This window comes from Massilia sp. 2TAF26 (assembly GCF_052115005.1).
GTDB lineage: Bacteria > Pseudomonadota > Gammaproteobacteria > Burkholderiales > Burkholderiaceae_D > Telluria.
Window position 1 is genome coordinate 1 of the sequence record NZ_JBFRFV010000021.1, and the last position, 102,672, is coordinate 102,672.

Genomic DNA, 102,672 nt, shown 5'->3' on the forward strand with positions numbered 1-102,672 from the left:
GCCCGGCCGCGCGCGACGCCGCGCCGCCCACCACGGCGCCCGCCAGGCCGCCGGCGGGCAATGCCCCGCCCGGTTTTCAATTCTGACGCATCGAACGCCCATGACCCGGATCGACTTCCATACGAATATCCCCGACAAGCTCGGCTACGCCTGCCGGCTGGCGCGCAAGGCCTATGCCGCGCGCGGCAAGGTCGTGCTGCTGGCCGAGACCAGCGACCAGGCCGACCAGCTCAACGAGGCGCTGTGGACCCTGTCCGGCACCGACTTCGTCCCGCACGTGATGGCGGGCGATCCGCTGGCGCCGGAGACGCCGGTCATCGTCACCGTCGACGAACGTGCCGCCCTGCCCCACCACGACATGCTGATCAACCTGACGCGCCGCACGCCGGAAGGCATCGACCAGTTCGCGCGCGTGTTCGAGATCATCTCGACCGATGAGGAAGACGCCGCCGCCGGGCGCGCCCGCTACGTCGCCTACCGCAAGCAGCAGTATCCGCTGACCCACTTCGTGGCAGGCCAGTCATGACCGATACCCCCTCCTTCGACGAGATCCCGGTCCTGACCGAGGTGGTGGCCGAGCCGGCGCCTGCTTCAGCGCCTGCTCCGGATGTGGTGGCGGAAACGGCGGCGCTTGCCGAACCGGCTGCCGACGCTGCCGTCGCGCCGATCGAGGATGCCGCCCCGCCCGAACCTTCAGCGGCCGCACCGGCCCCGACCCCGGCCCCGGCCGACGCCGGCGTCCTCGACGACGAGGCCTGGCGCACCCTCGAGGAACGCCTGGTCACGCGCGTGCTGGACCGCCTGCAGCCGCGCATCGACGTGGTGCTGGAAGACCAGCTGCGCGACCAGATGGCGATCGTGCTGGACCACGTGGCCGAACGTCTCGGCCTGGAACTGCGCAGCGCGCTGCAGCAGTCGATCGAACACGTGGTCGCCCGCGCCGTACAGCAGGAACTGGCCCACCTGAGCGCGCGCCAATCCTGAGCATTTCGCGGCTTTTCCGACCCGTCGCGGGGCAAGTGCGCACCGGCTTCGTGCAGTCTTCAGCTTTTGCTTTTCCAGTCCGGAAAATTGATGTACCTTTTCCTGGCGTATGGCGCAAATTACTGGAGAACTCGGAGACACGCATGCAGGCAAAACTGAAACTCACCCTCATCCCGGCCGCCGTCGCGCTGGCCTTCGCCGGCTCCGCCGCGGCCCAGCAGATCGTCAAGATCGGCCACGTGGCGCCGATCTCCGGGCCCAGCGCCCACCTCGGCAAGGACAACGAAAACGCCGCGCGCATGGCGGTCGACGAACTCAATGCCAAGCCCTTCACGATCAACGGCCAGAAGGTCACGCTGCAGCTGGTCTCCGAGGACGACGGCGCCGATCCCAAGCAGGGCACGGCGGTCGCGCAGAAGCTGGTCGACGCCCACGTCAACGGCGTGATCGGCCACCTGAACTCGGGCACCACGGTGCCGGCCTCGAAGATCTACAACGATGCCGGCATCGTGCAGATCTCGCCTGCCACCACCGCCCCGGCCTACACCCGCCAGCGCTTCCCCGGCGCCTTCCGCGTGGTGGCGAGCGACGCCAAGCTGGGCGGCACGCTGGCGAAGTATGCGTCGAATACGCTGAAGGTGAAGAACATCGCCGTCATCGACGACCGCACCACCTACGGCCAGGGCGTGGCCGACGAATTCGTGAAGGGCGCGAAGGCCGCCGGCATCCGCGTCTCGGGACGCGAATTCACCAACGACAAGGCGACCGACTACACCGCCATCCTCACTTCGATCAAGGCGAAGAAGCCGGACCTGGTCTTCTTCGGCGGCATGGACTCGGTGGCCGGCCCGATGCTCAAGCAGATGAAGGCGCTGGGCATCCAGGCGGTCTTCATGGGCGGCGACGGCATGTGCACCGAAGCGCTGGGCCGCCTGGCCGGCGACGGCCTGGTGGACGGCAAGGTGATCTGCGCCGAGGCCGGCGGCGTGAAGGGGCCGCAGGAAAAGGCGATGGACGACTTCCGCGCGCGCTACAAGCAGAAGTTCAACCAGGACGTGCAGCTGTACGCGCCGTATGTGTACGACTCGGTGATGGTGATGGCCACCGCGATGCAGAACGCGAAATCGGCCGATCCGGCCAAGTATCTGCCGGTACTGAAGAACATCAAGTACGAGGGCGTGACCGGCACCATCCAGTTCGATCCGAACGGCGATATCAAGGACGGGGCGCTGACGCTGTATACCTACAAGGGTGGCAAGCGCAGCAAGATCGACGTGGTGCGCTGATCTTTTGTGGCCTTGAAATGAAAAAGCGCCCCGGTTCGAGGGCGCTTCTTCGTTGCAGCGGCGTGCGGCTTATTTCTGCGCCAGCACCCACTTGACCAGGCTGCGGGCTTCGGCCTCGCTCACCTGCGGATTGGCCGGCATCGGCACCGGTCCCCAGACGCCCGAGCCACCCTTCATGACCTTTTGCACCAGCTTGTCCTCGGCGCCTTTCTGGCCCGCGTACTTCGCGGCGACATCCTTGTAGGCCGGGCCCACCAGCTTGGTGCCGATCGCGTGGCACGCCATGCAGTTCTTGGCTTTGGCCAGGTCGGCCTGCGCGAAGGCGCTGGTCGACACCAGGGCGGAGACCGCCATCAACAACATCAGGGACCGTTTCATTCCGTACTCTCCAAAGTGAAATCCTATGCAAGATTCTATCTTGTTTCCTCTGCGTAGGTGCAGTGGATACAGTCAGTAACGGCTGATACACATTTCGGTTGACGGAATGGCAGGATTTCGTTGCTTGAAGGAACTATTATTGTAAGATGGCCGCAGAAAGTAAAGGAACTCTCATGCCGCTCATCCTCCTGCTCGCCGCCCTGGTCGCCCTGCGCTTCTTCGAAGTCTGGCGCTTCGCCCAACTCTCCTGGTGGTGGATCGTCGCCCTGGCCGTGGTCGCCTTCATCTGGTTCGAATTCATCGAAAAGATGCTCGGCCTCGACAAGAAAAAAGCCCACAAGACCGACGAAGCCCGCCGCAAGGAAAGAGTCAAACAAGCCTTCGACAAACGCAAATAAAAATTCGGGGTCAGAGCACATTTTGCGGAAATTGCTTCCGGTATCGGAATGCTGGCTTGCAGCCTCCCGCTCCGCTGTCCACGCCAGCCAGCGCCAGCTCGTATTTCTTCCTGACGGAAATTGATCAAAAAAGTGCTCTGACCCCGAACTGGGGTGAAAAAGTGCTCTGACCCCGAATTTGGTTTGCTCGGCTGTGATACATTTCGCGAATAGATGAGTTGGAAATCGCGGGAAATGCATATCACATGAATCTGGAACTGCGTCAGCTGCGCTACTTCGTCACCGTCGCCGAGGAGTTGCATTTCGGGCGGGCGGCGGCGCGCCTGCATATGACACAGCCGCCGCTGTCGCAGGCGATCGCGGCGCTGGAAGAGTTGCTGGGGGCGCCGCTGTTCGTGCGTAACCGCCGCACGGTGGAGCTGGCGCCGGCCGGCAGCGCCCTGCTTCCCGAAGCGCGGCGCCTGCTGCTCGAGGCGAATGGCTTGCCGGCGCTGGCGCGGCGCGCGGCCGCCGGCGAGGCTGGTCGCCTCGCCCTGGCCTTCGTCACCTCCTGCGACTACAACGTGCTGCCGGCCTTCCTGCGCCGCTACAGCGAGCGCTATCCCGCCGTCCACCTGAACCTGATCGAAGCGACATCGGACGTGCAGGCCGAGGAACTGCTGCGCGGACGCGTCGACGCCGGCCTCCTGATCCCGCCGCTGCCGGATAAAGCCCTCGGCCAGCTCGATTACATGAAGGTGCTCGACGAGCCCCTGATCCTGTGCGCCCCCGCCGGCCTGGACGCGCTGCGCCGCGAAGGTCCGGTCAAGCTGCAGGACCTGCCGCGCTTGCCCCTGATCGTCTTCCCGCGCGAGATCTCGCCGGCCCTGCACGACGCCATCCTGTCCTGCTTCCGCGCGGCCGGCATCACCCCCGTGATCGGCCAGCTGGCGATCCAGATGCAGACCATCGTCAGCCTGGTGTCCGGCGGCATGGGGCTGGCACTTGTGCCACAATCCGTGTCTAACCTGATGCGGCCCGGCGTAGAATACCGTGCCCTCGCGGATCCGACCCCGCTCGTCGAGACCGGCATCGCCTGGCGCCGCGACAACCCGTCGCCGGTGCTGAAGGGCTTTCTGGAACTACTGAGGAATCACTGATTATGCTCGTCCATCCGAACCCGGACCCCGTCGCCTTCCACATCGGCCCCGTGCCGATCCACTGGTACGGGATCATGTACGTGGTCGCCTTCGCCCTCTTCATCATCCTCGGCCGCGTGCGCATCAGGACCCAGCTGCACATCCAGGCCCAGGGCTGGACCAAGGAAGACCTGGACGACATGCTGTTCTACGGGATGCTGGGCGTGGTGATCGGCGGGCGCCTGGGCGAGGTGCTGTTCTACCAGCCGGCCCACTTCCTGGCGAACCCGATCGACATCTTCAAGACCTGGCAGGGCGGCATGTCCTACCACGGCGGCTTCATCGGCGTGCTGCTGGCGATGGCGCTGTGGGCCAGGAAGCGCAAGCGCAACCTGCTCGACGTGTACGACTTCATCGCGCCGATGGTCCCGATCGGCTATGCCTGCGGACGCCTGGGCAACTTCATCAACCACGAACTGCCGGGCCGCATGGCCGATCCTTCCCTGCCCTGGGCCATGAAGTGGCCGGGCATCGAGGACCACCTGGTGCATCCGTCGCCGCTGTACCAGATGCTGGTCGACGGCATCCTGGTCTTCGTCATCATGTGGATCTTCGCGCGCAAGCCGCGCCCGCGCCTGGCGGTCGGCGCCCTGTACACCCTGCTGTACGGCTGCGCGCGTTTCTTCACCGAGTACTTCCGCGTGCCGGACTGGGAAACCCACATCCTCGGCATGCCGATCACCTCGGGCCAGGTGCTGTCGGTGCCGATGATCGTGGCCGGCCTGCTGATGCTGGGCTGGGCCTACTCGGACGGTAACAAGCGCGCCGTGCACGCCTAAGAGGTGCGCTTACAAGGCGCATAGGCCTTCTCCTGCACGCGGCTAGGGCGCCGTCCGCTGGACGCGTAGGAGAGAAGCCCGGCCTGCGTTTATCGGTTAAATGGAGCACCGTTCGTCGCCACATGGGAAACTATCGTGGCCTCATGAAGCACGCCATCTCACCCAGAAAGCTGTATGCGATGCAGCGCATGTCGACCGCATTGAGGCGCGCCGCCGCCGCGCGGCCCTTCGGCGCCGCCACGGACCAGGCCTTGCGCTGGGCCGCGGTCTGGGGCATGTGCGCCGGCATCCGCACGCCGCATACCCGGGTGCGCCTGCGCCGCGAAACGCTGATCGGTACGTCGGTCTGAGCGACGTCAGCTGACGCCGGCCATGTCGAGGATCTTCTTCCACTGCCCCGGCGTCACCGGAGAAATCGACAGCCGGCTGCCCTTCTGCAGCAGCACCATGTCCCCCAGTTCCGGCACGCCGCGCAGCGCCGTCAGCGGCAGGTAGCGGCCCTGGCCGGCCGCCTGCACGTCCACCGAGATCCAGCGCGGATTCTCGCGCGTGGCCTTCGGATCGAAGTAAGGGCTGCTTGCGTCGAACTGCGAGGCATCCGGATACGGGGTACTGGCAACCCGCGCGATGCCCGCCACGCCCGGCACCGCGCAGCTGGAGTGATAGAACAGGACGCCGTCGCCGACTTCCATCTGGTCGCGCATGAAATTGCGGGCCTGGTAGTTGCGAACCCCGAACCAGGCGACTGTCTTGTCCGGCGCATTCAGGACGTCGTCGAAACTGACTTCATCGGGTTCGGATTTCATCAACCAGTAGCGCATGCGGTTCACTCCAAAAGAACGTGGACAATAAAAAAGCGGCTGCGCACATAAAGTGTCGCAACCGCTCCGATTGTAGCCCCGCCTGTGCCGTTTTTGCCGGCATCCCGAACCTGACGGCTCAAGGTGGTCACAGTCAGCTCAATTTCGGGTTCGTCAAACTAGTGACGATCACGCCCACCGAGAATGTTCCGCAACCTATGCGATTGAATGGTTCAAGGAATATATGGCAAATCTCGAACACCGCAGGGTAGCCGCCAGTTTACTACGATGAACCGGCATGTCAAACGAATTTGATCTCAGAACAGGTTTTCCTGCGGCGCCAGAGCCTGATCCAGCACCGAGTTCATCGCTTCCAGTTTCTGCTTGACCTCCAGCATGGACTGATCGCCGAGCGGGCCTTGCGGCGATTTCACGGACAGGAATTCGGCAGCCACCGACAGCGCGGCCATGACGGCGATGCGGTCGGTTCCCTTGACCTTGCCCGAGTCGCGCAGGGCGCACATCTTGCTGTCGAGGTAGTGGACCGCTTCGCGCAGGGTCTGCTGTTCGCCTTCCCGGCAAGCCAGGCGGTAGGATTGGCCCATGATGAGCACATCGAGCTGGATCATTGCGCGGCCTCCTCGTCGTCAGAGTTGGCGGAGGCGTCCTCGTCGACGGACACCTCGGCGGGTTCGAGTTGGGCGAGCATCGCTTCGACGCGTTGCTGGGCCTGCAGCAGCCGGTTCTTGAAATCGACGTTCTCCGCGCTCAGCAGGGCGTTGGCCTGGCGCAGCAAATAGTTCTCGCTGCGCAGCGATTGGGCCAGCTGGGCGAGGCGGTCGATTTTATCGGACAGTTCTTGGAATTCGGAAATCATCCATAACTATAGGATCGGGATCGATTTTTCGTCAACAGATGCCGTGCCGTGCGCGGGTTTCAAGAAATGAATGGTAGGCTTCTGCGCTTTCCTACCCCGCGCGGGTCGATCCGCTTGCGGAACATCAAAAAAGACTGGCAAATCCCCAACATCACCGCTTGAAATGGGAAATTATCGTCCCTATAATTAGCACTCGTTAGTGAAGAGTGCTAACAACTCTTTGCACCGCAGCCGATACCGGGGCGGTTATCAAACGAACAGTCAATCAACAATCAAAGGAGTTTTGCATGAACCTTCGCCCATTGCACGATCGCGTGATCGTGAAGCGTCTCGACCAGGAAACCAAAACTGCGTCCGGCCTGATCATCCCCGATGCAGCGGCCGAAAAACCGGACCAGGGTGAGATTCTCGCCGTGGGCAACGGCAAAGTGCAAGAAAACGGCAACGTCCGTCCGCTGGAAGTGAAAGTCGGCGACCGCGTGCTGTTCGGCAAGTACTCGGGCCAGACCGTCAAGGTCAACGGCGAGGAACTGCTGGTCATGCGCGAAGAAGACATCATGGCCGTCGTGGCCCAGTAATCAGTCCAAACACTTTCCTGAATACGGAGAATTAATAAAATGGCAGCTAAAGACGTAATTTTCGGCGATGTGGCACGCGCCAAGATGGTCGAGGGTGTGAACATCCTGGCCAACGCAGTCAAAGTCACCCTGGGCCCGAAAGGCCGCAACGTGGTGCTGGACCGTTCGTTCGGCGCCCCGACCGTCACCAAGGACGGCGTCTCGGTCGCGAAAGAGATCGAGCTGAAAGACAAGCTCATGAACATGGGCGCGCAGATGGTCAAGGAAGTCGCTTCGAAGACCAGCGACAACGCCGGTGACGGCACCACCACCGCGACCGTGCTGGCGCAAGCCATCGTGCGCGAAGGCATGAAGTTCGTTGCTGCCGGCATGAACCCGATGGACCTGAAGCGCGGCATCGACAAGGCCGTCGCAGCGACCGTCGAAGAACTGAAGAAGATCGCCAAGCCGACCACCACCTCGAAAGAGATCGCCCAGGTCGGCACCATCTCGGCCAACTCGGATTCGTCGGTTGGCGAGCGCATCGCTGAAGCGATGGAAAAAGTCGGCAAGGAAGGCGTCATCACCGTCGAAGACGGCAAGTCGCTGAACGACGAGCTGGACATCGTCGAAGGTATGCAATTCGACCGCGGCTACCTGTCGCCGTACTTCATCAACAACCCGGACAAGCAGGTTGCCGTTCACGAGAACCCGTTCGTCCTGCTGTGCGACAAGAAGATCTCGAACATCCGTGACCTGCTGCCGGTGCTGGAGCAAGTTGCCAAAGCTGGCCGTCCGCTGGTCATCGTCGCCGAAGACATCGAAGGCGAAGCCCTGGCGACCCTGGTGGTCAACAACATCCGTGGCATCCTGAAGACCGTCGCCGTCAAGGCCCCGGGCTTTGGCGACCGCCGCAAGGCCATGCTGGAAGACATCGCCATCCTGACCGGTGGCCAGGTCATCGCCGAAGAAGTCGGCCTGACCCTGGAAAAGGTCACCCTGGCTGAACTGGGCCAGGCAAAGCGCATCGAAGTAGGCAAGGAAAACACCATCATCATCGATGGCGCTGGCGCCGCTGAAGCGATCGAAGCACGCGTCAAGATGGTCCGCGTCCAGATCGAAGAAGCGACCTCGGACTACGACCGCGAAAAACTGCAGGAACGCGTTGCCAAGCTGGCCGGCGGCGTTGCCGTGATCCGCGTCGGTGCCGCTACCGAAGTCGAGATGAAAGAGAAGAAAGCACGCGTGGAAGACGCGCTGCACGCTACCCGCGCTGCCGTCGAAGAAGGCATCGTCCCGGGCGGCGGCGTGGCCCTGCTGCGCGCCCGCGCTGCAATCAAGGTGCAAGGTGACAATCCGGACCAGGAAGCCGGCATCAAGATCGTCCTGCGCGCCATGGAAGAGCCGCTGCGCATGATCGTCCAGAACGCCGGTGAAGAGCCGTCGGTGGTCGTGTCGGCCGTGCTGGCCGGTACCGGCAACTACGGCTACAACGCCGCCAACGGCACCTACGGCGACATGGTCGAAATGGGCGTGCTGGACCCGGCCAAGGTCACCCGCTCGGCACTGCAGAACGCAGCGTCGATCGCTGGCCTGATGCTGACCACCGACTGCATGGTCTCCGACATCGCCGAAGACAAGCCGGCCGGTGGCATGGGCGGTATGGGCGGTATGGGTGGCATGGGCGGCATGGACGGCATGATGTAATCAAGCCGGACGGCTCCACAGCCAACCGAGTAGTAAAGTAAGGCCCGCGGGGTTTGCGCCCCGCGGGCTTTTTTCATTCCGGGAGACGAGCGATGCCATCGGTAAAACTGGACGAACTGGAAAACGCGACCATCCTGGTCGACGACGGCGAAGGCAGTGCGAAGGCGCTGGTGGCGCGCGACACCGGCATGATCCACCTGCTGAACGACGACTACATGGACGAGGAAGCGCCAGTGCCGGGCGACTTCGACGCCGGCGACGCCTACGTGTCCGTCCCCGCCGCCAGCACGCTGGGCCTGGGCCGCGAACTGATGTTCCGCTTCGCCGCCACCCACCTGGCCGGCGAGCGCGACCGGGTGCGCGAGCTGTTCGAACGCGGCGACGGCTACGACAGGTTCGCCCGCCTGGTCGAGGAACGCGGCCTGCTCGATTCCTGGTATCGCTTCCGCGAAGAAGAAACCCGGGTGGCGCTGGAAGGGTGGTGCCGGCAGCATGGGCTGCAACTGGAGGGATGAGCCGGCGTGATCTGGTCCCTGCATTACCTGCGAGACTGCGGAGCGGCAGAGCTGTCGCGCGACTATGCTGCCGATTGCGACCTCCTGCTTGTGGAATTGCATCCGCGCCGAGGCCGCCTTTCCGACACTGGATGTGTTCCTGCGATAAGTTGCCCATAAGACTATGCTGGGTGTAGACTGGTCCTTGGTCCACAATGTTTTCACCCATGTCCACACGTCCTGTCCGCCTGATCGGCGCCGCCCTCCTCGCCCTGTGCGCCCTTGCCGCCTGCAAGCGCGAAGAAACGCCGCCGCCCAAGCCGGCCGTCGCCGAGACGCCCGCCACCCCCACCCGCACGCGCGACCAGGCCGTCGCCGAACTGATGGCGCTGCCTGAGATCAAGACGTGGTCGGAGCAGATCGAGAAGAGCTCGAAAGGCAAGGTGCACGGCGCCGTGATCGAGGACGATCCGGCGCCGCGCGTCATCGAGGGCAAGGCCTATTACCAGCTCAGCTTCGTGGAAAACCGCAAGCAGGACATTCACCGCCGCGCCAGCTTCCTGGTCGCGAAGAATGGCGACGAGATCCTGGTCGAGGATGGGGAAACGGATACCTTGCAGTCGCTGTCGGAATGGCGGCGGAATATCCGGCACGTTGAACTTAAATAAGCTTGGCCCCGCCTGCGCGGTGATTAAGCCACGCGGGCGACGTAATTTGATTGAGATTGATTCAGCACAAACCGCCTGCAGGTTGATGCGCTTATCGTAATCAGCGCCGCTGGCCGCGCGGTGCCGTCGCATGCGAATGTGGCAGTGCCCACTCCTCCCCCGGCCGGCGGCTCCTGAATCGCTTCCTAACTTCCCTTCCACTCCGCCAGGTAATGCTGGGGCGTCCTGCCCAGCAATCGCCTGAACATGCTCGTGAACGCGCTCGGACTGGCATAGCCCAGCGCCCGCGCGATCGCGCCCACGCTTTCCCCGCGCGCCAGCATCTCGAAGGCATGGGCCAGGTGGACCTGCTGCACCCATTGGCGGTAATGCAGGCCCGTTTCCTTCGGGAACAGGCGGATCAAGGTGCGCGCGCTGGCGCCGGCGTCCAAAGCAAGGTCTTCCAGGCGGCGCGGGCTGCCCGGCTGCGCCATGATCTCCGTGCACAAGGCCTGCAGGCGGCGGTCGCGCGGCCAGGGGACGGCGATCGGCACCGTCTCCATCGCCGCCAGTTCGGACAGGATCAGGCGCGCCAGGTCGCCGCCGCGGCCCTCGGGCGGATAGTCGACCGGCTCCTGCGCCAGCGCCAGGATCAGTTCGCGCAGCAGCGGGCTCACTTCCAGCACCTTGCAATCCTCGACCAGGCTGCCGCCCGCCTCGGCATCGATGTACAGGGTGCGCATATTGACGTTGCTGAGCATGGTCAACTCGTGCAGCACGCCCGGCGCGATCAGGAGGGCGCGGCGCGGCGGGATGATCCAGACGCCCAGTTCCGTGCGCACCCGCATCAGGCCGTCGCTGGCGTACAGCAGCTGCACCCAGGGGTGGCTGTGGGCTTCGATCATGTCGCCGTGGCGGGCCTCGGACGGCACCGCGGTAACCTTGCGCGGCAGCGCGATGAAACGCGGGCGATAGCGGGGAGAGGGTGTGAGTGTCACTTGGGCGACGAAAAGTGGAATATGCGTTCGGACTGTCCATATTACACTCCTAGGCTTTCCAGATCATTCATCGCCATGAGCTCCACGACTTCCACTCCTGCACCCACCAAAGCCGCGGCCTCGGGCACCGTGCTGCAGATCCTGTTCTCGGTCGCCTTCGTCCACCTGCTGAACGACTGCGTGCAGGCCGCGCTGCCGGCCATCTATCCGCTGCTGAAGCAGGAATTCGCGCTCAGCTTCGCCCAGGTGGGCCTGATCACCCTGACCTTCCAGTGCACCGCCTCGCTGCTGCAGCCCTGGATCGGCCTGTACACCGACAAGCGCCCGATACCCTTCCTGCTGCCGGTGGGGATGTGCATGACCCTGATCGGCGTGGGCCTGCTGTCGGTGGCGGGCAGCTTCGGCATGCTGCTGGTGGGCGCCGGCCTGATCGGCGTCGGTTCCTCGACCTTCCATCCGGAAGCCTCGCGGGTAGCGCGCCTGGCCTCGGGCGGACGCTTCGGCTTCGCCCAGTCGCTGTTCCAGGTCGGCGGCAACCTCGGCTCGGCCCTCGGCCCGCTGCTGGCAGCCGCGATCCTGATGGGCAGCGGCCACGGCAAGTTCGCCTGGTGCGCGGTCCTGATCGTGCTGGCGGTGGCGGTGCTGGTGGGCGTGAGCCGCTGGTACGGCAGCCACCTCAAGAGCGCGCCGAAGAAGGCGGCCGCCCACGCGGGTCCGGCGCTGCCGCGCAAGCGCGTGATCCAGGCCCTGGCCGTGCTGGCGATGCTGGTGTTCTCGAAGTACATCTACATGGCCAGCCTGTCGAGCTACTACACGTTCTTCCTGATCGAGAAGTTCCACGTGCCGGTCGACACCGCGCAGATGTACCTGTTCCTGTTCCTGGCCTCGGTGGCGATCGGCACCTTCGCCGGCGGCCCGATCGGCGACCGCATCGGCCGCAAGCGCGTGATCTGGGTCTCGATCCTGGGTGCGGCGCCATTTACGCTGGCCCTGCCCTACGCCAGCCTCGGCTGGACCGCCGTGCTGTCGGTGGTGATCGGCCTGGTGATGTCCTCGGCCTTCTCGGCCATCGTGGTGTTCGCCCAGGAGCTGGTGCCGGGCAAGGTCGGCATGATCGCCGGGATCTTCTTCGGCCTGATGTTCGGCATCAGCGGCATCGGCGCCGCCGCGATGGGGCAGATCGCCGACGTCGCCGGCATCGAGCAGGTGTACCGGATCGCGGCCTTCCTGCCGCTGCTGGGGATCCTGGCGGCCCTGCTGCCGAATATGGAGAAGGCCCGCCCTACTCGATAACGTTGAGCTCGCTCTCGTCCTCGGTATAGCGCACCGGCGCCAGGCGATTCTTCTCGATGATCTCGCTCAAGGTCGGCTCCGTGCCGGCCGGGGCGATTTTTTCTTGAGCCAGAATGTGCTCGAGGATTTCCATGTCGCTGCAGCGGTTCGGCGCAGCGAATTGCAAGGGTTCAGGGTTATCCCGGTACCAGACGCGGTAGATTGGCATGGCAAGCTCCATGGTAAGAAGCTTGATTGTATGACAGCTCGCTTGCCGCACGATTCAGCCGTACGGCGAACTTGTCAGACATCTTACATCAACAGGGTTTCCCTACCTTGGGCCGCCTCCAGCGACTCCTGGGCCTTGCGCAGGCGCTCCCTGCTGTTGCCGATGTGCAGGCGCATCGCCGCCCGGGCGGACTCCGCATCGCCGCGCGCAATGGCGTCGACGATTTGCTCGTGCTCGCGCCCCACCTGTTCCATATAAGCCACAGGATCGGCATGGGTCAGGCGCGCCGAATTGATGCGCGCCCGCGGGATGATGTTGGCGCCCAGGTGCTGCAGGATGGCGCGGAAGTATTCGTTGCCGGACGCCTGGGCGATCGCCAGGTGGAAGCGCTGGTCCAGCTCGACGGTGTCCTCGCCGCGGCGCGCGGCCTGCTGCAGGGCCGCCAGCGCCGTCCTCACCTCCGCCAGCTGGGACTCGGTGCGGCGCGCCGCCGCCAGGCCGGCCGCCTCGGTCTCCAGGCCGATCCGCAATTCCAGCAGCGCGATCACGTCGCGCACCGTCACCACGGTGGCCGGATCGATACCCATGATGGGCGGCGCCGGCGGCAGCACGAAGGTGCCGATGCCGTGGCGCGTCTCGACCAGGCCGGCCGCCTGCATGCGAGAGATTGCCTCGCGTACCACGCTGCGGCTCACGCCCTGTTCTGCCATGATTTCCGTTTCGGTGGGCAGCTTGTCGCCGGGGTTCAGCTCGCCGCTGCGGATGTGCTCGGTCAGCTGGGCCACCACGAGCTGGGCCAGATTGCGGTGTTTACGAGGTGCTGGGGAGAGCATCATGTCGATTGCTATTTTAGGAATGCCTGATTATACTGGCCCTCAGCTTGTAAGACGTCAGACAACTGACGCATCACTAATCAGGCAGCACGGAGGCACTCAGATGGACGCACACACGACCGGAACGCCACGCAGCATCCGGATGCACGACAACGATAACGTCGCCATCGTCGCGAACGATGGCGGCCTGCCCGCCGGCACCGTCTTCCCCGACGGACTGGTGTTGAAGGACAAGATCCCGCAAGGACACAAGGTGGCGCTGCGCCCGATCCCGCAAGGCGACGCCATCCTTCGCTACAACGTTGCCATCGGCTACGCGCTGCGCGACATCGAGCCGGGCCAGTGGATCGAGGAATCCCTGGTCGGCATGCCGCCGGCGCGCGAGCTGGACAACCTGCCCATCGCCACCATCCGCCCCGAAGCCCTGCCCCCGCTCGAAGGCTATACCTTCGAAGGCTACCGCAACCCGGACGGCTCGGTCGGCACCCGCAACATCCTCGCCATCAGCACCACGGTGCAGTGCGTGTCCGGCGTCGTCGAGTTCGCGGTCAGGCGCATCAAGGACGAGCTGCTGCCGAAGTACCCGAACGTCGACGACGTCGTCAGCCTCGACCACACCTATGGATGCGGCGTCGCCATCGAAGCGCCGGGCGCCGAGATCCCGATCCGCACCCTGCGCAATATCGCGAAGAACCCGAACTTCGGCGGCCGCGCCATGCTGGTCAGCCTGGGCTGCGAAAAGCTGCAGCCGGGGCGCCTGTTCCCGGCCGCTGGACTTTCCTCTTCCATGCCGATCAAGGACGTGAACGGCCCCGACCACGTCTGCCTGCAGGACAACGCCCACGTCGGCTTCGGCTCCATGATCGAAAACATCATGGACACCGCCGAGCGCCACCTGATGGAGCTGAATGCGCGCCGCCGCGAGACCTGTCCGGCTTCCGATCTGGTGGTCGGCGTGCAGTGCGGCGGCAGCGACGCCTTCTCGGGGGTGACCGCGAATCCGGCGGTGGGCTTCGCCAGCGACCTGCTGGTGCGCGCCGGCGCCGCCGTGATGTTCTCGGAAGTGACGGAAGTCCGCGACGGCATCGACCAGCTGACCGCGCGCGCCATCGACGAAGCCACGGCCCAGGCCATGATCCGCGAGATGGCCTGGTACGACGAATACCTGAAGCGCGGCGGCGTCGACCGCAGCGCCAACACCACGCCGGGGAATAAAAAGGGCGGCCTCGCCAACATCGTCGAGAAGGCGATGGGCTCGATCATCAAGTCCGGCACGGCGCCCATCACCGGCGTGCTGTCGCCGGGCCAGAAGCTGGAGCAGAAGGGCCTGATCTATGCCGCCACCCCGGCCAGCGATTTCATCTGCGGCACGCTGCAGCTGGCCGCCGGCATGAACGTCCACGTGTTCACCACCGGCCGCGGCACGCCCTACGGCCTGGCGGCGGTTCCGGTGGTGAAGGTCGCCACCCGCGACGACCTGGCGCGGCGCTGGCACGACCTCATGGACATCAACGCCGGCCGCATCGCCACCGGCGAAGCGACGATCCCGGATGTCGGCTGGGAGCTGTTCCACTTCATCCTCGACGTCGCCAGCGGACGCAAGAAAACCTGGGCCGAGCACTGGCGCCTGCATAACGCGCTGGCGCTGTTCAATCCGGCCCCGGTGACGTAAGCACCAGTAAGCCCCGTTTTCACCCAAGCAGCGACTGCGACCGGCTTGTCAAAAGCCGGCGCGGCCGGCGCACGCCCCTACCATAACAACAGGAGACAGCAGCATGAAGAAAGCAGCAGCACTGATCGTCAGCCTCGCCGCCGGCGCGGCAGCACAGGCCCAGACCCAGGTGCAGATCTACGGCATCGTGGACGCCGCCATCGTCGGCGAGCACGGCGGCGTCGCCAGCCCGTCCACCAAGCTCACCAGCGGCGCCGCCTCGGCCTCGCGCATCGGCTTCCGCGGCACCGAGGATCTCGGCAACGGCCTGTCGGCCTTCTTCACGCTGGAAACCGGCGTCAAGATCGACACCGGCGAGGTCGATGCTGCCGGCACCATCTTCAACCGCCAGGCCTTCGTCGGCCTGAATACGCGTGCCGGCCAGGTGGCCCTGGGCCGCCAGTACACGCCCTGGCACACGGCGCTGGCCGCGGTCGACCCCTTCGGCACCGGCTATGCGGGCACCTCGAAAAACCTGTTCCCGGACAACGGCACCAACGTCCGCACCAGCAACACGATCACCTATAAATCGCCGAAGCTGAACGGCTTCGACGGCGAACTGGCCTATGCCTTCGGCGAGCAGCCGGATGCCTCGACCGGCCGCCAGTTCGGCGGCGCGATCGGCTACGCCAACGGCCCGCTGGTCCTGCGCGCGGCCTACAACAGCAAGAACACCGACGTCACCGCCACCGCGAGCGCGCCCTTCGTCAGCCGCTCGCTGGGCCGCAATACCCTCCTGACCGCCGCCTGGCAATTGCAGATGGTGTCCCTGCGCTTCGCCTACGGCATCGACAAGGGCTTCAATGCCGCCACGCTGGGCAATGCCAACAATCCTTACGGTGGCGTCAAGCCGACCCCGTCGCTAGACGGACGCTCGGCCCTGCTGGGCATCTCCGCGGCGATCGGCCCGGGCACGCTAATGGCTTCGGTCATGCACAAGGACGACCGCACCAGCTTCAACCAGGACGCCAATTCCTGGGGCATCGGCTACCTGTATGGCCTGTCCAAGCGCACCGGCCTGTACGCGGCCTACGCCCATATCGATAACAAGAACGGCGCAGGCTACACTGTGGCAAACAATACCGAGACCGGCACCGGCAACACCGGCTACAACCTGGGTATCCGCCATAGTTTTTAAAAAGGAGACTGGATGTTCGAGATCAGCCAGATCCGATGCTTCGTCGCGGTGGCGGAGGAGCTGCATTTCGGGCGCGCCGCCGAGCGCCTGAACATGACGCAGCCGCCGCTGAGCCGCCAGATCCAGCTGCTCGAACACCACGTCGGCACCCGCCTGCTGGACCGCAGCAGCCGCGGCGTGCGCCTGACGGCGGCCGGCAAGGCCTTCTTTCCCGAAGCCGCGCGCATCCTGCGCATGGCCGACGAGGCCGTGGTGACGGCGCGCCGGGTCGCCAAGGGCGAACAAGGCTCGCTGGCGATCGGCTTCACCGCCGCCTTCGGCTACGGCCCGCTGCCTGACCTGGTGCGGCGCCTGCGCGAGCGCGCGCCCGGCATCTCGCTCACGCTCAAGGAACTGGTCACCACGTCCCAGCTCGAAGGGCTGGACAGCGGCCAGCTCGACATCGGCCTGATGCGCCCCCACGCGCGCCACGGCGAACTCGAGACCGTGCTGATGGCGACGGAACCACTGATGCTGGCGATTCCCGAGCGCGAGGCGGCCGACTGGCCGGAGCGGCCGACCCTGGCCTGCGTGCACGGCAAGCCCTTCCTGATGTACTCGCCCTACGAGGCGCGTTATTTCTACCAGCTGCTGAACAACTGCTTCGACGCCGCCGGCGTGACGCCCGACGTGGTCGAGCACATCGGCCAGATCCACACCATGCTGGCCCTGGTCAGCTCGGGCGTGGGCGTGGCGCTGATACCCACCGCGGCGGCCCGCCTGCAGCTGCGCGGGGTTGTACTGCGCACGATGGCCACCGAGCCGCCGGAGCCGGTACAGACCATCTGCGCCTACCGCCGCGACAATAACAATCCGATCCTGGACATCTTCCGGCGCGATATCCTGCCTGCATTCGTACGCGGCCAACGATCCAATTCTTGAATCGATTCAGACAGTCATTGGTTTGGTTGAGCATGATTGGCGGACTAAGATTGGTGTCATAAAAACATACATCGATCGGACTCCTGCCGCCGGCCGGAGCGATACAACGACATCAGGAGACACTTGTGGAACAAGCACAAGCCATCAGGGCTGCCAGCGCCGCCAAAGTCCAGACCCGCACGCGCTGGATGATTCTCGCCATGCTGTTCGTCATCACCACCATCAACTACGCCGACCGCGCCACGATCTCGATCGCCGCACCGGGCATCAAGAAGGAACTCGGCCTGGATGCGGTCCAGATGGGCTTCGTGTTTTCCGCCTTCGCCTGGTCCTATGTGATCGCCCAGCTCCCGGGCGGCTGGCTGCTGGACCGCTTCGGTTCCAAGATCACCTACTTCTTCAGCATCTTCCTGTGGTCGGTCTTCACGATGCTGACCGGCGCCACCGGCTTCGTCGCCGGCGGCGCCGCGGTGGCCATGCTGTTCACCCTCCGCCTGCTGGTCGGCGCCGCCGAAGCGCCTTCCTTCCCGGGTAACAGCCGGATCGCCTCGGCATGGTTCCCGACCAACGAGCGCGGCCTGGCCGCCGCCATCTTCAACTCGGCACAGTACTTCGCCACCGTGCTGTTCGCGCCGATCATGGGCTGGCTGGTGCATTCCTACGGCTGGCACAGCGTGTTCTACGTGATGGGCGGCCTGGGCATCGTGATGGCCTTCGTCTGGCTCAAGGTCATCTACGCACCGAAGGACCATCCCTCGGTCAGCCAGAGCGAACTGAAATACATCCAGGAAGGCGGCGCCCTGGTCGACCTCGACGGCGCCCAGAAAGCCCCGGCCCAGGTCAACACCTTCGCCGCCATCAAGGAACTGCTGGGCAACCGCATGCTGCTGGGCGTGTACATCGGCCAGTACTGCATCACCACCCTCACCTACTTCTTCCTGACCTGGTTCCCGGTCTACCTGGTGCAGGAGCGCCACATGACCATCCTGAAGGCCGGCTTCGTGGCCTCGCTGCCGGCGATCGCGGGCTTCATCGGCGGCGTGAGCGGCGGCTGGCTGTCGGACCGCCTGGCCAAGCGCGGCTATTCGCTGTCGGTGTCGCGCAAGGTGCCGATCGTGCTCGGCATGCTGATGTCGATGAGCATGATCGCCTGTAACTATATCGAGACCGACATGCTGGTGGTCGCCGTGATGTCGCTGGCCTTCTTCGGCAAGGGCGTCGGCGCGCTGGGCTGGGCGGTGGTGTCGGACACCTCGCCGAAGGAAGCCGGCGGCTTGAGCGGCGCACTGTTCAACACCTTCGGCAACACCGCCGGCATCACCACCCCGATCGTCATCGGCTACATCGTGCAGGGCACCGGTTCCTTCTCCGGCGCGCTGGTCTTCGTCGGCGCCAACGCGGCACTGGCGATCGCCTGCTACCTGTTCATCGTCGGCGACATCAAGCGCGTGAGCCTGAGCAAATCGCTGATCGCAAAGTAAATCTACAAGTTTCAAAGGACGCATCCATGACTACTTACGTATCCGGCGCCCCCGTCGTCACCGACCTGCGCGTCGTTCCCGTGGCCGGCCGGGACAGCATGCTGCTGAACCTCTCCGGCGCCCACGGCCCCTGGTTCACCCGCAACATCGTCCTGCTCACCGACAGCGCCGGCAATACCGGCCTGGGCGAAGTGCCGGGCGGCGAGAAGATCCGCCAGACCATCGAGGATGCGAAACCCCTCATCGTCGGCAAGACCCTGGGCGAGTACAACAACATCCTGAATGCGATGCGCAAGGCCTTCGCCGACCGCGATGCCGGTGGACGCGGCAACCAGACCTTCGACCTGCGCACCACCATCCACGCCGTCACCGCGGTGGAGTCGGCCCTGCTCGACCTGCTGGGCCAGTTCATGAACGTGCCGGTGGCAAGCCTGCTGGGCGAAGGCCAGCAGCGCGACGCCGTCGAGATGCTGGGCTACCTGTTCTACGTCGGCGACCGCAAGAAGACCAACCTGGACTACCGCAGCGAGCCGGACGCCGGCAGCGCCTGGTTCCGCCTGCGGAACGAAGAAGCGCTGACGCCGGAAGCCGTGGTGCGCCTGTGCGAAGCGGCGCGCGAACGCTACGGCTTCAACGACTTCAAGCTGAAGGGCGGCGTGCTGTCCGCCGACGAGGAAATGGAAGCCGTCGTCGCCATGCACGAGCGCTTCCCGGACGCCCGCATCACGCTGGACCCGAACGGCGCCTGGTCGCTCAAGGAAGCGATCCGCGTGTGCCGCGACAAGCACGGCGTGCTGGCCTATGCCGAGGATCCCTGCGGCGCCGAGGGCGGCTTCTCGGGCCGCGAAGTGATGGCCGAGTTCCGCCGCGCCACCGGCCTGCCGACCGCGACCAACATGATCGCCACCGACTGGCGCCAGATGGCCCATTCGATCCAGCTGCAGTCGGTCGACATTCCGCTGGCCGACCCGCACTTCTGGACCATGCAGGGTTCGGTGCGCGTGGCCCAGCTGTGCGAGATGTTCGGCCTGACCTGGGGCTCGCACTCGAACAACCACTTCGACATCTCGCTGGCCATGTTCACCCACGTCGGCGCCGCGGCCCCCGGCAAGGTCACCGCCATCGATACCCACTGGATCTGGCAGGACGGCCAGCGCCTGACCAAAGAACCGCTCAAGATCGAGGGTGGCCTGGTCCGCATTCCGTCGAAGCCGGGCCTGGGCATCGAGATCGACGAGGCCGAGCTGGAAAAGGCGCACCAGGCCTACAAGAACATGGGTTTGGGCGCGCGCGACGACGCCGCCGCAATGCAATTCCTGGTCCCCAACTGGACCTTCGACAACAAGCGCCCCTGCCTGGTGCGCTGATCATTTTTCCGCTAACCGGAGACCATCATGAACACCACCACTCCCTACAGCGGCATCCCGAACCGCTTCAAGCAAGACCTGCGCGAGGGCAAACAGCTGATCGGCTGCTGGTCTTCGCTGGCCAACCCTTTCACCACCGAGATCCTCGGCCTGGCCGGCTTCGACTGGCTGCTGCTCGACGGCGAACACTCGCCGAATGACCTGAACAGCTTCATCCTGCAGCTGATGGCGCTGAAGGACAGCCCGAGCGCGCCGGTGGTGCGCCCGCAGTCGAACGACACGGTGCAGATCAAGCGCCTGCTCGACGCCGGCTTCTACAACTTCCTGATCCCCTTCGTCGAGACCGCCGAGGAAGCGGCCCAGGCCATCGCCGCGACCCGCTACGCGCCGGAAGGCGTGCGCGGCGTGTCGGTGTCGATGCGCGGCAACCGCTTCGGCACCATCCCCGACTACCACAATGTCAGCAACCGCAACATCACGGTGGCGCTGCAGATCGAAAGCCGGGTGTCGGTCGCCAACATCGAGTCCATCTGCGCGGTGGACGGCGTCGACTGCGTCTTCATCGGCCCGTCCGACCTGGCGGCCGGCTACGGCTACCTGGGCAATGCCGGCCATCCGGAAGTGCAGGAAGCGATGCAGCGCGTGTTCGCCGCCGCCAAGGCCGCCGGCATTCCGGTCGGGATCCTGGCGCCGGTGGAAAGCGACGCCCGCCGCTACATCGAGATGGGCGCGACCATGGTGGCCGTCGGCAGCGACCAGGGCCTGTTCCGCGCCGCCACCCAGGGCCTGCGCGACAAGTACGCGCTGTAAAAGACACGAACAGATACGGAGATAAGGAAATGAGCAAAATCGGATTCATCGGCCTGGGCATCATGGGCACCCCGATGGCGGGCCACCTGATCAAGGCCGGCCATGAAGTCTTCCTGTACACCCACGGCAGCGTGCCGGGCGAGCTGGTGGAGGCAGGCGGCAAGGCCTGCGCTTCCAGCCGCGAAGTGGCACAGAACGCCGACGTCATCATCACAATGGTGCCGGATACGCCGCACGTGGCATCGGCCCTGTTCGGCGAGAACGGCGTGGCCGAAGGTCTGTCGCCGGGCAAGGTGGTGGTCGACATGAGCTCGATCTCCCCCGTCGAGACCAAGGCATTCGCGGAACGCATCAAGGCCCTCGGCTGCGACTACGTCGACGCCCCGGTCTCCGGCGGCGAAGTCGGCGCCAAGGCGGCCAGCCTGACCATCATGGTGGGCGGTTCGGAAGCGGCCTTCGACCGCGTCAAGCCGCTGTTCGAACTGATGGGCAAGAACATCACCCTGGTGGGCGACAACGGCGCCGGCCAGACCTGCAAGGTGGCCAACCAGATCATCGTCGCCCTGAACATCGAGGCGGTGGGCGAAGCCCTGCTGTTCGCATCGAAGATGGGCGCCGATCCGGCCAAGGTGCGCCAGGCGCTGATGGGCGGCTTCGCGGCGTCGCGCATCCTGGAAGTGCACGGCGAGCGCATGGTCAAGCGCACCTTCGACCCGGGCTTCCGCATCGAACTGCACCAGAAGGACCTGAACCTGGCGCTGTCGAGCGCGCGCGCGATCGGCGTCTCGCTGCCGAACACCGCCACCGCCCAGGAACTGTTCAACAGCTGCGCGGCCCACGGCGGCGCCGGCTGGGACCACTCGGGCATGGTGCGCGCGCTGGAAATGATGGCGAATTTCGAAATCGGCCAGCAGCAAAAATGAACGCGCCGCATTCGAGCCCGCGCCAGCTGTTGCTGAAGATGTTCGACGCTGCGATCGAGTCCGCGCAGCCCGGACATTGCGTGCCGCCGCACCTGCCCGAGCCCGGCGCCGGCAGGACCATCGTGATCGGCGCCGGCAAAGCCTCGGCCGCGATGGCGCGGGCGCTGGAGCAGCACTGGCCCGGGCCGATCTCCGGCCTGGTAGTCACGCGCTACGGCTATGCGGTGCCCTGCCAGCGCATCGAGATCGTCGAAGCCGCGCATCCGGTGCCGGACGACGCCGGCCTGCGCGCGGCCGGGCGCATGATGGAACTGGTCGGCGGCCTGACGCTTGATGACACCGTGATCTGCCTGATCTCGGGCGGCGGCTCCTCGCTGCTGCCCTTGCCGCTCGACGGCATCACGCTGGAAGACAAGCAGGCGGTCAACCGCGCCCTGCTGGCCTCCGGCGCCACCATCGGTGAAATGAACACCGTGCGGCGCCACCTGTCGGCAATCAAGGGCGGACGGCTGGCGGCGGCCTGCCATCCGGCGCGCGTGGTCACCTTGCTGATCTCGGATGTGCCGGGCGACCGTCCCTGCGACATCGCCTCCGGCCCGACCGTCGGCGACCCGACCACCTGCCTTGACGCGCTGGCCATCGTGCGCCGCTACGGCATCGAGTTGCCGGCGGCGGTGCGCGAAGTGCTGGAGAGCGGACGCGGCGAATCGGTCAAGCCGGGCGACCCGCGCCTGGCACGCTGCGAGACGCGGATGATCGCGACGCCGCAGATGGCGCTGGAAGCGGCGGCCGCGGTCGCACGCGAAGCCGGCATCACGCCCTTCATTCTCGGCAATGCGATCGAGGGCGAGGCGCGCGACGTCGGCAAGGCGATGGCGGGCATGGCGCGCCAGGTGGCGGACTACAACCAGCCTTTCGCCAGACCCTGCGTAATGCTGTCCGGCGGCGAGACCACGGTGACGGTGCGCGGCCAGGGACGCGGCGGACGGAATGTCGAATTCCTGCTGTCGCTGGGACTGGCGCTTGAGGGTCAGGCGGGCATCCACGCGCTGGCCGGGGATACCGATGGCGTCGATGGCCAGGAAGAGATCGCCGGCGCGGTGCTGGCGCCGGAGTCGCTGGCGCGGGCGTGGGCGCTGGGAATCAGGCCGGCCGATGCGCTGCAGGACAACGACGGGCACGGCTTCTTCGGGGCGCTTGGGGATTCGGTGGTGACCGGGCCGACGCTCACGAACGTGAACGATTTTCGGGCGGTGCTGGTGGAATAACCGTCATCCCCGCGAAAGCGGAAATGACGGTTTTGGGGCTGACTCAGCCCTCGATCATCACGTTGCCTTCCGGGTCGACGCGGTTGCCATACGAGGCCACCCACGCATTGAACAGGCTGCGCCAGAAGCTTTCGCCCGGCTGGCGGAAAGCCGGGGAAGCCATCGATTCCATCTGGGCGACTGCGCTGGACTGGTTGGACATGATGCACCTTTCGAAGAGGATTCGGGATTGGTGACCATGTTAAAGACATGCCGATATATCGTCCAATGACATGTTCTGATGCCAGTCATCACTCAAGCAAATGGTTGGCGCCGCCGCTGAATCTCAGCTATCAAGATGCGAAATGAGGGCCGGCGGCGTCGCCGATGAACGCGCGTGGTGCACGTCCACCGACACCCCCACCGCCATGATGTCGATGAGGAGCAGCTGCAGCACCCGCGAGATCATCGACAGGAAGCTGGTGTTGTCTTCCGGGTGGTCGACCGCCAGCACCACGCTGGCACCCCTGGCCAGCGGCGAGTCGCTGCTGCTGATCGCGATGACGTCGGCGCCGGCCGCGCGCGCCTTGTCGACGGCGCCCAGCAGCTCGGGCAGGCGGCCGGAGTTCGAGATCGCCACCACCACGTCGCCCGGTCCCAGCAGGTCGGCCGCCAGCGAGAACAGGTGGGAGTCGCCGTACAGCGCGGTCGGGATGCGGAAGCGGAAGAACTTGTGCTGGCCGTCCAGCGCCACCACGCGCGAATTGCCCATCGCGTAGAACTCGATGCGCTTGGCGCGGCTCACCAGCTCGATCGCGCGGTCGATCGCGCGCACGTCCAGCTGGTCGCGGAATTTCAGGATCGCCGAGACGGTGTTGTCGATCACCTTGGCCGACAGGTCGTGGGTGCTGTCGCTGTGACGCACCTGGCTGTGGCGCACCGGGATCGAGCCGGTCAGCGAGCTCGCGAACTTGAGTTTGAAGTCGGCCAGGCCGAGGAAGCCCAACGAGCGGCAGAAGCGGATCACGGTCGGCTGGCTGACGTCGGCCAGTTTCGCGATGCCGGCGATCGGCTCGTTCAGCACCAGGCGCGGCTGCTCCAGCACCAGGCTGGCGACGCGCTGCTCGGCCGGGGTCAGTTCCGGCTGCAGTTGGCGGATGCGGTCCAGCAGCGTGTTGTCGCCGCTGCGTCCGCGCAGGTGCTCGGACAGGATGTTCGCCACGCCGTCGAAGGCGACGTGCGGCGTGCTGATGACATAGGTCGGAATGTCGGCGATATAACCCGAGAAGCGGCCCTTGGCTTCGAAGCGGGCGCGGAAGGGCGAGGTCCTGAACCACTCGCCCAGGCGCGGCACGATGCCGCCGCCGATGAAGATGCCACCGAAGGCGCCCAGGGTCACCGCCAGGTTGGCCGCGGCGGCGCCCAGCATGCCGCAGAAGCACTCCAGCACTTCCAGGCACAGCGGGTCCTTGTCGTCGAGCGCGGCGGCGATGATGGCGGCCGAATCGCGCGCCGGCGCATCCACGCCGTTACGCGCGGCCAGCGCGCGGTGGATGATCTCCATGCCGGGGCCGGAGATCAGGCGCTCGTTCGACACGTGGGTCCACTCGCGCCAGGCGGCCTGCAGGATCGCGAACTCGCGCTCGTCGCTGGGTGCGAAGTTGACGTGGCCGCCCTCGCTGCCGAGGGTGACGAAACCGTCCACGGTCGGGATCCCGCCGGACACGCCCAGGCCGGTGCCCGGCCCCAGCACGCCCAGCACCGCATGCGGCACCGGCTTGCCCGGTCCCACCTGCATCAGGTGCTCCGGCTTCAGGCCCGGAATCGCCATCGCCAGCGCCGTGAAGTCGTTCACGATCAGCAGCGTGGACAGGCCCAGCTCGCGCCGCACCTCGTCGGTCGAAAAGGCCCAGGGCCGGTTGGTCATGCGTACGTAGTCGCCGTCGACCGGATTGGCCAGCGCCAGCGCCGCATGGTTCAGGCGCACGTCCTCATGTTCGGACAGGTAGAAGCGCAGCAGCGGAACGATGCCGTCGAACTCGTCGCACCTCAGCACGCGTACCGAGCGGTAGGTGCCGGGCGCCGTCTGCAGGGCGAAGCGTGCGTGCGTCGCCCCGATGTCGGCCAGCAGGCGCGGGCCGTCGGCGAAGGCGGTGCGGACATGATCCGGCAGCTCCTGCATATCAGGCTTTCGCTGCCAGGCTGCCGAACCAGGCGCCATACGGCGGCAGGTTCACGGTGCTGCCCGCCACCTCGCCCGGCATGCCGTGGCCTTCGAGCCTGCTGGCGCCGGCCGCTTGCGGCCACTCGAAGCTGAGCGGCTGGTCGGTCGTGTTGAACACGGCCAGCACCGACGGGTAGCCGTCCAGGTCGCGGCGCAGGGCCAGCGCCTGTTCCGGCACGTCGTAGAAGGCGATCTCGCCGCGGGTCAGCTGCGGCATGGTGCGGCGCCAATGGATCATGGTGCGCTGGAAGTTCAGCATCGACTGCGGATCCTTGTCCTGCAGGTCTTCCGCCAAAGCCAGGTGCTCGGCCGGCACCGGCAGCCAGGGCTTGCCGGTGGTGAAGCCGCCGTTCGCGTCATGTGCGGTCCAGGGCATCGGGGTGCGGCAGCCGTCGCGGCCCTTGAACTCCGGCCAGAAGGTGATGCCGTAGGGGTCCTGCAGCAGTTCGAAGGGAACGTCCGCTTCCGGCAGCGCCAGCTCGTCGCCCTGGTAGAGGCAGGGGGTGCCCTTCAGCGACAGCTGGATCGCCAGCACCAGCTTCGACAGCGCCGGCGAAGGTTTCGCAACCGAGTCCCCACGCGCCCAGCGCGTCGCCACGCGGATCGCATCGTGGTTGCCGACCGACCAGGAGGCCCAGCCATCCTTCACGCGGGTATTGAATTCCTCGACCTGCTTGCGGATGTGGGCCGCGCTGAATTCCGGCGTCAGCAGGTTGAAGCTGTAGGCCATGTGCAGCTTGTCGCCGCCTTCGGTGTACTCGGCCATCTGGGCCAGCGCATCGTCGGACGAGACTTCGCCGATCGACACCGCGCCGAACTCGTTGAGCTGGGCGCGCACGCGCTGCAGGAAGGCGATGTTTTCCGGCTGGGTCTTGTCGTAGATGTGGGCCTGCATGCCGTAGGGGTTCACGTCCGTCACGGTCGAGGTGTCGCGCACCAGCGCCGGCGGATTGCTGCGCAGCTGGCGGTCGTGGAAGTGGAAGACGCAGGCATCCATGCGCACGCCGTCGACGCCGCGCTCGAGCCAGAAACGCTGGGCATCCAGGTGGGCCTGCTGCACGTCCGGATTGTGGAAGTTGAGCTGCGGCTGGCTGACCAGGAAGTTGTGCATGTAGTACTGCTTGCGGCGGGTATCCCACTGCCAGGCCGAACCGCCGAACACGGACAGCCAGTTGTTCGGCGGGTTGCCGTCCGCGAGCGGGTCGGCCCACACATACCAGTCGGACTTCGGGTTGTCGCGGCTGGAGCGGCTCTCGACGAACCACGGGTGGTTGTCGGCGGTGTGCGACATCACCTGGTCGATCATGATCTTCAGGCCCAGGCTATGCGCCTTGGCGACCAGGGCGTCGAAGTCGGCCAGGCTGCCGAACATCGGATCGACGTCGCAGTAGTCGGCGATGTCGTAGCCGAAGTCCTTCTGCGGCGACTTGAAGAAGGGCGACAGCCAGACGATGTCCACGCCCAGGCCGGCAATGTAATCGAGTTTGGCGGTAATGCCGGGCAGGTCGCCGACGCCGTCGCCATTGGTGTCGAGGTAGCTGCGCGGATAGACCTGGTAAATGATGGCTTCTTTCCACCACGGATTGTTGGCGTCGGGAGTGCTCATGATGATGGTGTCCGATTGGTAAATTTTTACGCAATATACAGCATCAATACTGGACTGACAATCGGGAGGAAAATGATGAGTTTTCGTAAATATCCTTGAAAATCATTGGCTTATCGAAAATCCAACTGAAGAATATACGGCTCTATAGTAGTCAAACTACAGATTCGATGTTAGGGTGGCGAACTTGCCAAAGAAGTTCTTGTTGCCAAGCTGGGCTTGCTTGCATAGCATCGCGGCAATGCCGTCGTTCCCGCGAAGGCGGGAACCCAAGTTCGTTGCGCTGCCGAGATGCATGCAACTTGGAACCCCGCCTGCGCGGGGACGACGTTTCAACGCCAACGGTGACTGAACAAGCCGAGCACAGGAGACGCCTCAATGACCCAGAACCCGCCCCCGGTCCAAACCGGCCGCATGCCCCGCCAGATCCCCTTCATCATCGCCAACGAAGGCTGCGAACGCTTCAGCTTCTACGGCATGCGCAACATCCTGACGCCCTTCCTGATCTCCTCGCTGCTGCTGTTCCTGCCCGAGGCCGAGCGCGCCGGCGAGGCCAAGCACGTGTTCCATACCTTCGTCATCGGCGTCTACTTCTTCCCGTTGCTGGGCGGCTGGCTGGCCGACCGCTTCTTCGGCAAGTACAACACCGTGCTCTGGCTCAGCCTCGTCTACTGCGCGGGTCACGCCTGCCTGGCCGCCTTCGAGAACCACCTGCAGGGCTTCTACCTGGGCCTGTTCCTGATCGCGCTGGGCTCGGGCGGCATCAAGCCGCTGGTGTCGTCCTTCGTGGGCGACCAGTTCGACCATACCAACAAGCACAAGGCCAAGCTGGTCTTCGATGCCTTCTACTGGATCATCAACTTCGGCTCCTTCTTCGCTTCGCTGCTGATGCCGATCTTCCTGCGCGACTACGGCGCCTCGGTCGCCTTCGGCATCCCCGGCATCCTGATGCTGGTCGCGACCCTGGTGTTCTGGAGCGGCCGCAAGAAGTACGTGCACGTGCCGCCGAGCCCCCCGAATCCGCACTCCTTCCTCAACGTGGCCAAGAGCGCCCTGCTGGCCAAACGCTCGGTTGATGGGCGCGAAGGCCGTCCGGGCCTGGCGGTGGCCAGCGTCGGCGCCGTCGGCGCCGTGGTCTCGCTGGCCATGACCCCGAGCTGGGGCTTCGTGATCGCCGCCTGCACGGCGCTGGTGCTGCTGCTGGCCTTCGGCGGCATCGGCGTGGCGCTGCAGCTGGAGCGGGCGCGCGGCCTGCATCCGGATGACGCCGTCGACGGCGTGCGCGGCGTGCTGCGCATCCTGATCGTGTTCGCGCTGGTGACGCCGTTCTGGTCCCTGTTCGACCAGAAGGCCTCGACCTGGATCGTGCAGGCCAATTCGATGATGCGCCCCACCCTCTCGCTGTTCGGCAGCGAATTCCGCTTCGAGCCGGCGCAGATGCAGGCCCTGAATCCGCTGCTGGTGATGCTGCTCATCCCCTTCAACAATATCGCCGTGTTCCCGCTGCTGCGCAAACTCGGCTGGGAGCCGACCGCGCTGCGCCGCATGACCGCCGGCATCGCCCTGTCCGCCCTGTCCTGGGTGGCGATCGGCACCATCCAGGTCGTGATGGATGGCGGCACCCCGGTCTCGATGGCCTGGCAGATCCTGCCCTATGCCCTGCTGACCATGGGCGAGGTGCTGGTCTCGGCCACCGGCCTCGAATTCGCCTACAGCCAGGCGCCAAGCTCGATGAAGGGCGTGATCATGGCCTTCTGGTCGCTGGCCGTCACGGTCGGCAGCCTGTGGGTGCTGATCGTGAACGCCAGCGTCAAGAACGAAGCGGTGCTCGGCCATATCGCCAATACCGGCCTGGGCGTGATGGCCTTCCAGATGTACTTCTTTGCGGCCTTCGCCTTCCTTGCGGCGCTGGTGTTCGGCTGGTACGCGACCCGCTACCGCGTGGTCGATAACTACCGCACCGAGGCAGCCGCGTGATTTTTAGATTAGTTATCCGATGACAAGCAAAACCATTACCGCTGCAGGCCTCCTGTCCCTGCTGGCCAGCAGCGGCGTCCACGCCGCGATCTCTCCCGAAGCCTGCGACAGCAAGTCCTTCCAGACCGTGCTGCACCCGGCGGCGGCATCCTTCGATGCGCGCGCCGTCTGGCTCGACCGGCGCCTGATCGCCTTCCCCGGCGCCCCCGCGGACGGCGTGTTCAAGCTCTACCACTCGCCCACCGGTTCGATCGCCGCGCCGGTCGGCGGCAAGGTTGCCGGCAGCATGGGTGCGCTGACGCTTTCCCTCGACAAGGGCGCCGTGCCGCCGGCGCTGGCGGAGCGCTTCAAATGGGTAGGCGCCGGCCCGGTGCTGCAGCTGATCGATGCCGACGTGTCGAAGATGGGCGAGCTGCACCGCCAGCAGCTGGTGCTGGTACAGGAAGATGCGCAAGGCATCGTGCGCGCGGCCACGCGCGTGCAGGTGGCGGGCGCGCTGGACGACCTGTATGCGGCCGCCGGCAACTTGGACAAGCTCGGCGTCGACATCGCCGGCAACCGTACGAGCTTCAGCCTGTGGGCGCCGACCGCCCGCCAGGCCGCCGTCTGCGTCTACAACACGGGCAGCTCGACCGCGCGCGCCGTCTACCAGCTGGCCTTCGATCCGGCCACCGGCGCCTGGAACGCCGCGGTGCCGGGCGACCTCACCGGCAAGTACTACAAGTATGCGGTCGACGTGCCGGTCGACGGCGGTGGCATCGTGCGCAACCTGGTCACCGATCCGTATTCGATCAGCCTGACCACGGACTCGAAGCGCAGCTACATCGCGCGCCTGGATTCGCCGCGCCTGAAGCCGGCCGGCTGGGATACCACGCCGGCGCCGCAGACGGTCAAGGCCCCGACCGACATGGTGGTCTACGAGCTGCACGTGCGCGACTTCTCGATCAACGACGCCAGCGTGCCGGAACGCCTGCGCGGCAAGTACGGCGCCTTCACCCGCCCCGACTCGAACGGCATGCGCCACCTGGCCGCGCTGGCGAAGAGCGGCCTGACCGACATCCACCTGCTGCCCGTCTACGACATCGGCAGCGTGCCGGAAGCGGGCTGCGCGGTGCCCAAGCCTTCCGGCGCGCCGGACAGCGAGGCCCAGCAGGCGCTGGTCAGGAAGACCGCGGAAACCGACTGCTTCAACTGGGGCTACGATCCCTACCACTACAACGCGCCGGAAGGCAGCTACGCCACCGATCCGGGCGACGGTGCGCGCCGCGTGGTCGAGTTCCGCGAGATGGTCGACGGCCTGCACAAGCTGGGACTGCGGGTCGGCATGGACGTGGTGTTCAACCACACCTTCAGCGCCGGTCAGGTTGAAAAATCGGTGCTCGACCGCATCGTGCCCGGCTACTACCACCGCCTGAACGCGCTAGGGGGCATCGAACGCTCGACCTGCTGCGACAACACGGCCACCGAAAACCTCATGATGGGCAAGCTGATGATCGATTCGGTGGCCCTGTGGGCGACCCAGTACAAGATCGATTCCTTCCGCTTCGACCTGATGGGGCACCAGCCGCGCGCCACCATGGAACAGCTGCAGCGGACCGTGAACGCCGCCGCCGGCCACTCCATCCAGCTGCTCGGCGAAGGCTGGAACTTCGGCGAAGTCGCCAACGGCGCGCGCTTCGTGCAGGCTTCCCAGCTCTCGCTGAACGGTAGCGGCATCGGCACCTTCAACGACCGCACCCGCGACGCCGTGCGCGGCGGCTCGGCCGGCGATTCCGGCGAAGCGCTGTTCGCGCGCCAGGGCTGGATCAACGGCCTGGTCTACGACCCGAACGGCCACGGCCAGCACGATCAGCGCGAACTGCTGCGCGCCGCCGACATGGTGCGCGCCGGCCTGGCGGGCTCGATCCGCAGCTATCCGCTGCAGACCTTCGACGACAAGACCGTGCCGCTCGAAGCGATCGACTACGGCGGCCAGCCGGCCGGCTACGCCAGCGAGCCGTCGGAAGTCGTCAACTACGTCGAGAACCACGACAACCAGACCCTGTTCGACAACAACGTGTTCAAGCTGCCGGCTTCGACCCCGTCGTTCGAGCGCGCCCGCGTGCAGGTGCTGGGCATGGCCGTCGACGCCTTCGCGCAAGGCATCGCCTACTATCACGCCGGCATCGACGTGCTGCGGTCGAAGTCCCTGGACCGCAACAGCTTCAACTCGGGCGACTGGTTCAACCGCCTCGACTGGACCTACCGCGACAACTACTTCGGTACCGGCCTGCCGCCGCTTGACGACAACGGCAAGGACTACGCGCTGCTGCAACCCCTGCTGGCCAACCCGGTCTTCAAGCCCGCGCCATCGGATATCGCCTTCGCGCGCGACGCCTTCCGCGACCTGCTGGCGATCCGCGCCAGCTCGACGCTGTTCCGCCTGCCGAGCGCCGCGGAGATCAAGCGCCGCCTGCGCTTCTTCAACACCGGTTCAAGCCAGAACCCGACCGTGGTCGCCGCCCACCTGGACGGCGCGGGCTACGCGGGCGCCAACTATCCGGGAGCTAACTACAGGGGGCTCAGCTACTTCATCAACGTCGACAAGGTCGGCCACACCGTGACCGATCCCCGGGCGGCCGGCAAGGCGCTGCGCCTGCATCCGGTGTTCCTGGCACCGAACGCGGCCGACAAGCGCGCGAGCCAGGCGAGCTTCGATCCGGCCACCGGCGCGTTCATCATTCCGCCGCGCACGGCGGTGGTGTTCGTGGAGGACTGAGGTGCTTGGCACCGGCGCTGACGCATCCAGGCAGAAACGAAACACGCCTTGAGCAGCGCCGGTGCTAGACTTTCTCCCTCACTTCAGGGAGAACCGGCATGGAAAAGATCCGGGCCTGGGCCGCACAGTCCGCGGGCGGCCAGCTTGTTCCTTTTGACTACGATCCGGGGGCGCTGGACCCGGAAGACGTCGAGATCAAGGTCGAGTATTGCGGCGTCTGCCACTCCGACCTGTCGATGCTCGACAATGAATGGGGCATCACCACCTATCCCTTCGTGCCGGGACACGAAGCGATCGGGCGCGTGGTCGGCCTCGGCGCCATCGCGCAGACCAAGGGCCTGACGCTCGGCCAGCGCGTCGGCGTCGGCTGGAACGTGCGCAGCTGCCAGCATTGCGCGGCCTGCCTGCGCGGCGACTTCCAGCTCTGCGAGACCGTGCAGGCGACCATCGTCGGCCACCACGGCGCCTTTGCCGACCGCGTGCGCGCCCATTGGGTGTGGAGCGTGCCGATCCCGAATGCGCTGGCGTCGGGCAATGCGGGGCCACTGCTGTGCGGCGGCATCACCGTGTTCGCGCCGCTGCTGCAGCTGCACGTGCCGCCGACCGCGCGTGTGGCGGTGTTCGGCATCGGCGGACTGGGGCACATGGCCCTGATGTTCACGAAGGCCTGGGGCTGCGAGGTCACGGCCTTCACCTCCTCGCCCAGCAAGGTGCAGGAGGCGATGTCCTTCGGCGCCCACCATGTGGCGTCGAGCCGCTCCGAAGCCGACATGCAGCGCCTGGCGGGCAGCTTCGACTTCGTCTTCATCACCGCCAACGCGCCGCTCGACTGGGATGCCGTGATCGGCTTGCTGGCGCCCGGCGGCCGCCTGCACTTCCTGGGCGCCGTGCTGGAACCGGTGCCGGTGCAGGTGATGAGCCTGGTGATGGGGCAGCGCGCGATATCGGCCTCGCCGACCGGCAGCCGCGCCCAGATCGACACCATGCTGCGCTTCGCCACCCATCACCACGTCGCGCCCAAGGTCGAGCATTTCCCGATGAGCCGGGTCAACGAGGCGATGGACCACCTGCGTGCCGGCAAGGCCAGTTACCGGATCGTGCTCGACGCCGATTTCGCGTAGGCGAGGCCAGTCCAGCGGCGGCCGCCGAAGCAGGCCAGCAGCAGTGCCGCCGCCGTGCACAGCCAGCCGAACAGGTCGCCGCTGCGGGTGTAGGGCGTCGTTCCCGGCAGCGCCGCCGGCACCCGGCCCAGCAGGGTCGCGCCGGGCAGCGCCGCCGAGGGCGCCGACGCCGTCACGCGGCCGTAGGCATCGCTGATCGTCAGCAGGCCTTCGCGCGCCGCGCGCAGCATCGGCATGCCGGTTTCCACGCCGCGCACGGCGGACAGGCGCGCCGCATAGTCGCCGTCCTCGCCGAAGTCCCATGCCGGCACCAGCAGGGCCTGGGCGCCCAGTTCCGCATAGTCGCGTCCCATCGCTGCAAAATGCACGTCCTTGCAGATCGCCAGGCCATAGCGGTGTCCCGCCATCGCCTGCACCGCGAATGCGGAGCCGGCGGCGAAGTCGCGCTCGGGCGGCGCCAGGTGGTGCTTGACGTAGTCGGCGGCGAGCCTGCCGTCGGGTGCGAACAGCCACAGGCGGTTGGTCCTGTGGCCGTCGTCGATGCCGACACCCAGGGCCAGCCAGACCTTGGCGCGGGCAGCCAGCGCCGCCATCCTCGATCGCAGCGGCTCCGCTTGCGCCGGCCGCAGCACCGCGATCTTCTCGGGCAGCAGCACCAGCCGCGCGCCCTGCCCCGCCAGGGTGTCGACATGGTGCTCGTAGTGCGTCCAGATGCGCTCGACCTGGGCGGCCGGTACGCGCGGGCCGATGAAATCGTCGATCACCGCCATGCCGACCAGCTCTCCCTGCGCCGGCACAGCCGCCGGGATGCGGGCAAAGCCGAAGCCCAGGCAGCCGGCAGCCAGCAGCAGCGAAGCGGCCAGCGGCCAGCGCGCCGCCCGCCAGCCGTGCACGGTCGCCCACGCCAGCGCGGCCGGCAGCAGCGACAGCACGAACACCAGCCCGGACACGCCCAGCAGCGAGGCGAGCTGCAGCGCGGGCGGGAAGCCGGCCTGGGAATAGGCGATGCTGTCGAAGTTGCCGTCCGGGTGAAAGTGGGCCAGCAGGGTGTCCGCCGCACACCACATCAGCGGATAAGCCAGCACCGTCCACGGCGACGGCGACGCCAGCATCACGCGCCGCGCCTGCGACACCACCAGCACCCACAACAGCGCCAGCAGCAGGGTCACGAACAGCGCCGGCGCCAGCGGCATCACCAGGGTGTGGTAGTGCAGGTCGGCGCTGGCGCCGATCAGGCCGGCCAGCAAAGACCAGCCCAGGGCCATGCGCTTGGAGCTGCGCAGCGCGGCCACCAGCAGCGGCGCCGGCGCCACCCAGGCCAGCCACCAGACCGGATGCAGGCCGAAACTCCAGCGCAGCATCAACCCGCCGAGAACCGCCAGCGCGGCGTTGAGCAAGTGCTTACGATCGATGCGCATCGCTCAGGCCTTGCGCGTGAAACCGTCCGCGCTCCATTGCTCGCTGCCCACGCCATGGCGGACCGTGAACAGGCCGTCCGGATCGTAGCGCTCCTTCACCTGCAGCAGCTTCGGATAGTTGGGTCCCCAGTAGGTATCCTGCCAGCGCTGCTGGAAGAAGTCGCTTTCCGAGACATAGGTGCCGGCATTCGGCGCCACCTTGCGCAGCGGGTCCATCGCCCGGCGGATCTTGGCGGCGCGGCGGCGCGCCTCCTGTTCGTCGACGTTCGCGCCCGGCATGCCGGGATAGGCCGGATCGCCGCCGCCGGCAATGATGGCGAGTGCGAAGGCATCGACCACGCCGGGGTGGGTCGCCGTATCGCGGGTCGCCGCAAGCGCCTGCGGCGGCGCGCCGGCGATCCCCTTGTTGAAGTGCAGCTCGACCCACCACTGCTGCGAAGCCGCGCACAGGCTGTCCACCAGCCGCGCCTGGGCGCCCTCTTCCAGCAAGGCAGCCGGCAGCCAGCTCGATTCGTAGCCGTGGATATACCAGCCGACCTGGCCGCGGTCGCCCTGCCACACGGCGTGATGGGCAGGCGCGCCTTCGCGGTCGTCGCGCGCCATGATGGCGGGCGCGGTCTTTTCCCAGAACGCCGCGTCCCAGAAGCGGCGCGCCGGCACCGCCATGATGGTCGGCTCCTTGAAGCTGTAGTCGCCGCTGGCGCGCACCCAGTCGAGGAAGGGTGCCCAGACCGCCTTCGCCTGGGCGCCGTCCAGGCCCTGGAAGACCATCGCCAGGTGCAGCTTCCTGCCCTCGCGCAGGGACACCTGCTCGCCCCAGTGTTCGTTGAACAGGCGCTCGCGGTAGAAGGCGATGAAGCATGCGACCAGGGCCTTGAATGCCGCGTCAGAATCCGCCGTGATGTCGCCGAACACGCCGCCGAAGGTCGCCGGCAGTTCGTGGGTGCGCAGGGTGAGCCGCGTGACCACGCCGAAGGTGCCGCCGCCGCCGCCCTTGAGGGCCCAGAACAGCTCGGGATTGGTGTGCGCGTTGGCGATCCGGACCTGGCCGTCGGCGGTGACGATTTCCGCTTCGAGCAGGCTGGCCGCGGCGCTGCCGTAGCGCTTCGAGAAGCTGCCGAAGCCGCCGCCCGTCACCAGCCCGGCCACGCCCACCGTGGTACAGCCGCCGCCCTGCACGTAGCGGCCGGCCTTGGTGGTCACGGCCGTGTAGGCGTCGATCCACATCGCGCCGGCGCCGACGCTCACCGCCGGCAGCGCCTCGGCCTGCGTGCCACCTTGCGGCACGAAGGCGTCGATCAGGGTGACGTCGTTCATGGCGCGGGTCCACACCAGCAGCGAATCCGGCGCGTTCGAGCCGCCCTTGTAACTGTGGCCGCCGCCCTTGACCACCAGGCGCAGCTTGTGGGTGCGGGCGAAGTTTACGGCGGCGGCGACGTCAAGCGCATTGCGCGCCGCGACCGCATAGGCGCTCGGCTGCGACAGCCAGGCGTCCTGCCAGCCGCTGGTCTGGGTCAACGCGGGATTGTCGCCGACGGCGTAGGGATTCTTCAGCTGCTCGCGGGTCGCCGCGCAGGCGCTGGCATCGGTGGCGCAGCCGGCGAAGGGCGAGGCCAGCTTCAGCAGCCGTCCGGAGGTGGCGCGGCGCAGGCCTTCCCAGTCGGCGGCGCCTGGCCAGCCGGGCGTACCGGGGCGCACGCGGTACAGCACCGCCTTCCCCTTCGCCTGCGCCCGCGCCAGTCCGGGCAGGCCGCCCGCTACCAGCGCGGCACCCAGGGAAGCTTTCAAAACCTCGCGTCGTTTCATGCTTCATCCCTCGTTGTTGGTTTGTTCGCAACAAGGATGCAGGAAGCCGGACGGCCGGGCAAACACTTTGTGGCGAAACGGGATTGGCCGGGGGCGAAGTGGCTACCTTCCACGTGATAGAAATTTATATTGCTATTACATGGAAGTTAACGCTACATTTGTCACGCAATGCCATACCAACAAGGAGAATCCGCCCATGCCGCCTGCCCGACCTGTCCCCATGCTTCAGCGCCGCCTGTCGCGCCTCGCCCTCCTGCCCGCCGCCCTGGGCGCCGCACTTTCCGCCCATGCCCAGCAAACCGGCGTCGGCGCGGCGGTCCAGCAGGTGCAGGTGCAAGGCAGCACGGCCGCCTACGATGCGCGCCGCGACGATACCGCCATGAAGACCGTCGTCCGCCACGACGAGATCGTACGCTACGGCGACACCAGGCTGTTCGAGGTCCTGAAGCGCATCCCGGGCGTGACCGTGAACGGCGCCGCCGCCCGTGGCGGCGAGGTGCGCATGCAGGGCCTGGGCAGCGGCTACACGCAGCTGCTGGTGAACGGCGAACGCCCGCCCGCCGGCATGCAGGTCGACACCCTGGCGCCCGAGATGGTCGAGCGCATCGAAGTGATGCGCGCCGCCAGCGCCGAGTTTTCGATGGAGGGCATCGCCGGCACCATCAACATCGTGCTGAAGAAAACGGTGCGCAAGCCCGAACGTGAGCTGAAGATCGGCTACGGCATCGGGCGCGACACCCGTAGTCCGAACGCCAGCCTGCGCCTGGCCGACCGCGACGGCGCCTTCGGCTACGAACTGGCGGGCAGCCTGGTGCACGACGGCTTTCGCGGCGAGGCGCCGGGCCGCGAGGAAGCCACCGACGCCGCCGGCCGCCGGACCCTGCTGCGCACCACGGCCGGCCACGAGGACGGCAGGATGACGACCCTGAACCTGACACCCAAACTGCAGTGGAAGCTCGACGGCGGCGATACGCTCGGCCTGGAGACCTTCCTGAACCTGAACCGCTTCCGCACCGGCGTGAATGCGCCCACCGCCACCGTGCTCGGCGAGCTTCCGCCTTATCCGGACAAGCAGTTCGGGATGGCCAACGACAACGACGTCCTGCGCAGCACCCTGGAATGGACGCATGCGCTGGCGTCCGGCGCGCGGCTGGAGGCCAGGCTCGGCGTCTCCGCCAGCCGCACCGACAACACGACCCGGCGCACGGCCGGCGGCAATCCGGCAGTCGGGCCGCTCACGCGCAGCATCGATTCGCGCGGCCGCGACCGCGGCCTGAGCACGACCGGCAAATATACGGTGCCGCTGTTCGACGGCCATGCGCTGGCGCTGGGCTGGGATGGCGCCTGGGACCGCCGCAGCGATGCGCGGCGCGAGCGCGACTACCTCGACCCCGCGGCGCCCATTCCCGCCGGCGACGAACATGACAGCGGCCACGTGGCGCGCCTGGCGGGCTATGCCCAGGACGAGTGGACGCTCACACCGCAACTCTCGCTCTACCTCGGCGCGCGCTGGGATGGCGTGCGCATCGAGGCCGACGGCAACACCTTCGGCACGGCGCGCTCGCGCTCCGGCGTCTTCAGCCCGGTGCTGCAGGTGCTGTACAAGCCGCCCGGCATGAAAGACGACCAGCTGCGGCTGGCCGTGGCGCGCACCTACAAGGCGCCCGGCATGGACCAGCTGCTGCCGCACCGCTACACCTCGGTCAACAACAACCCGGCCGAGCCGGATACCGAGGGCAACCCGAGCTTGAGACCGGAACTGGCGCTCGGCATCGACGCCGCCTGGGAACACCGCTGGGCGGAAGGCGCGATGCTGGCGCTGAGCGCGTCCACGCGCCGCATCGACGACTACACGCGCTCGCTGGTGGTGTTCGACGGCGCGCGCTGGATCGCCCTGCCCGTCAACGTCGGCAAGGCGCGCACCCGTACGCTGCAAGTGGAGACGGTCTTCCCGCTACGGACGCTGATGGATGGCGCGCCGCCGCTCGAACTGCGCGCCAACGTCGCGCGCAACTGGTCCAATGTGGATGGGGTGCCGGGACCCGATAACCGGCTCGACGAGCAGGTGCCGCTGTCGGCCAATCTCGGCGCCGACTACCAGGGCGAACGGATGACGGCAGGTGCGAACTTCGGCTTTCGCAAGGGCGGGCGGGTGGCGGTGGCGGCCAACCAGGCGGCCTGGCTGCACGTACAGCGCGATCTCGAACTGTACGCGCTGTGGCCGGTCGACAGGCGCAGCCGGCTGCGCATCAGCGCCGCCAACCTGCTGGGAATGGACATGGTCAACGAGCGCAGCTACACCGACCTCGCCAGCGGGACGACCCTACGCAACCGGATCGCCAACATCGGCCATCCGAGCCTGAAGCTGACCCTCGAGTCCAGCTTCTGAAGGAGCGGAGGACGGCTGTTCCGCCGCCCTGCCCGGGCCGGGACAGAATGCGCACAGCATGATCAGCGTGGCCATGATCGCCAGCCGCTTGATGTCATCCGGATGCATCATGGCAGTCTCCAATGAGGGAAGATCCCTCATTGTGGAATGCCATACGGAAACGTTCTTGATCCAGCCGGACCCGTCGATCAGATGTCCAGGTGGGAGATCAGCAGGCGCCGGCGCTCGCTGTCGCCTTCGCCGCTGTCGCCGGTCTCCTGTCCCAGCGAGATCCCGACCGCCATGATGTCGATGAGGAGCAGTTGCAGGATGCGCGAGATCATCGAGAGGAAGGTCGTGCTGTCTTCGCTATGGTCGACCGCCAGGCAGATGCTGGCCTTCCGCGCCAGCGCCGATTTGCTGCTGGTGATGGCGATGACGTCGGCGCCCGCCGCGCGCGCGGTGTCGACGGCCGACAGCAGCTCGGGCAGCTGGCCGGTGGTCGAGATCGCGATCACGACGTCGCCCGGACCGAGCAGCTCGGCGGCCAGCCCGAACAGGTGGGAGTCGCCATAGGACGAGGTCGGAATGCGGAAGCGGAAGAACTTGTGCTGGCCGTCCAGCGCCACCACGCGCGAATTGCCCATCGCGTAGAACTCGACCCGCTTGGCGCGGCGCAAAATCTCGATGGCGCGGTCGATCGAGTTCACGTCCAGCTGGTCGCGGAACTTCAGGATCGCCGATACCGTGTTGTCGATGACTTTCGCCGACAGGTCGTGGGTGCTGTCGGTCATGCGCACCTGGCTGTGGCGCACGGGGATGGTGCCGGTCAGGCTGCCCGCGAACTTGAGCTTGAAGTCGGCCAGGCCGGAAAAGCCCAGCGAGCGGCAGAAGCGGATCACGGTCGGCTGGCTGACGTCGGCCAGCTTCGCGATCTCGGCGATCGGCTCGGACAGCACCTTGCGCGGATGCTCGAGCACCAGGGTCGCCACGCGCTGCTCGGCCGGCGACAGCTCGTGCTGCAGGTGCTGCACGCGCTCCATCAGGGTATTGGCGCCGGTGCGGCCGCGCAGGTGCTCGGAGAGGATGCTCGCCACGCCATACAAGGCCGGATTCGGCGTCATGATGACGTAGGTCGGGATCTGCGCCAGGTAATCCGAGAAGCGGCCCTTGGCTTCGAAGCGGGCGCGGAACGGCGACGTGGCGAACCACTGCGCCACGCGCGGCACGATGCCGCCGCCGATGAAGATGCCGCCGAAGGCGCCCAGGGTCACCGCCAGGTTGGCCGCGGCGCCGCCCAGCATGCCGGCGAAGCATTCCAGCACTTCCAGGCACAGCGGGTCGTTCTGCTCGAGCGCGCAGCTGACGATCTCCGCGGCGTTGCGGCTGGGCGCGCCGGCCTTGTTACGCAGCGCCAGCGCGCGGTAGATGATCTCCATGCCGGGGCCGGAGATCAGGCGCTCGTTCGACACGTGCTGCCACTCGCGCCAGGCGTACTGCAGGATCGCGAATTCGCGCTCGTCGGCCGGTGCGAAGTTGACGTGGCCGCCCTCGCTGCCGAGAGTGACGAAACCGTCGACGGTCGGGATCACGCCCGACACACCGAGACCCGTGCCCGGCCCCAGCACACCGGCCACCGCATGCGGCTGCGGCTTGCCGCCGCCGATCTGCAGCAGCTCTTCCGGCTTGAAGCCCGGCAGCGCCATCGCCAGCGCCGTGAAGTCGTTCACGATCAGCAGCGTGGTCAGGCCGAGCGCGCGCCGCACCTCGTCGGTCGAGAACTGCCAGTCGCGGTTGGTCATGCGGATGAAATCGCCGCTGATCGGATTCGCCAGCGCGAAGGCGGCATGGCTGATGCGCACGCCGCTGGTCTGCGCCAGATAGGCGTTCAGCAGCGCGACGATGCCGGGATAGTCGTCGCACAGCAGCACGGCGACGTTGCGCAGCACGCCGGGCGCGCTCTCCAGCGCAAAGCGCGCATGGGTCGCGCCGATGTCGGCCAGCAGGCGGGGCCCGTCGGAATAGGCTGCGCGGGGTTGCTTTTGTTCGGTGGTGTCGGGCTCGATGGTCATTGCGCTAGGATACCATTGATTGATTGGCACCAAAACGCCTCGCTCGTCGTTCCCGCGAAGGCGGGAACCCAAGTTCTCTCAGCGCTATCGAAACGCAAACAAACTTGGATCCCCGCCTTCGCGGGGACGACGAGCTATTAACTACTCCGCCTGCGCCGGCTGCGGCACCGAAGCCCCCTCCACCCGCACATCCGGCATGAACAGCAAAATCAGCAGCGCCACCAGCACGATCGCGGTACCGGCGCCGAAGATGTTGGCGATGGCGTGCCGGTAGACCTCGCGCATGGCCGGGTCGAGCACCGTGCCGGTGCCGGCGCTGGCCGCCGCCTCGATGCCGTGGGCGTGCAACTGGTGGGCCAGGATCGCGCCGGAGCCGGTCACGCCCAGCAGGCCGCCGAGCGAGCGGAAGAAGGTCAGCATGGCGGTGCCGACGCCGCGCCGCGCCACCGGCAGCGCGCTCTGCACGACGATGGTCATGTTCGGCATCACCAGGCCCAGGCCGGCGCCCAGCAGGAAGATCGGCGGTTCGATGAACAGGTAGCCGCGGCCGCTGCCCATGGCCCAGGCCAGCATGCCGAAGGCGGCCACTGACACCGCCAGCCCCACCACTTGCACCTCCTTGTACCTGTTGGCGCGCGCCACCAGGCGGCCGATCACCGCCGACGACAGGATCATCCCGGCCATCATCGGCACCGTCAGCATGCCGGAATTCGCCGGGCTGCTGCCCATCACGAGCTGGAAGAACAGCGGGAAGAACACGCTCGATCCCATCAGGCCGACGAAGCTCAGCGCCATCACCGCGCTGGCCAGGTTGAACACGCGGTTGCCGAACAGGTCGGGCGGCAGCACCGGCTCGGCGGCGCGGCGCAGGTGCACGACCAGCCAGGCGCCCAGCACCACCGTGAGCGCGGCGCAAAGCTTGATCTCCGGCGCGCTCCAGGCCCACTCGGTGCCGCCCAGGGCCAGGATCAGCAGCAGCGAGACGATGCTGCCGGTGAGCAGGACCGAGCCGAGGTAGTCGATGCGGTGCGCGTGCGTGACGACGGGCTTGCGCAGCGAGCGCGCGATCGACCAGCAGGCGAAGGCGCCCACCGGCAGGTTGATGAAGAAGATCCAGTGCCAGGACAGCAGGTCCGTCATCAGGCCGCCCAACACCGGGCCGAGCACGCTGGTGACGGCGAACACGATGGCGATCGAGCCCTGGCGCTTGGCGCGGTCCTTGGGCGCCACCAGGTCGGAGATGATGATCTGGGCCAGCGGCATGAAGCCGCCGGCGCCCATGCCCTGGATGGCGCGGAACACGATCAGCTCCGTCATGCCGCCGGCCAGGCCGCACAGGACCGAACCGACCAGGAAGGTGGCGAGGGCCGTGAAGATCATCGGACGGCGGCCGTACTGGTCGGCCATCTTGCCGTACAGCGGCATGGTGGCGGTCGAGGCCAGCACGTAGGCGGTCACCACCCAGGACAGGTGGGCCATGCCGCCGAGGTCGGCGACGATGCGCGGCAGCGCGGTGGCGACGATGCTCTGGTCGAGGGCGCCCAGGCCGAGCACGGCCATCAGGGCGAAGTAGACGGCGCGGATTTCCTTCTCGGAAACCGGCGCGGGCGAGGTGGCGTGCGGATTCTGGGTCATGGGCTCATCTTACGACAAGACCCGTGAATTCAGCGCTAGCGTTCACCCTTCCCCGCCTGCCTTCCCGCCAGCCAGGCCAGCACCGCGCCCGCCACCAGCACCGCCGCGCTCAGGCCGAAGCTGGCCCGGTAGCCGCTGGCATCGAAGAGGATGCCGCCGATGGTCGCGCCGGAGGCGATCGCCAGCTGCACCACCGCCACGATCAGGCCGCCCCCCGCCTCCGCATCACGCGGCAGGGTGCGCGCCAGCCAGGTCCACCAGCCGACCGGCGCGGCGGTGGCGACCAGGCCCCACAGGCCGAGCAGCACGGCGGTGGCGGGCAGCGAGGAACCGAAGGCCATCAGGGCCAGGCCGATCGCCGCCATGACGAGCGGGATGACGACCAGGGTGCGGTACAGCTGCCTTTCCAGCACCGCGCCGATCAGGGTGGTGCCGATGAAGCCGGCCACGCCGACGATCAGCAGCAGGCCCGAGACCATCGACACGCCCGCATGGGTCACGTTCTCCAGGAAGGGCCGCAGGTAGGTGAAGAGCGCGAACTGTCCCATGAAGAACAGCGCGGTGCCCGCCATCCCCAGCGCCACCACCGGACGCTTCAGCAGCCGGAAGGCGGCGCCCGCCCCTGCCCCGCCCGCGGCATGCATCTTGGGCAGGCTGAAGAACTTCCAGCCGAAGGCGATGGCGGCCACCGGCACCACGGCGAAGAAGGCGCCGCGCCAGCCGATGACGCCGCCCAGGAAGCTGCCCAGCGGCGCCGCCACCACGGTCGCCAGTGCGTTGCCGCCGTTGACGATCGCCAGCGCCTTCGGCACCGCGCGCTCCGGCACCAGCCGCATCGCGGTTGCCGCCGACATCGACCAGAAGCCGCCGATCGCCACGCCGATGAAGGCGCGGCCGACCATGAAGACCGTGTAGTCGGGCGCGAAGGCGGCCACCGTACCCGACACCATCATCATCAGGGTCAGGGCCAGCAGCAGCACCTTGCGGTCCAGCCGTCCGGCCAGCGGCGCGATGAACAAACTCGTCACCAACGCAAACGCGCCGGACACCGAGATCGCCTGGCCGGCCTGGCCTTCGCTGATGTGCAGGTCGGCGGCCACCGGCGTCAGCAGGCTGACCGGCATGAATTCGGAAGCCACCAGCACGAAGGCGCCGAGCGCCATCGCGAACACCGCGCCCCATGCCGCCGGCTTGTCTTCCACTTCCGCCGCAGCGGCAGGGAGTCGCATGTCCATAGCCGTCTCCTCAAGCCGCCAGGGTCGCGCTGTCGATCACGAAGCGGTACTTGACGTCGCCCTTGAGCATGCGCTCGTAGGCGGCGTTGATCTCGTCCGCGCGAATCATCTCGATGTCGGACACGATGCCGTGCTCGGCACAGAAGTCCAGCATCTCCTGGGTTTCCGGGATCCCGCCGATCATCGAGCCGGCCAGTGCGCGGCGCTTGGTGATCAGGTTGAACACCTGCGGCGACGGGTGCGGCGTGGCCGGCGCGCCGACCAGCACCATGGTGCCGTCGCGCTTCAGCAGGTTCAGGTAGGCGTCGAGGTCGTGCGGCGCCGCCACGGTATTCACGATCAGGTCGAGCGTCTTGGCACGCGCAGCCATCGCTGCCGGGTCCCTGGACACGACCACTTCATGCGCACCCAGCGCTTCCGCGTCCTTGCGCTTCGATTCCGAGGTCGTGAAGGCGACCACGTGGGCGCCCATCGCGCGCGCCAGCTTGATGCCCATGTGGCCGAGGCCACCGATGCCGACGATGCCAACCAGCTTGCCGGGGCCGGCCTTCCAGTGGCGCAGCGGAGAATACGTGGTGATGCCGGCGCACAGCAGCGGCGCGACGGCGGCCAGCTGGTCTTCCGCGTGCTTCACGCTCAGCACGAAGCGCTCGTGCACGACGATCTGCTGCGAGTAGCCGCCCAGCGTATGGCCGGGGGCGTCCCGGGTCGGGCCGTTGTAGGTGCCGACCATGCCGTCGCAGTACTGCTCCAGGCCTTCGTCGCAGTCGGCGCAGTGCTGGCAGCTGTCGACCATGCAGCCGACGCCGACCAGGTCGCCGACCTGGTGCGTGTGTACGTGATCGCCAACCGCCGACACCCGCCCGACGATCTCGTGGCCCGGCACGCAGGGAAACAGTGTCCCGGCCCATTCGGCGCGCACGGTGTGCAGGTCGGAATGGCAGACGCCGCAGAAGGCGATGTCGATCTGGACATCGTGCGGACCCGGCGCGCGGCGGGTGATGTCCATCGATTCCAGCGGCTTGTCGCTGGCATAAGCACCATAGGCTTTCACAGTCATGCTGGTTCCTTTCGTTCGCAAAGAGCGCATGATACGAGCAAACAGAACCGCAAAACGGTGCCGGAATTGCATGGGCTTATGAATGCAGCTCATGAATCGGATGGTTAATTAACGCTAAACTGTCATCAATGGCCCGCGAAAACATCAACGATATCCTCGTCTTCCTCGCCGTCGCGCGCGAACGCAGCTTCACGCGCGCGGCGGCCAAGCTCGGCATGACGCAATCGGCGCTCAGCCACATCATCCGCGGGCTGGAGGAACGCCTGGGCGTGCGCCTGCTGACCCGCACCACGCGCAGCGTCTCGCCCACCGATGCCGGCGAGCGCCTGCTGCAGAACGTGGGACCGCGGCTGGAAGAGATCGAGGCCGAGATCGCCGCCGTCAGCGACCTGGGCGACAAGCCGGCCGGCCTGGTGCGCATCACCGCCATCGACCACGTGGTCGACAGCGTGCTGTGGCCGCGCCTGGCGCCGCTGCTGCCGCAGTATCCCGACCTGCACGTGGAAATGAGTTCGGACTATCGCCTGGTCGACATCGCCGCCGAACGCTACGACATCGGCGTACGCTGGGGCGACCAGGTCGACAAGGACATGATCGCGGTGCGCCTGACGCCGGACATGAAGATGATGGTGGTCGGCGCCCCGGCCTACTTCGCGCACCGGCCGGTGCCAGGCTCGGCCCAGGACCTCATGAAGCACAACTGCATCAACCTGCGCCTGGCCAGCAGCGGCGGCCTGTATGCCTGGGAGCTGCGCCACGAAGGCCGCGACATGGAAGTGCGGGTGCGCGGCCAGCTCACCTTCAACAGCGCCTACCAGATCCTGCATGCGGCGCTCGACGGCTGCGGCCTGGCCTTCATCCCGGAAGACCTGGCCGGCGTCCACGTGCGCGCCGGACGCCTGCAAAGCGTGATGGAAGACTGGTGCCCGAGCTTCCCGGGCCTGCACGCCTACTATCCGAGCCGGCGCCAGAACTCGCGCGCGCTGGCGCTGGTGATCGAGGCGATCCGCTACAAGGACTAGCACAGCTTCGCCAGGTCCTTCCTGAGCTGCACCACGGTGGGCGTCACGACGTTCAGGAAAGCCGCTTCGCGCGAGCGCCGGGCAAAGTCCCTGCCTTCGCTGCCCAGCAGGGCGCGTCCGCCGAGGGCCTGCAGCTCCAGCCGCACCGCATCCGCCGCCATCTCGACCATGCGCAGGCGCAGCTCCAGCAGTTCGCGCGGCCGTTCGCGCAGGCGGCCCCCGTCCAGGCCCGCAAGCAGGGCCGCGTCAAGATCCTGCGTTGCCGATTCGAGTGCCGCCAGCTCGGCGGACTGCGCGCCGGCGAGCGCCTCCCGCGCGGCCCGCAGCGATGCGCGCGCCAGGCCCAGCCCCAGTCCGCACTGGAGCCCGACGAAGACCGGACGGATGGCGGGCAGGAAGACCCGCGCCTGCGGATGCAGTTGCCAGGACTCTTCGACCGGCACCTCGTCCAGGTGCAGCGCCGCCGTATTCGTGCCGCGCAGCGCCAGCAGCTCGAGGTCCGGCGTCCGCCGCAGGCCCTGCGCATCGTGCGGCACGGCGAACACGGCGGGATTGTCGCCCTGCGCATCCCCGGCCGCGATCGCGGCGACGAAGCCCTGGCGGCGCAGGTTGCTGGCCCAGGGCACGGCGCCGTGCAGGCGCACGCCCCCGGGTCCGGTCGTGAAGGACGTGCGCAGGCGATCCAGGCCGCCCAGGAACTTCATCGCATTCGACAGCCCCGGCGCGCCGGCGAGCCGTCCCTGTTGCAGATCCGGCATGAGGCGTGCGGCCAGTTCCCGGTTCGGGCTGGCGAGCAGGCATTCCATGAAGGCGCGCTGCGCCCAGAACACGAAGGCGGCGCTGAGCGAATGTTCGGCGAGCGCCGCGACCACGCGCACGGCGCTGCCCGGCGTACCGGCTGCGAACAGGCCGGATTGCGCCAAACGCGCGAGCAAACCATCCCCTTCATCGGCACGCGTATCGAGTGCTTCCGCACGCTCCCTGATCCAGTCGACAAGCGATTCATCCAGCACGGCCATGGTTCCACGAATATGAGATTGCATTCATGGTAAGCGAAAACAAGGTCCATACATGCGCCGGCACCGGGATAGGTACTCTCCCAGCAGAAAACAAAAAAACGAGCGAAAATAAGAACTTACGAATTCAAGGACCATACTTTTCCGCCATGTCCAATGTAGCTTCTTCGACTGTCCCCCGCCGCGCGGCGATGAATCCGGCGCCGCTCGGCGTGTCGCTGCTACTGATCGTCCTCGGCGCGCTGTATCTCGCGCAGGCGGTCAGTGCCAAAATTTCCGCGCTGTTCGTGGTCGGCGCGCTGCTCGGCCTCTCGCTGTATCACGCGGCCTTCGGCTTCACCTCGTCGTGGCGCGTGTTCATCGCCGACGGCCGCGGCGCCGGCCTGCGCGCGCAGATGCTGATGCTCGCCGTCGGCGTCGCGCTGTTCTTCCCGGCCCTGGCCAGCGGCACGCTGTTCGGCAATCCCGTCACCGGCCTGGTGTCGCCGGCCGGCACCTCCGTCGTCATCGGCGCCTTCATGTTCGGCATCGGCATGCAGCTCGGCGGCGGCTGCGCATCCGGCACCCTGTACACGGTGGGCGGCGGCAGCACGCGCATGATCGTGACCCTGGCCGCCTTCATCGCAGGCTCCGTGATCGCCACCGCGCACATGCCCTTCTGGACTTCGCTGCCCCAGCTCAAGCCGGTCTCGCTGGTGAAGACCCTGGGCCTGGCGCCCGCGCTGCTGCTCAACTGGCTGGTGTTCGCGGCCATCGCGGCCATCACCGTCGTCGTCGAGAAGCGTCGTCACGGCCGCCTGGTCGCTCCGCAGCTGCCGGCGGACCGCGCCGCCACCTGGCTGCACGGCCCCTGGCCACTGGTGGCCGGCGCCCTGGCGCTGGTCGTGCTCAACTTCGCCACGCTGGCGCTGTCCGGCCGTCCCTGGGGCGTGACCTCGGCCTTCGCGCTGTGGGGCGCGAAAGCGGCGTCAAGCATCGGCATCGACACCGCCAGCTGGGCCTACTGGTCGACCAAGGCCAACGCCGCCGCGCTGGCCGCGCCGGTCTCGCATGACGTGACGTCGGTAATGGACATCGGCATCGTGCTCGGCGCAATGCTGGCGGCCGCGCTGGCCGGCCGCTACTCGCCGGTGTGGAAGCTGCCGCTGCGCTCCTTGATCGCGGCCGTCGTCGGCGGCCTGCTGCTGGGCTACGGCGCCCGCCTCGCTTATGGCTGCAACATCGGCGCCTACTTCAGCGGCATCGTGTCGGGCAGCCTGCACGGCTGGCTGTGGCTGGTGGCCGCGTTTGCCGGCAACGTCTTCGGCACCCGCCTGCGTCCGCTGTTCGGCCTCGAGGTCGAGCGGGTGAAGCCGAGCGCCTGCTGAGCCCAAGCGGCGCGTTTACTCACTTCAGCGCCAGCTCGCCGTACCGCCAGGCGGCCGTCACGCCGCCATCCATCAGGAAGTCGCTGCCCGTGATGAAGCCCCCATCGGGGCCCATCAGCAGGGCCGCGACGTTCGCCACCTCGTCGGGCGTACCGACACGTCCCGCCGCCGACACCTCGATCATGCGCCGGTAGCCCGGCCCGCGCGGGCCGGCGAATTCGTCCTTCGCCAGCGGCGTGAAGATGATCCCCGGGCTGATGGTATTGACGCGCGCGCCGCGCTTGCCCCAGCGGACCGCTTCGGCCATGACGCGCAATGAATTACCGCGTTTCGATACCTGGTAGGCGTGCAGCGGATCCTTGACCTGGTCCGGCTGCAGCATGGGCAGGGCCAGCAACTGGTCCGCCGGCGTCAGGGCCAGCGCCCGGTTCTGCTCTTCCGTCAGCGCCGGCAGGCGGTGCCCGGACTGCGAGGCGATGACGACAGCCGATCCGCCCGGCGCGATGACCTTGCCAAATTCCTCCAGCACCACGGCGGTACCGTAGAGATCGACCTTCAGGATCGTTTCCGGCGTGGCCTGGGTCGGCGAGACGCCGGCCGCATGGATCACGCCCTTCACCGCGCCGAGCGAGGCCGCCAGTCCGCCCAGCGCGTGCACGGAGTCACGTGAGGACACGTCCACCTGCGCGGTCTGCACCTCGAAGCCGGCTTCGCCCAAGGTCCTGGCTGCGGCGTCCGCATTTTCCGCGCGCAGGTCGGCCAGCAGCACCAGCTTGCCCAGGCTGACGCGGCGGGCGATGGCCTGGCCGATCGATCCCGGGCCGATGACGACGACGACTTCTTTCATATTACCGCTCCTTTCAAATGTCGAGCTTTCGTTCGCTCATCCACTTCACGATGTCCGGATCGCGGTGGGAGAAGAAACAGCTGCTGCCGGTTTCCAGCGCCGCGATCGCAGACATATCGTCAGCGGTCAACGTGAAATCGAAGATGTCGAGGTTTTCAAGCATCCGCTCGCGGCGCACGGTCTTGGCCAGGGCGACCACGTTTTGCTGGGTCACCCAGCGCAGCACGACTTGACCGACCGTCTTGCCGTGCCTGGCGGCGATCGCCATCAGAACGCCGTTCTCGAAGAGCCCGTTACGGCCTTCCGCGAACGGCGCCCAAGCCTCGGCCTGAACGCCGTGCTCGCGCATGAAAGCCAGGGCCTCGGCCTGCTGATGGAAGGGGTTGATTTCGACCTGGTTGACCGCCGGCGGAATCTCGTTGAAGGCGATGATATCCATCAGCCGGTCCGGATGAAAATTACTGACGCCGATGGCGCGCAGTTTGCCCGCACCATATGCCTCTTCCATCGCGCGCCAGGAACCGTGGACGTCGCCAAACGGCTGATGAATCAGGAACAGGTCGATGTAATCCACCCGCAGCCGCCGCAGCGAATTCCCGATCGCTTCCTTCGTGCGTTCATAGCCGGTGTGCTGGACCCAGAGTTTACTCGTGATAAACAGCTCTTCGCGATCCACGCCACCGTTCTTCACGCCCTCCCCGACCGCCGCTTCGTTCATGTAGGAAGCTGCGGTATCGATCAGGCGATAGCCGGTCTCGATCGCATCGACGACCGCCCGTTCGCACGCCTTCGGATCGGGAATCTGGAAGACGCCGAATCCCATTACCGGCATCTGCAAGCCATTGTTAAGCTCTACATACTGCATAGTCCTTGCTCCTTTCATTTGCCGACCAGGGCCTGACGATCGGCGGAATAACGCGCCCCCTGCACAGCAATCGTCGACAGCGCCGCGTCCAGATCGCGACACTCACCGGCCTCCAGCTGCAGCGGCGCAGCACCGATGTTCTCGTCGAGCCGGTGCAGCCTGGTGGTGCCTGGAATCGGGACAATCCACGGCTTGCGCGACAGCAGCCAGGCCAGCGCGATCTGGGCCGGGGTCGCGTTCCTTTCGCCGGCGATTCGTGCGAGCAGATCGACCAGGGTCTGGTTCGCGGCGCGCGCGCCCTGGCTGAAGCGTGGCACGGTGTTGCGGAAGTCGGTCGGATCGAACTGCGTCGCCGCGCTGATGGCGCCGGTCAGGAAGCCCTTGCCGAGCGGGCTGAAAGGCACGAAGCCGATGCCCAGCTCTTCCAGCAGCGGCAGAATTTCGGCTTCCGGCTCGCGCCACCACATCGAGTATTCGCTTTGCAGGGCCGTCACCGGCTGCACGGCATGGGCGCGGCGGATCGTCTGCGGGCCGGCTTCCGACAGGCCGAAGTGCTTGACCTTGCCCTGGCGGATCAGGTCCTGCACCGCGCCGGCCACATCTTCGATCGGCACGTTCGGGTCGGTCCGGTGCTGGTAAAACAAATCGATCCGCTCGGTCTTCAGGCGCCTGAGGGACTGCTCCGCCACTTCACGGATGCGCTCCGGCCGACTGTCCAGGCCCGCATGCGCATCGCCATTGCGGAATCCGAATTTGGTCGCGATCACGACCTGGCCGCGGAACGGCGCCAGCGCTTCGCCGACCAGTTCTTCGTTCGCGCCATAGGCTTCGGCCGTATCGAAGAAGGTGACACCGCGCTCGACCGCGGCGCGGATCAATGCGATTGCCACGTCACGGTCCGCGGCCGGGCCGTAGCCATAACTGAGGCCCATGCAGCCAAGACCGATTGCGGATACCTTCAAACCACTCTTGCCAAGTTCACGTTGTTGCATCGTTTTTCCTCCTGTACCGACTACTGTACCCAGGCAGGCATTGCTTGATAAGACGGTATAATCGGCATGCCTTGATTAGCTCACCTAATGAATCATGAAAGCGGATCTGGATGACCTCGTGGCTTTCGTGCTGGTTGCGCGCGAAGGCAGCTTCACGAAAGCGGCCGCGCAGCTCGGCGTGTCGCAGTCGGCCCTGAGCCAGACCATCCGGGCGCTGGAAGAGAGGCTGGGATTGCGCCTGTTGACGCGCACCACGCGCAAGGTGGCGCCGACCGAGGCCGGAGAACGGCTGCTGATGACGGTGGGGCCGCGGCTGGACGGCATCGAGGACGACCTTGCCGCACTCAGCGAACTGCGCGACAAGCCCGCCGGCTCGATCCGCATCACCGCATCGGAACATGCCGCCGATACGATCCTGCTGCCGAAGCTGATGCCGCTGCTGGCCAGCTATCCGGATATCGAACTCGAAATCAACACCGACTACCGGATGATCGACATCGTCGAGCAGCGTTTCGATGCCGGCGTGCGCCTGGGCGAGCACCTGGCAAAGGACATGATCGCCGTGCCCATCGGACCCGACGCCAGGATGGCGGTGGTCGCCTCCGCCGCCTACCTCGCCGGGCATCCTGCCCCCACGAAGCCGCAGGATCTGACCGATCACAGATGCATCAACGTGCGCCTGCCCACCCACGGCGGCCTGCTGCCCTGGGATTTCAAGAAGGGGACGCGCGAACTGAACGTGCGTGTCGAAGGGCAGCTCATCCTGAACGGTTTTCCGCAGGTGCTGCAGGCAGTCCTGGGCGGCATGGGACTGGCCTTCATGCTGGAAGACAGCGTGCAGACCCATGTCGCCGACGGCAGGCTGGTGCGGGTGCTCGAGGACTGGTGCGCCGTCTTCCCCGGCTACCACCTCTATTATCCGAGTCGCCGCCAGCCGTCGTCCGCGTTTGCCCTCGTCGTCGATGCCCTGCGTTTCACGCCGGCTTTGCCAGGTGTCCGGTCTTCAAATAGAAGCTCACTCCCTGCCGGCCGGCGATGAGGTCACCCTGTTCGCCGGCAGGCAGGCGGATCCAGCTGCCTGGCCCATAACGCCGCTCGCGATCGGCGATCTCGCCGTCGAGCACCAGCAGTTCGGCGCCTCCAACGACCCCGTTCAAGACCACCTGCCCCGCTTCCAGGCGCTGCAGGCATACCTGCTCGGCAGGACTCGAGAACAGCGGACAGACCATCCTGTCGCCTTCACGCCGCCAGGCGGCGGAATCGCGCGTATCGATGCGCACGTGCCGTTCGTCATCCGGCATCATCTGCCGCAGCTTGACGAAGATGAGCGCGCCCTCGGCACTGGAGGGCTGGTGGGAAGTCCCTGGCGGATTGCGCAGATACCAGCCGGCCGGGAAGTCCCCGGTCTCGTCGGAGAAGGTGCCCGACAGGACCAGGATCTCTTCCCCGCCCGGATGCGCATGCGGCGGGAAGCGCGAATCCGGGGCATAGCGCACGATGCTGGTGGCGCGGGCTTTCTCCTCGCCGATCCGGTCCAGCATCATCCGCTCGACGCCCGCCTGCGGCGACGCGACCCATTCGTACTGGCCGGGTTCGACGATGACGCGCCGCGAAAAGTCTGCGTTGACGAACATGAGGTTTCTCCTTACTTGCCCGCCAGGCCCTTCAGCAGGGCCGCATGGAAGGCCGCCGGGTCCTGCATCTGCGGCGCATGCCCCATGTTCTCGAACTCGACCAGGGTCGCGTGCGGGATCGCTTTCGCGGTGCGCTTGCCCAGCTCCGCATAATTGCCGAGCCTTGGCCGCAGCTCGGCCGGGGCGGCATCCTTGCCGATGGCGGTGTTGTCCTTCGTCCCGATCAGCAGCAGCACCGGCATGGTCAAGAGCGGGAACTCGTAGACCACCGGCTGGGTGTAGATCATGTCGTACAGCAGGGCCGAGTTCCAGGCCACCAGTTGTTTGCCCGGCCCGCGGTACATCCCGGCCAGCATCTGCACCCAGGGCTCGTACCCGGGCTTCCACTGGTTCACGTAATAGGTCGATTTCTCGTAGTTGCGGATCTTGTCCGCCGTGGTGCCGAGCTCGCGCTCATACCATTTGTCGACGCCCAGCGAAGGCACGCCCAGCGCCTTCCAGTCCTCGAGGCCGATCGGATTGGCCAGCACCAGCTGCTCGGTCTGGTCCGGATACAGCAGGCCGTAGCGCACCGCCAGCATGCCGCCGGTGGAGTGGCCCATGACGGTCGCCTTCTTGACGCCGATCGCTTCCAGCAGCGCATGCGTGTTGGCGGCCAGTTGCTGGAAGCTGTACTGGTAATGCTCGGGCTTGGTCGACTTGCAGAAGCCGATCTGGTCCGGCGCCACCACGCGGTAGCCGGCCTTGCTCAAGGCCTCGATCGACGCTTGCCAGGTGGCCGCGCAGAAGTTCTTGCCGTGCAGGAGGACCACGGTGCGGCCGTTCGGCGTGGCCGGCTTCACGTCCATATAGGCCATGTGCATCGGTAGGCCTTGCGAGGTGAAGCGGTACTGCTGCACCGGGTAGGGATAGTCGAAGCCCTCGAGCTCGGGGCCGTAGGCGGGTTCGGCGGCCCGCGCGGCGCCCAGGACGAGGCTCAACAGCAGTGCGGTGGAACGGACATGGACAGGCATCGTGCTTCCTCGGCGGATTGCGATGCCTGCGAGTCTAGCCTATCCGCGCAATCACTTCAGCACCGCTTGCGCATCGACGATATCGACGCCCTGCAGCTGGCCCAGCCAGCTGTCGAACCAGGGCTTGTGCGAAGCGCCGACGATGCTCAGCACGCGCGCGGCCGGGCGTTCGCGGAAGGTCTCGCGGATGTTGGCGACCATGCGCAGGTTGCGCACTTCCCAGCCGCCGACGAACATGCGCGGATAATTTTCCGGAGAGTTTGCGCGCATGGCCGGGACCACGTTGGCTTCGGCGAGCGTCTTCAGGTTATTCGGATCGTTGACGTAGCGGTACAGCGGCACCAGGTCCGGGGCCTGCTTGAGCACGTCCTCGCGTTTTTCGAGTTCCTTGAACCCTGTGTGGGAGGCCCAGGCGGCTTCGAGCGACTTGACGTAGGCCTTGGCGTCCGCGACGTCGATATTGTCGCCGGTATGGTTGTCGACCGCGTGGACGCGCTCCAGGCCCAGGCGCGCGGCCAGGCGGGCGGCGATCTGGTAGCTCTCGTTGTTGCGCTTGCCGATCTGCGCCAGCTGTTCGACCAGGGCGGCGTCCAGGCCGTCGCCGCTGCGGCGCTCGGCCTCGGGCAGGCGCAGCCACTGCACATAGGCGGAGACGGGTTCGTGCGCCGCCAGGAACAACGCGGCCAGGTGGCGCCGCTGGGCCGGCGTGGGCGGCGACGGCTGCGCCGGCCAGGCCTTGAGCGTCTTCGCGATCTCGGCAAGCGCGGCGGGGATGTCCAGACCGGTGGCCTTTCTTGCCGCCTCGGGCGCGTCGCAATAGCCGGCGCCGTATTTGGCGGGATGGCGCAGCGCGAGGTCGCATTCCTCGCCGGGCTCGTTCTCGACGGTGATGATCTCGGGCCTGAACGCCGCGAGCTTGTCCAGCACACCGTCCAGCGCTTTCGGGTCGAAGCTCTTCGGCATGGTGCGCAGGTGTACGGTGCCCAGCACCAGTACCTGGGCGCGCGCTCCGGTCATGTCGCGGTCGAGCGCCGTCAGGTCGATCGGCGACTGCGCCTGCACAGTCAGAGGCACTGCGAGCAGCACCGCCGCGACGAGTCCCCAGCCCCACTTGGTCCACTTGCCCATCCTCTTCCCCCTTTCGAACGGTGTTGTCGTAGCCGGTCAATGTAGAGAGAAGAGAGAAGGAGCTCAACGGCGATGAGGACAGAATGCTATTTTCGCAGTCCAGCCTGTCGAAAAGCCGGATCGGAGAGCACGTCGATACGGCGCTGTGCGCGATGGGTCCTTACCCAGCACACCGCCACCACGGCAAGGCCGATCGCGGTCGGCGCCAGCTGGGACCAGGGCTGCCCTACCCTGACCGTATTGCCGACGGCCGCCGAGAGCATCCCGAACAGGCAGCCGAGGATCTTGTAGATATGCTCGTAGCGCCACAGGCTGGCATGCCAGCGCTTCGGGAACAGCCAGCGCGCCGCATCGTAAGCCAGCAGCATCGCCACCGCCGCCAGGGTCGAATACAGGACCGATGCCGACGCGCCCACCATGGCGCCATCGGCGAACAGGCGGCGCACCAGCATGGCGGTGAGCGCGGCGGCGCCCAGCAGCAGGCCGGCATCGAGCCTGTCCGGGCCGGCGCCGCGCGTGTAGATGACGTGCCAGCCGCTCAGCAGCTGGTAGGACACCAGCACGGTCAGCACCGCGAACAGGGGCAGGGAGCGGAACACCGCATTGCCGATCGCGGCGCTCAGGCAGACCACCGCGGTAAGCAGCACGAACACGCGCCCGCGCCGGCGGTGCAGGATTGCGTCCTTCGGCTTCCACAGCACATACATGCCGAGGACGATGGCGGCGCTGCCGGCCAGGACGTGGACGAGGATGTTCAGCAAGTGTGGGATCGTCATGCATCCCAAGGTAGGGAAAACGGCAAGGGGGCACAAGAACGGCGGAACGAAGCGCCGCTTTTGTGCCCCCAACTGCGAATACGAGGATCGAAGCGCGGATCAGTCCAGCGCGATCAGCGCCACCGGCGCCGCCAGCTCGAACTTCACCTTGCCGCCCGAGACCATGGCGGACTTGCCGGTGTACCAGTCGCGCACCGTCTGGCCGTCCGAGAACACGCCGGCCACCGGAATCGCCACCGGGCGGTCCTGCGGCAGCCCGAGCGCCACCACCACGCGGTCGCTCACGCCATTCTTTTCATACGTGCGCTTGAAGACGTAGGGGCTGGACTGCAGCATCTGGTGCACGCCCCCGCCCACCGCCGGATGCGCGTGGCGGAAGCGGCCCAGGCGCGCCCAGTGATCGCGCACTTCGGCCACGCCGAACAGGCCGACGCGGCTGTTGTTCTTCAGCTGGTCCCAGTTCATGAAGGAGCGCAGGTTGGCGTCGCCTTCCGCGCCCTCGATCTTGAGCACGCGCGCGGTCTCGTCGCCGTAATAGATCTGGGCCGCGCCCGGCGCCAGCAGCAGCTTGTTGGCCGCTTCCATCGGGTGTTCGCGCATGGCGTCGAAAGGATGGCCGTCGTCGTGGGAATCCAGGTAGTTCAGCACCGACACACCCTTCAGCGGGCCGTTCAGCGCCGCCGAATAGCCGGAGAACAGCTGTTCGTAGCCGCCGGCCGCGTCGCGCGCCATGCTGAAGTTGATCATGTTGTCGAAGCCATTGTCGTAATAGTCGACCCTGGTGCCGCCGTCGTAGCTGAACTCGCGGCCGGCCTTGATCGAGTAGCCGTAGGTCTCGGCCGTCATGAAGAACGGCAGGTCGCCGAGCTTCGCCACCGCCTGCTTCCCGGCCGGGGTGCGCTTCCAGTCCTCGTAGGCGGCGCCCGCGACCTTCTTCAGGTCCTTCCACACGCCGGGCTCGGTGTGCTTGACGGTGTCGGCGCGGAAGCCGTCGAATCCGTACTTGCGCACCCAGTCGGCATGCCATTTCATCAGGTAGTAGCGCGGCGCACGCGGGTAGCCGGTGCGCTTGAAGAAGTCGTCCAGCTCCCTTGTTTCGCGCTCGTAGCGGCCTTCCTTCTTCCACTTGGCGGCGAGCGCCGGCGGCACGTCGACCTTCTCGTTGCTCTCGGTGCGGAAGTCCGGCAGGTTCTTCACCAGGGTGCAGCTGACCGTGGTCGCCATGTCTTTATACGTGCAGGTCGGCGAGGTGCGCACCCACTCGGCTGGCCATGCCGGATCTTCCGCGGTGACGGGGCCGGTGTGGTTCATCACCACGTCCAGCAGCACGCGGATGCCGCGCGCGTGGGCGGCATCCACCAGCTCGTGCATGTCTTTCTCAGTCCCGAGGTTGGCGTCGAGGCTGGTGAAGTCGCGCGCCCAGTAGCCGTGGAAGCCGTAGGACTTGCCGGTGCCCTCATCGGTGCCGGCGTGGATCTGCTCGACCGGCGGCGTGATCCAGATCGCGTCCACGCCCAGGTCGTCGAAATACCCCTCCTTGATCTTCTGCGTCACGCCGGCCAGGTCGCCGCCCATGAAGCCGCGGGCGACGGCCGCGTCGTCCTTGCGGCCATAGGCGTGGTCGTTGGCCGGGTTGCCGTTGTTGAAGCGGTCCGTCAGCAGGAAGTAGACGGTCGCGTTCTCCCAGGTGAAGGGCTTGCCTTTCATGGGCGATAGGTCCGGAGCGGCGGACGCGGAGCCGAAGGCGAGCAGCAGGGAGACGGCAAGGGCGGAGAATTTCATTCAGGGTCCTTTATGGTTAATGACGGATCATGTGATAACACTTGGTTCGTTACGCCCGGTACGCTGCTTCAGCTCCGACACCTGCTCCGCAATCGCAATCAAGGGCGCCAGCGCGTCCTGGGTATCGAGATCATGGCGTTTTGGGTCCGCCTCGTAGCGTTCGAGGTAGACGCGCACGGTCGCGCCTTCGGTGCCGGTGCCGGACAGGCGCAGCACGATGCGCGATCCGTCGGTCATGATGATGCGGATGCCCTGGCGCGTGGCGACTGATTTGTCGACCGGGTCGGTGTAGACGAAGTCGTCGGCCTGCGAGACGCGAAAATTCCCGAAGACCTGGCCGGCCAGCGATTCCAGCCCGGCCCGCAGGTCGACCATCATGCGGTCGGCGGCCGCCGCGTCGACGGCTTCGTAGTCGTGGCGCGAATAATAGTTGCGGCCGAAGCGGGCCCAGTGTTCCTGCACGATCCGGTTGACCGGCTTGCCGGTCGCGGCGATCAGGTTCAGCCAGAACAGCACGGCCCACACGCCATCCTTTTCGCGGATGTGGTTCGAGCCGGTGCCGTAGCTCTCCTCGCCGCACAGGGTGGCGAGATTGGCGTCGAGCAGGTTGCCGAAGTACTTCCAGCCGGTCGGGGTCTCGAAGCAGGAGATGCCCAGCGCTGCGGCCACGCGGTCGGCCGCCGTTGACGTTGGCATCGAGCGCGCGATGCCTTTCAAGCCGTCGCGGTAGCCCGGCGCCAGGGTGGCGTTGGCGGCGATGATGGCCAGGCTGTCCGAGGGCGCCACCGCCAGGTTCCTGCCGACGATCATGTTGCGGTCGCCGTCGCCGTCCGAGGCGGCGCCGAAGTCGGGAGCGTCGGGGCCGTTCATCAGCGCCACCAGCTCGGCCGCGTTGACCGGATTCGGGTCCGGATGGTGGCCGCCGAAGTCCTCGCGCGGCTCGGCGTTGATGACGGTGCCCGCGGGTGCGCCGAGCATGCCTTCGATGATGGCTTTCGCGTAGGGGCCGGAGACGGCGCTCATGCCGTCGAAGCGCATCGTGAAGCCGCTCCGGAACAGCGCGCGGATGGCGTCGAAGTCGAACAGGCGGCTCATCAATTCGGCGTAGTCGGCGACCGGGTCGATGACCTCGACTTCCATCTCTTCGAGACGGCTGGCGCCGATCCGGTCGAGGTCGACCGGGCCGGCGTCGCTGATGCGGTATTCCTTCAAGGCCTGGGTATGCGCGAAGATCGCCTCGGTGATCTTTTCGGGGGCCGGGCCGCCGTTCTCGATGTTGTACTTGATGCCGAAGTCGCCGTCCGGGCCGCCCGGATTGTGGCTGGCCGACAGCACGATGCCGCCAAAGGCGCCGCGCTTGCGGATCACGCAGCTCACCGCCGGGGTGGAGAGGATGCCGCCGCGTCCGACCAGCACTTTCGCCATCTTGTGTGCGGCGGCCATGCGCAGGATGGTCTGGATCGCGTCGCGGTTGAAATAACGGCCGTCGCCCCCGAGCACGAGGGTGCGGCCGCTGCAGTCGCCCAGCGTCAGGAAGATCGCCTCGACGAAGTTTTCGAGGTAGCCGGGCTGCTGGAACTCGGTCACCTTCTTGCGCAGACCCGAGGTGCCGGGACGCTGTCCGGAGAACGGCGAGGTCGCTACTGTCTGAATCGTCATCTCGTGCTCCTGTATCGATGCTTGGTTTGTTGTCAAACCTTCATGATAGGACAGGAGCCGAAATGATGGCGCAGGCTTACTTCTCGGCCTGGTCCGTCACAAACATCGTCAATACGGCCGCCAGCACCATGCAGGCGCCGCCCAGCACCAGGGTCAGCACCGTGTGGCCGCCGAAGAAGTGCTTGGTGAAGAAGCCGAGCAGCAGGCCGCTGACGATCTGCGGGATCACGACGAAGAAGTTGAACAGGCCCATGTAGTAGCCCATGCGGTTGGCGGGCAGCGCGCCGGCCAGGATCGCATACGGCATGGTCAGGATGCTGGCCCAGGCGATGCCGACGCCGATCATCGGCAGCATCAGGGCCTGCTTGTCGTGGATGAAGAAGATGCTGGCCAGCGACAGGCCGCCGAGCGCCAGGCAGATCGTGTGGCAGGTCTTGCGGCTGGTGGCGCGCGCCAGCACCGGCAGCAGGAAGGCGGCCAGCGCCGACACGCCGTTGTACACCGCGAACATCACGCCGACGTAGTTGCCGGCGTCCTGGTAGGCCACCGATTGCGCGTCGACGGTGCCGTAGACGTTGTCGGCAATCGCGGTACCGGTGTAGATCCACATCGCGAACAGCGCGATCCAGGTGAAGAACTGGACGAAGGCCAGCTGCACCATGGTCTTCGGCATCTGGCTGAAGCCGCCGACGATCTCGCGCAGGGCCACGCCGAAGCTGCGCGCGTGCTGGCGCTGGACCTTGAAGCTGTCCAGGTCGGGCGGCGGCAGTTCGGTGGCGGTGAACACGGTCCAGCTGACGGCTGCCAGGAACACGGCGCCGCCGACGTAGAAGGAGTACTTCACCGTATCCGGAATCGCGCCGTTCAGCGGGACGTTCGAGACGCCGTAATGCGCGAAGATCTGCGGCAGCAGCGAAGCGATCACCGCGCCGCAGCCGATGAAGAAGGTCTGCATCGCGAAGCCGGCGGTCTGCTGGGACGGATCGAGCTTGTCGCCGACGAAGGCGCGGAAGGGCTCCATCGACACGTTGATCGCGGCATCCATCATCCACAGCACGGCCACCGCCATCCAGACGGCGGCGGAATTCGGCATCAGGAACAGGGCGATCGCGGCAAGGATGGCGCCGATGAAGAAGAAGGGACGGCGGCGGCCCCAGGTCGGGTGCCAGGTATTGTCGCTGAGGTAGCCGATCACCGGCTGCACCAGCAGGCCCGTGACGGGAGCGGCGAGCCAGAACAGCGCCAGGTCGTCGGGCGAAGCGCCAAGGGTCGAGAAGATCCGGCTGGTATTGGCGTTCTGCAGGGCGAAGCCGAACTGGATGCCGAAGAAGCCGAAGCTCATGTTCCACAACTGCCAGAACGACAGGCGCGGCTTGAGCGAATGAGTGTGCATTTCCATCTGTGTCCCCTAACGGTGCCCGGACTCGTGCCGAACTACCTCCATGTAGCAAAGTAACATGGGGATTGTTGAGTGTCAATCAGGACAACACCTAGGATGACGGGGTGATTTTGTAGTCAAACAACAGACTACTGAAGTGTAAAACGGACCAGCAAGGTGTAAACGTCATTCCCGCTTTCGCGGGAATGACTGGTAACTCAGCCCTTCTTGTACGGCTTCTTCTCGCCAAACTTCTTCTTCGGCGCCGCCTTGATCGGCTCCTCGCCGTCACGCGTGATGTTCAGCTGGCGGCCCGCCACCCACACCTTCTGCAGGTGCTGCAGCAGGTCCTGCGGCAGGTCGGCCGGCATGTCGAGGGTCGAGTAGTCGTCGTAGATCTCGATGCGGCCGATTTCCTTCGACGGGATGCCGCCTTCGTTGGCGATCGCGCCGACGATATTGCCCGGCTTGACGCTGTTCGCGTGGCCGACTTCGATACGATAGGTCGCCATGCCCGGTTCCGGCGCGCGCATCACGCGCTCCTTCTTGAAGCTCTCGCGCGGCTGGGCGAAGCCTTCGCGCGTCGGGCGCGCGGGGCGCTCGTCGTTGCCGAAGTTTTCGCGGCCGAAGCTTTCACGGCCGGCGCGGGCCGGACGCGTATCTTCGCGCCATTCCGGGCGCGGCTCGCGCTCCTTCCACTCCGGCTTCGGCTCGCGGTCCGGCTTCTCCAGCAGCAGCGGCTCGTCGCCGCGGTTCAGCTTGGCCAGGGCGGCGGCGATGTCGATCGCCGGCACGTTCTGCTCGCGCTCATAGTCTTCGATCAGCTGGCGGAAGATCTCCAGGCCACCGGCGGCCAGGGCCTCGCCGATCTGGTCCTTGAACTTGGCGATGCGGACTTCGTTGACGGCCTTGATGGTCGGCAGGGTCAGCGGGGCGACCGGCTGGCGGGTGGCGCGCTCGATCGCCTTCAGCAGGCCGCGCTCGCGCGGGGTGATGAAGAGGATGGCGTCGCCGCTGCGGCCGGCGCGGCCGGTGCGGCCGATGCGGTGGGTGTAGCTTTCCGGATCGGACGGCACGTCGTAGTTGATCACGTGGGTGATGCGCTCGACGTCCAGGCCGCGCGCGGCGACGTCGGTGGCGACCAGGATGTCGATCTTGCCGTTCTTGAGCTGCTCGATGGTGCGCTCGCGCTGCTGCTGGGCCAGGTCGCCGTTGATGGCGGCGGCCGCGAAGCCGCGCGCCTGCAGCTTGGAGGCCAGCTCCTCGGTCCCGAGCTTGGTGCGGGCGAAGATGATCATGCCGTCGAAGGGCTCGGCTTCCAGGATGCGGGTCAGCGCCTCCAGCTTCTGCAGGCCGGCCACCAGCCAGTAGCGCTGGGTGATGTTGACCGCGGTGGTGGTCTTGGCGGCCACCGTCACTTCCTTCGGCTCGTTCAGGTAAGTGTTGGCGATGCGCTTGATCTGCGGCGGCATGGTGGCCGAGAACAGCGCGGTCTGGCGCGACTCCGGCGTCTCCTGCAGGATGCGCTCGACGTCGTCGATGAAGCCCATGCGCAGCATCTCGTCGGCCTCGTCCAGCACCAGGGTGGTCAGCTGGGACAGGTCGAGCGTGCCTTTGTCCAGGTGGTCGATGACGCGGCCCGGCGTACCGACCACGACTTGCGCGCCGCGGCGCAGCGCCGACAGCTGCGGACCGTAGGCCTGGCCGCCGTAGATCGGCAGCACGTGGAAGTTTTTCATGTGCGTGGCGTAGCTCTGGAAGGCTTCGGCCACCTGGATCGCCAGTTCGCGCGTGGGCGCCAGCACCAGCGCCTGCACGGCGGGGTTCTTGACGTCGATACGCGACAGGACCGGCAGCGCGAAGGCGGCAGTCTTGCCGGTGCCGGTCTGGGCCTGTCCCAGCACGTCGCGGCCTTCCATCAGGAGGGGAATGGTGGCGGCCTGGATCGGCGACGGCGTTTCGTAGCCGACGTCCTTCAGCGCCTTGAGGACGGGCGCGGGAAGGTTCAGGTCGGCAAACGTCGGGAGCGGGGTTTCATGCATGTAGGAAATTCTCTTAAAAATCGAAGGCAAACCTGCAGTTTACTCTTTCATGGCTTGCGAAGCGCGATTATTTACGTCGGGTGGGCGGCTTTTTCGCCGAAGTGCGCCCCGCAACAACGTTCGCGCCGCCCACGCGTGGACGGCAGATGCTTTACGATAATTCATCTCTTCGCGATCGAGCCGTCCACCCTAGCTGCCATGTCCCGTCCCGATTTCAACCACCTGCAAGCCTTCATCCTCGTCGCCCGCGAGCGCAGCTTCACGCGCGCCGCGGCCCAGCTGGGCGTGTCGCAGTCGGCGCTCAGCCACACGATCCGCGCGCTGGAATCGAAACTCGGCGTGCGCCTGCTGACCCGCACCACCCGCGGCGTGTCCCCGACCGAGGCCGGCGAAAAGCTGTACGCCTCGCTGGAGCCGCACTACGAGGGCATCGAAGCCGGGCTGGCGGCGCTGGGCGATGCGCGCGGCAAGCCGGCCGGCACCATCCGCATCACCACCCACGACCACGCGGCCGGCACCATCCTGTGGCCGAAGCTGTCGAAGGTCCTCGCCGATTATCCGGACCTCAGGGTCGAGATCAGCATCAACTACGGCCTGATCGACATCGTCGCCGAGCGCTTCGATGCCGGCGTGCGCCTAGGTGACCAGGTGGCCAAGGACATGATCGCCGTGCGCATCTCGCCGGACATGAAGCGGGCCGTGGTTGCCAGTCCCGCCTACCTGGCCGGACGGCCGCTGCCGCAAACGCCGCAGGACCTGACCCGCCACAACTGCATCAACCTTCGCCTGGCGACCCATGGCGGGCTGGCGCCGTGGGAATTCACCAGGGACGGCAAGCCGCTGCAGGTGCAGGTCGAGGGCCAGGCCATCTTCAATACCACGCCGCAGAAGCTGCAGGCGGCGCTGGACGGCGCCGGCCTGGCCACGCTGCCGGACGACATGGTGCTCGAACACGTCGCCGCCGGCCGCCTGCTGCGCGTGCTGGAAGACTGGTGTCCCACCTATCCCGGCTACCACCTCTACTATCCGAGCCGGCGGCAAGCGTCGCCGGCCTTTGCGCTGGTGGTCGACGCACTGCGTTATCGGGCGGATTAGTGAAATTTCTTCATATCGCTATTGAATAAGTAGCGACTACTCTCATGAGTCGGTGCTGGCTATAGTGACATTTTCAGCCAGGAGCCGCTCATGACGGCAAACAGCATCGCCCTGGCCGCCCTGCTCTGCTGCGCCCTCATGCAGCCCGACGGGCATGCCGCGCCGATCAAGAAGGAGAAATCCACGATGACACCCGCACTCGACCACTATACCCGGCACCTGCTACTCGGCGACCTGTGGCGGCGCCCCGGCCTGTCGGCGCGCGACCGCAGCATCGTCACCCTGTCGGTGCTGGTCGCGAAGAACCAGGCCCACGAACTGCCCTTCTACCTGAACCGCGCGCTCGACAGCGGCCTCGAGCCGGGCGAGATCGCCGAACTGATCGCCCACCTGGCCTTTTACTCGGGCTGGGCCAACGCCACCGCCGCCGATGCCGCCGCCGGCGCCGTGTTCGCGGAGCGGAAGATCGACATGGCCCAGCTGCCGCCGGCCAGGCCTGCACCGCTGCCGCTCGACGAAAAGGTGGAGGCGGCGCGCGCCAGGGGCGTCGAGGAAAACTTCGGCAAGGTGGCGCCGGGTGTCGTGCAGTACACGACCGAAGCCCTGTTCCGCGACTTGTGGCTGCGTCCCGGCCTGGCGCCGCGCGACCGCAGCCTGGTCACCGTCAGCGCGCTGGTCGCCAACGGCCAGGTCGCCCAGGTCACCTACCACCTCAACCGCGCCATGGACAACGGCCTCACCGAACAACAGGCCGCCGAGGCGCTGACCCAGCTCGCCTTCTACGCCGGCTGGCCGAACGTGTTCTCGGCCATGCCGGTCTTCAAGGACGTCTTCGCAAAACGAAAGGAATGATCATGCATCTCAAACGCGTCGGTTCCCAGCCCTCGATGAAGGGCCCGGAACAGTACTTTACCGGCACCGTCCGCATCGACCCGCTCAACAGCGCGCCCGAACCCTCGCGGGTGTCCTGCGCCAGCGTCACCTTCGAACCGGGGGCGCGCTCGGCCTGGCACACGCATCCGCTGGGCCAGACCCTGGTGGTGACCGCCGGCTGCGGCTGGACACAGTGCGAGGGAGAGGACATCGTCGAGATCCGCGCCGGCGACGTGGTCTGGTGTCCGCCCGGCCACAAGCACTGGCATGGCGCATCGACGACTACCTCGATGACGCACATCGCCATCCAGGAGGCGCTGGACGGCGTGAACGTGGTGTGGCTGGAGAAGGTCAGCGACGAGCAGTATCTGGCGGGGCCGCCGCAACGATAGCGGCGATGAAATCGTCGTGCGTCGGCATCACGTCGACGCACTTGCCGATCACCTGCTCGATATTCCCGAGGAAGCCGAGCAGGTCCTTCTCGTCCAGCAGGCCGGCCAGCGGATGGTGGCCGCGCGGGCGCACGCCCTGGCCGTGGAATACCTGCTGCCAGCCGACTTCCGTGAACAGCTCGTTGTTCTCGCGGATCACGCGGCCGTTCGACTTGTACAGCTCCAGCTTGCGGCGCAGGGTGTCCGGGATGTCCATGGTACGGCAATGGTCCCAGAACGGCGTGTCGCCGCGTTCGGTCGCGTGGTAGTGCAGGATGATGAAGTCGCGGATGCGCTCGACCTCGAATTCGCACTGGCGGTTGAATTCGTCGATGTCGGCCTGGTCGAAGCCGGTGTCCGGGAAGAAGTTCAGCAGGCGCGAGACGGTCGACTGGATCAGGTGAATGGACGTGGATTCCAGCGGCTCCAGGAAGCCGGACGAAAGGCCCACCGCGACCACGTTCTTGTTCCACACCTGCTTGCGCTTGCCGGCCGTGAAGCGCAGCATCCGCGGCTCGGCCAGGGCCTTGCCGTCCAGGTTCTTCATCAGGATGGAAGCGGCTTCGTCGTCGCTCATGAAGCGGCTCGCGTACACGTGGCCGTTGCCGGTGCGGTGCTGCAGGCCGATGCGCCATTGCCAGCCGGCCGGGCGCGCGGTGGCGCGCGTATAGGGCTGCAGCTTCCCGTTCGACTCGCAGGGCACGGCCCAGGCACGGTCGCAGGGCAGCCAGTGGCTCCAGTCCTCGAAGCCGGTCTTCAAGGTCTGTTCGATCAGCAGGCCGCGGAAGCCCGAGCAGTCGATGAACAGGTCGCCGCCGATCGCCAGGCCGTTCTCCATCACCACCGATTCGATGAAGCCATTGTCGTGCTGGCGCACCTCGACCACCTTGCCCTCGGACCGTACCACGCCGCGGCTCTCGGCAAACTTGCGCAGGTAGCGCGCGTACAAGCCCGCATCCAGGTGGAAGGCGTAGGGAATGTCGGCCAGCGGCGAATTCGGCATCTCGGGCTGCGGCCGCATGAACTTGCCGGCCCTGGCCGCCATGCGGTTGAGCGAGTAATGCTCGAGGTCGGGCGCCTTGCCGGCCTGCCAGGCGCGCAGCCAGTACTGGAAGAATTCGAGTGTCCACAAGGGCTGGCCGAGGACGCCGAAGCCGTGCATGTAGCGCTCGCCCGCCCTGCCCCAGTCGGCGAACTCGATGCCGAGCTTGAAGGTGGCCTTCGTCTCGCGCATGAATTCATCCTCGTTGATGCCGAGGGTGGTATTGAACAGGCGGATCATCGGGATCGTCGATTCGCCGACGCCGACGGTGGAGATCTCGTCCGATTCGATCAGGCGGATCGCGTACTTGCCGCGCAGGAGATGCGACAGCGAGGCGGCCGTCATCCAGCCGGCGGTGCCGCCGCCGACGATGACGATGTTCTTCAGGGGGGTCTCGGTTTTCATTGTTCTGCCAGCATATGGAAAAAGCCTCTTGCGCGGCGACGCCGGGCAAGAGGCTTTATATACGACCTATCGGCTCACGCCAACACAGGATTACAGCTTGTAGTTCAGACCGAACAGCACGGTACGGCCGAAGCGGGTGTCCTCGATGACGTTATCCTTGGTCTTGCGATAGCGGATGTAGTGCGCGTCGTTGAGGTTGTTCATCTCCAGCAGCAGGGACAGACCCTTCATCGGACCACTCTGGAACTCGTAGCCGAACTGCAGGTCCAGCACCTTCTCGCCCTGGATGTAGCTCAGTTCGCGGTCGCCGGTGTTGTTGGAGACTTCGCCGATGAAGTCCGAGCGGTAGCGCTCAGCCGCACGTGCCGAGAAGCCGTTCTTCTCGTAGTACAGGGTCAGGCTGGCGACGCGCTTGGACAGGCCCGGCAGGCCCATCGTGCCCGAACCGCCCTGGGCGATGTCCGGCAGGTTGACGGCGCTGGCGTTCTGCGAAGCGTTGGCCACCACGCCGAAACCGTCCAGGTAACGGGTCAGGGTGTTCAGCGGCAGCGATGCGGCCAGTTCGATACCCTTCAGGTTGCCGCCGTTGCCGTTCACCGGCGAGGTGAACAGGCCGATATTGGTCGGCGCCTTGACGGTGCTCGGCAGCAGGAAGGGCGTGAAGTCCACGGTGCGGGCAACGTTCACGACATAGGTATCGAGCTTCTTGTAGAACACCGCGGCGCTGACGTAGGCTTTGCTGTCCCAGTACTTCTCGTACGACAGGTCGACACCCTTGGCGCGGAACGGATCCAGCTTCGGATTGCCGCCGCTGCCGCTGTAGATGCCGCGGGTCGCGTCGAGGCCGAAGCTGCCGCTGGCGCGCATGTCGTTCAGGGTCGGACGGGCCATGATCTTGGCCAGGCCGAAGCGCAGGCTTTGCTGGTTGCCCAGGTCGCCGATCAGGTTCAGGCTCGGCAGGAAGTCGTTGTAGCTGGTGCCGTCGGAAACCGGTGCGGTCGGACGATTGGCATCGCTGGTGCCGCCGTTCTTGTCGACCGAGTACGCGGTCGAATCCTGCTTGGTGTGGATCATCTGCAGGCCGAGGGCGCCACGCAGCGGGATCGAACCGACTTGCGAGTCGATACCCAGCTTGGCGAAGGCGGTCGCGACTTTCTCGTTGACGATCCAGTCCTTGTTCCAGATGTCCGGGTGATCCTTGCGCTTCAGGTCATACAGGTTGCCGATGTTGGCGACCGGGTCGAAGGTCAGCACGTTGATGCCGCTGTCGCCGGCCATGGCCGCACCGCTGCCCGACGGGAACGCGATGCTGGCGTAGGGATTGCCGGCGCCGCCCTTCACGGACATCAGGTTCTCGGTGTACTCGCGGGTCTTCGAACGGCTCGACACGTTGACGCCGGTGGTCAGCTTGCTGAAGAACATACCTTCCGGCAGGTCGCGCGTAGCGTCCAGGCGGATCGCGTTGATCTTGTCGTAGTTATGCGGGAACTTGACGTAGCCGGCCTGGATGTCGGAGCCGCCCCAGCCCTGCGGGTCGGTCAGCTTGACGACATTGGTGTCGGCGTAGTTCAGGTTCGGCACGAAGGTGTGGCTGCCGGCGGTGAACTGGACGCTGGCCAGGTTGGTCGCGGCCGAGCTGCCATAGGTTTCGATGTTGGTGCCGGTGCGCTCCGCCGAGTTGAACGACAGGTCGAGGCTCGCGGTCCAGTCCTGGTTCAGGCGCAGCTTGTTGTTCCAGCCGATCGACTTGCTGGTGTCGCTCCATGCCACGGCGTCGTTGCGGACGACGGCGCGCACATTGTTGACGGTGCCGGCGGTGACGTTGTTGCCCGACAGGGTCGCGTTGACCAGCTGGCCCGGGCGGTCGTACAGCGGATTGCCCGGATTGTCGAACAGCGGCATCTGGATGCCGTGGGTGCGGGTGTCCTTGTTGTACTTGGTGTAGAACAGGTCGACGGTGCTGGTGAAGTCCTTGCTCGGACGGTACTGCACGACGCCCATGAAGCCGTTGCGGTCCTGCTCGTACTTGTCGGTCCAGGAGTTGAAGCCGTTGTACGGGACGTTGACGGTCTGGCCGTTGTAGGTGGTGGTGCCGTTGCCCCAGCCTTCGAAGCGGGTGGTATCGCCGCTCTTGCCCTGCAGGCGAGCGAAGCCGAAGGCCACGCCGATCTGGCGGTTCATGAACTGGTCGATGTACGAGAAGGTGAAGCGGTTGCCGTGGCCCTTTTCGTTATCCATGCCCAGGCCGGTCTTGTCGCGGCGGTAGTTGACCGCCATGACGCGCTTGTTGAAGTCCAGCGGGCGCACGGTCTGCAGGTCGACGGTGCCCGACAGGCCCTGGCCGACGAGGGCGCCGTCCGGGGTCTTGTAGATCACCACGCCCGACAGCAGCTCGGACGGGTACTGGTCGAATTCGACGCCGCGCGAGTCGCCGGTCGAGACTTGCTCGCGGCCGTTCAGCAGGCCGGTCGAGAAGTCCGGGGACATGCCGCGGATCGAGATGACGGATGCGTTGCCGTGGGCGTCGCGCTGGGCGGTCACGCCAGGCAGGCGGGCGATCGACTCGGCGATCGACTGGTCCGGCAGCTTGCCGATGTCTTCGGCCGAAATCGCTTCGACGATCGAGTCGTTGTTCTTCTTGACGGAGATGGCAGCCTCGATGCCGCGGCGGATACCCGTCACGGTCACGGTCGAGATGCCGGAATTGGTGGCGCCGGTAGCGGCAGCGTCCTGGCTGCTGGTCTCCTGCGCGAGCGCGGCATGACCGCTCAGGGCCATGAAGACGGCGCAGCCTGCTGCAACCGGGCTGAGCTTGAATGCAATGCTGCCCGGCACAGTGCGCGCCGCGCGCTTATTGATAAGGTTCATTTGTCCCCTCAAATCGTTCAAATCTATGTTTTTTCCCGAAAACACTAGCCGGAGAGCCATCACTACGGGAGCCAGAAGCAAACGTTCTTAGACGTTCTGCTAACGATTCTGTACTAAAACTAGATGCACTGTCAACGGAACTTGCCTTCGACTACGCGAATGTCGATTTTTTACGCGCTTTTCTTAGAGTGAGGCCATATATCGTTGTATTCGAGCTACAAAGCACGCATACAGACGATGTAGTCGTACTACAAACACATTACTTTGCACCAAGAATGTTTGATTTCGCACCAATTTGGTGCAAATTTCCGTAGTAGATTTTCAGCCTATGTCAAGACAGGTGCTCGGCGACACGTATGTATGCCTTAGAAATGGTGTAGCAAAACTAGAGGTTCAAATAATCACTGTCGTTGAAGACACATCTTTGCTGGTGTATTCTCTGGGCAATAATGCAATGCCGGCACACTTTCCAGGACGCTTGCGTCCGCCAGCCGATGTAGTTGCGCTACTTACGGAGACCTTTCATGCCCACCACCATCCGCCGCACCCTCGTCAGCTTCCTCATCGGTAACGCCTTCCTCGCCAGCGGCGCCGCGCGGGCCCAGGCGCCCGCCATCGACCACGTCGACCCGCCCTTCTGGTGGACCGGCATGCACGACCAGCGCCTGCAGTTGATGATCCACGGTCCGGCCATCGCCGACCTCGAGCCGGCGCTCGACTATGCGGGCGTGCGCATCGCCCAGGTGACGCGGGTCGCCAACCGCAACTACCTGTTCATCGACCTGGTCGTCGATAGCAAAGCCGTGCCGGGCAGCCTGCGCATCGACTTGCGCGGCAAGGGCGACGCGGCGGCGCGCAGCACCTCGTATGACTACCGCCTGCTGGCGCGCGAGAACGGCTCCGCCCAGCGCAAGGGCTTCGATACCAAGGATGCGATCTACCAGATCATGCCGGACCGCTTCGCCAACGGCGATCCCTCCAACGACAGCGTGGCCGGCATGGCCGACAAACTGGACCGCAAGCTGGGCCACGGCCGCCACGGCGGCGACATCCAGGGCATCATCGACCACCTCGACTACATCGCCGGCATGGGCTTCACCCAGCTGTGGCCGACGCCGCTGGTGGAGAACGACATGCCGGCCGCCTCCTACCACGGCTATGCCGCCACCGACCACTACAAGATCGACCCGCGCTACGGCAGCAACGAGGATTACCTGCGCCTGTCGAGGGAAGCGAAGAAGCACGGCATCGGCCTGATCCAGGACGTGGTGCTGTCCCACATCGGCAAGAACCACTGGTGGATGAAGGACCTGCCGACGCCGGACTGGATCAACCATGCCGGCAAGTTCGTCGCGACCCAGCACCACCGCACCGCCGTGCAGGATCCCTACGCCTCGAAGGAAGACGCCAGCAACTTCACCACCGGCTGGTTCAGCCCCGGCATGCCCGACATGAACCAGACCAATCCGCTGGTGGCCAATTACCTCATCCAGAACAATATCTGGTGGATCGAATACGCCGGCCTCTCCGGCCTGCGGATCGACACCTTCGGCTATTCCGACGGCGCCTTCCTGACCGAGTACACGAAGCGCCTGATGGCCGAGTACCCGCAGCTGAACATGGTGGGCGAGGAATGGAGCAGGCTGCCGGCCGTGGTCTCGCACTGGCAGCGCGGCAAGGTGAACTTCGACGGCTACGTCAGCCACATGCCGAGCATGATGGACTTCCCGCTGACGGAAGCCATGCGCAGCGCGCTTTCGGACGACAACAAATACAACAGGAACAGGTTCAGCGAGGTCTACGAGACCCTGTCGCTCGACTACCTGTATCCGGACCCGAGCCGCCTGGTGCTGTTCGAGGCCAACCACGACATGGCCCGCATCTACAGCGTCGTGGGCGAAGACTACGACCGCTACAAGATGGACATCGCCTTCGTGATGACGATGCCGCGCATCCCGCACTTCTATACCGGCGACGAGATCCTGATGACCAGCGCGACCAAGGAACGCGACGACAACAGCTACCGCCGCGATTTCCCCGGCGGCTGGGCCGGCGACAAGGTCAACGCCTTCACCGGCGCCGGCCTCACGCCGCGCCAGCGCGAGGCCCAGGACTTCGTGAAGAAGCTGGTCAACTGGCGCAAGAACAGCCCCGTCATCCATCACGGCAAGCTGATGCACTATGGGCCGGAGAACAATACCTATGTCTACTTCCGCTACGACGACAGCAAGAAGGTGATGGTGGCCTTCAATGCGAACGACAAGGAGACCGTGCTGGATGCGGGGCGCTTCCACGAGATGCTGTCGGGCGTGGCGTCCGGGCGCGATGTCCTGAGCGGGAAGACCTATTCCCTGAAGGACGAGATCAGGTTGCCGGCCAAATCGACCCTCATCCTGGAACTCTGACGTAGTGCCCGCCCTACCCATGAAGCCGACCATTCTTGCCATCGCCGCGGCCTTCGCCGCGCAAACCCTTCCCGCCATCGCCGCCGAAGCGCCGCCGCTGCGCTACGACATCTACGTCCGCGGAGCCTTCAACGGCTGGGGCACCGACAACCGGCTCGCCTACCAGGGCAAGGGCATCTACGAAACCGACATCCTGGTCAGCCCCGGCAACCACGCCTTCAAGATCGGCAGCAAGGACTGGAACGCCGAGTGGGTCGCGAATCCGTCGGCCAGCGTGGCGGTGGCGCCGGACAAGGCCTATCCGCTCGCCACCGAGGCCGGCCCCGAAGACTATCTGTTCACCAGGCAGACCGCGACCTTCCACTTCCGCGTCGACGCCTCCGATCCCGCCAGGCCGGTGCTGAGCGTCAGCCGCGTCGAGACGCCGTCCAGCGGACCGGCCGCCGATCCCCACGCCGGCGCCGGCGCGAGCGCATCGCTCAGCTTCCCGACCTGGGACGGCAAACAGGAGACGGCGCGCTTCTCGGTGAAGGATCCGCAGGCGCCGCTGCGCAGCTACGCGCACTCGACCACCATGCAGCTGCGCGATCCCGGTCCGCAATACCTGACATATCGGGAAGACCCGCTGCTTCCCCGCGTGCGCAGCGGGAACCTGGCCTTCGATGCCCTGTTCGCCCTGGCCGCCCACGAGATGCGCCAGGATTCCGTGCAGGAGATCCGCGACGGTAACTACAACGGCAACAACGCGATTCCCTGCGACTGCTTCGAGACCGGAGAAAAGTGGCACTACGTCTGGACCCGCGACCTGTCCTATGCGGCCGACCTCGGCCTGGCCATGCTCGACCCGCAGCGGGTGCGCAATTCCCTGCTCTTCAAGCTGTCCGGCTGGCGCGACGGCGTGCCGAAGGCGCCGCATATCGCCGGCACGCCGGACGGCCTGCAGATCGTGCAGGACACCGGCAGCGGCGGCAGCTGGCCGGTCAGCACCGACCGCATTACCTGGGCCTTCGCCGCCGAGGAAGTGCTGAAGTCGCTGCCGCCCGCCGAGCGCAAGGCCTTCGCGGCCACCGCCTTGAAGGCCCTGTCGAACACGATCGACAACGACCGCATCGCCGCCTTCGACAAGTCCACCGGCTTGTACACGGGCGAGGAATCCTTCCTCGACTGGCGCGACCAGAGCTACGCTTCGTGGATCCCGCAAGACCTGGCCTCGATGGCGAGTTCGAAGGCGCTGTCGACCAATGCCGGCCACTACAAGGCCCTGAGCTTGGCCGCCAGGCTGGCGCGCGAACAGGGAGATCCGACGCGTGCGGCACGCTACGAAGGCTGGGCCAAAGACCTGAAGCGCGCCGTCAACGCCCGCCTGTGGCTGGACGACGCCGGCATGTACAGCAGCCTCACCGCCGCCCATTTCGACGGCGCGCCGATGCACAAGTTCGACTGGCTGGGACAATCGCTCGCCATCCTCACCGGCATCGCCGACGACAAGCGCGCACGCCGCATCCTGGCCAGCTATCCGCACGGCCCGATGGGCGCGCCGGTGATCTGGCCGCAGCAGCTCGACATGCCGGTCTACCACAACCGCGCCATGTGGCCCTTCGTGACGGCGTATGGCCTGCGCGCCGCGGCAGCGGGCCGCAACGTGGCCGTCGCCGACGCCGCCTACGACTCGCTGATGCGCGGCGCGGCCCTGAACATGTCGAACATGGAGAACCTCGAGTGGCTGTCCGGCCAGCCGCTGCTGCTGGACGAAGCCCATACCAACCTGATCGGGCCGGTGATCAACTCGCGGCGCCAGCTGTGGTCCGTCGGCGCCTACCTGGGCATGGTGGTGCGCAACGTGTTCGGGGTCTCGACCACCAATGAGGGCATCGCCCTGCAGCCCTTCGTGACGGCCAGGCTGGGCGCCAAGTTGTTCGCCGCCGGCGATGCGGCTTCGCTGAACAACCTGCGCCTGCAGGGCCATGTGCTGGATGTGACCCTGCGCCTGCCCGCGCGCGCTGCGGCGGGCACGAACGGCGCGAACGGCGTATATACCGTCGAGCGCATCCTCCTGAACGGCAAGCCGGCCGGCAGCAGCATCCCGTGGGGCGCGCTGGCGGCGGACAACCGGATCGAGATCGTGCTCGGCAAACTGGAGACCGGCGAGCAGGCGATCCGGCGCGTGAACGCCGATCCCTATGTGGAGACGCCGGCCGTGTTCGGCCCGCACGAGCCGGTCATCGCCGACCTGAAGCGCGATGGCGCCGGCCATGCCGCGCTGACCATCCAGGCAAAGGACACCGGCAATGTGCGCTACAACGTCTACCGCGACGGCAAGCTGGTGGCCTCGAAGCTGCCGGCCGGCGCCTGGGTCGACGGCAAGGCCTCCGCCACCGCCTGCTATGCCGTCGAGGCGGAATTCACGGGCTCGGGCAACCGCAGCCACCACAGCCGGCCGCGCTGCATGGATGCCGGCGTCGAGATCCCGGCCACGGACAAGCGCGTGAGCGCGGACGTGGCGCTGGCTGCACCGAACGCCCGCTTCGACGAAGCCCGCCTGGCCGGCTGGGGCAAGCCGCAGGACCGCTTCAGCGTCAGGGACATCAAGGTGCCGGCGGCCGGCGACTACGTCGTGCAGGTCCGTTATCACAACGGCGCCAACCAGGTGAACCTGGGCATCAGCGGTGGCGTAAAATGGCTGACGGTCAAGGATGAGTCGGGCGCCATCGTCGCGCAGGGCGTGGTGCAGCTGCCGCACGCGCGCATCGAGAAGGCGCATACGCCGACGGTGTATTCGACGCCGCTGGCGGTGAAGCTGAAAGGGAACGGCGCCTACCGCGTCGAGATGAGCGACTTCTACAATATGAGCTACCTGCAGAGCAACAGCAGCTTCAGCGCGGCCGGCGGCCTCGATGGCCCATCCAACCGCTTCGACATCTATGGCGTGCGCCTGCTGCGCGTGCGCTGAACAGGAAAGCCATGAAACGAATCAGCATGAAGACGATGGCAGCGGCGGCAATGGCCGCGCTGCTGGCGCTGGCGGCCTCCCAGGCCGGCGCCACCACGGTGCGGGTGCACTACCCGGCCGGCAAGGAAGAGATCCACATCATCGGCGACAAGGGAGCGATGAGCTGGTCGAAGAGCGTGCCGGCCCAGCGGCCCGAGGGCCCGCTGAACGTCTGGACCTATACCTGGCCGGACGAGCTGGGCGAGGTGCAGATGAAGCCGACGCTGGGCACGGACAAGGTCTCGATCGGCGGCGCCTACAGGCTGCCGGCCGGCGCCACCGTCGACATCTATCCCTTCTTTGGCGCGCCCTTCGGCAAGGTGACGATCGTGAAGGACTTCGCCTCGCCCCAGCTGAAGAACAGCCGCTCGCTGCGCGTCTACCTGCCGCCCAGCTATGCGGAGAACCCGGCCAAGCGCTACCCGGTGCTCTACATGCACGACGGCCAGAACCTGTTCGACGCCAAGACCGCCTCCTTCGGCGTCGAATGGGGCGTCGACGAAACCATGAATCGCCTGGTGGCGATGGGCACGGTGGACGAGGTGATCGTGGTCGGCATCGACAACACGCCGGATCGCATCCCCGAGTACACGCCCTGCTGCGACCCGAAATACGGCGGCGGCAAGCTGGATGCCTACGGCGCCTTCATCGTCGACACCGTCAAGCCCTACATCGACCGGAGCTACCGCACGCTGCCGGGCAAGGCGAACACCGCGATCATGGGCTCCTCGCTGGGCGGCATCGCCTCGGTCGCGATCGCGCAGCGCTATCCGGACATCTTCTCGAAGGCGGGCGGCGTCTCCAGCTCCTTCTGGTGGAACAACGGCGCCCTCATCACCAAGCTGCCGGCGCGCGTGCCGGTCAAGTTCTACCTCGACGCCGGCACCCGGGACGACGGCCTCGACGACACGACCAGGATGGTCGAGGCCATGCGGGCCAAGGGCTACAAGGAGAGCGAGGACCTGATGTTCTTCAAGGCCGAAGGCGGGAAGCACAACGAGGCTTCCTGGGCGGCGCGGGTGGAGAAGCCGATTACGTGGTTCTTCCCTTGGGGGAGCACGAAGCAGTAACGTTACAACGTCGTTCCCGCGCCATGTAAACGTCGTCCCCGCGGAGGCGGGGACCCAAGTTCGTCGCGTATCACCAGCGTTTAACTTTGCACGTACTCACATAAACTTGGATCCCCGCCTTCGCGGGGACGACGGGTTTAAGCGCGGGAACGACGTTATAGTTCCAGGCTGTACAAATTACTCCCCGCATCGTCCGGCACCAGATGTGTAAAGTGCACGAAATTCATCCCCAGCTTGCGCAGCAAGCCGTTCGACGCCAGGTTGTTCGGTGAGGTAATCGCCAGCAGGCGCCGGATGCCGATGGTCGGCGCGTAGTCCAGCACGGCGCGCGCCGCTTCGAAGGCATAGCCCTGGCCGCGCCAGTCGGGCAGGTAGGCGTAGCCTATGTCGATCTCGTCCAGGGTGTCGCGCTTGATCAGGCCGCACATGCCGATGGCGACGTGCCCGTCCGGGCTCCCTTCTTCGTTCAATTCGACCATGTACAGCGAGTGGCCGCGCGTCTCCTGCATCGCGATCGGCCCGGCCAGCAGGGCCTGGCGCGCATCGTCGAGGCTGCGGATGCCGCGGTCGCCGATGTGCTCGATGAAGGCCGGGTCGTTGACCAGCGTGTAATAGAAGGCGGTGTCGTCGAGGTTTGCGGTGCGCAGCCGCAGGCGCGCGGTCCGAGCGATCTCCATGCGTTCAGTCTTCCTCCGGATGGTCCCAGCGGGCCGGGTCTTCCAGCAATTTGTACATCACATAGGCGTCGACATACCCCAGGCGGCGGTGCCGGTAAGCCTTGGGCAGGGTGCCGACGATCGAGAAGCCGAGCCGCTTCCACAGATTGATGGCCGGCGAATTGGTGCTGACCACGTAATTGAACTGCATCGCCAGGTAGCGCTGGCGGCGCGCCTCCTCGATGCTGTGCTCGCCCAACATGCGGCCGATGCCCACCCCCTGGGCGTTCGGGCTGACCATATAGGAGGCGTTGGCCACGTGGTCGCCGCGTCCGAGATGGTTGGGCTGCAGCTTGTACATCCCGAGTATGCGCTCGCCGCCCTTCACCGCCACGAAGGTCGTCGCACTGGGCGCGAACCAGTAGTCGTGACTGTCTTCACGGCTGGTGGCGGGACCATGGGCGAATGTCTCGCCGGTGGCGACATGCGCCTGGAAGATGGTCCACATGGCGCTGAAGTCGGCGTCGCGTGCTGGTCGAATCTGGATGTCTCTCACTGCAGGCCTGCTCGAATGTAACGAAAGCGCAAGATTCTAAACCGGGAATTGTCCGCACGGCTAGGGAAAAATGTAACCGCATTTACACAAAGAAACTGAATTACAGTAAGCAACTTTTTCCGAATTTCTAGGATGTTTGTTCGCCGTGTTTACCGATATTCTCCTGTGTTTACCTTGTATAGACATGGTTGACTAACATTCTTACTCCTTGCGTGTCAAACGGAAATTTACAACGCCTGGCCGGCCCGGCAGGCGCAGGCTGGCGCGTGCCGGCGGCGCTTCGCTGACGATCTGTCCGCGGCGCAATACCAGGCGGCGCGCAGCGCGCAGGCGGATCGCCTCGGCCGGGCTGCCGGCGTCGAGCAGCACCAGGTCCGCGTGGCAGCCGGGGGCGATACCATAGTCACGCAGGCCGAGGATGCGCGCAGGCGTTTCCGTCACCGCCTGGAAGCATTGGCGCATCGCGGCCTGGCCCGTCATCTGGGCCACGTGCAGGCCCATGTGGGCCACCTCCAGCATGTCGCCGGAACCGAGGCCGTACCAGGGGTCCATCACGCAATCGTGGCCGAAGGCAACCGGCACCCCGGCCGCCAGCAGCTCCGGCACGCGGGTCATGCCGCGCCGCTTCGGATAGGTATCGTGGCGGCCCTGCAGGGTGATGTTGATGAGCGGGTTCGCGATCGCCGCCACGCCGGATTCGGCAATCAGGGGCAGCAGCTTGCTGACATAGTAGTTGTCCATCGAATGCATCGAGGTCAGGTGGGAGCCGGTCACCCTGCCCTGCAGCCCCAGGCGCTGGGTCTCGAAGGCCAGGGTCTCGATGTGGCGCGACAGCGGATCGTCGGTCTCGTCGCAGTGCATGTCGACCATCAGCCCCTGCCTAGCTGCGAACTCGCACAGCAGGCGCACCGATTCCGCGCCCTGCGCCATGGTGCGCTCGAAGTGCGGGATGCCGCCGACCACGTCCACGCCCATGGCGATCGCACGTTTCAGGTTGTCGAAGGCGCCGGGGCTGCGCAGCAGGCCGTCCTGCGGGAAGGCGACCAGCTGCAGGTCGATGTAAGGCGCCACGCGCCGCTTCACCTCGAGCAGGGCCTCGACCGCCAGCAGCCGGTCATCGCAGACGTCGACGTGGGTGCGGATCGCCAGCAGGCCGCGCGCCACCGCCCAGTCGCAGTAGCGCATCGCGCGTTCGATCAGGTCTTCCTGCAGCAGTTGCGGTTTCAGTTCACCCCACAGCGCGATCCCTTCGAGCAGGGTGCCGGACTCGTTCACGCGCGGCAGGCCGTAGCTGAGGGTGGCGTCCATGTGGAAGTGGGCGTCGACGAAGGGCGGGCTCACCAGGTCGCCGCCGGCGTCGATCTCGCGCCTGCCTGTCAGCGCCAGTTGCGGGCCGACCTCGGCGATGCGTTCGCCGTCGATGGCGATGTCCATGGAATGGCGGCCATCGGCCAGGGTGGCGTTGCGGATAACTAAGTCCATATACGGTCTCCCGATGAGGTAATTGATTGTACTGTCAATGATCTGGATTAAGAAACTATGCTGCGACGCAAGATTTCCTTGCAAAAACAACACAAAATACTTCTTTCCAACACTACCGAACAGCTTTACACTAGGCTTTATTGCAGTGCGTCATAACTGAATAAAAAGGGATCCAGATGACTCCATTTTCCGACCAGTTGTCCGCCGTCCGCCAGGCTCAATGGGAAGCCCAGCTCGACTTGTTCCGCAAGCTTACTGCCCGTGCGCTCGACAGTGCCGGCCAGATCGCCGCGCTCAACGTGCGCACCTCGCGCGCATCGATCGAACAGGCGGCCGGCACCGTGAAGCACCTGCTCGAAGCGCGCGAACCGCGCGACCTGATGGCCCTTGGCGCCGACGCCCAAGGGCAATGGCATACCCTGTTCTCCTACGGCCGCGAACTGTTCGGCCTCGCCGTCGGCGCACGTGCGCTGCCGGCCACCATCCCGCTGCTGGCCACGCCGGCGCCGACCGCCAACGTCCCGACCAGCTACTCGCAGATCATGGAACAGGCCTCGATCGCCACCGCCGATGCGGCCACCATCACCAGCGAGATCGCCGCCGCGGCCGTGGACATCGGCGCCGCGCATGCCGAAGCCGCGCTCGATGCCGCCCAGCCGAAAGCCGCGCCCGCCGACGCCCGGCTGGCCCAGGCCGAAGCCGCCATCGAGACCGCCATCGCCGACGACCTCCCGCCGGCCGAGCCGAAGCCGCTGGCCAAGGCACTGCACGAGGTCTCGCCCATGCCGGCCGGCGCCGAGCATCCGCTCGCCTCCACCGTGCCGCTGGAAGCACAAGCGAAGGTCGAACTGCCGCCGGTGACGCCGCCGGAAAGCATCGCCCCGGCCAGGCCGCCGCGCAACTCGCGCAGGAAGTAGGCAGCCAGGGCAGGCCCCTGCCAAAAATAGTACAGTAGCGGTCCTCGCAACAAGAACGAATAACGGGACACGCAATGGGTTTGGCAAGGCTGATCGGCGGCTTCGTACGCCGGCACTGGCGTTCGTATGCGTCGTCGGCGGTGATGCTGTTCGGCGTCGCCCTGTGCTCGGTGCTGGTGCCGCGCAAGGTCGGCGCCACCATCGACGCCCTGGCGGCGCACCGCATCCAGGGACAGGAACTCACGATCCAGCTGCTGCAGCTGCTCGGCCTCGGGCTGGCGATCTACGTCCTGCGCGTGGCCTGGCGGCTGCGCCTGTACTCCGCCGCCTACCGCCTCGGGGTCGAGCTGCGCACCAGGCTGTATGCGCGGCTGTCGGCACAGGGCCCGGCCTTCTACCAACGCCAGCGCACCGGCGACCTGATGGCGCTCGCCACCAACGACGTCGACGCCATCGAGCAGGCCGCCGGCGAGGCGATGCTGGCCGGCTTCGACGGCACCCTCACCCTGGTCATGGTGTTGGGGATCATGTTCCTCGGCGTAGACTGGCGCCTGACCCTGATCGCCCTGCTGCCCTTCCCGCTGATGGCGCTGGCCTTCTGGCGCATCTCGAGCCACATCCACACCGCGTCCAGCGATTCGCTGAAGCGCTTTTCCGCCCTCAACGACCACGTGCAGGAAACCCTGAGCGGCGTGCGCACCCTGCGCGCCCTCGGCCTGGAACAGCGCAGCGCAAAGCAGTTCGGCGAACTGGCCGCGCGCGCCGCCGACGCCAGCCTGGCGGCCCAGAAATGGGAAGCGGCCTACGAGCCGGCGGTGGGCCTGACCCTGACCGCGGCCACCGGCCTGACCCTCGGCCTGGGCGGCTACCTGGTGTGGAACGACCAGCTCACCATCGGTTCGCTGACCAGCTTCACGATGTACCTGGGCCAGCTGATCTGGCCGATGTTCGCGGCCGGCTGGGTGCTGTCGCTGATCGAGCGCGGACGCGCCGCCCTGGCGCGCCTGCAGCCGCTGCTGGATGCGCCGCTCACGGTCGACGACCACGGCACCGTCGACGTGCTGGCGCGCGGGCCGCTGGTGCTGCGCAATGTGAGCTTTGCCTACACAGGACAAGAGAAGCCGGCGCTGAAGCAGGTGTCGGTCAGCCTGGCGCCGGGGCAGACCCTGGGCCTGGTCGGCCCCACCGGCGCCGGCAAGTCGACCCTGCTGCGGGTGCTGCTGCGCCAGGCCGAGCCCCAGCACGGCACGGTCACCTGGGGCGGCCACGCGCTGGACGAATACCTGCTTGCCACCCTGCGTTCCGGGATCAGCTGGGTGCCGCAGGAATCCTTCCTGTTCTCGGCCTCCATCGCCGAGAACATCGCACTGGCACGTCCGAGCGCCTCGCGCGCCGCGATCGAGCAGGCGGCGAAGATGGCCGACATCCACGACGACATCCTGCGCTTCCCGGACGGCTACGACACCCCGGTCGGCGAAAAAGGCATCACCCTGTCCGGCGGCCAGCGCCAGCGCGTGGCGATCGCGCGCTCGCTGCTGGCGCAAAGCCCGCTGCTGCTGCTCGACGATGCCCTGTCGGCGGTGGACACCGGCACCGAGACCCGTATCCTCGAACACCTCGACGAACTGCGCGCGAATCGCCCGGAACTGTCGGCGGTGATCGCCAGCCACCGCCTGTCGGCCGTGGTGAAGGCCGATCTCATCATCGTGCTGAAGGATGGCCGCATCGTCGAATCCGGCACCCACGAGTCCTTGCTCGCCGAAGACGGCTGGTACGCCAGCCAGTGGCGCTATCAACAACTGGAGGCGAGCCTCGATGTTCAATAAAAATACCCAGGCGAAGCAGGCGGCCGGCCTGCTGCGCCGCGCCGCGCATCCGGACCGCGCCCACCTGGTCTGGGCCACCGGCTGGCTGATCCTGGCCGCCGGCCTCGAAGTGCTCGGCCCCCTGCTGGGCAAGAAGCTGATCGACGAACACCTGCTGCCCCATCATCTCGACTGGACCCGCATGGCACTGCTGCTGGGCGGCGTGCTGGTCACCGGCTGGGCCGCGTCCTGGATCCGCTTCCTGCAGCTGGTGCGCCTGTCCGGCCTGGCGATGCGCTCGGTGCAGCGCCTGCGCGAATGGGTGTACGGCCACGTGCTGCGCCTGCCGATGGCCTTCTTCGACCGCGCCATCACCGGCCAGCTGGTGAGCCGCGTGACCAACGACACCGAGGCGGTGAAGACCCTGTATATCCAGGTGCTGTTCGTGATCCTCGACAGTAGCATCGTGCTGGTCGGGACCTCGATCGCGATGGCCTGGCTCGACTGGCACCTGATGCTGATCGTGCTGGCCCTGCTGCCGGCCGTGCTGGGCATCATCTGGCTGTACCAGCGCCTTTCCGCGCCGGCCGTCACCCGCGCCCGCGCCCTGCGCAGCGACATCAACGCCCAGATGGCGGAATCGATCGGCGGCATGAGCGTGCTGCAGGCGAACAATGCCCAGCACCGCTTCGGCGAGCGCTTCGCCGCCACCAACGACCAGCACTACACGGCGCGCGTGGCCGAGCTGCGCGCCAATGCCTTCCTGCTGCGCCCCGCCCTCGACTTCCTCAACGTGATCCTGCTGGCGGTGGTGATCTTCAGCTTCGGCCGCCAGAGCATGGGCGCGGTCGAGGTCGGGGTGCTGTACGCCTTCATCAGCTATATCGCGCGGGTGGTCGAGCCGCTCATCCAGATCACGATGCAGTTCAGCGGCCTGCAGCAGGCGGTGGTGGCGACCGCGCGCGTGGCGGCCCTGCTGGACGAGACGAACGCACCCGAACACGGCAGGCGTACGGGCAGCGGCGGCCGTCCGGCCGATGGTCCGGCGAATATCGATCCGCATGCGCCGGCGGTACAGGTGCGCGACCTGAGCTTCGCCTACGTCGAAGGCCAGACCGTGCTGCACCACCTGTCGCTCGAGATCCCGCAGGGCGCCTTCTTCGGCATCGTCGGCCATACCGGCAGCGGCAAGTCGACCCTGCTGTCGCTGCTGCTGCGCTACTACCCGGTACGGAACGGCAGCATCGAGATCCATGGCGAGCCGCTGGCCGCCATCGACAACGAACGCTTCCGCAGCGAGGTCGGGCTGGTGCCGCAGGATCCCTTCCTGCTGGCGGCGTCGGCGCGCGAGAACATCGACATGGGGCGCGGACTCTCCAATGAGGCGATCGAGACCGCGGCGCGCGCCGCCCATGCCCACGACTTCATCGTGGCGCTCGAACAGGGCTACGACACGCCGCTGGGCGAAGGCGGCTCGCGCCTGTCGTCCGGCCAGAAGCAGCTGATCGCGATCGCGCGCGCCCTGGCCGGAAAGCCGCGCATCCTGCTGCTGGACGAAGCGACCTCGCGCATCGACAGCCAGACCGAGCAGATCGTGCAGCAGGCCGTGGTCGGGCTGCGCGGCAAGGTGACCGTGATCGCCATCGCGCACCGCCTGTCGACCATCCGCGACGCCGACCGCATCATCGTGCTGAACCATGGCCGCATCAGCGAAGCCGGCAGCCATGAGGCGCTGATGCGCATCGAAGGCGGCCTGTACCAGCGCCTCTACCTGCTGCAGCAGCTGGCGGTTTGAACAAGGGGATAGCGCCTGTCTATACAGCCCATGAGCCGATGGAATACATATGTAGCTTTTTCGCATATGCCCGGGAAAATATGTATTTCTTTGTAGCAAGCGGCGTACAATGACCGGCTGAGTCCCGCACGGGACGACCGTCACGCCCTGAGGAACTATGTTGGCAGGCCACCATCGTGGATCGCATCACCGGCGCAGCCTCGGGCTGCTGGCGGCGCTATTCCTGGCATCCAGCCTCGCCTTCGCCGACGCTCCCGCGCCGCTGGCCCAGCGCCTTGCCGCGCTCCAGGACGTGGGCCGCTTCGTTCCGCAGCGCGCCCTGCCGCAGCTGATGAAACTGGAACGGGAAAGCCGCGCCGCGCCGCTGGCCGAGAAAGCCGCCTTCCTCGACCTTGCCTGCAAGACGCACAACAGCCTGGGCCAGAACGACGTCGCCGACAGGCTGTGCGACGAGCTGATCCAGCTCGGCCAGCAGCATGCCGACAACACGATCACCGCGCGCGGCCTGCTGGCCAAGGGCTATGTGCAGTTCTCGATGAACGAACTGGCCCTGTCCCACCAGTTGATCTGGCAGGCGGAAAAGCTGGCTGCCGGCAGCCGCGACATGGACCTGCGGGTGCGCGTCACCATCTCTTCCGGCCAGTCCTTCGGCGAGGACGGCAACTTCCCGATGGCGCTGACCAGGCTGCAGGCTGCGGCCAACCTCTCACGCGAGAGCGGCCAGCCGATGCTGATGGTGATCGCCTACAACTCGCTGGCCAATCTGTACGACCAGATGCGCGAATACGAAAAAGGCTTCGACGCGCTAAAGGAGGCTTACCGCGCCGCGGAGAGCATCGACTCCCCGGGGCGCCTGGCGACGCTCAAGATTACCGAGTACGCGCTGTCGATGGACTCCGGCCAGACCCGGCGCGGACTGAAGGCCCTGCTGGAGGCGGTGGAACTGGAGCGCAAGATCGGCGCCGGCCCGATGGTCGCGACCGCGCTGGTCAATCTCTCCGACTTCTACCTGAAGGAGAAGGATTATCGTAATGTCCTCTCCTACGGCCAGCAGGCGCTGGAACAGGCGCGCCTGATCAATAAAGAAAGCTCGATGGCGACGGCGCGCGTGAACATCGGCCAGGCCTACCTGGCCCTCGGCCGCCTGGCCGAAGGCAAGCAGAGCATCGAAGAAGGCATGGCCTGGTACGAGAAGTCGGGCGACAAGCCGCAGCTGCAATCCGTGCTGGCTGAATACGGCGACGCGCTGGAGCGCGCCGGCGACCTGCCCGGCGCCCTGAATGCCTACCATCGCGAGCGCACCCTGTCGAACGAGCTGTTCGAAAAGCGGCGCCAGAAGGCGGTGATGGAGCTGCAGGAAAAGTACGAGGCCGACAAGGCCAAGCGCCAGATCGAGCTGCTGCGCCAGGAAAACCAGGTCAAGACCACCGAGATCGACAACCGCCGCCTGCAGCAGCGCGTGTGGTGGCTGCTGGCGCTGGTATTCGCGCTGTCCTCGGTGATCGTCTACTTCTTCTACCGCAAGGTACGCCAGGCCAACGCCCAGCTCGAAGAAAAGAACCTGGAACTCAAGCAGCAGAGCGCACGCGATCCGCTGACCGCCCTGTACAACCGCCGCCACTTCCAGGAATTCATGCGCGGCCAGCAGGAGATTGCCCCGTCCTCCGCGAACGACGAGATGGTCAGCGCGATGTACCTGATGGACGTCGACCACTTCAAGCACATCAACGACACCTACGGCCACGGTGCCGGCGATGCGGTGCTGCGCGAGATTTCCGACGCCCTGCGCGAGATCCTGCGCGAGACCGACATGATCGTGCGCTGGGGCGGCGAGGAATTCCTGGCCTTCCTGCCGGCGGTACCACGCGGCAGCCTGGACGATGTGGCGCGCCGCCTGCTGAGCGGCATCCCGGCCCGCACCATCGACTACCAGGGCATCCAGCTGTCGGTGAACGTCTCGATCGGCTTCGCGCCCTTCCCGCTGGCGCCGGGCGGCAAGTCGATGTCCTGGGAACGCGCCGTCAACCTGGTCGACATGGCGCTCTACCTGGCCAAGGGCCACGGCCGCAACCGCGCCTACGGCGTGCAGGGCTTCGCCCACGAGACCGGCATGAGCATGGAGCAGATCGAGCAGGACATCGAGGCTGCGTGGCGCGCCGGCAGCGTCGAGCTGTCTGTGGTGCAGGGCAACTGGCCGGAGCTGCGGGCGGTTTCCTGAGCCGAGCGTTCAGCGCGCCGCTTCCTGCATCTTCTCGCCCGCCTTCTCGACCTTCTCTCCGACTTTCGCCGTCACATGATCCAGGTTGCGGCTCGCTTCCGCAGCCGCTTCCTTCGCCTTGTCGCGCGCCCTCTCGGCGGCCGCATCGGCCTTGACCACCTGGTCCTGGACCGCGCTCTGCACCTTGGCGCCGGCATCGTCGACCGCCTTGCCGGCCTTCTGGGCCGGGCCGATGCCGTCGCCGGACGTCGATTGATTGCAGCCGGCCAGCAAGGCCGCGAGCAAAATGGCTGTAGTCGATATGCGATTCATGCTACTCCTCCTTTCCGGTTACGGGAACTTTGCCTGCTGCTCGGCCTGGGTCTTCAGTGCCCGGCACTCGCGGTTGCCGGCATCGACCATGGTCAGGCATAGCGTCATCTTGTCGGCCGCGGCACCGTAATTGCCGTTCGCCATGTCGCGTTGCGCGCTCTGGATTAGATTGTACGCGGACTGGGCTTTGTCGCCGCCACCGGCGCCGGTCGCCCCGCCGCCCGAAGAACCGGCGGCACTGCGCGGCACGGCCAGCGGGTGGGCGGCGTCGCGGCGTGCGGCCTCGATGCCTTCCTTCATCGCGCGCGTGTCCTCGTCCTCGCCCCAGCGCTTCGTGAACGCCTGCAGGCGAGCGAGTGCCTTGTCCCAGCCGGCCGCCGCCAGCGCCGATTCGACCGCGGCGCTGGTCTCGCTCCATGCCCTGGCGCGCTGGCGCCGCTTCGTACAAATGGCCGCTTCGTCGTTCAGCGCCTGCTGCAGGCGCTGCAGCTGTTCCGGCGTGGCGCGGGTCTTGCGCAGGGCGATCAGCTCGGCCTGGGCATCGCTGCCCTTGCACTCGCGCGCCAGGGAGATCGCGGCGTCGATGCGGCGGTCGATCTTCTTGGTCGACGGCTTGGCCATCAACCACACGCCCCACAGCACGACCAGCGCCAGCACCCACCAGCGCAGCCGGATCGGCTTGCGCCGGGGCGGGTGCGCGGCCAATGGCGGGCGTGGGACTTCCTGGCGCGGCGGCGCTGGCGGTGGCGTTGGCGGAGGCGGCGGTGTGGAAGCGCCCTTGGCGCTGTGGCCGAAGGCGGTCGCGCTCGGGGTGGGCGGCACGGGCGGCTTGAGCTCGGGCTTTGCTTCGGGCTTTGCTTCGGGCTTGATCTCCGGCGCGATGGCGGGCGGCGGCGCATCCGACCAGCCGGACAGCGATGCCGCCGCGCTCGCCCCTGCGGCCGCAGCGACCGCGGCGGCGGAGCCGGTCGCGGCCGACGGTGTGCGCGTACCGGCGTGCGCCTGCGCCGTCCCGCACCAGGGACAGTAGTTCACGGGCCGCGGCGCCGGCCGGCCGCAGGTCTCGTTGATACAGCGGTAGATCGCTTCGTCTTGCACGGCGCTCCCTTATTGCGGATCCGGGATCCCGTCGTCCGGATCGGGGATCGCGGCGTCAATACCGTCCGCCAGTTCCGGGATCTCGCCGACCGTCTTCCACTTGTCCAGGCGCGGGTTCCACTGCATGTTCCAGATGCGCGTGCCGGAGTCGATCTCGCCGCGCGCCAGCTGCTGCGCCACCTCTTCCAGCGCATACGGGCCGCGCTGGGCGCCGTTCACGAACAGCTTGTAGCGCGCGGACATCGGGGTCGCGCCGACGACGAATGCCGCCGGTCCGAGGCCGGCCGGATGCACGCCGGCCGCCGCCGGCGCCGCCGGCATCGAGGGACTGACGATGGTGGCGGCGGCAGGCGCCGCGTGCGCCGCATGTGCCAACTCCATCGCCGCCAGGCCGCCCACGGCCGGCGCCGACGAGCGCCGCTCCAGCGCCTGCAGCGCGCGCGCCTCGCTGGCCAGGAACTCCGGCCGGACCACCCGCTTGTCGCTCGGGCGCTCGACTTCCCACTGGTAGGCGTCGCTGGCGGAATCCGGCACCGTCTCGCTCCACAGGTCGAGCTGGGCCAGCGCCGCCTCGACCTGGGCCGGCGACAGCTCCGGCTGGATGGTCGCGGCGCGCCGCATCCACTGGTCGTACAGGCGCCGTGCGGTGATGGTCGGCAGCGAGGGCGAAGGCAGCTGGGCGCCGGTCTCGTCGACTTCCAGCTTGGGCTCGTAGACGCGCAGCTGGTAGTGGCGCATCAGCGCCGCCAGCAGCGCCAGCCGGCAGGGGCCCATCGTGCCGAGGCGCTGGCGCACGCCGGCGATCACCTGCTCGCGGTAGTAGGGCGGCAGGCCGTTCGAGCGGATCGCGTACTCGTTGCCGATCTGTAGCCATTCGCCGGAACCCGGCTCGACCTCGAACAGGTATTGCCCGCGCGGCTGGAAGGCGGCCTCGCGGTCGCCCGCATCCTGCTTGCGGCGGATGACGCCCAGCGCCACCGCCTGGAGGAACCATTCGTAGTCGTCGGCCAGGCGGTTCAGCTCGTCCATCGAAGGCGAGATCGGATGGCGGAAGCGGGTCGAGTCGAAATGCAGGTGGGTCGGGATCTTCGGGTTCTCGATCTGGTAGGAAGCGCGCCAGGTCGGCAGGCCGCGCAGCACCGTCATCGGGTAACCGGACAGTTCGATGTAGCAGACCGCCCTCCCCGGCTCGCCGGTGTTGACGATGGCGACCGCGTCGCCGTGCAGGAAGCCGGTCGGCACGGCGGCGCGGATCTCGGGTTCCAGCTTGCGCCAGGCGGATGGGTCGCCGACGCCGATGAAGCACTTGAACTGGTCGGCGCTGGGCGTGAACTCGGCCGAGAAGCGCGCGTTAATCCAGGGCATGCTGCTCTTGATCCATTCGCTGAACACGCGGTGGCGCTCCTGGGGCGACATGGCGTTCAGGCGCTCGAGCAGCGGATCGATGCTTTGCGCCGGCTCCAGTCCGGCCGCCTGCATCGTCGACAGCTGGGTCTGCGCGCGGCGGAACAGCTTCAGCAGCAGATCGGCGCGCAGGCGCTCGTCGCCCAGCTGCGGGAACAGCTTGGCCGAGCCGCCGAATTCCAGCAGCACTTCTTCGGCCCAGCCGCCGACGTCGCTGGTGAGACGGACCGGCTGCGGCAGCACGTCGCTGGCCAGCTTGATGTAGGTGGCGTGTTCCTGGCGGGCGTCGGCGCGCAACTGGCCGATGCGCTGGTCGCAGGCGGCCAGCATGGCCTGGACCGAACGCCGGCCGTCCTGGAATTCGCCGGCGATGCCGCTCCACTGCGCCTGCCCCTGCTCGTCGGTGCCCTGCGGGTTGCCGAGCCAGGCGGACATGCTGTTCATGACATCGATGGTCTGGCCGGATGCCACCGCCAGCAGATGGAAGCGCAGGTAGTCGGCGATGTCGCGCTTCAGGTGATTCATCACCTCGCGCGACTGGGCATCCTTGCCGAACAGGCGGCCGGAGGCCTGCGACAGGTTGTTCAGCGATTCCTCGACCTGGCGGGTGCGCAGGGCATCGCGGATGTCGCGGTAGCGCTTGCCGTTGCGCTGGGCGTTGGCGAGGTCGCGCTGGGCCAGCCTCGCCTTCACCTGCTCCAGCAGCGACAGCACGAATTCCAGCCCACCCTGCTTGCGGTCGTCCAGCAGCATGTAGAGGCGGCCGCGCACGTTCAACCTCAGTTCTCCGAGCAGTTCTCCGGTCTTGCGCTTGATCCGGTCTTCGCTGGTCTCGGCGGTGGCGCCGGCTTCGCGGATGGCGTCGCGCTCCAGGTTCGGCAGCAGCTCGACCACCTTCTCGCGCCACAATTTGAGGTCGTAGGACGCCATGATGCGGTCGATCTCGAGCTGCACCTTGCTTTCGACCCGTTCCAGCAGCGAGCGCTGGTCCTTGTCCATCAGGAGCATGTCGGTGAGTGCGTATTCCTGGAAGGGCGTGACGTCCACCGTGCCCTTGCGGAAGTCCGGGAATTCCGAGAAGGGATGCTCCCCCATGCCCATCTGCTCGCGCATGAAGCTGTCGCGTTCCGCATCGGTGGCGCGGCGCGCTGCCGTTCCGTCGGTGCTGGCGAGACCGAAGAAGGCCTTTACCATCAGCGCCGCCAGCTCGTAAGCGCGGATATCGTCGCGCAAGCTTTGCTGGGTGTCGAGCACGGCCTGGCCGAAGGCCGAGTACACCTTCGAATAGGACAGCCGCATGTCGCCGAAGCGCTGTTCCGGCACGCGCGGATTGTAGGGTCCGAGCTTGTGCTGCTGCTGGTTGACCGCCACCGAGCGCTTGCGGTTGGCGAAATCGGCCGAGGCGAAATCCTCGAACAGGGTGTCCGCCACCATCTGGTAGACGTCCTTGATATCCTGGGTCGCCTTGTTGGCCAGGTTGGCGGTATCGACGAAATAGACGTCGTCGAAGGGCGCGCCGCGGCCGACCACGCTGTCCGGATCCATCCACTGCACGCGCGCATTCATGTCGCGCATGCTGGTCTCCAGCTCCATCAGGGTCGCGTAGGCATTGGCCTCGGTGCGCTCCTTGTTGGCCTTCGCATAGCCCGAAGGCAGGAACATCACCAGGTCGACCTGGCTGCTTGATACCTCCTGGCTTGCGATGGCCTTGGCGATCCAGCCCAGGTCGATGGCGCTGCCGGCCCCGGTGCCGCCGGCATTGGAGGCGATGACGACGATGCGGAACTTGCTGGTATCGACCTGCAGGCCGAGGCGCTGGTAATTCTCCTTGCGCTCGATGCCGGCGTTCGAACTCAGGAAGTTCAGCGCGCCCTTGATGCGTCCCCTCAGCTTGGGATATTTGTCGAACAGGTAGAGCCGCGCCAGCGCGCGGATCTGGCCCGCGCCCTTGGACGGGTCGATGCCCAGCGAGCGCAGCTTCTTCGGCCGCAGCGGCATCCATTGTTCAATCAAGGGGAAGCGCGCCAGGCTGTCGTCGGACTCGTGGTACTGCGGCAGGTCGAGCGGCTCGACCAGGCGCTCCTCGTCGGTCAGCTTGACCAGTTCGAACCAGGGGTCGGTGCGCTGCGACTTGCCTTCGTCGATGATGGCCTGGTTGTCGAGGTCGAAGTGCAGGAAGCGCGCCACCGGGAAGTCGGCGATCGACTCCACGCGGGTCGGGTGCTGGCGGTTCCAGACCGCCGACAGGATGCGGCGGCGGATCCGCATCATGACTTCCATGCCGGTGCCGCCGGCGCCGATGAACAGGGTCGGGCGCAGGTCGACTTTGAGTTCGGCCCGGCCGGCTGCGCCGGTGGTGTTCAGGGCCGAGGGATCGGGAAAATCTGCCATGTCATGCTTCCTTACTTATTTTGTACACTTAGCGACGGCCGATGAGCAAAGCCGCTATCAGGGCCAGCACGCCGATCACGACCAGCGGCCCCGTGATCGCCAGGGTCAGGTACTTGGCCGCGTTGATGATCGCCAGAACCGCGGCGAAGGACAGGAAGGCCAGGCCCACGAACATCAGCCAGCCCGCGCTGCCGGCCGAGGACGGCGCCACGCGCCTGACGACCAGGTGGTGCACGTAGGCGTTCCGCACGAAGAAGTAAATCGCCAGCAGCACCACGAACACCGCGCCGCCGATGGCCAGGTCGCGCGCCGAGGTGTCGCGCAGCGGCGCCGCGCTGGTGTTGGTGGCGCCGCCCGGCGCGATCTCGACCGGCTGGCTGGCGGTATCGGGCGCCGTCTTCGGCATCCCGTCCTGCGGCGTGGTGGGCGTCGTCTGGGCCGGCAGCTTGAAGCCGGGGTCGGTCGACGTTGGACTTGTTTTCTGATCTTGCATGGGGTCCTCTCGGGGTTGTTCTCGTTCTATCGCCCCAGCCTGACCTGGGCGCCTTCGCGCAGGTCGATCAGCTGGTGGCCGAACAGCGTCGTCTTCAGGCGGGCCACTTCCCTGCCCGCCTTGTCGTAGATCGGTTGGGTGGCGCCGGCGCGCGTGTGCATGATGCGCAGCTCGTCCTCCACGGTCAGCTGCACGCGGCGCGGACGGGCATAGGCGTACGCTGCGCCGGCGCCCGCCGCCAGCACGGCCAGCGCCGCGCCGATCAGCGCCACCAGCGGCCCCGAGCCGTAGTGCACCCTTACTTCGAGCGGCAAGGTGGCGGTCGAGGCCTGGATCTCGCTTGGTGGCGTGAAGATCTCGGGCAGCGGATCGCCGGGGAACAGCGCCGCCATCCGTTCGCGGAAAGCCTGCGACAGCACCAGCTTCTGGCCGGCCAGGTGCAGTTCGATCCGTCCCGGCAGCACATAGGCCGAGCCGGCCGACCTGATCGCCTCCATCGACCATTTGCCCGGCAGCCTGGCCACCGGCAGCTGCATGCTGGACGCCAGCGGCTCGGCCTTGCCGGGGGCCAGCTGGTCGATCCTGCTGCGTGCCAGCTCGATCGGGCGGTTCTCGCCGGCCAGCATCGAGCGCGCGCTGATGGTGGCGCCGGCGATCGTGTAGGGATAAATCGTGTTCTCCAGCTGCCACTGGATGCGGGTGCTCGGCGCCACCGCGTCCGGTTCGACGTCGGCATGCAGGCGGCCGCCGGCATCCATCGCCAGCGCGACGCCGGCCGCGCCCTCGACGCGGCGCGGCACCAGGCGCACGGTGTCGCGGTCCAGCGGTTTCAGGCGCGCCGGCGGTTCGGTGATCACGCGCTGCACGCGGCCGGACGCCAGCAGGGCATCGAGCGCCCGGGCGCCTTCCTTCCCGGCCGCGAACACGTAGACCATCAGGCCGTTCGCGCTGTAGTGCTCGCCCTTGACCGGCATGCGCAGCGGGAAGGCCAGCGCCTTGTCGATCGCGGCGCCGCGGTGGATCAGCGCATAGAACTCGCGGTTGCGCGCGGCGGTCGCCTGGTCGTTGTTGGGACTGTTGCGGTTGTTCGTCACCAGCCAGATCAGGCCGGGCTTGCCTCCCAGGACCTGGTTCAGGGCGGCGTCGACGGCTTCGCCGAGGTCGGTGTCGGCGAGGGCCGCGCCACCCGACCTGCCCGCGCCTGGCTTGCGCGCGGTCTGCAAACCGGCCAGCGCCGCCTCTACGTGGGCATGCAGGGTCTTCGGGTCGGCCTGCTCGGACAGCAACCCTTTCGGCGACGGCGCGCCCGGCAGCGACTGGTTGAAGGCGGCCAGCACCAGGGCGTCGCCGGGCTGCACCACGTTGGCGACGAGTTCCGTCACCAGCGGCTTGAAGGCGGACGCCGGATCGCTGTAGAAGGGCTCCATCCAGCCCGAGTTCTGCACCAGCACCACCTGCGGGATGGCGAAGGCCGGCACTGCCGGCCCGAGCAGGCCGGCAAGCGTCGCCAACCGTATGGCAAGTGAGGCGAGCGCGCGCCTCACGACGGCTCTTCCAGGTTCCAGCCGCGGATCCGGTTCCAGTCTGGGTGGTGCAGCCAGAGATGGTTGGCGTACACGAAGGGCAGGCACTCGAGCGGGCGCGACAGGCGTGCGATCTCGTCGAGGATGACGTTGCGCCGTCCTATCCATTCGACCGTGGTGCGGGCGATCACGCGGTCGGCCAGCGCGTCTTCCGCGCGGCCGGTGTATTTGTGGAAGCGCAGCACCAGCCCGCTGGGCTGGCTGCGGTTGTTGTTGAAGCTGCGCAGCAGCGGCAGCACCAGGGAATCGTCTTCGTTCTGGTCTTCGACGTGTTCGCCGGACCAGGGCTCGTCGACCACCGGATGGCCGCGCCGGAACAGCAGGTTGGCAAAGCCGAGGCGGGCGCCGTCGATAGGCTCGCGCTGCGGCTTCTCCGTCCCGAGTTCGAGGAAGCAGTAGGACTGGCCGTCGTGCCCGATCAGCCACATGCGGCCGTCGCGGCTCAGGGTCGGGCCGCCGAACTGCAGGCGCGGCAGCCAGGTGTCGGGCCAGGGCAGGAAGCGCGGCGCCTCGCCCGGGCGCCACAGCAGCTGGCCTTCGTCATGCAGCCAGGACAACTGGCCGTCGTAGGCGATCGGCCGGCTCCAGCCGGACAGCGGCAGCGCGCCGCATGCATACTGCGGGCCGGGCGCCAGGTCGGCATCCAGCGAGGCCAGCACCAGCACGCCGGCATTCCCGCGCACCAGGCAGGCGAGCTGGCGCCGCATGAGACCGGGCGCGGCGACGAGCGGCGCGGCCAGCACCGGTTCGAGGCGGTAGGTTTCGTTGATCGGATTGATCCACAGGCGGTAGAGGCCCTGGGCGGTCGGCACCAGGCCGACTTCGCCGCGGCGCGGCTCCACGGCCGGCAGCCAGCCGTAGTCGGAGGCGCCGAAGCGCAGGTCGGCCGTACCCTCTTCCGGCACCAGCACGTGCCACAGCGCGCCCAGCGGATCCCAGTACTGCAGTACGCCGCGCCCCGGTGCCAGGGCCAGCAGGCGCTGTTCCGGAAAACCGTAGCCGGCGGCGATGAACACGCACTGGGCGTTCGGCGGCGGCGGCATCGAGGTGTCGAAGCGGCCGATGTGAGGCGCGGCGGGACGTTCCTCCAGGCTGTCGCCGAGCGGCAGCGAGGTGACGGGCAGGCCGTGCGGCACATGGCGCGGCAGCAGCTGGTCGGCATGCGGGCCCCACCAGTCGGGGCGGCGCTGCTGGCGTCCGGCCAGGCGCTCCAGGGGGCGCCCGCATTCGGGACAGAACGAGAAGCCTTCCGGATAGATGGACGAGTGCTCGCAGCTCCCGCCATCGCAGGAAGGGAGGGAGGCGCCGAGCAGGTGCGCGAAGTCGGCCATGCGTCCGCGCGCATGGGTGCTCCAGTCGATCCGGCCCAGGCCTTCGCTGGCGGCCAGCTCGAACTGCCCGTTCTCGTTTTCCAGCCAGACACTGGCCGGAGTTTCCCATCGGTATGCCACTGGGTTTGCCATTGTCCCCCGCTGTCGGTCGTCAAAAACGCGACGGCCCGCTCCATTCCTGGGGCCGTTGTGCTTTTGGAATCATAGCGCCAGCATGGGCGCCATGGCGCCCCGTTCACGAAAGGAGCGGGCGGCAGTGCTTCAGGGATCAAATGGCGGGCTGTTCAGCGGAACTTCTGGACGCATCAACGGACACGACCTGTCGGATTTTCCAGCTGCCGTTCTCCAGCACCATCGACAAGGCCAGCACCTGGCGCGGGCCGTGGTCCTCGCCGGTTTCCCCGCCGCCGAGGGTGACGACGACATCGGCGGCGGCGGCGCGCCGGCGCATGGTGGCCGCGTGCACGCTGCGCTGCCAGGCCGGCCGGTAGCCGGTGGACTGGGTGAAGTAATCGCGCTGCGGCAGCCGGCCGCCCTGCAGCCGTTCGACCAGCCGCGCCGCCAGCTCCCTCGTCACGTAGCGGGTGAAGGTGTCGTAACGGTCGCTGAGCGGATCCTGGTCGGCGCTCAGGGCCTCGAGGTACCAGCCGTAGAACTCGGCCGCCACCACGTCCGGCGCGACCGCGCCCGCCTTGGCCTCGGCCGCCTGCGCAGGCGAGCCTGCGGCCAGCAGCAACGCCAGCAGCAGCGGAAATAAATTAAAGAAAGGAAATTTTCCTTTTAGAATCAACATGATAAGACTCCCCGACAGGCAAACTGTGCAGCAAAGCCGGCCTCGTGTCCGTGAGCTGCCGCAAGCACTGCCGCCGGCATCCGGACGGCCGGGGCAAGGCTATAATGACGGGTTGCCTCCCATCGTCCGACGCCATGAACGCCATCGAGCTCCCGAATCCCGACCTGCCCTCCTCCGCCATCGACGCCGCCACCGCGCACCTGCGCGACGTGCTCGCGATCGCGCTCGAACACGGGTTGGGCAAGCGCGCACTGGTCGTGTTCGACCGCCGGACCGGCCTGTCGCGCGCCCTGATGGAGGCTTACCGCCGCAACCTGCCCGAGGCCGGCTTCATCGACTTCGACGCCGTCACGCCGGATGCGGTCCTCACGGCGTTCAAGACCTATGCGCCGGGCGACCTGGTGGTGCTGGTGCAATCGACCAACTTCCGCCTCGACGGCTTCCGCCTGCGCGTGGAGCTGTTCAAGCTGGGACTGAAGGTGATCGAGCACGTGCACCTGTCGCGCATGCCGGGGGCACAGGGCGAGCACTACATCGAGTCGCTGGCCTACGATCCTCGGTACTTCCGCGGCGTCGGCCATGCGCTAAAGCGCCGCATCGATACCGCCTCGCGCGCCGAAGTCCATGGCGGCGACGCCGTGCTCGTATTCGATTCGCCTTTCGAATCGGCCAAGCTGAATGTCGGCGACTACAGCGCGATGAACAACGTCGGCGGCCAGTTCCCGATCGGCGAAGTGTTCACCGAGGCGCGCGACCTTGAAGCCGTCAACGGCCGCGCCCAGGTCCACGTGTTCGGCGATACCAGCTATCTGGTGAACCGTCCGGAGGCGCCGATCACGCTGGTGATCGAGCGCGGCCGCGTGGTCGGTGCGGAGAACGTGACGCCCGGGTTCCAGCAGGTGCTGGACATCATCCGCCGCGACGAGGGCGAGGTCTGGGTGCGCGAACTCGGCTTCGGCATGAACCGCGCCTTCTCGCGCGAGCGCCGGGTCGACGACATCGGCACCTACGAGCGCATGTGCGGCATCCACCTGTCGCTGGGCGCCAAGCACGGGGTGTACGCCAAGCCCGGATTCAAGCGCAAGGATGCGCGCTACCACATCGACGTGTTCGTGGTGACCGATGCGGTGTACCTGGACGACGAGCGGGTGTATGCCGACGACGGCTGGACGGTGTCGGCGGCGTAGAATGCCTTGATTACTCAACGGAGCCTGCCACCATGCTGACCCAGGAACAGCGCGACCGCTACCAGCGCGACGGCTACCTCGTCATCCCGAATTTCAAGACGCCGGACGAGATCGCAGGCCTGCGCGCCCGCGCCGAAGCCATCGTCGACGCCTTCGACCCAATGGAGTCCGGCGTCGTCTTCACCACGCGCGACCAGGAAAACGCCAGCGACGCCTGGTTCCTCGGCTCGGACAACACGGTGCGCTGCTTCTTCGAAGAGGAAGCCTTCGACGCGAACGGCCAGCTGAAGCAGGCCAAGGCCCTGTCGATCAACAAGATCGGCCACGCCATGCACGACCTCGATCCGGTCTTCGAAGCCTTCACGCGCGACGCGAAACTGGCAGCGGTGGCGCGCGAGCTGGGACTCGAGCAGCCCCAGGTCTGGCAATCGATGTACATCTTCAAGCAGCCCGGTATCGGCGGCGAAGTGCGCTGGCACCAGGACGCCACCTTCTTCGACTCGACGCCGATCAGCGTGACCACCTTCTGGTTCGCGCTCGAAGACGCGACCATCGACAACGGCTGCCTGTGGGTCGAGCCGGGCGGCCACCGCGGCCCGCTGCGCGAACGCTTCCTGCGCGACGGCGACCGGATCACGATGGAAAAGCTGGACGCGACGCCGTGGCCGGACGACGCCACCGCGGTGCCGCTGGAGGCCAAGGCCGGCAGCCTGGTGTGCTTCCATGGGCTGCTGCCGCATTACAGTGCGCCGAATCGTTCACCTGTATCGCGGCATGCCTTCACCTTGCATGTGACGGATGCGCGCACCGCGTACTCGTCGCGCAACTGGATCCAGCGCGACGAGCGCTTCCCCGTACGCGGCTTCGGCTAAGTTTTTCTTGTAGCAAATACATGCTCCAATGATAATGGTTCGCTGCTGAGCAACCATTCCCTGGAGCCCGAATGCAGAACTTGAAATCCGGCAACAAGACCGTCCTGACCCTGGCGAGCCTGCTGGCCTGCATTCCCGCGCTGGCGGACGACGGCGCCGACATCGGGCACATCGAACAAGCCCTGCGCCCCGCCATCGCCCTGGCCGGCAAGCCGGTGCCGACCGCGACCCTGGCCGACGAGATGCAGCGCCTGCACGTCCCGGGCGTCAGCATCGCCGTCATCCGCGACGGCAAGATCGCCTGGGCCAAGGGCTACGGCCTCGCCTCGAAGGATGGCCAGCCGGTGACGCCGGAGACGCTGTTCCAGGCCGCCTCGATCAGCAAGCCCGTCACCGCCCTCGCCGCGCTGCGCATGGTGGAGGCAGGCAAGCTCGCGCTGGATGCCGACATCAACACGGAACTGCGTACCTGGAAGCTGCCGCCCGGCCCGAAAGGCGCCCATGCCACCCTGCGCCAGCTGCTGTCGCACACGGCGGGCACCTCGGTCTCCGGTTTCCCCGGCTATGCGCATGATGCCGCCGTGCCGACCCTGGTCCAGGTATTGGACGGTAAGCCGCCGGCGAATACCAAGCCGATACGCATCGAGAATCCGCCCGGCCAGGCCTGGACGTATTCCGGCGGCGGCTATACGGTGGTCCAGCGGGCCATGATCGACCGCGCCGGCAAGCCCTTTCCCGAGCTGCTGGCCGAGACGGTGCTCGCGCCGCTCGGCATGAAGGACAGCGGTTTCAGTCAGCCGCTGCCGGCGGCGCAGCTGGCGCGCGCCGCCATGCCGCACGACGCCAAGGGCGAACCCTACAAGGGCGGTCCCTACACCTACCCCGAACTCGCGGCCGCCGGCCTGTGGACGACGCCGAGCGATCTGGCGCGCTTCATCCTCGGCGTGCAGCGCAATGCCGACGCATCGGGACAAGCCCTGCTCTCGCCGGCGATGGCGCGCACCATGCTCGAGCCGGTGAAGAACGGCTACGCGCTCGGCTTCGGCATCGAAGGCAAGGGCCCGAGCCTGTCCTTCGGCCATGGCGGCAGCAATGTGGGTTACCAGGATGTGCTGTTGGCCTACCTCGGGCAGGGCGACGGCGTGGTGGTGATGACGAATGGCGAAGGCGGCAACGACCTGGCCCAGGGCATCCTGCGCGCCGCCGCCTTCGAATACCGCTGGCCCGGCAACCAGACCGCGGTCCGCAAGGCGGTCGCGCTGTCGCCCGCGAAGCGCAAGGCGCTGGTCGGGACCTACGAGATCAAGGGAATGGGCAACTTCGAGATCACCGACCAGGACGGCCAGCTCGTGCTGGGGCTGCGCGAAGGTTCGGTCGAACCGCTGTATGCCGCATCGGCGTCGCCGGCCGTGCTGTTCGTGCTGTCGCGCGAGCTGGAGCTGCGCATGGCGAAGGATGGCAGCCCGGCGGGCCGCCTGCATGCCGGTTCCTTCGATCTTCCCTTCAAACGCAGCGCCAAGGTGCCGAAGCACTGAGCGGGGCGCTGAGCACCTCGCGCCGGCAGGCGTTTACCTGGCCAGCAAAGCTTCCTGAACACTGCCCTGGCGCTGCATGAGGGCGGCTATGCGATCGAACTCTGCGGCATCGCGCAGCGGCAGTCCTTCGTCGAAATCGAAGGCCTCCGCTTTCCAGAGCATGTTCAATTGATGGTTGTAGCTGTAGAAGGCGCTGCCATCCCACATTCCATCGCTGCCGTGATACCAGGCGCCGCCGAAATACAGCGTGCGTGGGCGATTGGACGTGATCATCCGTCCCTGGGTGTCGATCCGGCCTGGCTTCGAGCCATACAGGCAATGCAGCGTCGGCGAGATATCCAGATGGCTCGTCGGCGCATCGATCTCGACGCTTTTGTTCATTCGCGGATCGTGGATCAGCATCGGGACGTGATAGGAAACCTCGTTGAGCACGCCGGTCTTCAGGAACCCCGCCTCTTTCCTCGTCCTCAAGCCATGATCGGCGGTGACGACGATAATGGTATCCTGGTATGCCCCGCTCTTTTTCAGCGCGCCGACAACGGCCGCCAGGCTGGCGTCCAGTTGCCTCAGCCGGCTGCGCCCTTCCTCGTACAGCGCTTCTTTCGATGCGCCTTCGGGAAGCCAGGGGCCATGCGTTATCTGCGGCAGGATGGCATACACAAAAGGCTGGCCGTATTTTTTCGCCGTGGCGATCTGTTCGAGCATCTTGCCCAGAACGCGATCGTCCTTTTCCTTGATGCTGCCGTCGATATCTGCACCAACCACCTGGCCTCCCACCTGATGCACCAGCCAGTCGTCGATTTCGTAGCGCTTCGTCACTGGATCGAAGACCTTGAAATCGTAGCCGTCGTCGGCGAGCACGCTGAAAAAGCTGCGGTAGGGATGCTCCGTGCCGAGCGGCAGCGTCTTTTCCAGTCGATACGCAGGATACAGTCCGGTAAAAATGGAAAACCGCGCATAGCTCGTGAAGGGATAGGTCGAATAATGGTTCGTCGCCTTGTATCCGGATTTCCCAAGTTCGCCGAAGGTGCCGGTATCTGCGATTTTGTCGCCGATGAACAGCTCGTAGGGAACCGTCTCCATGATGAACAGCACGAAGTTCCGCCTGCCCTCATGCTTGGCACCACGCCCAGGTGCGTCCGGTTTTTCGCATGCATAGGCGAGGCGTTCGACGCTTCGGTTCAGATCGTCCTGCGATATCTTGATCGTGTCCTTGACTAGCAGGGCTTCGCTCATCCGGATGGCTGCCGAGGCATGAAAAGGGGTATTCGGAAGGTCATCCGTTTTCCAGGCATAGGCCGAAAGAAGGTTCGCGATGCATGCCACCGTGAACAGCAGGACCGGCGCCGACGTGAAGGATGAAAACAGGGACGACTGTCGAAGGCGATATACGGCAAAAATGAGAGCCAGCACCAGCCCCAGTTTGGACAGCGCGGAAATGGAGACGTACTCGGAAATAGTTTCTGGACGCTCCTGCACCCAGGTCAACATCGGCGCAATCTGGTCGACAGAAAAGAATTTGCCGGTAATGCCCAAGGCATTCATATTCACGAATGACAAGCCGACCAGGCTCAAGGACAGCAGCAGAACGACACGCGCAAAGATCACCGGCCTGACGAATCTGGCCATGCACACGAGCATGAGAGGAACGACACCCAGCATAAGCAGAACATCGGCCGCGTAAAAATGCAGCCGGGGCAGCCACCCGATAAGGGCTTCGCTCTGACCAGCGATTCGACTGACGATCCGGTATCCGCCGTCGTCCAGGGTCGCCTGCTTGATTTTCAGGACGTTTGCGACAGAAAAACCGTAAATCACCGCAAGCGCCAGGTATTCGCCGTGCCTGTCGGCGTGTACCTTATTGATGTTCATATCCTTGCCACCGATGTAACCATGAGACGGAAATGGAATATACCTTCGTAGGACGTTTCCTACAACGGATTGACAACATTTAGTGTCAAAAAGCAACGAAATGCCGTTCTGCCTGGTTCGCCACCCGTAGCCGCATCTCACACCTCCTTAGGTCCACCCCATGCACGCTGACGCGGCCGCGCCCGTTCCGCCTGGCGTAGATGCCGTGCGTGATCCAAGCGAAAACGGAGCCCAGCAAGGGTGTGATATACAAGGCACTCCACTACCGGCCGATTTCATGAAACCAGCCTTCTTCGCCATCGTCGGAGCCCAGTTCTTTTCCTCGCTGGCCGACAGCGCGCTGTTCATCCTGTGTGTGTCGCTGGTCACGACGCTCGCGTTTCCGGATTGGATGACGCCGATGCTGAAGATGGGTTTCGTGCTTTCTTATATCCTGCTGGCGCCTTTCGCCGGCGCCTTCGCCGACATGTTTCCGAAAGGCCGGGTGATGCTGGTGACGAACACGATCAAGATGTTCGGCTGCTCGCTGATCCTGGCCAAGGCCAATCCCCTGCTTGCCTATGGCATCGTCGGCTTCGGCGCCTCCGCCTATTCGCCGGCCAAGTACGGCATCCTGGCCGAGGTCCTGCCGGCGCCGCGCCTGGTGGCGGCGAACGGCTGGATCGAGGGAAGCACCGTGGTCTCGATGATTCTCGGCACCATCCTCGGCGGCCTGATCTCCGCCAACGAGCACACGATCGCCTGGCTGCTGCGGCTGGCGCCGGCCCACGGCGGCATCGCCGACACGCCGGTGAGCGCGGCGGTGTTCGTGATCGTGCTGACCTATTTCGTGGCCGGCGTGCTGAACCTGTGCATCGTCAACGCCGGCACGCGCTATGCCAGGCCGCGCCGTTCGATTCCTTCGCTGCTGCTCGATTTCTACCGCTGCAATTCGACCCTGTGGCGCGACCGCGAAGGCCGCGTCTCGCTGGGCGTGACCTCGCTGTTCTGGGGCGCCGGCATGGTGCTGCAGATCCTGTTGCTGGCCTGGGCCCAGTCGGCCCTCGGCCTGGGACTGGACAAGGCCGCCGCGCTGCAGGGTGTGTTCGCCTTCGGCGTCGTGATCGGCGCCGCGATCGCCGGCAAGACGGTGCCGTTGGTGCGCTCGATGTCGGTGATGCCGGTCGGGATCGTGATGGGCGTCGGCCTGTGCGCCATGGTGTTGGTGCATACGCTGCAGGTCGCGCTGCCCATGCTGCTGGGGATCGGCGTGCTGGCCGGCCTGTTCGTGGTGCCGATGAACGCCATCCTCCAGCACCGCGGCCACAGCCTGATGAGCGCCGGGCAATCGATCGCGGTGCAGAACTTCAACGAAAACCTGGCCATCCTGGCGATGACGGCCAGCTATGCGTTTGCGCTGCAGGTCAAGCTGGGGATGAATACGGTGCTGGTACTGCTGGGCATCCTGATTGCGCTTGCCACCCTCTATTTACGCACGGTGGCGAATGCGGCACGCCGCGCATAAACATATGCATATTTAGAGCAACAAAAGTATCCAAAACGCCACATTTTGGCATTTTAGTGCTTTGTAACAAGCTTGTTACAAATCAAGCGGACCCTTGTTCTAGAGGTAAGACTAGAATATTTTCTTCTTTTCAACCTCTATTGCAGGGTAAATATGATACGTTTGCCGATAAGCTTGGCGGCGCTATGCCTCACCATGTCCGCAATCGCAGCGGAACCTTTCGACGACAAGTTCCGCCAGCTCGACGAACTGCTTCCGACGCCGACCACGATCCGCACCGCGTCCGGCGCACCGGGTCAGGCCTACTGGCAGCAGCGCGCCGACTACACGATCCGCGCCACGCTGGACGAAGCGAACCGTGCGATCACCGGTGCCGAGACGGTCACGTATCACAACAATTCCCCTGACACGCTGACCTACCTGTGGGTCCAGCTCGACCAGAACATCTACAAGCCGAACTCGGATTCGCGCACCACCGCCACGATCCGCTCGCGCGACGCCTGGGACAAGCCGCGCGGTCCGGACGACGGCATGAAGTTCGACGCGATGCAGTCGCTGATGACCGCGCGCAGCTTCGACGGCGGCTTCAACATCAAGTCGGTGAAGGACGCCAATGGCGCCCCGCTCCACTACGTCATCAACCGCACCATGATGCGCATCGACCTGCCGCAGCCGCTGAAGCCTGGCGCCAAGGTCGCGTTCTCGGTCGAGTGGAGCTACAAGATCAACGAGCAAAAGGTGCTCGGCGGCCGCTCCGGCTACGAGAAGTTCGACGAAGACAAGAACGACCTGTTCGAGATCGCCCAGTGGTTCCCGCGCATGGCCGCCTACTACGACGTGATGGGCTGGCAGCACAAGCAGTTTCTCGGCACCGGCGAATTCACGCTGGAATTCGGGGACTACGACGTCTCCGTCACGGTTCCGGCCGACCACATCGTGGCCTCCACCGGCGAGCTGCAGAACCCGGGCGACGTGCTCACCGTCACCCAGCGCCAGCGCCTGGAACAGGCCCGCACCGCCACCAAGCCGGTCGTCATCGTGACCCAGGCCGAGGCGGAAGCCAAGGAAAAGACCCGCGCCACCACCACCAGGACCTGGCGCTTCAAGGCCAAGAACGTACGCGACTTCGCCTGGGCGTCCTCGCGCAAATTCATCTGGGACGCGCAGGGCTTCAAGAAGGATTCGACCAATGTGCTGGCGATGTCCTACTACCCGAAGGAAGGCAACCCGCTGTGGGAGCGCTATTCGACCCAGGCCATCATCCATACCATCGACCAGTACAACAAGTACTCCTTCGACTATCCGTATCCGGTCGCGATTTCCGTGAACGGTCCGGTGGGCGGCATGGAATACCCGATGATCTCGTTTAACGGCCCGCGTCCGACCAAGGACAAGAAGACCGGCGAGATCACCTATTCGAAGCGCACCAAGTACGGCCTGATCGGCGTCGTGATCCACGAAGTGGGCCACAACTACTTCCCGATGGTGGTCAACTCGGACGAGCGCCAGTGGACCTGGATGGACGAGGGCATCAACAGCTTCGTGCAGTACCTGGCCGAGCAGGCATGGGAAGAAGGCTATCCGCAGTCGCGCGGCGAACCGCGTTCGATCGTGGACTACATGAAGAGCGCGAACCAGCAGCCGATCATGACCAACTCCGAGTCGATCTCGGCGCTGGGCCCGAACTCCTACGCCAAGCCGACCGCCGCGCTGAACATCCTGCGCGAAACCGTGCTGGGCCGCGAACTGTTCGACTTCGCCTTCCGCGAATACGCGCGCCGCTGGAAGTTCAAGCGTCCGACCCCGGCCGACTTCTTCCGCACCATGGAAGACGCTTCCGGCACGGACCTCGACTGGTTCTGGCGCGGCTGGTTCTA

At 66.3% G+C, this 102,672-nt stretch carries 83 protein-coding genes and 1 other RNA gene; 42 read left to right on the forward strand and 42 right to left on the reverse strand.

Going from position 1 to position 102,672, the window contains the following annotated elements; translation table 11 throughout:
- Nucleotides 1-100 precede the first annotated feature (100 nt).
- The 3 genes from AB4Z32_RS19595 (at nucleotide 101) to AB4Z32_RS19605 (ending at nucleotide 2,270) form a co-directional block, all read left to right on the forward strand.
- A complete protein-coding gene (locus AB4Z32_RS19595) occupies nucleotides 101-526 on the forward strand; it encodes a DNA polymerase III subunit chi (RefSeq protein WP_442123622.1) in 426 nt (141 codons plus the stop codon).
- Nucleotides 523-984, forward strand: coding sequence for a hypothetical protein (locus AB4Z32_RS19600; RefSeq protein ID WP_442123543.1), 462 nt, complete (start codon nucleotides 523-525; stop codon nucleotides 982-984). Before AB4Z32_RS19595 ends, AB4Z32_RS19600 begins: the two co-directional genes overlap by 4 nt.
- Before the next feature lie 143 nt (nucleotides 985-1,127).
- Nucleotides 1,128-2,270, forward strand: a complete 1,143-nt coding sequence (locus tag AB4Z32_RS19605; RefSeq protein ID WP_442123544.1) for a branched-chain amino acid ABC transporter substrate-binding protein — start codon at nucleotides 1,128-1,130, stop codon at nucleotides 2,268-2,270.
- Nucleotides 2,271-2,339: 69 nt separating this feature from the next.
- Here AB4Z32_RS19605 and AB4Z32_RS19610 read toward each other — a convergent pair whose 3' ends face one another.
- The gene (locus AB4Z32_RS19610) at nucleotides 2,340-2,648 is read right to left on the reverse strand and encodes a c-type cytochrome (RefSeq protein WP_442123545.1); all 309 of its coding nucleotides are present in this window, start codon (nucleotides 2,646-2,648) and stop codon (nucleotides 2,340-2,342) included.
- A gap of 173 nt (nucleotides 2,649-2,821) precedes the next feature.
- On the opposite strand from AB4Z32_RS19610, the gene AB4Z32_RS19615 reads away from it, so the two are divergent.
- The 4 genes from AB4Z32_RS19615 (at nucleotide 2,822) to AB4Z32_RS19630 (ending at nucleotide 5,353) form a co-directional block, all read left to right on the forward strand.
- Nucleotides 2,822-3,046 carry a TIGR04438 family Trp-rich protein gene (locus tag AB4Z32_RS19615; RefSeq protein WP_442123546.1) on the forward strand — a complete coding sequence of 75 codons (225 nt, stop codon included), beginning with the start codon at nucleotides 2,822-2,824 and terminating at the stop codon, nucleotides 3,044-3,046.
- A gap of 245 nt (nucleotides 3,047-3,291) precedes the next feature.
- Nucleotides 3,292-4,185 carry a LysR family transcriptional regulator gene (locus AB4Z32_RS19620; RefSeq protein WP_442123547.1) on the forward strand — a complete coding sequence of 298 codons (894 nt, stop codon included), beginning with the start codon at nucleotides 3,292-3,294 and terminating at the stop codon, nucleotides 4,183-4,185.
- 2 nt (nucleotides 4,186-4,187) lie between these two features.
- Nucleotides 4,188-5,003, forward strand: coding sequence for a prolipoprotein diacylglyceryl transferase (gene lgt / locus AB4Z32_RS19625; RefSeq protein WP_442123548.1), 816 nt, complete (start codon nucleotides 4,188-4,190; stop codon nucleotides 5,001-5,003).
- A 143-nt stretch (nucleotides 5,004-5,146) separates the two neighbouring features.
- Nucleotides 5,147-5,353 (forward strand): hypothetical protein, encoded by a 207-nt coding sequence (locus AB4Z32_RS19630; protein ID WP_442123549.1) that lies wholly within the window; start codon nucleotides 5,147-5,149, stop codon nucleotides 5,351-5,353.
- Nucleotides 5,354-5,359: 6 nt separating this feature from the next.
- Here the strand turns inward: AB4Z32_RS19630 and AB4Z32_RS19635 are convergent, their stop codons facing one another.
- The 4 genes from AB4Z32_RS19635 to AB4Z32_RS19650 form a co-directional block, all read right to left on the reverse strand.
- Entirely contained in the window at nucleotides 5,360-5,824 is a 465-nt protein-coding gene (locus AB4Z32_RS19635) for an EVE domain-containing protein (protein WP_442123550.1), read from the reverse strand.
- A gap of 71 nt (nucleotides 5,825-5,895) precedes the next feature.
- Nucleotides 5,896-6,076, reverse strand: a non-coding RNA gene (ssrS, locus tag AB4Z32_RS19640) — 6S RNA.
- 44 nt (nucleotides 6,077-6,120) lie between these two features.
- Entirely contained in the window at nucleotides 6,121-6,432 is a 312-nt protein-coding gene (locus tag AB4Z32_RS19645; RefSeq protein ID WP_442123551.1) for a cell division protein ZapA, read from the reverse strand.
- Nucleotides 6,429-6,680, reverse strand: a complete 252-nt coding sequence (locus tag AB4Z32_RS19650; protein ID WP_442123552.1) for a hypothetical protein — start codon at nucleotides 6,678-6,680, stop codon at nucleotides 6,429-6,431. Before AB4Z32_RS19650 ends, AB4Z32_RS19645 begins: the two co-directional genes overlap by 4 nt.
- 287 nt (nucleotides 6,681-6,967) lie before the next feature.
- Between AB4Z32_RS19650 and groES the strand changes: the two genes are divergently transcribed.
- The 4 genes from groES (at nucleotide 6,968) to AB4Z32_RS19670 (ending at nucleotide 10,106) form a co-directional block, all read left to right on the forward strand.
- The gene (gene groES, locus AB4Z32_RS19655; protein ID WP_052233260.1) at nucleotides 6,968-7,258 is read left to right on the forward strand and encodes a co-chaperone GroES; all 291 of its coding nucleotides are present in this window, start codon (nucleotides 6,968-6,970) and stop codon (nucleotides 7,256-7,258) included.
- Nucleotides 7,259-7,297: 39 nt separating this feature from the next.
- On the forward strand, nucleotides 7,298-8,944 hold the full coding sequence (groL, locus tag AB4Z32_RS19660; RefSeq protein ID WP_442123553.1) for a chaperonin GroEL: 1,647 nt from the start codon (nucleotides 7,298-7,300) through the stop codon (nucleotides 8,942-8,944).
- A gap of 92 nt (nucleotides 8,945-9,036) precedes the next feature.
- Nucleotides 9,037-9,459, forward strand: a complete 423-nt coding sequence (locus tag AB4Z32_RS19665) for a hypothetical protein (protein WP_442123554.1) — start codon at nucleotides 9,037-9,039, stop codon at nucleotides 9,457-9,459.
- A gap of 206 nt (nucleotides 9,460-9,665) precedes the next feature.
- Nucleotides 9,666-10,106: a hypothetical protein gene (locus AB4Z32_RS19670; RefSeq protein ID WP_442123555.1), complete on the forward strand. Its 441-nt coding sequence runs from the start codon at nucleotides 9,666-9,668 to the stop codon at nucleotides 10,104-10,106.
- A 185-nt stretch (nucleotides 10,107-10,291) separates the two neighbouring features.
- On the opposite strand, the gene AB4Z32_RS19675 is transcribed toward AB4Z32_RS19670, so the two are convergent.
- A complete protein-coding gene (locus AB4Z32_RS19675) occupies nucleotides 10,292-11,083 on the reverse strand; it encodes an AraC family transcriptional regulator (RefSeq protein WP_442123556.1) in 792 nt (263 codons plus the stop codon).
- Nucleotides 11,084-11,158: 75 nt separating this feature from the next.
- Here AB4Z32_RS19675 and AB4Z32_RS19680 point away from each other — a divergent pair, with 75 nt between their 5' ends.
- Nucleotides 11,159-12,376 carry an MFS transporter gene (locus AB4Z32_RS19680; protein ID WP_442123557.1) on the forward strand — a complete coding sequence of 406 codons (1,218 nt, stop codon included), beginning with the start codon at nucleotides 11,159-11,161 and terminating at the stop codon, nucleotides 12,374-12,376.
- On the opposite strand, the gene AB4Z32_RS19685 is transcribed toward AB4Z32_RS19680, so the two are convergent.
- Nucleotides 12,366-12,584 (reverse strand): hypothetical protein, encoded by a 219-nt coding sequence (locus tag AB4Z32_RS19685; RefSeq protein ID WP_442123558.1) that lies wholly within the window; start codon nucleotides 12,582-12,584, stop codon nucleotides 12,366-12,368. The two genes, AB4Z32_RS19680 and AB4Z32_RS19685, sit on opposite strands and share 11 nt — an antisense overlap.
- Before the next feature lie 83 nt (nucleotides 12,585-12,667).
- The gene (locus tag AB4Z32_RS19690) at nucleotides 12,668-13,420 is read right to left on the reverse strand and encodes a FadR/GntR family transcriptional regulator (protein WP_442123559.1); all 753 of its coding nucleotides are present in this window, start codon (nucleotides 13,418-13,420) and stop codon (nucleotides 12,668-12,670) included.
- A gap of 100 nt (nucleotides 13,421-13,520) precedes the next feature.
- On the opposite strand from AB4Z32_RS19690, the gene garD reads away from it, so the two are divergent.
- The 8 genes from garD (at nucleotide 13,521) to AB4Z32_RS19730 (ending at nucleotide 23,036) form a co-directional block, all read left to right on the forward strand.
- A complete protein-coding gene (gene garD / locus AB4Z32_RS19695) occupies nucleotides 13,521-15,089 on the forward strand; it encodes a galactarate dehydratase (RefSeq protein ID WP_442123560.1) in 1,569 nt (522 codons plus the stop codon).
- Nucleotides 15,090-15,192: 103 nt separating this feature from the next.
- A complete protein-coding gene (locus tag AB4Z32_RS19700; RefSeq protein WP_442123561.1) occupies nucleotides 15,193-16,266 on the forward strand; it encodes a porin in 1,074 nt (357 codons plus the stop codon).
- Nucleotides 16,267-16,278: 12 nt separating this feature from the next.
- Nucleotides 16,279-17,187, forward strand: coding sequence for a LysR family transcriptional regulator (locus tag AB4Z32_RS19705; protein ID WP_442123562.1), 909 nt, complete (start codon nucleotides 16,279-16,281; stop codon nucleotides 17,185-17,187).
- A gap of 188 nt (nucleotides 17,188-17,375) precedes the next feature.
- Nucleotides 17,376-18,668, forward strand: a complete 1,293-nt coding sequence (locus AB4Z32_RS19710; RefSeq protein ID WP_442123623.1) for an MFS transporter — start codon at nucleotides 17,376-17,378, stop codon at nucleotides 18,666-18,668.
- Between the two features lie 26 nt (nucleotides 18,669-18,694).
- Nucleotides 18,695-20,035 (forward strand): glucarate dehydratase, encoded by a 1,341-nt coding sequence (gene gudD, locus AB4Z32_RS19715; RefSeq protein ID WP_442123563.1) that lies wholly within the window; start codon nucleotides 18,695-18,697, stop codon nucleotides 20,033-20,035.
- Nucleotides 20,036-20,062: 27 nt separating this feature from the next.
- Entirely contained in the window at nucleotides 20,063-20,845 is a 783-nt protein-coding gene (gene garL, locus AB4Z32_RS19720; RefSeq protein ID WP_442123564.1) for a 2-dehydro-3-deoxyglucarate aldolase, read from the forward strand.
- 29 nt (nucleotides 20,846-20,874) lie between these two features.
- Nucleotides 20,875-21,768, forward strand: a complete 894-nt coding sequence (gene glxR, locus AB4Z32_RS19725; protein ID WP_442123565.1) for a 2-hydroxy-3-oxopropionate reductase — start codon at nucleotides 20,875-20,877, stop codon at nucleotides 21,766-21,768.
- Nucleotides 21,765-23,036 carry a glycerate kinase type-2 family protein gene (locus tag AB4Z32_RS19730; protein WP_442123566.1) on the forward strand — a complete coding sequence of 424 codons (1,272 nt, stop codon included), beginning with the start codon at nucleotides 21,765-21,767 and terminating at the stop codon, nucleotides 23,034-23,036. The genes glxR and AB4Z32_RS19730 overlap by 4 nt, the downstream gene beginning before the upstream one ends.
- 43 nt (nucleotides 23,037-23,079) lie before the next feature.
- Here the strand turns inward: AB4Z32_RS19730 and AB4Z32_RS19735 are convergent, their stop codons facing one another.
- The 3 genes from AB4Z32_RS19735 to AB4Z32_RS19745 form a co-directional block, all read right to left on the reverse strand.
- Complete coding sequence (locus AB4Z32_RS19735; RefSeq protein ID WP_442123567.1) at nucleotides 23,080-23,238, reverse strand: hypothetical protein; 159 nt, start codon at nucleotides 23,236-23,238, stop codon at nucleotides 23,080-23,082.
- Between the two features lie 123 nt (nucleotides 23,239-23,361).
- Nucleotides 23,362-25,197, reverse strand: coding sequence for a glucokinase (gene glk / locus AB4Z32_RS19740; protein WP_442123568.1), 1,836 nt, complete (start codon nucleotides 25,195-25,197; stop codon nucleotides 23,362-23,364).
- Nucleotide 25,198: 1 nt separating this feature from the next.
- Nucleotides 25,199-26,845, reverse strand: coding sequence for an alpha-amylase family glycosyl hydrolase (locus AB4Z32_RS19745; RefSeq protein WP_442123569.1), 1,647 nt, complete (start codon nucleotides 26,843-26,845; stop codon nucleotides 25,199-25,201).
- Between the two features lie 375 nt (nucleotides 26,846-27,220).
- On the opposite strand from AB4Z32_RS19745, the gene AB4Z32_RS19750 reads away from it, so the two are divergent.
- From AB4Z32_RS19750 to ahr, 3 genes are all read left to right on the forward strand, one after another.
- Entirely contained in the window at nucleotides 27,221-28,819 is a 1,599-nt protein-coding gene (locus AB4Z32_RS19750; RefSeq protein WP_442123570.1) for a POT-type proton-dependent oligopeptide transporter, read from the forward strand.
- Nucleotides 28,820-28,838: 19 nt separating this feature from the next.
- Complete coding sequence (locus tag AB4Z32_RS19755) at nucleotides 28,839-31,577, forward strand: alpha-1,6-glucosidase domain-containing protein (protein WP_442123571.1); 2,739 nt, start codon at nucleotides 28,839-28,841, stop codon at nucleotides 31,575-31,577.
- A 98-nt stretch (nucleotides 31,578-31,675) separates the two neighbouring features.
- A complete protein-coding gene (ahr, locus tag AB4Z32_RS19760) occupies nucleotides 31,676-32,698 on the forward strand; it encodes an NADPH-dependent aldehyde reductase Ahr (protein ID WP_442123572.1) in 1,023 nt (340 codons plus the stop codon).
- On the opposite strand, the gene AB4Z32_RS19765 is transcribed toward ahr, so the two are convergent.
- Both AB4Z32_RS19765 and AB4Z32_RS19770 read right to left on the reverse strand, forming a co-directional pair.
- Complete coding sequence (locus AB4Z32_RS19765) at nucleotides 32,665-34,116, reverse strand: nitrilase-related carbon-nitrogen hydrolase (RefSeq protein WP_442123573.1); 1,452 nt, start codon at nucleotides 34,114-34,116, stop codon at nucleotides 32,665-32,667. The two genes, ahr and AB4Z32_RS19765, sit on opposite strands and share 34 nt — an antisense overlap.
- 3 nt (nucleotides 34,117-34,119) lie before the next feature.
- Nucleotides 34,120-35,922 (reverse strand): FAD-dependent oxidoreductase, encoded by a 1,803-nt coding sequence (locus AB4Z32_RS19770; RefSeq protein WP_442123574.1) that lies wholly within the window; start codon nucleotides 35,920-35,922, stop codon nucleotides 34,120-34,122.
- Between the two features lie 220 nt (nucleotides 35,923-36,142).
- Between AB4Z32_RS19770 and AB4Z32_RS19775 the strand changes: the two genes are divergently transcribed.
- Nucleotides 36,143-38,311 carry a TonB-dependent receptor plug domain-containing protein gene (locus AB4Z32_RS19775; RefSeq protein ID WP_442123575.1) on the forward strand — a complete coding sequence of 723 codons (2,169 nt, stop codon included), beginning with the start codon at nucleotides 36,143-36,145 and terminating at the stop codon, nucleotides 38,309-38,311.
- A 188-nt stretch (nucleotides 38,312-38,499) separates the two neighbouring features.
- On the opposite strand, the gene AB4Z32_RS19780 is transcribed toward AB4Z32_RS19775, so the two are convergent.
- The 4 genes from AB4Z32_RS19780 to AB4Z32_RS19795 all read right to left on the reverse strand — a co-directional run bounded on the left by AB4Z32_RS19780 (nucleotide 38,500) and on the right by AB4Z32_RS19795 (nucleotide 44,292).
- Nucleotides 38,500-40,362: a glucokinase gene (locus AB4Z32_RS19780; protein WP_442123576.1), complete on the reverse strand. Its 1,863-nt coding sequence runs from the start codon at nucleotides 40,360-40,362 to the stop codon at nucleotides 38,500-38,502.
- Nucleotides 40,363-40,503: 141 nt separating this feature from the next.
- Nucleotides 40,504-41,997, reverse strand: coding sequence for an MDR family MFS transporter (locus tag AB4Z32_RS19785; RefSeq protein WP_442123577.1), 1,494 nt, complete (start codon nucleotides 41,995-41,997; stop codon nucleotides 40,504-40,506).
- A gap of 35 nt (nucleotides 41,998-42,032) precedes the next feature.
- Nucleotides 42,033-43,232, reverse strand: a complete 1,200-nt coding sequence (locus tag AB4Z32_RS19790) for an MFS transporter (protein WP_442123578.1) — start codon at nucleotides 43,230-43,232, stop codon at nucleotides 42,033-42,035.
- A 10-nt stretch (nucleotides 43,233-43,242) separates the two neighbouring features.
- Complete coding sequence (locus AB4Z32_RS19795) at nucleotides 43,243-44,292, reverse strand: NAD(P)-dependent alcohol dehydrogenase (RefSeq protein WP_442123579.1); 1,050 nt, start codon at nucleotides 44,290-44,292, stop codon at nucleotides 43,243-43,245.
- Between the two features lie 128 nt (nucleotides 44,293-44,420).
- On the opposite strand from AB4Z32_RS19795, the gene AB4Z32_RS19800 reads away from it, so the two are divergent.
- The gene (locus tag AB4Z32_RS19800) at nucleotides 44,421-45,314 is read left to right on the forward strand and encodes a LysR family transcriptional regulator (RefSeq protein WP_442123580.1); all 894 of its coding nucleotides are present in this window, start codon (nucleotides 44,421-44,423) and stop codon (nucleotides 45,312-45,314) included.
- Here AB4Z32_RS19800 and AB4Z32_RS19805 read toward each other — a convergent pair.
- Nucleotides 45,311-46,333 (reverse strand): acyl-CoA dehydrogenase, encoded by a 1,023-nt coding sequence (locus AB4Z32_RS19805; protein ID WP_442123581.1) that lies wholly within the window; start codon nucleotides 46,331-46,333, stop codon nucleotides 45,311-45,313. The two genes, AB4Z32_RS19800 and AB4Z32_RS19805, sit on opposite strands and share 4 nt — an antisense overlap.
- Nucleotides 46,334-46,479: 146 nt before the next feature.
- On the opposite strand from AB4Z32_RS19805, the gene AB4Z32_RS19810 reads away from it, so the two are divergent.
- The gene (locus tag AB4Z32_RS19810) at nucleotides 46,480-47,697 is read left to right on the forward strand and encodes a YeeE/YedE family protein (RefSeq protein WP_442123582.1); all 1,218 of its coding nucleotides are present in this window, start codon (nucleotides 46,480-46,482) and stop codon (nucleotides 47,695-47,697) included.
- Nucleotides 47,698-47,716: 19 nt separating this feature from the next.
- On the opposite strand, the gene AB4Z32_RS19815 is transcribed toward AB4Z32_RS19810, so the two are convergent.
- Genes AB4Z32_RS19815 through AB4Z32_RS19825 form a run of 3 tightly spaced genes read right to left on the reverse strand, consistent with a single transcriptional unit; the run spans nucleotide 47,717 to nucleotide 50,401 of the window.
- Nucleotides 47,717-48,544, reverse strand: a complete 828-nt coding sequence (locus tag AB4Z32_RS19815; protein WP_442123583.1) for an SDR family oxidoreductase — start codon at nucleotides 48,542-48,544, stop codon at nucleotides 47,717-47,719.
- A gap of 13 nt (nucleotides 48,545-48,557) precedes the next feature.
- Nucleotides 48,558-49,409, reverse strand: coding sequence for an aldo/keto reductase (locus tag AB4Z32_RS19820; protein ID WP_442123584.1), 852 nt, complete (start codon nucleotides 49,407-49,409; stop codon nucleotides 48,558-48,560).
- Nucleotides 49,410-49,423: 14 nt separating this feature from the next.
- Nucleotides 49,424-50,401 carry an aldo/keto reductase gene (locus AB4Z32_RS19825; protein ID WP_442123585.1) on the reverse strand — a complete coding sequence of 326 codons (978 nt, stop codon included), beginning with the start codon at nucleotides 50,399-50,401 and terminating at the stop codon, nucleotides 49,424-49,426.
- Between the two features lie 94 nt (nucleotides 50,402-50,495).
- Between AB4Z32_RS19825 and AB4Z32_RS19830 the strand changes: the two genes are divergently transcribed.
- Entirely contained in the window at nucleotides 50,496-51,440 is a 945-nt protein-coding gene (locus AB4Z32_RS19830) for a LysR substrate-binding domain-containing protein (RefSeq protein ID WP_442123586.1), read from the forward strand.
- Here AB4Z32_RS19830 and AB4Z32_RS19835 read toward each other — a convergent pair.
- The 8 genes from AB4Z32_RS19835 to AB4Z32_RS19870 all read right to left on the reverse strand — a co-directional run bounded on the left by AB4Z32_RS19835 (nucleotide 51,376) and on the right by AB4Z32_RS19870 (nucleotide 61,813).
- Nucleotides 51,376-52,035, reverse strand: a complete 660-nt coding sequence (locus tag AB4Z32_RS19835) for a cupin domain-containing protein (RefSeq protein WP_442123587.1) — start codon at nucleotides 52,033-52,035, stop codon at nucleotides 51,376-51,378. The two genes, AB4Z32_RS19830 and AB4Z32_RS19835, sit on opposite strands and share 65 nt — an antisense overlap.
- Nucleotides 52,036-52,046: 11 nt before the next feature.
- Nucleotides 52,047-53,048, reverse strand: coding sequence for an alpha/beta fold hydrolase (locus tag AB4Z32_RS19840; RefSeq protein WP_442123588.1), 1,002 nt, complete (start codon nucleotides 53,046-53,048; stop codon nucleotides 52,047-52,049).
- A gap of 51 nt (nucleotides 53,049-53,099) precedes the next feature.
- The gene (locus AB4Z32_RS19845) at nucleotides 53,100-54,176 is read right to left on the reverse strand and encodes a DUF5694 domain-containing protein (RefSeq protein ID WP_442123589.1); all 1,077 of its coding nucleotides are present in this window, start codon (nucleotides 54,174-54,176) and stop codon (nucleotides 53,100-53,102) included.
- Nucleotides 54,177-54,262: 86 nt separating this feature from the next.
- Entirely contained in the window at nucleotides 54,263-54,952 is a 690-nt protein-coding gene (locus AB4Z32_RS19850; protein WP_442123590.1) for a hypothetical protein, read from the reverse strand.
- 99 nt (nucleotides 54,953-55,051) lie between these two features.
- Nucleotides 55,052-56,734 carry an alpha-amylase family glycosyl hydrolase gene (locus AB4Z32_RS19855; RefSeq protein WP_442123591.1) on the reverse strand — a complete coding sequence of 561 codons (1,683 nt, stop codon included), beginning with the start codon at nucleotides 56,732-56,734 and terminating at the stop codon, nucleotides 55,052-55,054.
- Nucleotides 56,735-56,761: 27 nt separating this feature from the next.
- On the reverse strand, nucleotides 56,762-58,393 hold the full coding sequence (locus tag AB4Z32_RS19860; RefSeq protein ID WP_442123592.1) for an alpha-D-glucose phosphate-specific phosphoglucomutase: 1,632 nt from the start codon (nucleotides 58,391-58,393) through the stop codon (nucleotides 56,762-56,764).
- 76 nt (nucleotides 58,394-58,469) lie between these two features.
- Complete coding sequence (locus AB4Z32_RS19865) at nucleotides 58,470-59,792, reverse strand: MFS transporter (RefSeq protein ID WP_442123593.1); 1,323 nt, start codon at nucleotides 59,790-59,792, stop codon at nucleotides 58,470-58,472.
- A 197-nt stretch (nucleotides 59,793-59,989) separates the two neighbouring features.
- A complete protein-coding gene (locus tag AB4Z32_RS19870) occupies nucleotides 59,990-61,813 on the reverse strand; it encodes a DEAD/DEAH box helicase (protein ID WP_442123594.1) in 1,824 nt (607 codons plus the stop codon).
- A gap of 198 nt (nucleotides 61,814-62,011) precedes the next feature.
- Between AB4Z32_RS19870 and AB4Z32_RS19875 the strand changes: the two genes are divergently transcribed.
- The 3 genes from AB4Z32_RS19875 (at nucleotide 62,012) to AB4Z32_RS19885 (ending at nucleotide 64,173) form a co-directional block, all read left to right on the forward strand.
- Nucleotides 62,012-62,908 carry a LysR family transcriptional regulator gene (locus tag AB4Z32_RS19875; protein ID WP_442123595.1) on the forward strand — a complete coding sequence of 299 codons (897 nt, stop codon included), beginning with the start codon at nucleotides 62,012-62,014 and terminating at the stop codon, nucleotides 62,906-62,908.
- A gap of 90 nt (nucleotides 62,909-62,998) precedes the next feature.
- A complete protein-coding gene (locus AB4Z32_RS19880) occupies nucleotides 62,999-63,760 on the forward strand; it encodes a carboxymuconolactone decarboxylase family protein (RefSeq protein WP_442123596.1) in 762 nt (253 codons plus the stop codon).
- 2 nt (nucleotides 63,761-63,762) lie between these two features.
- Nucleotides 63,763-64,173: a (R)-mandelonitrile lyase gene (locus tag AB4Z32_RS19885; RefSeq protein WP_442123597.1), complete on the forward strand. Its 411-nt coding sequence runs from the start codon at nucleotides 63,763-63,765 to the stop codon at nucleotides 64,171-64,173.
- Here AB4Z32_RS19885 and AB4Z32_RS19890 read toward each other — a convergent pair.
- Entirely contained in the window at nucleotides 64,133-65,659 is a 1,527-nt protein-coding gene (locus tag AB4Z32_RS19890; protein WP_442123598.1) for a tryptophan halogenase family protein, read from the reverse strand. The two genes, AB4Z32_RS19885 and AB4Z32_RS19890, sit on opposite strands and share 41 nt — an antisense overlap.
- Before the next feature lie 90 nt (nucleotides 65,660-65,749).
- Entirely contained in the window at nucleotides 65,750-68,527 is a 2,778-nt protein-coding gene (locus AB4Z32_RS19895; protein WP_442123599.1) for a TonB-dependent receptor, read from the reverse strand.
- Between the two features lie 524 nt (nucleotides 68,528-69,051).
- Here AB4Z32_RS19895 and AB4Z32_RS19900 point away from each other — a divergent pair.
- From AB4Z32_RS19900 to AB4Z32_RS19910, 3 genes are read left to right on the forward strand one after another with little or no spacing between them, the layout of a single operon-like run.
- Complete coding sequence (locus AB4Z32_RS19900) at nucleotides 69,052-70,932, forward strand: glycoside hydrolase family 13 protein (RefSeq protein ID WP_442123600.1); 1,881 nt, start codon at nucleotides 69,052-69,054, stop codon at nucleotides 70,930-70,932.
- A gap of 19 nt (nucleotides 70,933-70,951) precedes the next feature.
- The gene (locus AB4Z32_RS19905; RefSeq protein WP_442123601.1) at nucleotides 70,952-73,882 is read left to right on the forward strand and encodes an MGH1-like glycoside hydrolase domain-containing protein; all 2,931 of its coding nucleotides are present in this window, start codon (nucleotides 70,952-70,954) and stop codon (nucleotides 73,880-73,882) included.
- A gap of 11 nt (nucleotides 73,883-73,893) precedes the next feature.
- A complete protein-coding gene (locus AB4Z32_RS19910; RefSeq protein WP_442123602.1) occupies nucleotides 73,894-74,991 on the forward strand; it encodes an alpha/beta hydrolase in 1,098 nt (365 codons plus the stop codon).
- Nucleotides 74,992-75,146: 155 nt separating this feature from the next.
- Here the strand turns inward: AB4Z32_RS19910 and AB4Z32_RS19915 are convergent, their stop codons facing one another.
- From AB4Z32_RS19915 to AB4Z32_RS19925, 3 genes are all read right to left on the reverse strand, one after another.
- Nucleotides 75,147-75,668 (reverse strand): GNAT family N-acetyltransferase, encoded by a 522-nt coding sequence (locus AB4Z32_RS19915; protein ID WP_442123603.1) that lies wholly within the window; start codon nucleotides 75,666-75,668, stop codon nucleotides 75,147-75,149.
- Nucleotides 75,669-75,672: 4 nt separating this feature from the next.
- Complete coding sequence (locus AB4Z32_RS19920) at nucleotides 75,673-76,203, reverse strand: GNAT family N-acetyltransferase (RefSeq protein WP_442123604.1); 531 nt, start codon at nucleotides 76,201-76,203, stop codon at nucleotides 75,673-75,675.
- A gap of 201 nt (nucleotides 76,204-76,404) precedes the next feature.
- The gene (locus tag AB4Z32_RS19925) at nucleotides 76,405-77,685 is read right to left on the reverse strand and encodes an amidohydrolase family protein (RefSeq protein ID WP_442123605.1); all 1,281 of its coding nucleotides are present in this window, start codon (nucleotides 77,683-77,685) and stop codon (nucleotides 76,405-76,407) included.
- Nucleotides 77,686-77,861: 176 nt separating this feature from the next.
- On the opposite strand from AB4Z32_RS19925, the gene AB4Z32_RS19930 reads away from it, so the two are divergent.
- The 4 genes from AB4Z32_RS19930 to AB4Z32_RS19945 all read left to right on the forward strand — a co-directional run bounded on the left by AB4Z32_RS19930 (nucleotide 77,862) and on the right by AB4Z32_RS19945 (nucleotide 84,420).
- On the forward strand, nucleotides 77,862-78,602 hold the full coding sequence (locus AB4Z32_RS19930) for a phasin family protein (protein ID WP_442123606.1): 741 nt from the start codon (nucleotides 77,862-77,864) through the stop codon (nucleotides 78,600-78,602).
- A gap of 74 nt (nucleotides 78,603-78,676) precedes the next feature.
- Nucleotides 78,677-80,428 (forward strand): ABC transporter ATP-binding protein, encoded by a 1,752-nt coding sequence (locus AB4Z32_RS19935; RefSeq protein ID WP_442123607.1) that lies wholly within the window; start codon nucleotides 78,677-78,679, stop codon nucleotides 80,426-80,428.
- A complete protein-coding gene (locus AB4Z32_RS19940) occupies nucleotides 80,418-82,202 on the forward strand; it encodes an ABC transporter ATP-binding protein (RefSeq protein WP_442123608.1) in 1,785 nt (594 codons plus the stop codon). Before AB4Z32_RS19935 ends, AB4Z32_RS19940 begins: the two co-directional genes overlap by 11 nt.
- 157 nt (nucleotides 82,203-82,359) lie before the next feature.
- Complete coding sequence (locus AB4Z32_RS19945; RefSeq protein ID WP_442123609.1) at nucleotides 82,360-84,420, forward strand: tetratricopeptide repeat-containing diguanylate cyclase; 2,061 nt, start codon at nucleotides 82,360-82,362, stop codon at nucleotides 84,418-84,420.
- Between the two features lie 9 nt (nucleotides 84,421-84,429).
- Here AB4Z32_RS19945 and AB4Z32_RS19950 read toward each other — a convergent pair whose 3' ends face one another.
- From AB4Z32_RS19950 to AB4Z32_RS19980, 7 genes are all read right to left on the reverse strand, one after another.
- Nucleotides 84,430-84,732: a hypothetical protein gene (locus tag AB4Z32_RS19950; RefSeq protein ID WP_442123610.1), complete on the reverse strand. Its 303-nt coding sequence runs from the start codon at nucleotides 84,730-84,732 to the stop codon at nucleotides 84,430-84,432.
- 18 nt (nucleotides 84,733-84,750) lie between these two features.
- The gene (locus AB4Z32_RS19955; protein ID WP_442123611.1) at nucleotides 84,751-85,830 is read right to left on the reverse strand and encodes a hypothetical protein; all 1,080 of its coding nucleotides are present in this window, start codon (nucleotides 85,828-85,830) and stop codon (nucleotides 84,751-84,753) included.
- A gap of 9 nt (nucleotides 85,831-85,839) precedes the next feature.
- The gene (locus AB4Z32_RS19960) at nucleotides 85,840-89,625 is read right to left on the reverse strand and encodes a tubulin-like doman-containing protein (protein ID WP_442123612.1); all 3,786 of its coding nucleotides are present in this window, start codon (nucleotides 89,623-89,625) and stop codon (nucleotides 85,840-85,842) included.
- A 28-nt stretch (nucleotides 89,626-89,653) separates the two neighbouring features.
- Nucleotides 89,654-90,118 carry a hypothetical protein gene (locus AB4Z32_RS19965; RefSeq protein ID WP_442123613.1) on the reverse strand — a complete coding sequence of 155 codons (465 nt, stop codon included), beginning with the start codon at nucleotides 90,116-90,118 and terminating at the stop codon, nucleotides 89,654-89,656.
- A 26-nt stretch (nucleotides 90,119-90,144) separates the two neighbouring features.
- Nucleotides 90,145-91,662 carry a hypothetical protein gene (locus AB4Z32_RS19970; RefSeq protein ID WP_442123614.1) on the reverse strand — a complete coding sequence of 506 codons (1,518 nt, stop codon included), beginning with the start codon at nucleotides 91,660-91,662 and terminating at the stop codon, nucleotides 90,145-90,147.
- Nucleotides 91,659-93,152: a hypothetical protein gene (locus AB4Z32_RS19975; RefSeq protein ID WP_442123615.1), complete on the reverse strand. Its 1,494-nt coding sequence runs from the start codon at nucleotides 93,150-93,152 to the stop codon at nucleotides 91,659-91,661. Before AB4Z32_RS19975 ends, AB4Z32_RS19970 begins: the two co-directional genes overlap by 4 nt.
- A 148-nt stretch (nucleotides 93,153-93,300) precedes the next feature.
- Nucleotides 93,301-93,825, reverse strand: a complete 525-nt coding sequence (locus tag AB4Z32_RS19980) for a DUF3828 domain-containing protein (protein WP_442123616.1) — start codon at nucleotides 93,823-93,825, stop codon at nucleotides 93,301-93,303.
- Nucleotides 93,826-93,959: 134 nt separating this feature from the next.
- Between AB4Z32_RS19980 and AB4Z32_RS19985 the strand changes: the two genes are divergently transcribed.
- The 3 genes from AB4Z32_RS19985 to AB4Z32_RS19995 all read left to right on the forward strand — a co-directional run bounded on the left by AB4Z32_RS19985 (nucleotide 93,960) and on the right by AB4Z32_RS19995 (nucleotide 97,419).
- The gene (locus AB4Z32_RS19985) at nucleotides 93,960-95,012 is read left to right on the forward strand and encodes a hypothetical protein (protein ID WP_442123624.1); all 1,053 of its coding nucleotides are present in this window, start codon (nucleotides 93,960-93,962) and stop codon (nucleotides 95,010-95,012) included.
- A 32-nt stretch (nucleotides 95,013-95,044) separates the two neighbouring features.
- Nucleotides 95,045-95,884 (forward strand): phytanoyl-CoA dioxygenase family protein, encoded by an 840-nt coding sequence (locus tag AB4Z32_RS19990; RefSeq protein ID WP_442123617.1) that lies wholly within the window; start codon nucleotides 95,045-95,047, stop codon nucleotides 95,882-95,884.
- 71 nt (nucleotides 95,885-95,955) lie between these two features.
- The gene (locus AB4Z32_RS19995; RefSeq protein ID WP_442123618.1) at nucleotides 95,956-97,419 is read left to right on the forward strand and encodes a serine hydrolase domain-containing protein; all 1,464 of its coding nucleotides are present in this window, start codon (nucleotides 95,956-95,958) and stop codon (nucleotides 97,417-97,419) included.
- Between the two features lie 33 nt (nucleotides 97,420-97,452).
- Here the strand turns inward: AB4Z32_RS19995 and AB4Z32_RS20000 are convergent, their stop codons facing one another.
- Entirely contained in the window at nucleotides 97,453-99,291 is a 1,839-nt protein-coding gene (locus tag AB4Z32_RS20000) for a sulfatase-like hydrolase/transferase (protein WP_442123619.1), read from the reverse strand.
- A gap of 277 nt (nucleotides 99,292-99,568) precedes the next feature.
- Between AB4Z32_RS20000 and lplT the strand changes: the two genes are divergently transcribed.
- Together lplT and AB4Z32_RS20010 are read left to right on the forward strand one after the other, a co-directional pair.
- Nucleotides 99,569-100,795 (forward strand): lysophospholipid transporter LplT, encoded by a 1,227-nt coding sequence (gene lplT, locus AB4Z32_RS20005; RefSeq protein ID WP_442123620.1) that lies wholly within the window; start codon nucleotides 99,569-99,571, stop codon nucleotides 100,793-100,795.
- 195 nt (nucleotides 100,796-100,990) lie between these two features.
- Nucleotides 100,991-102,672: M1 family metallopeptidase (locus AB4Z32_RS20010; RefSeq protein WP_442123621.1), on the forward strand; the 1,682-nt coding region annotated here is incomplete at its 3' end.

What these genes read in the sequence shown, in the direction of transcription:
- AB4Z32_RS19595 (WP_442123622.1), top strand. Translation starts at nt 101, where the DNA reads ATGACCCGGATCGACTTCCATACGAATATCCCCGACAAGCTCGGCTAC.
- AB4Z32_RS19600 (WP_442123543.1), top strand. Translation starts at nt 523, where the DNA reads ATGACCGATACCCCCTCCTTCGACGAGATCCCGGTCCTGACCGAGGTG.
- AB4Z32_RS19605 (WP_442123544.1), top strand. Translation starts at nt 1,128, where the DNA reads ATGCAGGCAAAACTGAAACTCACCCTCATCCCGGCCGCCGTCGCGCTG.
- AB4Z32_RS19610 (WP_442123545.1), bottom strand. Translation starts at nt 2,648, where the DNA reads ATGAAACGGTCCCTGATGTTGTTGATGGCGGTCTCCGCCCTGGTGTCG.
- AB4Z32_RS19615 (WP_442123546.1), top strand. Translation starts at nt 2,822, where the DNA reads ATGCCGCTCATCCTCCTGCTCGCCGCCCTGGTCGCCCTGCGCTTCTTC.
- AB4Z32_RS19620 (WP_442123547.1), top strand. Translation starts at nt 3,292, where the DNA reads ATGAATCTGGAACTGCGTCAGCTGCGCTACTTCGTCACCGTCGCCGAG.
- lgt (WP_442123548.1), top strand. Translation starts at nt 4,188, where the DNA reads ATGCTCGTCCATCCGAACCCGGACCCCGTCGCCTTCCACATCGGCCCC.
- AB4Z32_RS19630 (WP_442123549.1), top strand. Translation starts at nt 5,147, where the DNA reads ATGAAGCACGCCATCTCACCCAGAAAGCTGTATGCGATGCAGCGCATG.
- AB4Z32_RS19635 (WP_442123550.1), bottom strand. Translation starts at nt 5,824, where the DNA reads ATGCGCTACTGGTTGATGAAATCCGAACCCGATGAAGTCAGTTTCGAC.
- AB4Z32_RS19645 (WP_442123551.1), bottom strand. Translation starts at nt 6,432, where the DNA reads ATGATCCAGCTCGATGTGCTCATCATGGGCCAATCCTACCGCCTGGCT.
- AB4Z32_RS19650 (WP_442123552.1), bottom strand. Translation starts at nt 6,680, where the DNA reads ATGATTTCCGAATTCCAAGAACTGTCCGATAAAATCGACCGCCTCGCC.
- groES (WP_052233260.1), top strand. Translation starts at nt 6,968, where the DNA reads ATGAACCTTCGCCCATTGCACGATCGCGTGATCGTGAAGCGTCTCGAC.
- groL (WP_442123553.1), top strand. Translation starts at nt 7,298, where the DNA reads ATGGCAGCTAAAGACGTAATTTTCGGCGATGTGGCACGCGCCAAGATG.
- AB4Z32_RS19665 (WP_442123554.1), top strand. Translation starts at nt 9,037, where the DNA reads ATGCCATCGGTAAAACTGGACGAACTGGAAAACGCGACCATCCTGGTC.
- AB4Z32_RS19670 (WP_442123555.1), top strand. Translation starts at nt 9,666, where the DNA reads ATGTCCACACGTCCTGTCCGCCTGATCGGCGCCGCCCTCCTCGCCCTG.
- AB4Z32_RS19680 (WP_442123557.1), top strand. Translation starts at nt 11,159, where the DNA reads ATGAGCTCCACGACTTCCACTCCTGCACCCACCAAAGCCGCGGCCTCG.
- AB4Z32_RS19685 (WP_442123558.1), bottom strand. Translation starts at nt 12,584, where the DNA reads ATGCCAATCTACCGCGTCTGGTACCGGGATAACCCTGAACCCTTGCAA.
- AB4Z32_RS19690 (WP_442123559.1), bottom strand. Translation starts at nt 13,420, where the DNA reads ATGATGCTCTCCCCAGCACCTCGTAAACACCGCAATCTGGCCCAGCTC.
- garD (WP_442123560.1), top strand. Translation starts at nt 13,521, where the DNA reads ATGGACGCACACACGACCGGAACGCCACGCAGCATCCGGATGCACGAC.
- AB4Z32_RS19700 (WP_442123561.1), top strand. Translation starts at nt 15,193, where the DNA reads ATGAAGAAAGCAGCAGCACTGATCGTCAGCCTCGCCGCCGGCGCGGCA.
- AB4Z32_RS19705 (WP_442123562.1), top strand. Translation starts at nt 16,279, where the DNA reads ATGTTCGAGATCAGCCAGATCCGATGCTTCGTCGCGGTGGCGGAGGAG.
- AB4Z32_RS19710 (WP_442123623.1), top strand. Translation starts at nt 17,376, where the DNA reads ATGATTCTCGCCATGCTGTTCGTCATCACCACCATCAACTACGCCGAC.
- gudD (WP_442123563.1), top strand. Translation starts at nt 18,695, where the DNA reads ATGACTACTTACGTATCCGGCGCCCCCGTCGTCACCGACCTGCGCGTC.
- garL (WP_442123564.1), top strand. Translation starts at nt 20,063, where the DNA reads ATGAACACCACCACTCCCTACAGCGGCATCCCGAACCGCTTCAAGCAA.
- glxR (WP_442123565.1), top strand. Translation starts at nt 20,875, where the DNA reads ATGAGCAAAATCGGATTCATCGGCCTGGGCATCATGGGCACCCCGATG.
- AB4Z32_RS19730 (WP_442123566.1), top strand. Translation starts at nt 21,765, where the DNA reads ATGAACGCGCCGCATTCGAGCCCGCGCCAGCTGTTGCTGAAGATGTTC.
- AB4Z32_RS19735 (WP_442123567.1), bottom strand. Translation starts at nt 23,238, where the DNA reads ATGTCCAACCAGTCCAGCGCAGTCGCCCAGATGGAATCGATGGCTTCC.
- glk (WP_442123568.1), bottom strand. Translation starts at nt 25,197, where the DNA reads ATGCAGGAGCTGCCGGATCATGTCCGCACCGCCTTCGCCGACGGCCCG.
- AB4Z32_RS19745 (WP_442123569.1), bottom strand. Translation starts at nt 26,845, where the DNA reads ATGAGCACTCCCGACGCCAACAATCCGTGGTGGAAAGAAGCCATCATT.
- AB4Z32_RS19750 (WP_442123570.1), top strand. Translation starts at nt 27,221, where the DNA reads ATGACCCAGAACCCGCCCCCGGTCCAAACCGGCCGCATGCCCCGCCAG.
- AB4Z32_RS19755 (WP_442123571.1), top strand. Translation starts at nt 28,839, where the DNA reads ATGACAAGCAAAACCATTACCGCTGCAGGCCTCCTGTCCCTGCTGGCC.
- ahr (WP_442123572.1), top strand. Translation starts at nt 31,676, where the DNA reads ATGGAAAAGATCCGGGCCTGGGCCGCACAGTCCGCGGGCGGCCAGCTT.
- AB4Z32_RS19765 (WP_442123573.1), bottom strand. Translation starts at nt 34,116, where the DNA reads ATGCGCATCGATCGTAAGCACTTGCTCAACGCCGCGCTGGCGGTTCTC.
- AB4Z32_RS19770 (WP_442123574.1), bottom strand. Translation starts at nt 35,922, where the DNA reads ATGAAACGACGCGAGGTTTTGAAAGCTTCCCTGGGTGCCGCGCTGGTA.
- AB4Z32_RS19775 (WP_442123575.1), top strand. Translation starts at nt 36,143, where the DNA reads ATGCTTCAGCGCCGCCTGTCGCGCCTCGCCCTCCTGCCCGCCGCCCTG.
- AB4Z32_RS19780 (WP_442123576.1), bottom strand. Translation starts at nt 40,362, where the DNA reads ATGACCATCGAGCCCGACACCACCGAACAAAAGCAACCCCGCGCAGCC.
- AB4Z32_RS19785 (WP_442123577.1), bottom strand. Translation starts at nt 41,997, where the DNA reads ATGACCCAGAATCCGCACGCCACCTCGCCCGCGCCGGTTTCCGAGAAG.
- AB4Z32_RS19790 (WP_442123578.1), bottom strand. Translation starts at nt 43,232, where the DNA reads ATGGACATGCGACTCCCTGCCGCTGCGGCGGAAGTGGAAGACAAGCCG.
- AB4Z32_RS19795 (WP_442123579.1), bottom strand. Translation starts at nt 44,292, where the DNA reads ATGACTGTGAAAGCCTATGGTGCTTATGCCAGCGACAAGCCGCTGGAA.
- AB4Z32_RS19800 (WP_442123580.1), top strand. Translation starts at nt 44,421, where the DNA reads ATGGCCCGCGAAAACATCAACGATATCCTCGTCTTCCTCGCCGTCGCG.
- AB4Z32_RS19805 (WP_442123581.1), bottom strand. Translation starts at nt 46,333, where the DNA reads ATGGCCGTGCTGGATGAATCGCTTGTCGACTGGATCAGGGAGCGTGCG.
- AB4Z32_RS19810 (WP_442123582.1), top strand. Translation starts at nt 46,480, where the DNA reads ATGTCCAATGTAGCTTCTTCGACTGTCCCCCGCCGCGCGGCGATGAAT.
- AB4Z32_RS19815 (WP_442123583.1), bottom strand. Translation starts at nt 48,544, where the DNA reads ATGAAAGAAGTCGTCGTCGTCATCGGCCCGGGATCGATCGGCCAGGCC.
- AB4Z32_RS19820 (WP_442123584.1), bottom strand. Translation starts at nt 49,409, where the DNA reads ATGCAGTATGTAGAGCTTAACAATGGCTTGCAGATGCCGGTAATGGGA.
- AB4Z32_RS19825 (WP_442123585.1), bottom strand. Translation starts at nt 50,401, where the DNA reads ATGCAACAACGTGAACTTGGCAAGAGTGGTTTGAAGGTATCCGCAATC.
- AB4Z32_RS19830 (WP_442123586.1), top strand. Translation starts at nt 50,496, where the DNA reads ATGAAAGCGGATCTGGATGACCTCGTGGCTTTCGTGCTGGTTGCGCGC.
- AB4Z32_RS19835 (WP_442123587.1), bottom strand. Translation starts at nt 52,035, where the DNA reads ATGTTCGTCAACGCAGACTTTTCGCGGCGCGTCATCGTCGAACCCGGC.
- AB4Z32_RS19840 (WP_442123588.1), bottom strand. Translation starts at nt 53,048, where the DNA reads ATGCCTGTCCATGTCCGTTCCACCGCACTGCTGTTGAGCCTCGTCCTG.
- AB4Z32_RS19845 (WP_442123589.1), bottom strand. Translation starts at nt 54,176, where the DNA reads ATGGGCAAGTGGACCAAGTGGGGCTGGGGACTCGTCGCGGCGGTGCTG.
- AB4Z32_RS19850 (WP_442123590.1), bottom strand. Translation starts at nt 54,952, where the DNA reads ATGACGATCCCACACTTGCTGAACATCCTCGTCCACGTCCTGGCCGGC.
- AB4Z32_RS19855 (WP_442123591.1), bottom strand. Translation starts at nt 56,734, where the DNA reads ATGAAATTCTCCGCCCTTGCCGTCTCCCTGCTGCTCGCCTTCGGCTCC.
- AB4Z32_RS19860 (WP_442123592.1), bottom strand. Translation starts at nt 58,393, where the DNA reads ATGACGATTCAGACAGTAGCGACCTCGCCGTTCTCCGGACAGCGTCCC.
- AB4Z32_RS19865 (WP_442123593.1), bottom strand. Translation starts at nt 59,792, where the DNA reads ATGGAAATGCACACTCATTCGCTCAAGCCGCGCCTGTCGTTCTGGCAG.
- AB4Z32_RS19870 (WP_442123594.1), bottom strand. Translation starts at nt 61,813, where the DNA reads ATGCATGAAACCCCGCTCCCGACGTTTGCCGACCTGAACCTTCCCGCG.
- AB4Z32_RS19875 (WP_442123595.1), top strand. Translation starts at nt 62,012, where the DNA reads ATGTCCCGTCCCGATTTCAACCACCTGCAAGCCTTCATCCTCGTCGCC.
- AB4Z32_RS19880 (WP_442123596.1), top strand. Translation starts at nt 62,999, where the DNA reads ATGACGGCAAACAGCATCGCCCTGGCCGCCCTGCTCTGCTGCGCCCTC.
- AB4Z32_RS19885 (WP_442123597.1), top strand. Translation starts at nt 63,763, where the DNA reads ATGCATCTCAAACGCGTCGGTTCCCAGCCCTCGATGAAGGGCCCGGAA.
- AB4Z32_RS19890 (WP_442123598.1), bottom strand. Translation starts at nt 65,659, where the DNA reads ATGAAAACCGAGACCCCCCTGAAGAACATCGTCATCGTCGGCGGCGGC.
- AB4Z32_RS19895 (WP_442123599.1), bottom strand. Translation starts at nt 68,527, where the DNA reads ATGAACCTTATCAATAAGCGCGCGGCGCGCACTGTGCCGGGCAGCATT.
- AB4Z32_RS19900 (WP_442123600.1), top strand. Translation starts at nt 69,052, where the DNA reads ATGCCCACCACCATCCGCCGCACCCTCGTCAGCTTCCTCATCGGTAAC.
- AB4Z32_RS19905 (WP_442123601.1), top strand. Translation starts at nt 70,952, where the DNA reads ATGAAGCCGACCATTCTTGCCATCGCCGCGGCCTTCGCCGCGCAAACC.
- AB4Z32_RS19910 (WP_442123602.1), top strand. Translation starts at nt 73,894, where the DNA reads ATGAAACGAATCAGCATGAAGACGATGGCAGCGGCGGCAATGGCCGCG.
- AB4Z32_RS19915 (WP_442123603.1), bottom strand. Translation starts at nt 75,668, where the DNA reads ATGGAGATCGCTCGGACCGCGCGCCTGCGGCTGCGCACCGCAAACCTC.
- AB4Z32_RS19925 (WP_442123605.1), bottom strand. Translation starts at nt 77,685, where the DNA reads ATGGACTTAGTTATCCGCAACGCCACCCTGGCCGATGGCCGCCATTCC.
- AB4Z32_RS19930 (WP_442123606.1), top strand. Translation starts at nt 77,862, where the DNA reads ATGACTCCATTTTCCGACCAGTTGTCCGCCGTCCGCCAGGCTCAATGG.
- AB4Z32_RS19935 (WP_442123607.1), top strand. Translation starts at nt 78,677, where the DNA reads ATGGGTTTGGCAAGGCTGATCGGCGGCTTCGTACGCCGGCACTGGCGT.
- AB4Z32_RS19940 (WP_442123608.1), top strand. Translation starts at nt 80,418, where the DNA reads ATGTTCAATAAAAATACCCAGGCGAAGCAGGCGGCCGGCCTGCTGCGC.
- AB4Z32_RS19945 (WP_442123609.1), top strand. Translation starts at nt 82,360, where the DNA reads ATGTTGGCAGGCCACCATCGTGGATCGCATCACCGGCGCAGCCTCGGG.
- AB4Z32_RS19950 (WP_442123610.1), bottom strand. Translation starts at nt 84,732, where the DNA reads ATGAATCGCATATCGACTACAGCCATTTTGCTCGCGGCCTTGCTGGCC.
- AB4Z32_RS19960 (WP_442123612.1), bottom strand. Translation starts at nt 89,625, where the DNA reads ATGGCAGATTTTCCCGATCCCTCGGCCCTGAACACCACCGGCGCAGCC.
- AB4Z32_RS19965 (WP_442123613.1), bottom strand. Translation starts at nt 90,118, where the DNA reads ATGCAAGATCAGAAAACAAGTCCAACGTCGACCGACCCCGGCTTCAAG.
- AB4Z32_RS19980 (WP_442123616.1), bottom strand. Translation starts at nt 93,825, where the DNA reads ATGTTGATTCTAAAAGGAAAATTTCCTTTCTTTAATTTATTTCCGCTG.
- AB4Z32_RS19985 (WP_442123624.1), top strand. Translation starts at nt 93,960, where the DNA reads ATGAACGCCATCGAGCTCCCGAATCCCGACCTGCCCTCCTCCGCCATC.
- AB4Z32_RS19990 (WP_442123617.1), top strand. Translation starts at nt 95,045, where the DNA reads ATGCTGACCCAGGAACAGCGCGACCGCTACCAGCGCGACGGCTACCTC.
- AB4Z32_RS19995 (WP_442123618.1), top strand. Translation starts at nt 95,956, where the DNA reads ATGCAGAACTTGAAATCCGGCAACAAGACCGTCCTGACCCTGGCGAGC.
- AB4Z32_RS20000 (WP_442123619.1), bottom strand. Translation starts at nt 99,291, where the DNA reads ATGAACATCAATAAGGTACACGCCGACAGGCACGGCGAATACCTGGCG.
- lplT (WP_442123620.1), top strand. Translation starts at nt 99,569, where the DNA reads ATGAAACCAGCCTTCTTCGCCATCGTCGGAGCCCAGTTCTTTTCCTCG.